The 115,343-nt window shown below is 65.0% G+C and carries 103 protein-coding genes, 3 tRNA genes and 1 pseudogene (2 of these 107 cut by a window edge); 69 read left to right on the forward strand and 38 right to left on the reverse strand.

Annotated elements, in window-relative coordinates; translation table 11 throughout:
* On the forward strand, positions 1-998 hold the 3' portion of the coding sequence (locus tag E4P29_RS03785; RefSeq protein WP_135042109.1) for a helicase HerA-like domain-containing protein. 727 nt of this gene lie to the left of the window's left edge; 998 of the gene's 1,725 nt are visible here — the last part of the coding sequence; its start codon lies beyond the left edge, outside the window; it ends in the stop codon at positions 996-998.
* 48 nt (positions 999-1,046) lie between these two features.
* Here E4P29_RS03785 and cmrA read toward each other — a convergent pair whose 3' ends face one another.
* The 3 genes from cmrA to E4P29_RS03800 are packed head-to-tail and all read right to left on the reverse strand — an operon-like array spanning position 1,047 to position 4,443.
* Positions 1,047-1,850: a mycolate reductase gene (gene cmrA, locus E4P29_RS03790; protein WP_135042111.1), complete on the reverse strand. Its 804-nt coding sequence runs from the start codon at positions 1,848-1,850 to the stop codon at positions 1,047-1,049.
* A gap of 23 nt (positions 1,851-1,873) precedes the next feature.
* Entirely contained in the window at positions 1,874-3,919 is a 2,046-nt protein-coding gene (locus tag E4P29_RS03795) for an NADPH-dependent 2,4-dienoyl-CoA reductase (RefSeq protein WP_245154151.1), read from the reverse strand.
* Complete coding sequence (locus tag E4P29_RS03800; protein ID WP_027497612.1) at positions 3,916-4,443, reverse strand: PadR family transcriptional regulator; 528 nt, start codon at positions 4,441-4,443, stop codon at positions 3,916-3,918. The genes E4P29_RS03795 and E4P29_RS03800 overlap by 4 nt, the downstream gene beginning before the upstream one ends.
* Positions 4,444-4,526: 83 nt before the next feature.
* On the opposite strand from E4P29_RS03800, the gene E4P29_RS03805 reads away from it, so the two are divergent.
* Entirely contained in the window at positions 4,527-5,849 is a 1,323-nt protein-coding gene (locus E4P29_RS03805; protein WP_135042115.1) for an MFS transporter, read from the forward strand.
* Here E4P29_RS03805 and E4P29_RS03810 read toward each other — a convergent pair.
* Together E4P29_RS03810 and E4P29_RS03815 are read right to left on the reverse strand one after the other, a co-directional pair.
* Complete coding sequence (locus tag E4P29_RS03810) at positions 5,846-6,667, reverse strand: alpha/beta hydrolase (RefSeq protein ID WP_135042117.1); 822 nt, start codon at positions 6,665-6,667, stop codon at positions 5,846-5,848. The two genes, E4P29_RS03805 and E4P29_RS03810, sit on opposite strands and share 4 nt — an antisense overlap.
* A 35-nt stretch (positions 6,668-6,702) precedes the next feature.
* A complete protein-coding gene (locus tag E4P29_RS03815; RefSeq protein WP_245154152.1) occupies positions 6,703-7,353 on the reverse strand; it encodes a TetR family transcriptional regulator in 651 nt (216 codons plus the stop codon).
* Positions 7,354-7,523: 170 nt separating this feature from the next.
* Here E4P29_RS03815 and E4P29_RS03820 point away from each other — a divergent pair, with 170 nt between their 5' ends.
* The 3 genes from E4P29_RS03820 to E4P29_RS03830 are packed head-to-tail and all read left to right on the forward strand — an operon-like array spanning position 7,524 to position 10,126.
* Positions 7,524-8,636: an FAD-binding oxidoreductase gene (locus E4P29_RS03820; RefSeq protein WP_135042121.1), complete on the forward strand. Its 1,113-nt coding sequence runs from the start codon at positions 7,524-7,526 to the stop codon at positions 8,634-8,636.
* 45 nt (positions 8,637-8,681) lie between these two features.
* Positions 8,682-9,866: an acyl-CoA desaturase gene (locus tag E4P29_RS03825; RefSeq protein ID WP_135042123.1), complete on the forward strand. Its 1,185-nt coding sequence runs from the start codon at positions 8,682-8,684 to the stop codon at positions 9,864-9,866.
* Between the two features lie 23 nt (positions 9,867-9,889).
* A complete protein-coding gene (locus E4P29_RS03830; RefSeq protein WP_027497606.1) occupies positions 9,890-10,126 on the forward strand; it encodes a hypothetical protein in 237 nt (78 codons plus the stop codon).
* A gap of 69 nt (positions 10,127-10,195) precedes the next feature.
* Here the strand turns inward: E4P29_RS03830 and E4P29_RS03835 are convergent, their stop codons facing one another.
* The 3 genes from E4P29_RS03835 to E4P29_RS03845 form a co-directional block, all read right to left on the reverse strand.
* On the reverse strand, positions 10,196-11,305 hold the full coding sequence (locus tag E4P29_RS03835; protein ID WP_135042125.1) for a class I SAM-dependent methyltransferase: 1,110 nt from the start codon (positions 11,303-11,305) through the stop codon (positions 10,196-10,198).
* A complete protein-coding gene (locus E4P29_RS03840) occupies positions 11,302-12,444 on the reverse strand; it encodes a N(5)-(carboxyethyl)ornithine synthase (RefSeq protein WP_135042127.1) in 1,143 nt (380 codons plus the stop codon). Before E4P29_RS03840 ends, E4P29_RS03835 begins: the two co-directional genes overlap by 4 nt.
* A gap of 70 nt (positions 12,445-12,514) precedes the next feature.
* Positions 12,515-12,587, reverse strand: a tRNA-Arg gene (locus E4P29_RS03845).
* 146 nt (positions 12,588-12,733) lie between these two features.
* Here E4P29_RS03845 and E4P29_RS03850 point away from each other — a divergent pair.
* A complete protein-coding gene (locus E4P29_RS03850) occupies positions 12,734-13,891 on the forward strand; it encodes an XdhC family protein (RefSeq protein ID WP_135042129.1) in 1,158 nt (385 codons plus the stop codon).
* A gap of 44 nt (positions 13,892-13,935) precedes the next feature.
* The gene (locus E4P29_RS03855) at positions 13,936-16,014 is read left to right on the forward strand and encodes a cytochrome c oxidase assembly protein (protein ID WP_167735368.1); all 2,079 of its coding nucleotides are present in this window, start codon (positions 13,936-13,938) and stop codon (positions 16,012-16,014) included.
* Between the two features lie 7 nt (positions 16,015-16,021).
* Here E4P29_RS03855 and E4P29_RS03860 read toward each other — a convergent pair whose 3' ends face one another.
* On the reverse strand, positions 16,022-16,447 hold the full coding sequence (locus E4P29_RS03860; protein ID WP_245154153.1) for a MarR family transcriptional regulator: 426 nt from the start codon (positions 16,445-16,447) through the stop codon (positions 16,022-16,024).
* Positions 16,448-16,529: 82 nt separating this feature from the next.
* Between E4P29_RS03860 and E4P29_RS03865 the strand changes: the two genes are divergently transcribed.
* The 8 genes from E4P29_RS03865 to E4P29_RS03900 all read left to right on the forward strand — a co-directional run bounded on the left by E4P29_RS03865 (position 16,530) and on the right by E4P29_RS03900 (position 28,067).
* Positions 16,530-18,326, forward strand: a complete 1,797-nt coding sequence (locus E4P29_RS03865; protein WP_135042133.1) for an ABC transporter ATP-binding protein — start codon at positions 16,530-16,532, stop codon at positions 18,324-18,326.
* Positions 18,327-18,373: 47 nt separating this feature from the next.
* Positions 18,374-19,033: a YigZ family protein gene (locus E4P29_RS03870; protein ID WP_135042135.1), complete on the forward strand. Its 660-nt coding sequence runs from the start codon at positions 18,374-18,376 to the stop codon at positions 19,031-19,033.
* Between the two features lie 165 nt (positions 19,034-19,198).
* Positions 19,199-19,687, forward strand: coding sequence for a single-stranded DNA-binding protein (gene ssb / locus E4P29_RS03875; protein ID WP_135042137.1), 489 nt, complete (start codon positions 19,199-19,201; stop codon positions 19,685-19,687).
* A 125-nt stretch (positions 19,688-19,812) separates the two neighbouring features.
* The gene (gene ettA, locus E4P29_RS03880; protein ID WP_135042139.1) at positions 19,813-21,492 is read left to right on the forward strand and encodes an energy-dependent translational throttle protein EttA; all 1,680 of its coding nucleotides are present in this window, start codon (positions 19,813-19,815) and stop codon (positions 21,490-21,492) included.
* Between the two features lies 1 nt (position 21,493).
* On the forward strand, positions 21,494-21,910 hold the full coding sequence (locus tag E4P29_RS03885; protein ID WP_135042141.1) for an acyl-CoA thioesterase: 417 nt from the start codon (positions 21,494-21,496) through the stop codon (positions 21,908-21,910).
* 135 nt (positions 21,911-22,045) lie between these two features.
* The gene (locus E4P29_RS03890) at positions 22,046-26,878 is read left to right on the forward strand and encodes an NAD-glutamate dehydrogenase (RefSeq protein WP_135042143.1); all 4,833 of its coding nucleotides are present in this window, start codon (positions 22,046-22,048) and stop codon (positions 26,876-26,878) included.
* 42 nt (positions 26,879-26,920) lie between these two features.
* A complete protein-coding gene (locus tag E4P29_RS03895) occupies positions 26,921-27,385 on the forward strand; it encodes a thioesterase family protein (RefSeq protein ID WP_045841282.1) in 465 nt (154 codons plus the stop codon).
* Positions 27,378-28,067 (forward strand): hypothetical protein, encoded by a 690-nt coding sequence (locus E4P29_RS03900; protein ID WP_135042145.1) that lies wholly within the window; start codon positions 27,378-27,380, stop codon positions 28,065-28,067. The genes E4P29_RS03895 and E4P29_RS03900 overlap by 8 nt, the downstream gene beginning before the upstream one ends.
* Positions 28,068-28,104: 37 nt before the next feature.
* Here E4P29_RS03900 and E4P29_RS03905 read toward each other — a convergent pair whose 3' ends face one another.
* The gene (locus E4P29_RS03905) at positions 28,105-29,697 is read right to left on the reverse strand and encodes a glycoside hydrolase family 13 protein (RefSeq protein ID WP_167735369.1); all 1,593 of its coding nucleotides are present in this window, start codon (positions 29,695-29,697) and stop codon (positions 28,105-28,107) included.
* Between the two features lie 204 nt (positions 29,698-29,901).
* On the opposite strand from E4P29_RS03905, the gene E4P29_RS03910 reads away from it, so the two are divergent.
* Positions 29,902-30,360: a cupin domain-containing protein gene (locus tag E4P29_RS03910; RefSeq protein ID WP_135042149.1), complete on the forward strand. Its 459-nt coding sequence runs from the start codon at positions 29,902-29,904 to the stop codon at positions 30,358-30,360.
* A gap of 33 nt (positions 30,361-30,393) precedes the next feature.
* On the opposite strand, the gene E4P29_RS03915 is transcribed toward E4P29_RS03910, so the two are convergent.
* On the reverse strand, positions 30,394-30,789 hold the full coding sequence (locus tag E4P29_RS03915) for a globin (protein WP_135042151.1): 396 nt from the start codon (positions 30,787-30,789) through the stop codon (positions 30,394-30,396).
* Between the two features lie 50 nt (positions 30,790-30,839).
* Positions 30,840-31,769, reverse strand: a complete 930-nt coding sequence (locus E4P29_RS03920) for a mechanosensitive ion channel family protein (RefSeq protein ID WP_135042703.1) — start codon at positions 31,767-31,769, stop codon at positions 30,840-30,842.
* Between the two features lie 261 nt (positions 31,770-32,030).
* On the opposite strand from E4P29_RS03920, the gene E4P29_RS03925 reads away from it, so the two are divergent.
* The 3 genes from E4P29_RS03925 (at position 32,031) to E4P29_RS03935 (ending at position 33,493) form a co-directional block, all read left to right on the forward strand.
* The gene (locus E4P29_RS03925; protein WP_209205299.1) at positions 32,031-32,693 is read left to right on the forward strand and encodes an HNH endonuclease; all 663 of its coding nucleotides are present in this window, start codon (positions 32,031-32,033) and stop codon (positions 32,691-32,693) included.
* Positions 32,694-32,775: 82 nt separating this feature from the next.
* Positions 32,776-33,027 carry a hypothetical protein gene (locus E4P29_RS03930; RefSeq protein WP_027497587.1) on the forward strand — a complete coding sequence of 84 codons (252 nt, stop codon included), beginning with the start codon at positions 32,776-32,778 and terminating at the stop codon, positions 33,025-33,027.
* Entirely contained in the window at positions 33,014-33,493 is a 480-nt protein-coding gene (locus tag E4P29_RS03935) for a DUF5130 family protein (RefSeq protein ID WP_135042153.1), read from the forward strand. The genes E4P29_RS03930 and E4P29_RS03935 overlap by 14 nt, the downstream gene beginning before the upstream one ends.
* 117 nt (positions 33,494-33,610) lie before the next feature.
* Here E4P29_RS03935 and pepN read toward each other — a convergent pair whose 3' ends face one another.
* A complete protein-coding gene (gene pepN / locus E4P29_RS03940) occupies positions 33,611-36,184 on the reverse strand; it encodes an aminopeptidase N (RefSeq protein ID WP_135042156.1) in 2,574 nt (857 codons plus the stop codon).
* A 157-nt stretch (positions 36,185-36,341) separates the two neighbouring features.
* On the opposite strand from pepN, the gene E4P29_RS03945 reads away from it, so the two are divergent.
* Positions 36,342-36,959 (forward strand): DsbA family protein, encoded by a 618-nt coding sequence (locus E4P29_RS03945; RefSeq protein ID WP_135042158.1) that lies wholly within the window; start codon positions 36,342-36,344, stop codon positions 36,957-36,959.
* A gap of 100 nt (positions 36,960-37,059) precedes the next feature.
* Here E4P29_RS03945 and E4P29_RS03950 read toward each other — a convergent pair whose 3' ends face one another.
* Positions 37,060-37,722, reverse strand: a complete 663-nt coding sequence (locus E4P29_RS03950; protein ID WP_135042160.1) for a DUF429 domain-containing protein — start codon at positions 37,720-37,722, stop codon at positions 37,060-37,062.
* Between the two features lie 16 nt (positions 37,723-37,738).
* Between E4P29_RS03950 and E4P29_RS03955 the strand changes: the two genes are divergently transcribed.
* A complete protein-coding gene (locus E4P29_RS03955; RefSeq protein ID WP_032374451.1) occupies positions 37,739-38,218 on the forward strand; it encodes a ribose-5-phosphate isomerase in 480 nt (159 codons plus the stop codon).
* Entirely contained in the window at positions 38,219-39,013 is a 795-nt protein-coding gene (locus E4P29_RS03960; protein ID WP_032368209.1) for a DNA-formamidopyrimidine glycosylase family protein, read from the forward strand.
* 10 nt (positions 39,014-39,023) lie between these two features.
* On the opposite strand, the gene E4P29_RS03965 is transcribed toward E4P29_RS03960, so the two are convergent.
* Both E4P29_RS03965 and E4P29_RS03970 read right to left on the reverse strand, forming a co-directional pair.
* Positions 39,024-39,818 carry a DUF1542 domain-containing protein gene (locus tag E4P29_RS03965; RefSeq protein WP_135042707.1) on the reverse strand — a complete coding sequence of 265 codons (795 nt, stop codon included), beginning with the start codon at positions 39,816-39,818 and terminating at the stop codon, positions 39,024-39,026.
* Between the two features lie 111 nt (positions 39,819-39,929).
* Positions 39,930-40,003 (reverse strand) — tRNA-Gly (locus E4P29_RS03970).
* Between the two features lie 170 nt (positions 40,004-40,173).
* Between E4P29_RS03970 and E4P29_RS03975 the strand changes: the two genes are divergently transcribed.
* The 5 genes from E4P29_RS03975 to clpX all read left to right on the forward strand — a co-directional run bounded on the left by E4P29_RS03975 (position 40,174) and on the right by clpX (position 44,728).
* Positions 40,174-40,247, forward strand: a tRNA-Pro gene (locus E4P29_RS03975).
* A 101-nt stretch (positions 40,248-40,348) separates the two neighbouring features.
* Positions 40,349-41,728: a trigger factor gene (gene tig, locus E4P29_RS03980; RefSeq protein WP_167735370.1), complete on the forward strand. Its 1,380-nt coding sequence runs from the start codon at positions 40,349-40,351 to the stop codon at positions 41,726-41,728.
* 83 nt (positions 41,729-41,811) lie between these two features.
* Entirely contained in the window at positions 41,812-42,462 is a 651-nt protein-coding gene (locus tag E4P29_RS03985) for an ATP-dependent Clp protease proteolytic subunit (RefSeq protein ID WP_072692168.1), read from the forward strand.
* 47 nt (positions 42,463-42,509) lie between these two features.
* Positions 42,510-43,151, forward strand: coding sequence for an ATP-dependent Clp protease proteolytic subunit (locus tag E4P29_RS03990; RefSeq protein ID WP_008715342.1), 642 nt, complete (start codon positions 42,510-42,512; stop codon positions 43,149-43,151).
* Positions 43,152-43,447: 296 nt separating this feature from the next.
* On the forward strand, positions 43,448-44,728 hold the full coding sequence (gene clpX / locus E4P29_RS03995; protein WP_027497577.1) for an ATP-dependent Clp protease ATP-binding subunit ClpX: 1,281 nt from the start codon (positions 43,448-43,450) through the stop codon (positions 44,726-44,728).
* A 90-nt stretch (positions 44,729-44,818) separates the two neighbouring features.
* On the opposite strand, the gene E4P29_RS04000 is transcribed toward clpX, so the two are convergent.
* The 3 genes from E4P29_RS04000 to E4P29_RS04010 all read right to left on the reverse strand — a co-directional run bounded on the left by E4P29_RS04000 (position 44,819) and on the right by E4P29_RS04010 (position 47,833).
* Positions 44,819-45,580 (reverse strand): N-acyl homoserine lactonase family protein, encoded by a 762-nt coding sequence (locus E4P29_RS04000; RefSeq protein WP_245154154.1) that lies wholly within the window; start codon positions 45,578-45,580, stop codon positions 44,819-44,821.
* Positions 45,581-45,628: 48 nt separating this feature from the next.
* On the reverse strand, positions 45,629-46,990 hold the full coding sequence (locus E4P29_RS04005; protein ID WP_135042166.1) for an MFS transporter: 1,362 nt from the start codon (positions 46,988-46,990) through the stop codon (positions 45,629-45,631).
* A gap of 168 nt (positions 46,991-47,158) precedes the next feature.
* Positions 47,159-47,833: a TetR/AcrR family transcriptional regulator gene (locus E4P29_RS04010; protein WP_135042168.1), complete on the reverse strand. Its 675-nt coding sequence runs from the start codon at positions 47,831-47,833 to the stop codon at positions 47,159-47,161.
* 109 nt (positions 47,834-47,942) lie between these two features.
* Here E4P29_RS04010 and E4P29_RS04015 point away from each other — a divergent pair, with 109 nt between their 5' ends.
* The gene (locus E4P29_RS04015; protein WP_135042170.1) at positions 47,943-48,833 is read left to right on the forward strand and encodes a shikimate dehydrogenase; all 891 of its coding nucleotides are present in this window, start codon (positions 47,943-47,945) and stop codon (positions 48,831-48,833) included.
* Positions 48,830-50,722, forward strand: coding sequence for a sugar phosphate isomerase/epimerase and 4-hydroxyphenylpyruvate domain-containing protein (locus tag E4P29_RS04020; RefSeq protein ID WP_135042172.1), 1,893 nt, complete (start codon positions 48,830-48,832; stop codon positions 50,720-50,722). The genes E4P29_RS04015 and E4P29_RS04020 overlap by 4 nt, the downstream gene beginning before the upstream one ends.
* 7 nt (positions 50,723-50,729) lie before the next feature.
* On the opposite strand, the gene E4P29_RS04025 is transcribed toward E4P29_RS04020, so the two are convergent.
* The 6 genes from E4P29_RS04025 to pcaH are packed head-to-tail and all read right to left on the reverse strand — an operon-like array spanning position 50,730 to position 56,648.
* Positions 50,730-51,941, reverse strand: coding sequence for an acetyl-CoA C-acetyltransferase (locus tag E4P29_RS04025; protein ID WP_135042174.1), 1,212 nt, complete (start codon positions 51,939-51,941; stop codon positions 50,730-50,732).
* Entirely contained in the window at positions 51,934-52,752 is an 819-nt protein-coding gene (locus E4P29_RS04030) for an IclR family transcriptional regulator (RefSeq protein WP_135042175.1), read from the reverse strand. The genes E4P29_RS04025 and E4P29_RS04030 overlap by 8 nt, the downstream gene beginning before the upstream one ends.
* A complete protein-coding gene (gene pcaD / locus E4P29_RS04035; RefSeq protein ID WP_135042177.1) occupies positions 52,749-53,912 on the reverse strand; it encodes a 3-oxoadipate enol-lactonase in 1,164 nt (387 codons plus the stop codon). Before pcaD ends, E4P29_RS04030 begins: the two co-directional genes overlap by 4 nt.
* Positions 53,912-55,258 carry a 3-carboxy-cis,cis-muconate cycloisomerase gene (gene pcaB, locus E4P29_RS04040; RefSeq protein ID WP_135042179.1) on the reverse strand — a complete coding sequence of 449 codons (1,347 nt, stop codon included), beginning with the start codon at positions 55,256-55,258 and terminating at the stop codon, positions 53,912-53,914. Before pcaB ends, pcaD begins: the two co-directional genes overlap by 1 nt.
* A 42-nt stretch (positions 55,259-55,300) precedes the next feature.
* A complete protein-coding gene (gene pcaG, locus E4P29_RS04045; RefSeq protein WP_135042181.1) occupies positions 55,301-55,939 on the reverse strand; it encodes a protocatechuate 3,4-dioxygenase subunit alpha in 639 nt (212 codons plus the stop codon).
* The gene (pcaH, locus tag E4P29_RS04050; protein ID WP_032374444.1) at positions 55,932-56,648 is read right to left on the reverse strand and encodes a protocatechuate 3,4-dioxygenase subunit beta; all 717 of its coding nucleotides are present in this window, start codon (positions 56,646-56,648) and stop codon (positions 55,932-55,934) included. Before pcaH ends, pcaG begins: the two co-directional genes overlap by 8 nt.
* A 109-nt stretch (positions 56,649-56,757) precedes the next feature.
* On the opposite strand from pcaH, the gene E4P29_RS04055 reads away from it, so the two are divergent.
* Positions 56,758-57,507 (forward strand): CoA transferase subunit A, encoded by a 750-nt coding sequence (locus E4P29_RS04055; protein ID WP_196249563.1) that lies wholly within the window; start codon positions 56,758-56,760, stop codon positions 57,505-57,507.
* Positions 57,504-58,151, forward strand: coding sequence for a CoA transferase subunit B (locus tag E4P29_RS04060; RefSeq protein WP_135042183.1), 648 nt, complete (start codon positions 57,504-57,506; stop codon positions 58,149-58,151). The genes E4P29_RS04055 and E4P29_RS04060 overlap by 4 nt, the downstream gene beginning before the upstream one ends.
* Here E4P29_RS04060 and fdhD read toward each other — a convergent pair.
* Positions 58,128-58,973, reverse strand: a complete 846-nt coding sequence (fdhD, locus tag E4P29_RS04065) for a formate dehydrogenase accessory sulfurtransferase FdhD (protein WP_135042185.1) — start codon at positions 58,971-58,973, stop codon at positions 58,128-58,130. The two genes, E4P29_RS04060 and fdhD, sit on opposite strands and share 24 nt — an antisense overlap.
* A 60-nt stretch (positions 58,974-59,033) precedes the next feature.
* Positions 59,034-61,250 (reverse strand): 4-alpha-glucanotransferase, encoded by a 2,217-nt coding sequence (malQ, locus tag E4P29_RS04070; RefSeq protein WP_135042187.1) that lies wholly within the window; start codon positions 61,248-61,250, stop codon positions 59,034-59,036.
* Positions 61,251-61,377: 127 nt separating this feature from the next.
* On the opposite strand from malQ, the gene E4P29_RS04075 reads away from it, so the two are divergent.
* From E4P29_RS04075 to proB, 12 genes are all read left to right on the forward strand, one after another.
* The gene (locus E4P29_RS04075) at positions 61,378-61,809 is read left to right on the forward strand and encodes an ATP-binding protein (RefSeq protein WP_135042189.1); all 432 of its coding nucleotides are present in this window, start codon (positions 61,378-61,380) and stop codon (positions 61,807-61,809) included.
* Positions 61,809-62,594 (forward strand): SigB/SigF/SigG family RNA polymerase sigma factor, encoded by a 786-nt coding sequence (locus E4P29_RS04080; protein WP_032368200.1) that lies wholly within the window; start codon positions 61,809-61,811, stop codon positions 62,592-62,594. The genes E4P29_RS04075 and E4P29_RS04080 overlap by 1 nt, the downstream gene beginning before the upstream one ends.
* A gap of 49 nt (positions 62,595-62,643) precedes the next feature.
* Complete coding sequence (locus E4P29_RS04085; RefSeq protein WP_135042191.1) at positions 62,644-64,644, forward strand: alpha/beta fold hydrolase; 2,001 nt, start codon at positions 62,644-62,646, stop codon at positions 64,642-64,644.
* Between the two features lie 9 nt (positions 64,645-64,653).
* Entirely contained in the window at positions 64,654-67,323 is a 2,670-nt protein-coding gene (locus tag E4P29_RS04090) for a valine--tRNA ligase (RefSeq protein ID WP_135042193.1), read from the forward strand.
* Positions 67,324-68,754: a folylpolyglutamate synthase/dihydrofolate synthase family protein gene (locus tag E4P29_RS04095; protein ID WP_135042195.1), complete on the forward strand. Its 1,431-nt coding sequence runs from the start codon at positions 67,324-67,326 to the stop codon at positions 68,752-68,754. It begins immediately after the preceding gene.
* Complete coding sequence (locus E4P29_RS04100; protein WP_135042197.1) at positions 68,751-69,140, forward strand: DUF4233 domain-containing protein; 390 nt, start codon at positions 68,751-68,753, stop codon at positions 69,138-69,140. The genes E4P29_RS04095 and E4P29_RS04100 overlap by 4 nt, the downstream gene beginning before the upstream one ends.
* A 67-nt stretch (positions 69,141-69,207) precedes the next feature.
* Positions 69,208-69,627: a nucleoside-diphosphate kinase gene (ndk, locus tag E4P29_RS04105; RefSeq protein ID WP_027497557.1), complete on the forward strand. Its 420-nt coding sequence runs from the start codon at positions 69,208-69,210 to the stop codon at positions 69,625-69,627.
* A gap of 487 nt (positions 69,628-70,114) precedes the next feature.
* On the forward strand, positions 70,115-73,696 hold the full coding sequence (locus E4P29_RS04110; RefSeq protein ID WP_135042199.1) for a translation initiation factor IF-2 N-terminal domain-containing protein: 3,582 nt from the start codon (positions 70,115-70,117) through the stop codon (positions 73,694-73,696).
* A gap of 233 nt (positions 73,697-73,929) precedes the next feature.
* Positions 73,930-74,241 carry a 50S ribosomal protein L21 gene (gene rplU, locus E4P29_RS04115; RefSeq protein ID WP_027497555.1) on the forward strand — a complete coding sequence of 104 codons (312 nt, stop codon included), beginning with the start codon at positions 73,930-73,932 and terminating at the stop codon, positions 74,239-74,241.
* A gap of 59 nt (positions 74,242-74,300) precedes the next feature.
* Positions 74,301-74,564: a 50S ribosomal protein L27 gene (gene rpmA, locus E4P29_RS04120; RefSeq protein WP_027497554.1), complete on the forward strand. Its 264-nt coding sequence runs from the start codon at positions 74,301-74,303 to the stop codon at positions 74,562-74,564.
* Positions 74,565-74,736: 172 nt separating this feature from the next.
* The gene (gene obgE / locus E4P29_RS04125) at positions 74,737-76,188 is read left to right on the forward strand and encodes a GTPase ObgE (protein ID WP_135042201.1); all 1,452 of its coding nucleotides are present in this window, start codon (positions 74,737-74,739) and stop codon (positions 76,186-76,188) included.
* Positions 76,189-76,199: 11 nt separating this feature from the next.
* A complete protein-coding gene (proB, locus tag E4P29_RS04130; protein ID WP_135042204.1) occupies positions 76,200-77,330 on the forward strand; it encodes a glutamate 5-kinase in 1,131 nt (376 codons plus the stop codon).
* Here proB and E4P29_RS04135 read toward each other — a convergent pair.
* The 5 genes and pseudogenes from E4P29_RS04135 to E4P29_RS04150 all read right to left on the reverse strand — a co-directional run bounded on the left by E4P29_RS04135 (position 77,303) and on the right by E4P29_RS04150 (position 82,835).
* On the reverse strand, positions 77,303-78,121 hold the full coding sequence (locus E4P29_RS04135) for a Sir2 family NAD-dependent protein deacetylase (protein ID WP_135042709.1): 819 nt from the start codon (positions 78,119-78,121) through the stop codon (positions 77,303-77,305). The genes proB and E4P29_RS04135 overlap by 28 nt on opposite strands.
* 154 nt (positions 78,122-78,275) lie before the next feature.
* Positions 78,276-78,674 (reverse strand): ectoine synthase, encoded by a 399-nt coding sequence (locus tag E4P29_RS04140; RefSeq protein WP_032379201.1) that lies wholly within the window; start codon positions 78,672-78,674, stop codon positions 78,276-78,278.
* Between the two features lie 40 nt (positions 78,675-78,714).
* Positions 78,715-79,992: a diaminobutyrate--2-oxoglutarate transaminase gene (ectB, locus tag E4P29_RS04145; protein WP_052058464.1), complete on the reverse strand. Its 1,278-nt coding sequence runs from the start codon at positions 79,990-79,992 to the stop codon at positions 78,715-78,717.
* A gap of 48 nt (positions 79,993-80,040) precedes the next feature.
* Positions 80,041-80,613 (reverse strand): annotated as a pseudogene (gene ectA, locus E4P29_RS26270) (diaminobutyrate acetyltransferase); the annotation flags it as partial.
* A gap of 104 nt (positions 80,614-80,717) precedes the next feature.
* Positions 80,718-82,835, reverse strand: a complete 2,118-nt coding sequence (locus E4P29_RS04150) for a RecQ family ATP-dependent DNA helicase (RefSeq protein WP_135042206.1) — start codon at positions 82,833-82,835, stop codon at positions 80,718-80,720.
* Between the two features lie 45 nt (positions 82,836-82,880).
* Between E4P29_RS04150 and E4P29_RS04155 the strand changes: the two genes are divergently transcribed.
* Positions 82,881-83,294, forward strand: a complete 414-nt coding sequence (locus E4P29_RS04155; protein WP_135042208.1) for a CrcB family protein — start codon at positions 82,881-82,883, stop codon at positions 83,292-83,294.
* Positions 83,291-83,665: a fluoride efflux transporter CrcB gene (gene crcB, locus E4P29_RS04160; protein WP_135042210.1), complete on the forward strand. Its 375-nt coding sequence runs from the start codon at positions 83,291-83,293 to the stop codon at positions 83,663-83,665. Before E4P29_RS04155 ends, crcB begins: the two co-directional genes overlap by 4 nt.
* 19 nt (positions 83,666-83,684) lie before the next feature.
* Here the strand turns inward: crcB and E4P29_RS04165 are convergent, their stop codons facing one another.
* Genes E4P29_RS04165 through E4P29_RS04175 form a run of 3 tightly spaced genes read right to left on the reverse strand, consistent with a single transcriptional unit; the run spans position 83,685 to position 85,453 of the window.
* The gene (locus E4P29_RS04165) at positions 83,685-84,089 is read right to left on the reverse strand and encodes a VOC family protein (protein ID WP_135042213.1); all 405 of its coding nucleotides are present in this window, start codon (positions 84,087-84,089) and stop codon (positions 83,685-83,687) included.
* Between the two features lie 9 nt (positions 84,090-84,098).
* Complete coding sequence (locus E4P29_RS04170; RefSeq protein WP_135042215.1) at positions 84,099-84,569, reverse strand: helix-turn-helix transcriptional regulator; 471 nt, start codon at positions 84,567-84,569, stop codon at positions 84,099-84,101.
* Positions 84,566-85,453: a ribokinase gene (locus E4P29_RS04175; RefSeq protein ID WP_135042217.1), complete on the reverse strand. Its 888-nt coding sequence runs from the start codon at positions 85,451-85,453 to the stop codon at positions 84,566-84,568. The genes E4P29_RS04170 and E4P29_RS04175 overlap by 4 nt, the downstream gene beginning before the upstream one ends.
* Positions 85,454-85,558: 105 nt before the next feature.
* On the opposite strand from E4P29_RS04175, the gene E4P29_RS04180 reads away from it, so the two are divergent.
* The 9 genes from E4P29_RS04180 to E4P29_RS04220 all read left to right on the forward strand — a co-directional run bounded on the left by E4P29_RS04180 (position 85,559) and on the right by E4P29_RS04220 (position 98,375).
* Positions 85,559-86,824, forward strand: a complete 1,266-nt coding sequence (locus E4P29_RS04180; RefSeq protein WP_135042219.1) for an aminotransferase class III-fold pyridoxal phosphate-dependent enzyme — start codon at positions 85,559-85,561, stop codon at positions 86,822-86,824.
* Positions 86,825-86,847: 23 nt separating this feature from the next.
* Positions 86,848-89,733, forward strand: coding sequence for an FAD-binding and (Fe-S)-binding domain-containing protein (locus E4P29_RS04185; protein ID WP_245154178.1), 2,886 nt, complete (start codon positions 86,848-86,850; stop codon positions 89,731-89,733).
* Positions 89,730-91,205: an NAD-dependent succinate-semialdehyde dehydrogenase gene (locus E4P29_RS04190; RefSeq protein WP_135042223.1), complete on the forward strand. Its 1,476-nt coding sequence runs from the start codon at positions 89,730-89,732 to the stop codon at positions 91,203-91,205. The genes E4P29_RS04185 and E4P29_RS04190 overlap by 4 nt, the downstream gene beginning before the upstream one ends.
* A gap of 14 nt (positions 91,206-91,219) precedes the next feature.
* On the forward strand, positions 91,220-91,933 hold the full coding sequence (locus tag E4P29_RS04195) for a GntR family transcriptional regulator (protein ID WP_245154155.1): 714 nt from the start codon (positions 91,220-91,222) through the stop codon (positions 91,931-91,933).
* A gap of 222 nt (positions 91,934-92,155) precedes the next feature.
* Positions 92,156-93,334 carry a Xaa-Pro peptidase family protein gene (locus E4P29_RS04200; RefSeq protein WP_280634523.1) on the forward strand — a complete coding sequence of 393 codons (1,179 nt, stop codon included), beginning with the start codon at positions 92,156-92,158 and terminating at the stop codon, positions 93,332-93,334.
* Positions 93,335-93,337: 3 nt separating this feature from the next.
* Positions 93,338-94,684, forward strand: coding sequence for a PLP-dependent aminotransferase family protein (locus E4P29_RS04205; RefSeq protein WP_245154156.1), 1,347 nt, complete (start codon positions 93,338-93,340; stop codon positions 94,682-94,684).
* Positions 94,681-95,877, forward strand: a complete 1,197-nt coding sequence (locus tag E4P29_RS04210; protein WP_135042225.1) for a M20 family metallopeptidase — start codon at positions 94,681-94,683, stop codon at positions 95,875-95,877. Before E4P29_RS04205 ends, E4P29_RS04210 begins: the two co-directional genes overlap by 4 nt.
* Positions 95,878-95,988: 111 nt before the next feature.
* On the forward strand, positions 95,989-97,419 hold the full coding sequence (locus E4P29_RS04215) for an MFS transporter (RefSeq protein ID WP_135042227.1): 1,431 nt from the start codon (positions 95,989-95,991) through the stop codon (positions 97,417-97,419).
* Positions 97,419-98,375, forward strand: coding sequence for a D-2-hydroxyacid dehydrogenase (locus E4P29_RS04220; protein WP_135042229.1), 957 nt, complete (start codon positions 97,419-97,421; stop codon positions 98,373-98,375). The genes E4P29_RS04215 and E4P29_RS04220 overlap by 1 nt, the downstream gene beginning before the upstream one ends.
* A 20-nt stretch (positions 98,376-98,395) precedes the next feature.
* Here the strand turns inward: E4P29_RS04220 and E4P29_RS04225 are convergent, their stop codons facing one another.
* Positions 98,396-99,514 carry an NADH:flavin oxidoreductase/NADH oxidase gene (locus E4P29_RS04225; protein ID WP_167735372.1) on the reverse strand — a complete coding sequence of 373 codons (1,119 nt, stop codon included), beginning with the start codon at positions 99,512-99,514 and terminating at the stop codon, positions 98,396-98,398.
* A gap of 114 nt (positions 99,515-99,628) precedes the next feature.
* Here E4P29_RS04225 and E4P29_RS04230 point away from each other — a divergent pair, with 114 nt between their 5' ends.
* From E4P29_RS04230 to holA, 11 genes are all read left to right on the forward strand, one after another.
* Positions 99,629-100,909, forward strand: a complete 1,281-nt coding sequence (locus tag E4P29_RS04230) for a glutamate-5-semialdehyde dehydrogenase (RefSeq protein WP_135042231.1) — start codon at positions 99,629-99,631, stop codon at positions 100,907-100,909.
* Positions 100,910-100,960: 51 nt separating this feature from the next.
* Positions 100,961-101,842, forward strand: coding sequence for a MoxR family ATPase (locus E4P29_RS04235; protein ID WP_027497532.1), 882 nt, complete (start codon positions 100,961-100,963; stop codon positions 101,840-101,842).
* Position 101,843: 1 nt separating this feature from the next.
* Positions 101,844-103,259, forward strand: coding sequence for a VWA domain-containing protein (locus E4P29_RS04240; protein ID WP_135042233.1), 1,416 nt, complete (start codon positions 101,844-101,846; stop codon positions 103,257-103,259).
* Positions 103,256-104,080, forward strand: coding sequence for a nicotinate-nucleotide adenylyltransferase (gene nadD, locus E4P29_RS04245; RefSeq protein ID WP_280634519.1), 825 nt, complete (start codon positions 103,256-103,258; stop codon positions 104,078-104,080). The genes E4P29_RS04240 and nadD overlap by 4 nt, the downstream gene beginning before the upstream one ends.
* Complete coding sequence (rsfS, locus tag E4P29_RS04250; RefSeq protein ID WP_135042235.1) at positions 104,077-104,466, forward strand: ribosome silencing factor; 390 nt, start codon at positions 104,077-104,079, stop codon at positions 104,464-104,466. Before nadD ends, rsfS begins: the two co-directional genes overlap by 4 nt.
* Positions 104,463-105,116 carry a histidine phosphatase family protein gene (locus E4P29_RS04255; protein WP_027497528.1) on the forward strand — a complete coding sequence of 218 codons (654 nt, stop codon included), beginning with the start codon at positions 104,463-104,465 and terminating at the stop codon, positions 105,114-105,116. Before rsfS ends, E4P29_RS04255 begins: the two co-directional genes overlap by 4 nt.
* Positions 105,103-105,855, forward strand: a complete 753-nt coding sequence (gene octT / locus E4P29_RS04260; RefSeq protein ID WP_135042237.1) for a diglucosylglycerate octanoyltransferase — start codon at positions 105,103-105,105, stop codon at positions 105,853-105,855. The genes E4P29_RS04255 and octT overlap by 14 nt, the downstream gene beginning before the upstream one ends.
* A complete protein-coding gene (locus E4P29_RS04265; protein ID WP_135042239.1) occupies positions 105,852-106,700 on the forward strand; it encodes a DegV family protein in 849 nt (282 codons plus the stop codon). The genes octT and E4P29_RS04265 overlap by 4 nt, the downstream gene beginning before the upstream one ends.
* A 107-nt stretch (positions 106,701-106,807) precedes the next feature.
* Complete coding sequence (locus E4P29_RS04270; protein ID WP_135042241.1) at positions 106,808-107,764, forward strand: ComEA family DNA-binding protein; 957 nt, start codon at positions 106,808-106,810, stop codon at positions 107,762-107,764.
* A gap of 5 nt (positions 107,765-107,769) precedes the next feature.
* Complete coding sequence (locus tag E4P29_RS04275; RefSeq protein ID WP_135042723.1) at positions 107,770-109,347, forward strand: ComEC/Rec2 family competence protein; 1,578 nt, start codon at positions 107,770-107,772, stop codon at positions 109,345-109,347.
* A 50-nt stretch (positions 109,348-109,397) separates the two neighbouring features.
* Positions 109,398-110,375, forward strand: coding sequence for a DNA polymerase III subunit delta (holA, locus tag E4P29_RS04280; protein WP_179273972.1), 978 nt, complete (start codon positions 109,398-109,400; stop codon positions 110,373-110,375).
* A gap of 75 nt (positions 110,376-110,450) precedes the next feature.
* On the opposite strand, the gene rpsT is transcribed toward holA, so the two are convergent.
* The gene (rpsT, locus tag E4P29_RS04285) at positions 110,451-110,711 is read right to left on the reverse strand and encodes a 30S ribosomal protein S20 (protein ID WP_027497522.1); all 261 of its coding nucleotides are present in this window, start codon (positions 110,709-110,711) and stop codon (positions 110,451-110,453) included.
* Between the two features lie 355 nt (positions 110,712-111,066).
* Here rpsT and E4P29_RS04290 point away from each other — a divergent pair, with 355 nt between their 5' ends.
* From E4P29_RS04290 to E4P29_RS04300, 3 genes are read left to right on the forward strand one after another with little or no spacing between them, the layout of a single operon-like run.
* Positions 111,067-112,620 (forward strand): circularly permuted type 2 ATP-grasp protein, encoded by a 1,554-nt coding sequence (locus tag E4P29_RS04290; RefSeq protein WP_245154181.1) that lies wholly within the window; start codon positions 111,067-111,069, stop codon positions 112,618-112,620.
* Complete coding sequence (locus tag E4P29_RS04295) at positions 112,621-113,595, forward strand: alpha-E domain-containing protein (RefSeq protein ID WP_135042243.1); 975 nt, start codon at positions 112,621-112,623, stop codon at positions 113,593-113,595. It abuts the gene before it with no gap.
* Positions 113,596-113,603: 8 nt separating this feature from the next.
* Complete coding sequence (locus E4P29_RS04300; protein WP_135042727.1) at positions 113,604-114,434, forward strand: transglutaminase family protein; 831 nt, start codon at positions 113,604-113,606, stop codon at positions 114,432-114,434.
* A 48-nt stretch (positions 114,435-114,482) separates the two neighbouring features.
* Here the strand turns inward: E4P29_RS04300 and E4P29_RS04305 are convergent, their stop codons facing one another.
* A complete protein-coding gene (locus E4P29_RS04305) occupies positions 114,483-115,052 on the reverse strand; it encodes a type II toxin-antitoxin system PemK/MazF family toxin (protein ID WP_048318614.1) in 570 nt (189 codons plus the stop codon).
* Between the two features lie 155 nt (positions 115,053-115,207).
* On the opposite strand from E4P29_RS04305, the gene lepA reads away from it, so the two are divergent.
* On the forward strand, positions 115,208-115,343 hold the start of the coding sequence (lepA, locus tag E4P29_RS04310) for a translation elongation factor 4 (protein WP_027497517.1). It continues 1,706 nt past the right edge of the window; the window shows 136 of its 1,842 coding nt (coding positions 1-136); its start codon is at positions 115,208-115,210; the stop codon falls past the right edge of the window.

Raw genomic sequence — 115,343 nt, forward strand, 5'->3', positions numbered from 1 at the left:
AGGGGAAGGCAGATCTCAAAGGCATCGGCGGGGTCTCCTCGGCGACCGCAGGAGTGATTCTGCGCGCGCTGGTCAACCTGGAGGCAGACGGAGGAGACACCTTCTTCGGTGAGCCGGAACTCGAGACCGAGGACCTGCTTCGCGTCGGACCGGACGGCAGAGGGATCATCACCCTGTTCGAGCTCGGGGCTCAGGCGTCACGCCCGGTGATGTTCTCCACCTTCCTGATGTGGGTGCTCGCTGACCTGTTTCAAACATTGCCCGAGGTCGGTGACGTAGACAAACCCAAGCTCGTGTTCATCTTCGACGAGGCGCATCTGCTCTTCGCCGATGCGTCGAAAGCCTTTCTGCAGCAGGTGGAACAGACCGTCAAGCTCATTCGCTCGAAGGGCGTCGGCGTCTTCTTCTGCACACAGCTACCCACCGACGTCCCCAACGACGTTCTCTCCCAACTGGGTGCGCGAATCCAGCATGCCTTACGCGCCTTCACCCCCGACGACCAGAAAGCACTGAACAAGACAGTGCGCACCTACCCCAAGACCGACGCGTACGACCTCGAGAAGGCACTGACGTCGCTGGGGACCGGTGAAGCGATCGTGACGGTGCTCTCGGAGAATGGCGCGCCGACACCGGTGGCGTGGACGAAGATTCGCCCGCCCCGCTCCCTGATGGACACCATCGGCAACGACGCCATCGCGGCCGCCGCGTCGTCGAGCACCCTGTCCGCGAAGTACCGGGAAACGATCGATCGCGAGTCGGCCTACGAGCGGATGAACGCACGCGTCACGGACGTGGCTGTGCCGGCCGAGAAGTTCGATATCCCAACGCTGCCCGCCGATCTGCCCGATCTACCCCCGATCGAGCCGGACGGCCCGTCGGCCGCCGAGCGCATCATGGGCAACCCGGCGGTCAAGAGCTTCCTGCGATCAGCCGCCTCGGCTGCCGGGCGGGAGATCTCGCGCAGCATCTTCGGAACTGGACGACGTCGACGGCGCTGAGCTTGCTCAGTCGGGAGTGGAGCCCGCGGAACGACCAGGATTCGGGTACTAGTTGCCCAGCTTTTTGTAGAAGCTGCCGATGATCGGCGCGGAGATGCTGCGCGGGCTGTACTGCCCGGCGACCGACATGCCCTTGCTCAGCAGGCCGGGAACGACGCGCATCTTGTTCTTCGCGAGGCCGTCCAGCGACAGCTTCGCGGTGTAGGCGCTGTCGATCCACAGGAAGTCGGGGACCATTCTGTCCACGATCGACGCATCTGCCGGGTCGGGTGTCTCGGTGCGGACCGGGCCCGGAGCGAGCAGTGTGACGTTGACGCCGGTGCCCGCGAGCTCGCCGCGCAGTGACTCCGAGAACGTGTTGACGAAGGCCTTGGTTGCCGCGTACGTCGCATTGTTGGGGATGGCCATGTTGCCCGCCGCAGATCCGGTGATGAGGATGCCGCCTGCTCCGCGACCGATCATGCCGGGCATAACCGCGAGCGTGAGGTCGTGTACGGCAACGGCATTGAGCTCCACCTGATCGCGCTCGTACACAGGATCGAGTCCGGCCACCGGTCCGAACGTCGCGATGCCTGCGTTGTTGCACAGGATCGAGATCTCACGTTCGGAGAGCTCGGTGACCAGCTCCTGGCGCTGCTCGCGGTTGGACAGATCCGACGCCCGCACCTCGACGGTGACTCCGTGCTCGGCGGTGAGCTTCGCGGCCAGCGCCTCGAGCAGTTCGCCGCGTCGAGCCACGACGATCAACGAGTGACCACGGGTGGCGAGTTCGGTGGCCAGGGCCTCACCGATACCGGAAGAGGCTCCGGTGACGACGGCGCGGGTATCTGGGCTTGGCTTGGGCAGGCTCACGGTGAGACAGGCTAGCGGACAGATCAGATCGTGGCCGCGAGCCGGGTGCCCTGCTCTATCGCCCGTTTGGCGTCCAACTCTGCCGCCACGTCCGCGCCGCCGATGATGTGCGTGGCGGTACCCGCGGCCTTCAGCTCGTCGACCAGATCCCGAACCGACTCCTGGCCCGCGCAGATCACGATGGTGTCGACGTCGAGCAGGCGTGGGCGTTCGTGCTTCTCACCGAACGAGATGTGCAGACCCGCATCGTCGATCTTCTCGTAGTTCACCCCCGAAAGCTGATGCACGCCTTTGGCTTTCAATGCTGCGCGGTGAACCCATCCGGTGGTCTTGGCGAGACCGGCCCCGATACGTCCCGGCTTGCGTTGCAGGAGGTAGACCTCCCGAGGAGACGCGGCCGGCACCGGGGTTGTCAACGCGCCCGGTGCGGCCTCGGGCTCGGTGACACCCCATTCCTGCTTCCACTCCTTCAGGTCCAACGTGGGGGAGGCGTCGGTGGTGAGAAACTCGGAGATGTCGATGCCGATACCGCCGGCACCGATGACCGCGACCCGGTCGCCGACGGCCCTACCGTCGCGCACCAATTCCGCGTACGAGAGGACGGATGGGTGATCGATACCTGGGATCTGCGGCATTCGGGGAGTGACACCGGTGGCCAGGACCACCTCGTCGAATTCACCCGCGGCGAGTTGTGCGGCGGTAACCCGGGTATCGAGGTGGACCGCAACATCCGCGTCGCGCAGAGCGGTGGAGAAGTAGCGAATGGTCTCGGCGAACTCTTCTTTGCCGGGAATCAGACGGGCGATACCGAATTGGCCGCCGATCTCGCTCCTGGCCTCGAACAGGCTGACGGCGTGTCCGCGTTGCGCGAGGGTGAGCGCCGCAGACAGTCCGGCGGGCCCGGCCCCGACGACCGCCACCTTCTTGGTCTTCTTCGTCGGCAACAACTGCAGGTCGATCTCGCGACCGGCGCGAGGATTGACCAGGCACGAGACCTTCTTGTGTACGAAGGCATGGTCGAGACAGGCCTGATTGCAGGCGATGCAGGTGTTGATTCGATCCGCGGAATCAGAAGCAGCTTTCTCGACCCAGAACGGATCGGCGAGCATCGGCCTGGCCATGGCGATCAGCCGCGCGTCGCCACGGGCGAGGATGTTCTCGGCGATCTCGGGCATGTTGATGCGGTTGGACGCGGCGACGGGAATGCTCACGTATTTTTCGAGCTTGCCGGTGATGTCTGCGAATGCTGCTCGCGGAACCGAGGTGACGATGGTCGGCACCCGCGATTCGTGCCAGCCGATGTCGGTGTTGATGATGTTCGCGCCTGCGGCTTCGACGTCCTCGGCGAGCGCGACGATGTCGTTCCAGCTCTGGCCCTCCTCGACGAGGTCGGCCATCGACAGCCGGAACACGATGAGAAAGTCGGATCCGACGGCGGCACGGATCTGCCGCACGATCTCGACTGCCATTCGGCGACGGTTCTCTGCGGAACCACCCCATTCGTCGCGTCGCTTGTTGGTGCGCTCGGAGAGGAACTGGTTGATGAAGTAGCCTTCGCCGCCCATGATTTCGACGCCGTCGTAGCCGGCGCTCTGCGCGAGCCGGGCGCAGCGTACGTAGTTTCTAATCTGCCAGCGGACGCCCCTCGACGTCAACCGCCGCGGCCGAAAAGGATTGATGGGAGCCTTGATCGACGAGGCCGACACGCTCAGTGGCTGGTAGGAATAACGTCCGGCATGGAGGATCTGGAGCGCGATCTTGCCGCCTTCACGGTGTACCGCCGCGGTGATCCTGCGGTGCCGACGGGCCTCGATGCGGTTGGTCAGCTTGGCCCCGAACGGCAGCAGCCACCCGGTGCGATTGGGGGCGTAACCCCCGGTGATGATGAGGGCGACGCCGCCGCGGGCACGCTCGGCGAAGTAAGCAGCCAGGCGGCCGGTGTCGCGGGCGCGATCTTCGAGGCCGGTGTGAATCGATCCCATGATCACGCGGTTCTTCAACGTGGTTGCGCCGACGTCCAACGGCGACAACAGAATCGGGTATGGACCAGTGGTCTGCTCGGTCTTCACAGTTTCTCCAATACCTCGGTGCACCATTCGGTGAATCCTTCTTCGACACGAATCCCGCCGCGGAGCACCAGGTATTGATGCAGCGCAGTACCGGTCAGGGCAGCGGGGGCCGGAAAGTCCTGCTTCTCGATCAGTCGATACACGTCGAGACGGGTGGCATGTACGTCGCGGTGGCGGGCGACTTCGACTTTCAACGCTTCGATGTCACCGTTGGCGGCACCGCGAATCTTCACGGCGAGCTCCTCGCGAAGCTGCGAGGGATCGGTCGGTGCGGCGATCCAGCGATCGAGCTCGGCGCGGCCCGCGGCGGAGACCGAATAGACCTTCTTGTCGGGACGGCCGTCCTGCGCGACTGCCTCACCGGTGATCCAGCCGGCCCCGTCCATCCGCGTCAGAGTGCGGTAGATCTGCTGATGAGTTGCACTCCAGAAGAAGCCGATGGACTTGTCGAACCGTCGGGCGAGCTCGTACCCCGAGCCGCTCAGCTCGGTGAGGGAGACCAGAATCGCGTGTTCCAAAGCCACAACCGAGAGTATGTATGCAACGTGGTGACTATGCAACTAGGTGCACCGAGAAATTCGGTGTGCGCGGTCTAGTGTTGGCAACCATGGGAACCCAGCCGGAGGCCGCTGTCGTCGGAGTCGCAACCACACGGAAACAGGTCACCGCCTGGGGATTCTGGGATTGGGGCTCGGCTGCGTTCAACGCCGTGATTCTCACGTTCGTGTTCTCGGTGTATCTCACCGATGCCGTCGGTGACGACCTACCCGGATCCATCTCGGCGACCACGTGGTTCAGCTGGTCGATCGCCGCGTCCAGCGTCGTCATCGCATTGCTCGCGCCGGTGTGCGGGCAGTACTTCGACGCGCGGGGCAAACGTAAGTGGTTACTCGGGGTGTTGACCGCGCTGACGGTGGTGGCCATGGCCGGCCTGTTCTTCGTGCACGACGACTACCACTATCTGTGGCTCGGGCTGCTGCTGCTCGGTCTCGGATCCATCATGTTCGAGCTGGCCAGTATTCCGTACAACTCGATGCTGCGGCAGGTCTCCACCCCGGCCAATATCGGACGCGTGTCCGGATTCGGTTGGGCGATGGGCTATTTCGGTGGCATAGTGCTGCTGCTCCTGTGTTACCTGGGCTTCATCGTCGGGGACGGCGACACTCGGGGCCTGCTGGGGCTGAGCACCGACGGCGGGCTCAATATCAGACTCGTCGCCGTTCTCGCGGCCGTGTGGTTCGCGGTCTCGGCCATCCCGGTGATGCTTGCAGTCCCCGAAGTACCCAGGGCCGTTGCCGACCCCAAGGCTGCACAGGCCGGGTTCGCGGAGTCCTACCGCGTTCTCTTTCGCGATGTGCGGGAGTTGTGGAGCGCAGACCGGCGTGCCGTCTACTACCTGATCGCCAGCGCGTTGTTCCGAGACGGACTGGCGGGGGTCTTCACCTTCGGGGCCGTTCTCGCCGTCAGCGTCTACGGCATCGGTGCGGCGGACGTACTGCTGTTCGGCGTCGCCGCCAACGTCATCGCCGGCCTCGGTGCCATCGTGGCCGGACGATTCGACGACAGGATCGGACCCAAGAAGGTCATCGTCTTCTCGCTCACGTCCATGATCGCGGCCGGAACCATTCTGCTGTTCGTGTCGGGACCGACGATGTTCTGGATCTTCGGGCTGATCCTGTGCCTGTTCGTGGGGCCCGCGCAATCGTCTGCGCGTACTTTCCTGGCCCGACTGGCACCTCCCGGGCGCGAAGGTCAGTTCTTCGGACTGTTCGCGACGACGGGTCGGGCCGCGTCGTTCCTCGCGCCGTCCCTGTTCGGTCTGTTCGTGTGGATGTTCGATGCCGACCGCGCCGGCATCGCCGGGCTGATCATCGTCCTGGCCGCCGGGCTGCTGGCACTGCTCAAAGTTCGCGCCCCGGAACAGGTTTAGACCGATCCGATACGACTCAGGATCTCGGCCGTGAGTGTCTCGGGGGCTTCCTCGGGGATCCAGTGGGAGATGCCGTCGAGTTCGACGAATCGGTACGGCGCATCGACGAACTCGCCACAGCGCTCCGCGCCGGCTCGGCCGATGGCGGTATCGCCGTTGCTCCAGACATAGGTGGTCGGCACCGTCACTGCGGGTAGGTTCGCGAATTCCCTGGTCATTGCGGCGTACCAACTCGATGCGGCCGTCAGCGCCCCGGGGACGGTGAGATGCCGAACGTATTCGTCGTCGAGGCTCTCGGCACCGAACATCGCGCGCAGACGCTGTGCGTCGTTCTCCACCAGAACTCGCTCGGCCTTCTCCGGCTCCCGAAGCAGGCCGAAGTACTGCGACCGCTGCTGCTGATCGGGATCCTCCCGGATGGCCCAGTTGAACGCCGCAGAGTGCGGAACGGATGCGGCAGTGAGGCTTCGGACGCGGTCGGGGTGCTCGGCAGCGACATGCCAGGCGACCACAGCACCCCAGTCGTGACCCACCAGGTGCGCCGAGTTCAGGTCGAAGGCGTCGAGCAGACCGAGAACGTCCTCGGTGAGACGCTCGATGCGGTAGTGCTCGACGCCGATCGGTCGGGCACCGGGGGAGTAGCCCCGCTGGTTGGGGGCCAGGACCCGGCAGCCCGCGGCCGTCAGTCCGGGGGTCACCCGCGACCACGACGCGTTGGTCTGTGGAAAGCCGTGCAGCGCAACGATGGGTACGCCGTCGACGGGACCGGCCTGCGCCAGCTCGAACGTGTACTCGCCGATGTGTACCTCGGTGGTCATGATGCTCCTTCGTAGCTTGCGCTCGTGCCCGACGGTCAGGCCCGTCGCGGTTCCCACCTGCTCATCCCCAGCATGATCATCCGGATCTGCTTCTCGGTGCGCTCGATGAGGTCTTTCTCGTTCTGACTACCCGGTCGGTCGATTTCCAACAGACCGACCACGGCCGTCAACATCGTCGAGACCAGGAGGTCGGCCGTCATCTCGAGATCCGCGACGTCCCATCGTTCGAGACCGGGCATGCGAGAGAGGTCGATGGTCAGCTCGCTGACGAACAGACGAAGCTCGGTGGCGAACGCGCGACGGACCTCGGTGACTCCGCCGTAGCGCTCGCGACTGAGGAAGCGGAACTGATCCTCGTGGCTGCGTACCTGACGAACCAGGATGCCGAAGGATTCGGTGGCCGTCTTGGTGCTCGGGTTGCGCCTGGCGTCGCGCAACATCTGGCGCAGCATGCGCATGCTGTCCTCGACCAGCGCAACTCCGAGGTCTTCCATCGACGCGAAGTGTCGGTAGAACGCGGTGGGAACGATGCCCGCGGACCGAGCAACCTCACGCAGGCTTACGCTGGCGAACGAACGTTCGCGCAGTAGATCCAGGGTGCCGTCGATCAAGGCCTGCCGCGTGCGCTCCTTGCGCTCGGCGCGAGTACCCGGTTCTGTCACGACGTCCAGTTTATGGGCCGGCATTCTGTGATCTCCCCTCCGGTTACTCCTCGGCTCCCGTGAACTCCTCATGTGGTCTGTAATGGCGGTCACATAAACGTTGACAGGTACCGGTGTCGCTCTGTCACACTCATATTAGTGCACAATCGTTCACTGAATGGGTCGTAGGTATCGATCCGGTTAGGGAGGATGGAATGACGCTCCAAGAACGACCGACGCGACCCTCGGGTTCGCGCAAGTTCTCGCTTCTTTCCCTGTTCGAGGCCATGGCCACGCCCCACGCGCTCGATCGGTACCTGGAATTGGTCGACCCCATGACGACCGTTCGCGACCTGCGCGGTGAAGTGACCGAGATACATCGGTCCACCGAAGACTCGCTCACGCTCACCATCCGTCCCACCAGACAGTGGAAGGGATTTCAAGCCGGCCAGTTCGTTCAGGTCGGTGTGGTCATCGACGGCGTGCGCCAGACTCGCTGCTATTCGCCTGCCTGTTCGCAGTACCGCAAGGACGGCCGAATCGAGCTGACGATCAAGGCGCATCCCGAAGGCCTTGTCTCGCAGTATCTGCACAAGAACGCGCACGTCGGCCTCGTCGTCAGCCTGTCGCAGGCGGACGGCACGTTCAAGCTTCCCCAGCCACGCCCGGCGCGCACGCTGCTGATCAGCGGCGGCAGCGGCATCACGCCCGTGCTGTCCATGCTCAGGTCGCTGCTGGACGAGGGGTACAGCAGCGACCTGACCTTCCTGCACTACGCGTACACCGAGAACGACGTCGCCTACAAGCAGGAGCTCGAGAAGATCGCCGCCGAGCACGACAACGTGAACCTCGTCTTCGCGTACACCGAGCAGAAGACCGGCGGGGACCTGCACGGGTTCTTCGGCAAGGAGCATCTCGACGCCGTAGCACCGTGGTTCGCCGACGCGGATACCTTCCTGTGCGGTCCGCCGGGCTTGATGAAGGGCGTGACGTCGTTCTTCGACGACGCAGGAGTCGGCGACCGCCTGCACCTCGAGGAATTCACGCCGTCCTTCGCCACAGTGAGCGACGACGTCACCGGAACCACCACGTTCTCCGGAAGTGACGTCGCCGCCGAGAACGACGGTGCAACGTTGCTCGAACAAGCCGAGGGAGCCGGTCTGTCGCCGGCCAACGGGTGCCGGATGGGCATCTGCTTCACGTGCACCTCGGTGAAGAAGTCCGGCTGCACCAAGAACATCAAGACCGGTGAGACCGACACCGAATCCGACAAGAAGATCCAGCTCTGTGTGTCCGTTGCCGTCGGCGACGTCGACATCGACATCTAGTCCCGGAGCTTTCGCCCACCACCCGATCGAATTGGAGATCAGCAGATGCTCGGAACGATTCTCTCGATCCTGCCCACCGCCGTCCTTCCCTTCCGACGCAACGAGACGTTGCCGGACGAGCCGACCGTACTGACGTACGAACAGGTCGAAGAGCTCGGCCGCGAACTCGACGATCTGCGCGCTCGCACCGTCGCCAAACTGGGCGACGAGGACCGCGAATACATCTACAAGATCATCAAGGCGCAGCGCGGGCTCGAGATCACCGGTCGCGCACTGATGTACCTGCCTTTCGTCCCGCCGGCATGGCTCGCAGGCGTCGGCGCACTCGGCGTCGCGAAGATCCTCGACAACATGGAGATCGGCCACAACGTCATGCACGGCCAGTACGACTGGATGCGTGAGCCGGGCCTCAACTCCGAGGTGTTCGAGTGGGACACCGTCTGCCCGGCAGACCAGTGGAAGCACTCGCACAACTACATGCACCACACATTCACCAACATCGTCGGCATGGACCGCGACATCGGGTACGGCATCCTGCGCATGGATCAGGACCAGAAGTGGAACCCCTACTACCTCGGCAACCCGGTCTACGCATTCCTGCTCATGACGTTCTTCGAGTGGGGCGTCATGCTGCACGACCTCGAGACCGAGAACATCGTCGCCGGTAAGCGCAAGTGGCACGACGTCAAGCCGTTGCTGCAGGGAATGTGGCGCAAGGCGGGCAAGCAGGCGCTCAAGGATTACGTCATCTTCCCCGCTCTGACCGGGCCGTTCTTCGCCTCGACCGTGGTCGGCAACGTTGCCGCGAACCTGATCCGCAACGTGTGGACGTACTCGATCATCTTCTGCGGCCACTTTCCGACGGGGGTGCAGACCTTCAGCCAGGAAGAGACCGCCGACGAGAGCCGGGGCGAGTGGTACGTCCGTCAGATGCTCGGATCGGCCAACATCGAGGGTTCGCCGCTGTTCCACATCATGTCCGGCAACCTCTCGCACCAGATCGAGCACCATCTCTTTCCAGATCTGCCCGCGCACCGCTACCCGCAGATCGCGCCCGAGGTCAAGGCTCTGTGCCAGAAGTACGACCTGCCGTACAACACCGGCGGCTTCTTCCACCAGATCGGCACCGTGTGGGGCAAGATCTTCAAGCTCGCTCTGCCCAACTCGCTCACCGGATCGGCGGCCCCGGCCAGTGTTATCGTCGAGCGTAAGAAGACCGACGCAGCGTGACGACTTCGAAGGGGGCGGTCCTGGTGGTGGGAAGGTTCGAGCGTAACAAGGACACCGTGCAGGATTTCACCGAGTCTGCGGCGACACACGTCGGCAGAATCGTGGTGATCATCGCCGGAGCGGTCCGTGACGTCACTCGCGAGATCGGTGATCTGATCACCGATGGAATCGAAATGCGCGAGGCCGCGAAGAAGGCCGAGCGGGACGCGCCGCTGGGCACCGTGATCAACGGAGAGTTCGAGACCCGCGACCGGCACTGACTCACCGCGCGATCGACGAAGCCGCCCGAGCATTGCTCGGGCGGCTTTTCGTGTCTCGGGCGCGGATGGCTAGTGGCGGCGCAGTCTCCACAGCGACGTGGTCTCGCGCGACCGGGCCTCGTGCAGAACATCGGAGGCGTCGGTCGCTCGAGAATGCGATGGCACGGTGTCCATCCGGTCGACGACGGTCAGGCCGGCCTTGTCGATCGACGCGAGAAGGTCTGTGCGCGTAACCAATCCGAGCAACTCGGCGAGGTCGGACAACACCAACCAGGCCTCGCCGTCGGGCGTCAGATGCCCGCCGAGGCGGCTGAGGAACGATTTCAGCATGCGAGAACCGGGATCGTAGACGGCATGCTCGATCCCCGACGTCGGCTTGGTGGGAATCCACGGCGGGTTGCAGACGATCAATCCCGCGCGGCCGCCCGGGAAGATGTCGGTCTGCACCACCTCGACCCGATCGCCGTACCCGAGTGCGTCGAGATTGGCGCGGGCGCAGGCGACCGATCGGGGGTCCCTGTCGGTCGCCACCACCGCAGGTACGCCCCGGCGCGCGAGTACCGCAGCCAGCACACCCGAGCCCGTCCCGATGTCGAAAGCCCGGTCCGTGGCAGGTAGCGGTGCGTCGGCGACGAGCTGGATGTACTCACCGCGGACAGGAGAGAACACCCCGTAGTGGGGATGAACGGATGCGTCCAGCGCCGGCACGAACACTCCCTTGCGGCGCCACTCGTGTGCGCCGATGATCCCGAGGAGTTCCCGGAGTGACAGCACGCAGGCCGAGGCATCGGGACCCAGTGCTTCAGCTACGGCCGATCGCACATCCGGTGCTCGGCCGAGGTCGAGCCGCAGGTCCGAATCGAGTTGCACCAGTAGCATTCCCAACACCCGTGCGCGTCGCGCCTGGTACTGACGATGCAGGTGGAACCGCTCGGCGGGCGACGCGTTGTCCGGCTGTGTGGCCGGTGGTACCCGCCGCGTCATCGCCGACAGGAGCTGGCGCGCGTTGTTGTAATCGCCACGCCACAGCAGAGACTCGCCGATCGTCGCCAGCTTGTAGGCCACGTCCGCCGTCGTCCCGTCGTCGACGATCCGCACCGCCCGCGGTGGCGGCGCACCGTTCTCCGACTGCCATCGCGCGGACCGTTCGACGCCGTCCTCGACCCACGTGACGCTCATGCTGCAGTGTGCGGGTACTCCGCACTGCGATGTTGGAAGGCAAGGATATTGGGGTTCACGATGACACCCTCCCTGATTTCGATGGAACGCTCTATGGTCGCGTCCTCACTCCACGCCGCAGGCCCGTCGAGAACCACGCGAAGGTACGGCAGCAACGATTCGCTGATCTCCCACGTCGCCGAATTCCACAGGTAGGACGGGCTGTGGTCGACGGCGTAGTAGTGCACGTTGTCACCGACGGTGAACATCGGGTCGGCGAACGACGTGGGCCGCGCCCATTCGAAGCCCATCCCCTCGTCACACGATACGTCCACGACCAGCGTGCCCGGCGTCAATGTGGGCAGGTCCTCGTTCATCAGGAACGTCAATGGTGAGTTCGTATCCTGCAGAACGCAATTGACGATCACATCGTGGTCGGAAAGGAACTGCGAGAGTGGGATTCGACCGTCGGGAGTCAGGGCTCGGCTCTGGCGGGGATCGGCGTCGTCGAGATCGAAATTGACGATGTTGGCCGAGTGGATCGGCGAACCCACCGCCGTGACCCCACGCTGAGTGAGGACATCGACGTCGTGAATCCCGTGGGCACTGAGCGCGGTGACCGCCCCGCGAGCCGTGGCCCCGAAACCGATGACAGCGGCCCGCAACCTGCGGCCGTAGTCCCCGGTCGAACCGATCAGCTGCAATGCGTGCAGCACCGAGCAGTACCCGGCCAATTCGTTGTTCTTGTGGAACACATGAAGATTGAACCAGCCGTCCTGCGTCCAGTGGTTCATGGCCTCGAAGGCGATGAGCGTGAGCTTACGATCGACCGCGATCTGGGTGAGTCTTTCGTCCTGCACGCAGTGCGGCCAACCCCAGAGCGTCTGCCCGGTTCGGAGAGATTCGAGGTCCTCGGCCTGTGGCTTCGGTAGCAGAATCACGTCGCAGCGAGCAATGAGTTCGGCACGGGTTCCGATGCCTGCGACCTGCGTAGCCAGGTGCTCGTCGGAAATTCCGAACGGTTCGCCGTAGCCGGATTCGAGGAACATTCGGCCTCGAATGTCGGCGTCGATGCGATCGAAATGAAGAGGATGAATCGGTAGTCGACGCTCATCGGGCTTGCGCGAACGTGAGAGGACTCCGAGAGTGAGCTGATGCACGTGTAACCCTTCGTTACGCGAAGTCAACCACAGTAACGCGAGTCGACCAGCGTTCGCGCTGGTCAGAGGGTGCCCCCGGCAGGATTCGAACCTGCGACCAAGGGATTAGAAGGCCCTTGCTCTATCCCCTGAGCTACGGAGGCTGGCACGCGCGGACAGGCCCGCTCGAGCACGGTTGACGAGTGTACCTTTCCGCCTACGGCGATCACACCGGCATGGGTTGAGGGAGCAGTGCAAGGGGAAGCCTGTGATGTCGTAGACATTCCGGCCTGCACCCGAAGGAGGTTCGATGCACGACATTCTGGACGAGCTGATGCACGCCTGGCAGACCGGCGACACGCTGGCGGTCGCAACGGTCGTGCGGACATTCGACTCCGCGCCGCGTCCTGTGGGTGCGTCGATGATGGTCGGCCAGGACGGTGCGGTCGCCGGTTCGGTGTCCGGCGGCTGCGTCGAGGGTGCCGTCTACGAATCGGCGCAGGACGTGATGCAGTCCGGTGCTCCGATACTCACTCGATACGGGGTGTCGGACGACGACGCATTCGCAGTCGGGCTCACGTGTGGAGGAACGCTGGACGTGTTCGTACAGGCGGTGTCGAAACACACCTTTCCCGAGTTCGGCGACGTCGTGGCGAACGTACGCGGCAACGTCCCGGTTGCAGTGGCCACCGTGATCGCCCATGCCGACGCAACACGGGTCGGTCGGAGAGCAGTTCTGACGGAGTCGGGTATCCGCGGTTCCCTCGGCAGCTCGCGGGCCGACGCCGCCATTGCCGACGACGCGAAAGGGCTACTGGCAGCGGGACGTTCGGCTGTTCTGACGTATGGAACCGACGGCCAGCGCCGCGGTCAGGGAATGCAGGTGTTCGTGTCCAGCCATGCGCCGTCGCCGAGGATGATGGTATTCGGTGCCATCGATTTCGCTGCTGCGGTTGCGCAGCAGGGTGCCTTTCTGGGCTATCGCGTCACCGTCTGCGACGCCCGTTCCGTCTTTGCGACCCCGCAGCGTTTTCCCGCTGCCGAGCAGGTGGTGGTCGCGTGGCCGCACGACTACCTGAACGAACAATGGGCGGCGGGGGAGTTGGACGAGCGGACCGTGGTCTGTGTATTGACTCACGACCCGAAGTTCGATGTGCCACTGCTCGAAGTGGCGTTGCGGATTCCGGCTCTGGCCTTCGTCGGAGCAATGGGCTCGCGCCGGACCCATGACGACCGCACCGCCCGGTTGCGAGCGGCAGGGGTGACCGAGACCGAACTCGCTCGATTGTCGAGCCCGATCGGACTCGACCTGGGTGCACGCACGCCGCAGGAGACCGCGGTGTCCATCGCGGCGGAGATCATCGCCCAGAGATGGGGCGGGAGCGGCACGCCTCTCCGGCAGCAGCACGGACGCATCCACCACGACTCGCTGGACGCCGAGGACGGGGCAAAGTACGACGCTGTGTAGGACTCGCGTTTCGAGTACTGCCGAACACCTCTTACTCTGGTGGTATGGCCACACCGGATCTCGACAAGACCGACCCGTCGCACGCCGGGGACTCCACCGGCGATGTGCGGTCGGACGAGAGCACGGGCAGTGCAGATCCCCGCTCGACAACCACGTCGGTGTTCGTCACTGCCGGCGTCATCGCCGGTGTCGTGGCTGCCCTGATCGTCATGCTGTCCGCGTCGGACGCGTTGGTCCTGCTCGGTATCCCTGATCCCGGGCCGGCCACCACCTACGGACTGCCTGCCCTGCGTGCGATCGGTGAGATCGCAGCGGTCATCGCGGTCGGCTCGTTCCTGCTGGCGGCGTTCCTGGTTCCGCCGCAGAAGAACGGCGTCCTCGACGTGGACGGTTACCGGGCGGTTCGCACCGGCTCGGTGGCATCCATCGTCTGGGCCGTTTGCGCGCTCCTCCTCGTGCCGTTGACGCTGTCCGACACCTCCGGCCAGCCGTTCGCCGAGGCGGTGAAGCCGGCGAATCTGTGGATCGCGCTGGATCAGGTGGAGATCGCCAGTGCATGGCGTTGGACGGCCATCATGGCCGTCGTAGTCGCCATTGCCTCGCGCACGGTTCTGCGGTGGTCCTGGACGCCGGCATTGCTCGTATTCTCGTTGGCCACCCTGCTGCCCATTGCGCTCAGTGGTCATTCCTCGGCGGGCGGATCGCACGACATCGCGACCAACTCGCTGATCCTGCACCTCGGTGCCGCGTCGTTGTGGGCGGGCGGGCTGTTCGCACTGCTTGCACATGTCCGCAGACGCGGCGCGCACACCGACGTCGCTGCTCGGCGGTTCTCCACGATCGCCGGCGTCTGCTTCGTCATCATGGGCATCAGCGGAGTAATCAACGCCCTGGTACGGGTGTCCCTCGCCGACCTGTTCACCACGACGTACGGCGCGTTGATCGTGGGCAAGATCCTCGCGTTGATCGTGCTCGGTGGATTCGGCTGGATGCAGCGTCGTCGCGCACTGCCCGCGTTGATCGCCGATCCCACCGCCCGTGGACCGCTGCTCCGGTTCGCCGGGGCCGAGGTGCTCGTTCTCGCCGCGACCGTCGGCCTGGCCGTCGGACTCGGGCGGACACCTCCGCCCGCCGAGATCGACCCCAACCTGACGCCGACCGAGGCCGCGCTCGGATACGACCTCAGTGGGCCGCCGACGTTCGCGCGCATGGCTTTCGACTGGCGCTTCGACCTGATCTTCGGCACCGCCGCGATCGTGATGGCCGTGGTGTACCTGATCGGGGTCCGTCGGCTGCGACTGCGCGGCGACGCGTGGCCCGTCGGTCGCACCGTCGCCTGGGTTCTGGGCTGCCTGACGCTGCTGATCAGTACGTCGTCGGGCATCGGACGGTATTCCACGGCAGTGTTCAGCGTGCACATGACCGGACACATGATGTTGTCGATGCTCGCGCCGGTTCTGCTCGCGCTCGGCGGCGCACTGACGTTGGCGTTGCGTGTCCTGCCCGCAGCAGGCAAGGACGGCGTCCCGGGGATGCGCGAGTGGTTGCTGATGGGCCTGCACAGTCGACTTTCGCAGTTCGTCACCCACCCGCTCGTCGCGGCGCTGATCTTCGTGGGCGGCTTCTACGTGCTCTACCTCGGCGGGATCTTCGGAGCCGTACTGGACAGTCACGGAGCTCATCTGTTGATGAACCTGCACTTCGTGCTCAGCGGATACCTGTTCTACTGGACCGTCATCGGCGTCGATCCGTCGCCGCGCAAGATTGCCCCGGTCACCAAACTCGCCGTGGTGTTCGGCTCACTGCCGTTCCACGCGTTCTTCGGTGTGGCGCTGATGAGCATGAACACCGTCATGGGTGCCTGGTTCTACCGCACGCTCGGCCTCGACTGGAACTCCGACCTACTGGGGGACCAGAAGCTCGGCGGTGGCATCGCGTGGGCAACCGGTGAGGTGCCTCTGGTGCTGGTCATGCTCGCACTGCTGATCCAGTGGTCCCGCAGCGACGATCGCGACGCCAGGCGCGGTGACAGAGCCGCCGAGCGTGACCACGACGCCGACCTGGCCGCGCACAACGCGATGTTTGCCGAGCTGGCCCGCCGTGATCGGGACGGCAGGCAGTAGCTTCTCGTCAGTCGCTGCCGGCGATCTTGTGCAGAAGCCGGTCGAGTTCGGTGCGTTCGGCCGGCTCGAGGCCGTCGAATATTTCCGCGGACACCTGACGTCGAGCCTCGTCGACGCGGTCGAGCAGGGCGCGGCCGGCGTCGGTCAGCTCGACCAGGACAGCGCGTCGATCACTCGGGTCCGGCGCTCGCGTCACCAGTTCTGCCGCTTCGAGTGAGTCGACGATGTCGGTGGCCGATCGCGCGACGATGCGGAGGTGCTCGGCCAGATCGCGCAATCGGACCGATTCTCGTTCGCGGGCCAAGACGTGCATTGCCCTGCTCTGCGACGGGTTGAGTCCGAACGGTTCCAGCGCAGTCATGTGGCTTCGCCGAATTCTTCGGGCAACGGCCATGAACGAATCGCTCAGGTTGGGCGAGTGTCCGGTGTCCATACGACGGATCATAGCGAGGCTTGCTCGCAACCTCATAGTGAGGTAACCTCTGCATATTACTTCAGCTACTACGGAGGTCTACTTGGAAAGCCGTCCCGAACGCGTTTCACTCGCACCCGACCCAGCGCCCGTCCGACGAGTACTGGCTCTGTTCACGCCCTACCGGCGCAAGATCGCTGTCGTCAGCGCGATCATCGTGGCCAGCGCCATCATCGCGCTCGCCTCACCCTTGCTTCTTCGCGAACTCCTCGATCATGCAATTCCCGACCGCGACGTCACGCTCGTCAGCCTCATTGCGGTCGGCATGATCGCTGTTGCAGTCGCCACCAACACTCTCGGCGTGGTGCAGACCTGGATGTCCAACGGCGTCGGTCAGCAACTCATGCACGATCTGCGCGTGCAGGTCTACTCGCACCTGCAAAGACAGTCCCTAGGATTCTTCGCGCGAACGCGCACCGGTGAGGTGCAATCGCGTATCGCGAACGACATCGGCGGCATGCAATCCGTCGTCACCAACACTGCGACGTCCATCGCGCAGAACGCCACGACGGTCGCTGCGACCGTGGTCGCGCTCTTCCTGCTCGATTGGAAGCTTGCGACGTTCTCGTTGATCATCCTGCCGATCTTCGTGCGAGTGGCGCGCCGTATCGGCGACGAGCGTCGCAGGATCTCGACCGAGCGGCAGAGATTGCTCAGCGATCTGTCCGTCCAGATCGAGGAATCACTCTCCGTCAGTGGAATTCTTCTCGGCAAGACGACCGGCTCCGCCCAGGCCCTGACCGACAAATTCGCCGACCGATCGCACGAGGTGGCCGGGGTAGAACTGGCCGCGATGATGGCCGGCAAGTGGCGGATGGCGACCATTCAGATCAGCTTCGCCGTGATGCCCGCTCTGGTGTACTGGTTCGCCGGTATCACCATCGGGCAGGGGAGCGCGTTGACGATCGGCACCCTGGTCGCGTTCACCGCATTGCAGACCCAATTGTTCCGGCCCACCATGCAATTGCTCAACACCGGCGTCGAAGTTCAGGCATCTCTGGCACTGTTCGGCCGAGTCTTCGAGTATCTCGATCTGCCCATCGATGTCGCCGAACCCGAGCACCCGGTGACGCTCTCGCGAGAGAGCGTGCGCGGCGATGTCGCATTCCGTGGCGTCGACTTCACCTATGCCGCCGCGACTGTCCCTACGTTGTCCAACATCGACCTCGACGTACCGGCCGGGAGTACGCTCGCGCTCGTCGGCGCAACCGGTTCGGGCAAGACCACGCTGGGATATCTCGTTGCCCGCCTGCATGATCCGACAGCCGGCTCGGTGACCATCGACGGTGTCGACTTGCGGCACATGACGTCGGAGAACATTGCCGACCTGGTGGGCGTCGTCTCTCAGGAGACCTACCTGTTCCACGCCACCATCAGGGAGAACCTGCGGTTCGCCGAACCCGACGCCACCGACGACGAGATCGTTGCTGCCGCTCGGACCGCCCAGATTCACGACTTCATCGACGGACTCGACGACGGCTACGACACGATGGTCGGCGAGCGCGGCTACCGATTCTCCGGTGGTGAGAAGCAGCGCATCGCAATCGCCCGAACTGTGTTGCGCAACCCGCCGATTCTGGTTCTCGACGAGGCGACGAGCGCCCTGGACAATCGCACCGAACGTGCAGTGCAGACAGCGCTCGACGGTCTGATGCACGGCCGCACCACCATTCTGATCGCGCATCGCCTGTCCACCGTGCGAGCAGCAGACGCTATCGCGGTACTCGATCACGGCGTCGTCCGCGAGGTCGGGAGCCACGAGGCTCTGCTCGCCGAAGACGGTATGTACGCCCAATTGGTCCGTGCCGCAGACGATGTCGTGGACAGCGTTGCTGCATGAGCAGGGCTGCTGCATGATCAGGGTTGTTGCATGAGCTGGGCTGCCGCGTGAGCGAGCTTCGAACGATCGCCGGCCGGGTTGTGTGCGAGACCGAGGTCAAGAGATCTCGGTTCGTCACCGTGGTGGACAGGGCGAGCACCGAGGCCGACGCTCGCGCGGTCATCGCTGCGGCACGTAAAGCGGATCCGACTGCCGGACATCACTGTTCGGCATTCATCGTCGAATCCTCGGCTGCAGGCATCGTTGTCGTCCACGAAGACTCGACCCACCGCATCGAGCGATCCAACGACGACGGCGAACCGAGCGGCACGGCAGGAACGCCGATGCTCGAGGTGTTGCGCGGTCATGGGCTGACCAACGTGGTCGCGGTGGTCGGCAGATATTTCGGCGGCACCAAGCTCGGTACCGGCGGGTTGGCCCGCGCGTACGGCGGTGCGGTCACCGAGGCACTTGCCCAGGCTCGGTTTCTCACCCGAGAGCGACGCGACGTGCTGACCCTCGAACTCGACCACGCCGAGGTGGGACGCGTCGAATCGGAGCTACGCGGACACGGGGCGTCGGTGCTCGATACCGCCTACGACGCTCGAGCCGTGCTCACCGTCGCCGTCGCAGACGCCGATTCGACTGCAGCGCTGGTGGCTTCGCTCACCGCCGGACGGGTGGTGCCGGCACTCGGTGGGCACGTCTACGTAGAGACCGCCGAGTAGCACACCGGTCCGACACGAGTGGCGTCATGACCAGCCGATCCTGGACGTTCATCCACAGGCTCAGCGGTTGTCCACATTTCGCGAACACGTCCGTCACGGGCGGCTCCGGCGTAGCAGTGTCGATCTCGATCGCAATCACGCGACATTCATCGAGAGGAAGACACCATGTACGAAGCTCAGTGCGCTGTTGTGGGCACCGTCATCACCAATCCCGTCAAACGCTCCACGCCCACCGGCGACGAGGTCCTCAGCTTCCGGATGGCGAGCAACGCCCGCCGGCAGGACCGCAACACCGGTGAATGGACCGACGGCGGCACCCTCTATCTCACGGTCACGTGCTGGCGTCGACTCGTGCGCGGCGTCGGCGCATCGTTGATGAAGGGAGATCCGATCATCGCCTACGGACAGCTGCGCACCAACGAATACACCAATCGCGACGGCGTCGAACGATCCGACCTCGAGATGCGGGCCAGTGCCGTCGGGCCGGATCTTGCGCGCTGCAACGTGGCAATCCACCGGACCAGGACGGTCGCGCCCGAAGTACCTGCTGACGAGGCACTCACCGACGACGAGCGGGGCGCCGCCGAACCACCGGAGGACGAGCCGGATCACGACCGAATCGGTGACGACATCCGCGAGGCGATACCGGCCTGACGGCCCGCCGACATCCGTCGTCCCCGGTGGCTGCAGCCTGCTCGTGACCGCGGACGGCGGATGTGGGCTCGGCGCGGGCTCGGTCGATGGTGTTCCGACGCGCCCGCACCGATAAGCTGGGCGGCATGGCTGAATTCATTTACACCATGAAGAAGGTGCGCAAGGCGCACGGCGACAAAGTCATCCTCGACGACGTGACGATGAGCTTCTACCCGGGAGCGAAGATCGGCGTCGTCGGCCCGAACGGCGCCGGTAAGTCCAGCATCCTCAAGATCATGGCGGGAATCGATCAGCCCGGAAACGGTGAGGCGTTCCTCGCTCCCGGTGCCTCGGTCGGCATCCTCATGCAGGAGCCGATCCTCGACGACACCAAGACCGTTCGCGAGAACGTCGAGGACGGCCTCGGCGAGACGATGGTCCAGCTCAAGCGCTACAACGAGATCGCCGAGCTGATGGCCACCGATTACTCCGACGAGCTCATGGAAGAGATGGGCGAGCTTCAGGAAAAGCTCGACCACGCCGACGCCTGGGAGATCGACTCGCAGCTCGAACAGGCGATGGACGCGCTGCGCTGCCCGCCGCCCGAGTCCCCGGTCACCAACCTCTCCGGCGGTGAGAAGCGCCGCGTGGCCCTGTGCAAGCTGCTGCTCAGCAAGCCCGATCTGCTGCTGCTCGACGAACCGACCAACCACCTCGATGCCGAAAGTGTCCTGTGGCTCGAGCAGCACCTGGCCGCGTACTCCGGTGCCATCCTCGCCGTGACACACGACCGGTACTTCCTCGACCACGTCGCGCAGTGGATCGCCGAGGTGGACCGCGGACACCTGTACCCGTACGAAGGCAACTACTCGACCTACCTGGAAAAGAAGGCCGAGCGCCTCGAGGTGTCGGGCAAGAAGGACCAGAAGCTGCAGAAGCGGCTCAAGGACGAACTCGCCTGGGTTCGCTCCGGCGCGAAGGCCCGCCAGGCCAAGAGCAAGTCTCGTCTCGCTCGCTACGACGAGATGGTGGCAGAGGCCGAGAAGACGAGGAAGCTCGACTTCGACGAGATCCAGATCCCCAACCCGCCGCGCCTCGGCGACGTCGTGGTCGAGGTCAAGAGCCTGGACAAGGGCTTCGACGGCCGCGTGCTGATCAAGGACCTGTCGTTCACGTTGCCTCGCAACGGAATCGTCGGCGTCATCGGACCCAACGGTGTCGGTAAGACGACGTTGTTCAAGACCATCGTCGGGCTCGAGGAGCCGGACGGCGGTGAGGTCAAGATCGGCCAGACCGTCAAGCTCAGCTACGTCGACCAGAACCGCTCGGGCATCGACTCGAAGAAGACGGTCTGGGAAACGGTCTCCGACGGACTGGACTTCATCACCGTGGGCAACTCCGAATTCCCGTCGCGCGCGTACATCAGCTCGTTCGGATTCAAGGGCCACGATCAGCAGAAGCCCGCCGGAGTTCTCTCCGGCGGTGAGCGCAACCGTCTGAACCTGGCAATGACGCTCAAGCAGGGCGGCAACCTGATCCTGCTCGACGAGCCGACCAACGATCTCGACGTCGAAACACTCGGATCGCTCGAGAACGCACTCGAAGAATTCCCCGGTTGTGCCGTGGTCATCTCGCACGACCGGTGGTTCCTGGACCGCACCTGCACCCACATTCTGGCGTGGGAAGGCGGCTTCGGAGACAACGAGGCTGCCTGGTACTGGTACGAGGGCAACTTCGAGGGCTACGAGGCCAACAAGGTCGAGCGGCTCGGTCCCGACGCGGCGCGTCCCCACCGCGTCACGCACCGGAAGCTGACCAGAGACTGACATGTCGGCACAGACCTTCACCTGCACACTTCAGGTGCGGTGGGGTGATTCCGACCGCCTCGGGCACGTCAACAACACCCGGTTCGTCGAGTATCTCCAGGAGGGCCGCGTTCAGTTCCTGAACGCGGTCTTCGGGGGTTCGGGGCGGCGGGGCGCAACGGTGGTCCGCAAGCTCACCACCGATTTTCTGCATCCGATTCTCGACGACTCGGGGCCGCTGACGATCGAACTGTGGATCACGCGCATCGGAACCACCTCGTACGGCGTCCGTCATGTGGTCACCGACCGAAACGGAACGGTGTGCGCGGATGCGGAGGCACTGATGGTGGCCTTCGACCTCGACACGTCCTCGTCCAGGCCGCTGCGCGAACACGAACGAACTGCACTGAGCGAGTACCTCCACAGCGATTCGCAGTGACCGGCGGATCCGCCTGACGCGCTGGTTCCCGAGATCACTGCGGTTGCGGGGTCACCCACACTAGGGTCGAGGGGTCATCGACGACCGGCGATCGGCGGGCGTCGGGAAATCCTCACGAGGGAGTACTCGAAAACAATGTCACGCTCGCTTGACCTGACCGACGACCACTGGGCCGACGGGCTCGACGACAGGCTTCTGACCGAGTTGGCGACATTGCGTACGGAGTATTTCGAGCACACCGACGCCACTGCGCTCGCAGTGTCCGCGCATACCCCGGACATCACCTCCTTTCGGCGGCACGTTCGGCTCGCCGCACAGCGGCTGCCGGGGACGGCGAACGTGGCGGTCCATCGACCGAACGAGTCTGCAACACAGCAGGCAGCGGGAAGCTATCTACAGATCGTCACCGACGACATGCCGTTGCTGGTCGAGTCGATCATGTCGCTGCTCTCGCGTCTCGGCATCGAATACACCGACGTGGTTCATCCCATCCTCTCGGTCGATCGGAACACCGAGGGAGAGCTCCTCGGGCTGAGCTCTGCCGGCATCGCGGAATCCTGGATACACGTGCAGCTGCACCCGTCCACATCCGACGATGCCGTCGCGCAGCTGGAAGAGGAGACCAGTCGAGTACTTGCCGATGTGCGTCAGGTCGTCGGCGACACCGACGAGATGCGTCGTGTGCAGGCTGCGGTGGCCGATCGGTTGGACGGTGTCGCCGCGGCGTCGGGCGACACCGACTCCGAAACAGCTGTCACGCACCGGGATGCGGCTGCCTTGCTGCGGTGGCTGGGCGACGGCCATTACACCCTGCTGGGTTACCGCCGTTACACGATCGACGGTAGCGACGGTGACCGAACCGCGACCGGTGTGGAATCGAGCAGCCTGGGTGTGCTGCGCGATGGCGGGCAGCACGGCGACGGACCCGAACCGGTCGGTGAACGCGACCTGGTGGCCCTGACCCAGGGCCCGAATCCGGCCACGGTTCATCGGGCTGTATACCCCTATTTCGTCAGTGTGATCGACGCCGACGACTCTGCCGAGCATCGGTTCGTCGGCGTCTTCACCGTCACCGCGCTGCACGAGAACGTCCTCGACATTCCGGTGATCGAGCGTCGAGTGCGGTCGGTGATCGCCAGGGCAGGCCACGACCTCGGATCCTTCTCCGGGCAGGCCATGCTCGAGGTGCTGCAGTCGATGCCGCGCTCGGAACTGTTCGCGACCTCTGCCTCGTGGCTGTTCGAAACGGCGAGTGCTGTTCTGGCGCTGGGTCGTCGGCGTAAGGTCAAGTTGTTCGTTCGACCCGATGCGAGCGGGTCCTTCGTCAGTGCGCTGGTGTATCTGCCACGAGATCGCTACACCACTCGGGTTCGGCTCGCGATCCAGGACCGACTGCTCCGGGAGCTCGGTGGTACCTCGCTCGACTACACCGCACGCGTCACCGAATCGGATCTCGCACTGCTGCACGTGACGGTGCGCCGCGCACCGGGCACTGCGTCTCGCCACCTGTCCGCCGACGACATCACCAGGATCGAAGCGGCGTTGACCGAGACCACCAGAACGTGGGAAGACTCGTTGGGGGACGCGGTTTCCCTCGACCGAGCTGTCGACCCGGTGCGAATTCAGCGCTACACCGAGGCATTCCCCGAGGCGTACAAGCAGGACTTCAGTCCGGCCAGAGCCGTCACCGACATCGCCCGCCTGGAAGCGTTGGGCGACGAAGCGATCGACATGCAGCTCTACCGAAACGAACGCTCGGCCGTGGGTAGCTGGCGTTTCTCGCTGTACATCGGCGGCGCGGGCGTATCGCTGTCCCAGGTGCTGCCCATTCTGCAGAGTCTCGGTGTGGAGGTCGACGACGAGCGGCCGTACCCGGTGGTGCGCCCGGACGGAATGTCTTGCTGGATCTACGATTTCGGCCTCTCCGCCTCGCGTGAGATGTTGCGCTCTGCCATCGACGGGGACCTCGACGCCGAGCTGTCCGAGGCAGGCACAGCCGATCGCGAGAGCCGGGTCCAGCATCGATTCACCGACGCATTCGCGGCCGTGTGGAGCGGCGCCGCAGAAGCGGATCGTTTCAACGAACTGGTGATGCGCGCAGGTCTGCACTGGCGGCAGGCCGTGGTGTTACGTGCCTACGCCAAATACCTGCGGCAGGCAGGTTTTCCCTACAGCCAGTTCAACATCGAAGGCGTTCTCCTGGCGCATCCGCGCACCGCTCGGCTGCTCGTCGGACTGTTCGAGGCGCAGTTCGACCCCGAGACCAGTGCCGAGGCGGACGCGCAGGCCATCGGAACTCAGCTAGGCGAGCTGATCGACGAGGTCGTCAGCCTCGATGCCGACCGCATTCTGCGCAGCATGTTCGAGCTCATTCGAGCGACGTTGCGCACCAACCATTTCGTGGTGGGATCCGACGGTGCGCACCGCCCGTACCTCTCGCTCAAGTTCGACCCGCAGTCCATCGCCGAGCTGCCCAAACCGAAGCCCACGTTCGAGATCTTCGTGTACTCCCCGCGCGTCGAGGGAGTGCATCTGAGGTTCGGTGCGGTGGCCCGAGGTGGGTTGCGCTGGTCCGATCGACGGGAGGACTTCCGGACGGAAATTCTCGGTCTCGCAAAAGCTCAGATGGTCAAGAACGCAGTCATCGTGCCCGTCGGGGCCAAGGGCGGATTCGTCGTCAAGCGCCCTCCGGTGACCACAGGTGAAGCCGACCGAGATCGACAGGCGTACGCCGAGGAAGGCAAAGCCTGCTACCGACTCTTCATCGCCGGGTTGCTCGACATCACCGACAATCTCGACCGCGCCACCGGATCGGTATCGGTACCTACCGGGGTGGTGCGCCGCGACGGAGACGACACCTACCTCGTCGTCGCGGCGGACAAGGGCACCGCGACCTTCTCCGACATGGCCAACGGCATCGCCGCCGAGTACGGATTCTGGCTCGGTGACGCCTTCGCATCCGGCGGATCCGCCGGATACGACCACAAAGCCATGGGAATCACCGCGAAGGGTGCGTGGGAGAGCGTCAAGCGACACTTCCGTGAGCTCGGAATCGACACGCAGAGTCAGGATTTCACGGTCGTCGGCGTCGGCGACATGAGCGGTGACGTGTTCGGTAACGGCATGCTGCTGAGCCGCCACATTCGCTTGCTCGCGGCGTTCGACCACCGGCACATCTTTCTCGATCCCGATCCCGATCGAGAGTCGTCGTTCGCCGAGCGGGAGCGCTTGTTCGCCCTGCCGCGGTCGTCGTGGGCGGACTACGACACCTCGCTCATCAGTGCCGGCGGAGGAGTGTGGGAAAGGACCCGTAAATCCGTACCCATCAGCGCCGCAGCACGGTCGGCCCTCGGGTTGGACGACTCCGTCACCGCACTGTCGCCGCCCGAACTGGTGAACGCGATCCTGAAGGCCCCCGCCGATCTGCTGTGGAACGGCGGAATCGGTACCTACATCAAGGCTTCCAGCGAAAGCAACGCCGAGGTCGGCGACAAGGCCAACGACGCGGTGCGGGTCGACGGCGTGGATGTGCGAGCGGCTGTGGTGGGGGAGGGCGGCAACCTCGGCGCCACCGCACTGGGCAGAATCGAGTACGCCGCAGCCGGCGGCAAGATCAACACCGACGCCGTGGACAACTCGGCGGGCGTCGACTGTTCCGATCACGAAGTCAACATCAAGATCCTGCTCGAGACTGCCATCACCAACGGAAACCTGGCTCGCGAAAACCGCGATGAGCTGCTTGCGTCCATGACCGACGAGGTAGGGCGATTGGTGTTGTGGGACAACATCATGCAGAACGAGCTGCTGGGTACGTCCAGATTCGACGCACCCCATCTGGTGACGGTGCACAGCCGGGTGATCGAGGATCTGGAGACGCGTCGAGGGCTCGATCGGGAACTCGAGGCGCTGCCCACCGAGGCCGACCTCCGGCGGCGCAAGCAAGACGGTCGTGGACTGACGTCGCCGGAACTCGCCACGTTGATGGCGCACGTGAAATTGGCATTGGAAGCGGAGCTGCTCGACAGCGAGCTACCCGACAGCGACGTTTTCGCGCCGCGACTACCCAAGTATTTCCCCGAGCCTCTGCGAGAACCGTACGCAGATGCGATCAAGGCGCATCCGCTGCGACGTCAACTCGTGGCGACGACGCTCGCCAACGAGGCAATCGACTGCGGTGGAATCACCTACCCCTATCGCTTGACCGAGGACTCCGGTGCCGCGGGCACCGACGCCATTCGCGCGTTCGCCGCGGCCACCGAAATCTTCGGCCTCGACGACGTGTGGGATTCGATTCGAGCGGCCGACGTACCGACCGCAGTCTCGGCGGAGTTGTTGCTCGAGTCGCGGCGCATGCTGGATCGAGTAGCCCGGTGGCTGTTGGCGAATCGGCCGCAACCGCTGGCGGTCGGGGCCGAGATCAGCCGTTACGCCGGCCAGGTTCGTGCTCTGCAGCCGCAGGTCGCGTCGTGGATCTCCGGTCACCAGGCGGCCGATCTGGACCGGCGGTCGGCGGCTGCGATCGAACGAGGTGCTCCGGCCGAGCTGGCACGTCGGATCTACGGCTTGCTCGACGTCTACTGCCTGCTGGACATCATCGATATCGCCGACATCGTCGACCGGGACGGAGCGGAGGTGGCCGAGCTCTACTTCGCGCTCGACGCGCACATCGGCATCGACTGGTTGCTCACCTCGGTCTCGAAGCTGGCCCGCGGCGATCGGTGGCATTCGTTGGCTCGCTTGGCCCTTCGAGACGATCTGTACGCGTCCCTACGCGGAATCACCAAGGCCGTACTGGCCGCAGGCAAGCCCGACGAGTCGGTGACGGAGAAGATCGCCGAATGGGAATCGACCAATTCGTCGAGGTTGGCCCGCTCGCGTGCGGCACTCACCGAGATCGCCGAGACGGGGACTCTTGACCTGGCGACACTCTCGGTTGCCGCCCGACAGGTGAGAAACATGGTTCCCTGACACCATGGAACTTCCGTTCGATCGAGACGAGGTAGTGACCGCGTGAGTGTGCCCGACGACCATCTGTCCGACAAGCGACCCGCCACCGAGCGGGTGGGCTTTCATGCCGCTGTGGATGTGCGGTGGTCGGATATGGATGTGTATCAACACATCAACCACGCGCGGATGGTGACGTTGCTCGAAGAGGCGCGGATCCCGTGGCTGCTGGTGGACGGCAGGCCGACTGCGAACCTGCGTCACGGTGCCGTCATCGCCGACCTGCACGTGAAGTATCGCGGGCAGCTGCGACACGAGGACGGACCGCTCGACGTCTTCATGTGGATCGACGCGGTCCGCGCGGTGGACTTCGTCGTGGGGTACGAGGTGCGAGCACGCGGGGCATCGCTGGACACGCCGGCAGCGGTGGTGGCGTCGACGCAGATCGCAGCGTTCGACATCGATGCGCAGCGGCTGCGTCGGCTCACCCCCGCCGAGCGCGAGTTCCTGGTGAGTTGGCAGCGTGTATGAGCGCGTTCTGACCGTTCCCGATGCGGTCGAGCGGGAAAACCTCCAGACGTTCTGCAGCAGGGCATTGCGCTTGGACGAGGCCGCTGTCGTTCGACTGCGCACTCGGGTCGGCGGGGGCGTGTCCTGTTGGGCGGCAACCGGTTTCGATGCGCTCGCGGCGCGCGTGATAGCGGGAACCATCGTGCCCGACGACACCAGTGCGGGTGCCGATGTGTTGGTGTCCGCTCTGCAGAACGCGGACGACGGCGTGATCGACCCGGGTTTCTCGATGGACTCCGCGTGGCGTGGCACCCTTCCTCCCGACAGTGGGTTCGAGCATCTCGACGACGTCCCCGCTCGGGTACTCATCGGACTCGCGCAGCGCGGTGCTGCATTGGCGAAGGAACACGGCAGCAGTCACGGGCCGCCGAGCTCGCTGCTCGAACAGCAGGTGTTGCACGTGGCCGGTGACGGCGACGACGTCTCGGTCACCATGCGCACCGTATTCGCTTTGACCGCCATGGGTTTCGTGCCGCACGACGGCAACGATCCGTTGACGATCGACGTCGACCCGGAGAGGATCGCCGCCGCAGAGGTGGTACGAGTACGTGCCACGAAGGTGTGGTTGCGCCTCGATGCCAGGTTCGGGTCGGTGTTCGTTCGCCGTCCAGGACAACAGTTGTCGCTCACCGTCGAACGCTGAGCGTGGCCGGCCGGTTCGGGCGGGCCGGTCGGCCGATTCAGACGAGCCAGGCAGCCGCGTTCGCAGGGAGCATTCCGTTCACCAGCGGAGTGCTGGCCAGCAACACTTCGCCGGGTGGGAGTGGGATCGACTCGTCGGAGGCGTTGAGGGCGCAGATCAAGCCCCCACGGCGGCGAAAGGCCAGACATCCGGGAGGGGCACCGTACCAATCGATTCCGGCACCGGTGAACTCCGGCCGCAGGGTGCGCAATTCGAACGCCGTGCGGTAGAGACTGAGCATCGAATCGACCTCTTCGAGCTGCACCTCGGCGGTCAGCCCCTTCCACTCGGGCGGCATCGGCAACCAGGTGCGATCGGTGGTGGAAAACCCGAACGGCGGGGCATCGCCCTCCCATGGCATGGGCACTCGGCAGCCGTCGCGTCCGCGCTCGGTGTGCCCGGATCGCTTCCATACCGGGTCCTGCAGGGCACTGTCGGGCAGCTGCACGTTCGGTAGCCCGAGCTCGGCACCGTTGTAGACGAAAATCGTTCCGGGAAGGGCCAATTCGACAAGAATCATGGCCCGGGCCCGGTGGTAGCCCAGGTCTCCGTCACCGTATCGGGTGACCTCGCGTTCGACGTCGTGGTTCGACAGTGTCCACGTCGGGGTGCCCCCGACCAGTTCTACGGCTGCGATCGAGTTGGAGATCGCATCGCGGATGGTCTCGGCATCGAACTCGACACTGGCCAAACGGAAGTTGAAACCCAGGTGCAGCTCGTCGGGCCGGATGTATTCGGAGAACCGGACGTTGTCCTGGACCCAGATCTCGCCGACCGTCACCGCGTGGGGGTAGTCGTTCATGACGGCTCTGATGCGGCGGTGCAATTCGTGTACTCGGGGGTTGTTGAACCGGGGATCGTCGTCGTCGTTCTTCATCAGTGCGTTGAACTCGAGGCTCATGTCGGCCAACTCGGCGGGCTTCGCCATGCCGTGGGCGACGTCGAGCCGAAATCCGTCGACGCCTCGGTCCAGCCAGAACCGAAGAGTGCGCGCAAAGTCGTCGAAGACCTCGGGGTTGTCCCAGTTCAGGTCCGGTTGTTCGGGCGCGAAGATATGCAGGTACCACTGACCGGGGGAGCCGTCCTTCTCCTCGACCCGCGTCCAGGCGGGACCGCCGAAGATACTCGGCCAGTTGTTCGGCGGCTGTGAACCGTCGTCGCCGAGTCCGTCCCGGAAGATGTAGCGCGCTCGCTCGGCGCTGCCGCGAGGGGCGTCCAGAGCCGCCTGGAACCATCGGTGTTCGCTGCTGGTGTGATTGGGCACCAGGTCCATCGTGACCTTGATGTCGCGGGCGTGGGCCTCGTCGAGCAATGCGTCGAAGATCTCGAGACTGCCGAACATGGGGTCGATGTCGCGGGGGTCGGAAACGTCGTAGCCGTGATCGGCCATGGGCGACCGCGTGATCGGTCCGATCCAGATGGCATCGATACCGAGCAATTCGAGGTAGCCGAGCTTGTCTCTGATGCCGTCGAGATCACCGATTCCGTCACCGTTCGCATCGGCGAACGACCGGGGATAGATCTGGTAGAAGACGGCGTCCTGCCACCACGACAACTCGGTGCTTTCGATCGGATCGGTCACAACTGGCAATAGTGCCAAACGAATGGGCTGCGAACGATTCGAGGGCGCTGAGGTGCTACCTGCACCCGGTCGAGGCGGACCATCCGAAAGTAAAGGATTGTGCTCATTCACATGACCGACACGTATCCCCACGTTTGGAAAGTGTTGTATGTTCTGCAACGTGAAACGTGTCGCGGCCGGTGCCGCGCCCGACGGTGAGGACGCGACGACACCATGATGACCTCGACCGTTGCTGTGCGGCTGGAAGATATTTCGCTCTCCGACAGTCCCATCGAACCCACGTGGATCCTCGAGGGAAACCCGCGGGCGCGCGTCGCGGAGTGGTCCAGAAGCACCGACGGCACCACGACCACCAATGTGTGGGATTGCACGGCCGGTCGCTTTCGGTGGTACTTCGCAGTCGACGAGATCGTCCACATCATGGACGGGTCGGTCGTGGTGTCCAGCGAGAACCACGCGCCCCGGACTCTGGTCGCCGGCGACGCAGCGTTGTTCCGGGCCGGCACATGGTCGGAGTGGCACGTCGAGAACTACGTGCGCAAGCACGCGATCTTGCGACAGCACCTGCCTGCGCCGCTGAGCTTCGTGCTCGGGGTAGCCGGCTCACTCCGCCGCCGGCTCGGTCGCCTCAAAGGTGGCGCAGCGGGCCCGCGGCGAGGCGCATCGCTGTAGTTCGTGACGCCGTAGTACGTGACGCCGTAGCTCTCAGATTGCCGAGTTCATCATCGAATTGGCCGCCATCTCCATGTAGTCGACGAGTTGCGTCCGGTGCGCAGAATCCAGGACGGCCGGGTCGATCGAGGCAATGGCGATGTGCATGCATCGAAGCCACGCGTCACGTTCGAGCGGCCCGATCCGAAACGGATTGTGACGCATCCGCAATCGCGGATGACCCCGTTCGTCGGAGTACGTACGGGGTCCGCCCCAGTACTGCTCGAGGAACATGCGCATCCGCCGTTCGGCAGGTGCCAGGTCCTCCTCCGGATACAGGGGCCGCACGATGTCGTCCTTGGCCACTTCCTCGTAGAACTTCGCCGTGAGCAATCGGAACGTCTCCGCACCGCCGACCGCGTCGTAGAACGTCTGCTGCGGTTCGGTCATCACACTCTCTCTGTTCGTTCCTCGTCGGCGTCGATCACACTCATTGTCCCTCAGCTGCTGCTCTCGACTGCAATCCCACCCGGACGGCCCAGCGCATAGGGGGCTTTGATACCGGCATCGTCGAACGACTGCAGGATGTCGCGGTGGAGGCGGCGCTGCACAGCCCATTGGCGGCCGGGTCGGGTTTTGATCGTGATCCGAATGGTCACGGTATCGGCGCTGACGGCATTGACGCCGAGCATCTCCGGGGGTTCGAGGATGTCGTTTTCGAAGTCACCGGAGTCCACGACCTCGGTGGTGGTTCTCTCGGCGACGGCGCAGGCCTCGTCGATGTTGGCCGTGTGGGAGACGGGGAGATCGAGGACCGCCACAGCGAACCCTTGGCTCATGTTGCCCACCCGCAGAACTTCGCCGTTGCGGCAGTACCACACGGTGCCGTTGACATCCCTGATCGTGGTGACTCGCAGTCCCACGCTTTCGACCGTCCCGGTCGCCTCACCGAGATCGACGACGTCGCCGACTCCGTACTGATCCTCGAGAAGCATGAAGATTCCGGACAGGAAGTCGCGGACGAGGTTCTGCGCACCGAAACCGAGGGCGACACCGACGATTCCCGCCGATGCGATGAACGGCGCGACGTTCACGCCCACGACGTCGAGCACCGACAATACGAACCAGGTCAGGATCATGACCGACACCGCCGATCGGAGTACCGAACCGATCGTGTTGGCCCGCTGTCTGCGCCGTTCGTTGAGTATCTCGCCCTTCACCGTTCCCGAGGACCGGTCGCGTAACGGCCGGAGAAGCGCAGGTGATCGGCCGGCGTCGTGTCGAGTGAAGCGGTCGATCATGCGGTGCAACACGAGCCTCAGCACGATCGAAAGAATTAGATAACCGAGGATCTGCAACGGACGGTCGACCAGCCAGTCGCGTCCGGTGTCGGTCAGTTCGAATGCTCGGGTGTCGAGCTCTCGCAGCATTGAAAGATCGGATACAGGCGATACGGACAGAAGGGTTGATACAGCCACCCGAAAAGTCTACGGAGACGCAGAAATCTTGCCAGTCGCGCAGCGCATGGCGCTGTCGATCCTCGAACTCCACGATAGGAAACCGAAATGTTCACCGATCGGCAACAGAAAATGCGCAGAAAAAGGCTGTGCGCGGGCGGTGTATTCGTGTTCCACTGTGACTCGTGTTCCACGCAAGCCATGCGCGGGCGCCGACACTCCCTGGAGTAACGCATGAAGAACTCTCAACACCGCCACCGACAACTCCCGCCCACTGAGGGCCGCACCGCGCATGACCAGCGTGAGACGGCCTCGGGGGCTTCTCCGCTGCGCGTGGTGCCGACGGCCCACAACGCCACGGGCGACGACGCCGTACCGGCGTGGGTCAAGCGCCGTGTGCTGCTACTCAATGCAACTTTCGAACCACTGACCGCGCTACCGATGCGCCGGGCGGTGGTTCTTCTCGTTTGCGGCAAGGCCGACGTGATCCACGACGATCCGGAGGGGCCGTTCATCCGGTCGGCCGATTTCTCCGTCCAGGTGCCGTCGGTGATCCGGTTGCGGACGTTCGTCCGAGTTCCTTATCGAGCGCGGGTGCCGATGACGCGCGCGGCACTGATGCATCGCGACAGATTCCGCTGCGCATATTGCGGCAGCAAGGCCGAGACCGTCGATCACGTCGTGCCTCGTAGCCGCGGTGGCGGCCACTCGTGGGAGAACTGCGTGGCGTGCTGCGCCTCGTGCAATCACCGCAAGGCGGACAAGCTGCTCAGCGAGATCGGGTGGACGTTGCGAGCCCAGCTCGTACCGCCGAAGGGTCCGCACTGGCGTTTGCTGGCGACGACCAAGGAGTTGGACCCGAGCTGGTTGGCCTACCTCGGCGAAGGTGCCGCCTGACTGAAGGGCGTCGGGCTCTTTTCTGTCACAACACCTGCCCCGACGTGGTCCGACGGGCAATTGTCGACTAACGTCACACCCCGTGAGCATTTTGGAGACCACGCTGATATTCGGGGTGATTCCGGTTGCGGTGATCGGAATCGTCGGCGCGTTGTCCTACTTGACCGATAAGCAGCCGGGGATGGACGTCGCTCCCTACCGGCTGACGGACGAGTGGACGCGCGAGCCATTGCTGTGGAGCGCTACGGACGAGGTGACTCCGTTCGGGGGCCACGGATCGCACGACGCGGACACAGCCGATTCGATCGGAGGTGCTGCAAGTGGCAAGTGGTGAATTGGTACGTGGCGGTGACGTCCGGGAGGAAGATCTGCCGTTCGGTGCTGCACTGACGGCAAGCGGTCGAGTATCGGTGGCACACGAGTTCGGCACGCCGAGCCCGGAGCATCTCCCGTTCGCGACGCAGGATCTGGTCGCGCTCGACGACGCACTGACCGAGGCCACCCGGCAGACGAAGATTCGTTTCAACATCTACATCGGTGACCTGGGAGCCGATCCGGCTGCAGGGGCGGATTCGGTCTTCCCCGGCACCCCCGATGCGATTCGTTCGGTTCTGATCGCTGTCGACCCCAACCGGCACGCGCTCGAGATCCGGACCGGAAAGCGGGTCTCGAACCGCGCTACCGATCGGGTGGCTCAGCTCGGCGTCACCGCCGCGCTCGGCCCGTTCCGCGACGGCAACCTCATCGACGGTCTCGTGACCTCCGTCCGCGTGATGGCAGCATCCATCCTCGCTCCGTAGCTCGTCGCGCTTCATCCCCGTAGTTCTCGGCCGTCGGTTCCGGCGACGACAAGGGCCGGTTGTATCTCACCTCCGCGGGTGAGACGCAACCGGCCCTCGTCGTGCATGTACCGGTGATCAGCCGGCGTCGAATGCCCGGGCCGCGAGTGCCCGAACGACTCCGGCCCGGCCCTCGATCACCAATCGGCGCAGAGCGGGCGGAAGGTCGCGCTCGAGGAACCTGTCGGCTGCGGCCAACGACTGCTCGCTGATCGACCACGACGGGTACAGGCCGACCACGACGGTCTGTGCGACTTCACTGGATCGACGAGCCCACACGCCGTCGATCGCCTCGAAGTAGCGGTCGACGTACGGCTCGAGCAGTTCGCCTTGGCCGGGGCCTGCGAAACCACCGATGATCGAGCGCGCCGTGATGTTCGGGACCGCGTCGTCGTCGACGACGGTCGTCCATGCCCGCTCCTTCACCTCGGCACTGGGACGCGCTGCTCGTGCAGCGGCAGCCGACCGCGCGCCGGCGGCGGTGTTGTCCTTCTCGGCTTCGGCATCGATGACCGGCGAGTCGATCCCGTCGGCATCGATTGCTCCGGCCGCCGCGAGAGCGGTGACGATGCGCCACCGCAGATCCGTATCGATGTCGAGTCCGGCCAAGGACTGCCCCTGTGCGTCACCGTCCAGGAGTGCGCGCAGTACCTCGACATGGCGCTCGCCGAGTTCGGTACCGGTCAGAGCATTGACGAACGCCAACTGGTGATCCGAGCCCGACTCGGCACCGCGGGCCAGCTCGAGCACCGCGTCGGCGAACTCGGGGACTCCGTGTTCGGCCGCCCACACCGGATCGGCGTAGCTGGTGATGGCCGTCTGCGCTTGGAGCAGAAGACGTTGCACCACACCCACTTCGGTCTCGCTACCGATTCCGCGCTGGACCAGGGCCACGAAGTCGCGTGCCTTCATCTCGGCGGACCGAGTCATCTCCCATGCGGCCGACCAGGCGAGAGTACGGGGGAGCGACTCGGCGATGTCGCCGATCCGATCGACGAGAACACCGAGCGAATCCGGGTCGAGCCGCACTGCGCAATACGTCAGGTCGTCGTCGTTGACCAGCACGAGCTTGCCGCGCGATACACCCACGAGCGCTTCGACATTCGTCGATTCGGCAGCGTCCAGGTCCAGCTCGACGCGGTCGGTACGCACCAACTTGCCGTCGACGTCGTCGTAGATGCCGATCGCGATGCGGTGTACACGATGCTCGCCAGCGCCCGGTGCTGCGCCGGTCTGCGACACTGCGAACCGGGTGAACTTGCCCTCCGAGTCGACGTCGAAATCGGGGCTCAGAGTGTTCAGGCCGGTGGTCCGCAGCCACTGCGCACCCCAATCGGAGAGATCGCGACCGGACGACTTCTCCAGTGCCGCAAGCAGATCCGAGAATGTTGCGTTGGCGAACGCGTGGTCGACGAAGTAGGCCCGCAACCCGGCCAGGAAGTCCTCCTTGCCGACGTACGCAACCAGTTGCTTGAGCACGCTGGCACCCTTGGCGTACGTGATGCCGTCGAAGTTGACTTCCACGGCGGCCAGATCAGGGATGTCCGCGGCGATGGGGTGAGTCGAGGGCAGCTGGTCCTGACGGTAGGCCCAGGCCTTCTCGACGTTGGCGAACGTCGTCCACGCGTTGGTGTACTCGGTCGCCTCGGACTGGCACAACACGGAGGCGAACGTCGCGAACGACTCGTTGAGCCACAGGTCGTCCCACCACGTCATGGTCACCAGATCGCCGAACCACATGTGCGCCATCTCGTGCAGCACGGTCTCGGCGCGTCGCTCGTAGGAGTACCGCGTCACCTTGGACCGGAAGACGTAGTCCTCGAGGAACGTGACGGCCCCGGCATTCTCCATGGCACCGGCGTTGAACTCGGGCACGAACAGCTGGTCGTACTTGCCGAACGCATACGGGGTGCCGAAGTTCTCGTGGTAGAAGCCGAAACCCTGCTTCGTCTCGGTGAACAGTCGCTCGGCGTCCATGTGCTCGGCAAGCGATGCGCGGCAGTAGATTCCGAGAGGGATGGTGCCGTGATCGTCGGTGTACGAATCGGTCCACTCCGCGTAGGGACCGGCAATCAGGGCAACCAGGTACGTGCTCATCAGCGGCGTCGTGTCGAACACGTGCTCACCTGCGGCCGGCTCGGCACCGTGCGCTGCGTTGGAGATGACGGTCCAGCTCTCGGGAGCGGTGACCTTCAGATCGAAGGTGGCCTTGAGGTCCGGTTGATCGAAGCACGCGAACATGCGCTTGGCGTCCGCGGTCTCGAACTGCGAGTACAGGTACACCGAACCGTCCGACGGATCCACGAAACGGTGCAGGCCCTCGCCTGTGTGCGAGTAGACGCAGTCGGCATCGACCACGAGCTCGTTGTGCTCGGCGAGATCGCCGAGTGCCAGGCCCGTGGACTCGTCGTAGTTCGTCGTGTCGAGCGCGGTGCCGTTGAGCGTCGCCGACCGGATGGTGCCGGCGACGATGTCCACGAAAGTCGACGCTCCCGCGGTGGCGGCGAATGTGATGGTGGTGAGCGAGCGGAACGTCTTCTCGCCGGAATTGCCCTGGCCGTCGGTGAGATCGAGAACGATCGCGTACTTCGTTTCCCCGATTATCGCCGAGCGCTCGGAGGCTTGGTCACGCGTCAGGTTGGGAGCAACCACTTCAGTCGACACCTCTTCGTGTAGTTATGGGTAGTGCCGTCCATCCCATCACGTCCGCAGTGTCGCGCGCTGGCTGACGGGTCGCGCGGAATGCCCACGCGGTGGACGGTTGTTACGACATCAAGAGATAGCGACCTCGACTTTCAAGGAGCAGACAGTGGCCGGTTCAGGACAGAAAGACACCGCTGATTTTTGGTTCGACCCGCTGTGCCCATGGTGCTGGATCACCTCACGCTGGATTCTCGAGGTCCAGCAGGTGCGCGACATCGACGTCAATTTCCACGTCATGAGCTTGGCCGTGCTCAACGAGGGCCGCGACCTGCCCGAGGAGTACGCCGCCATGATGAAGAAGGCGTGGGGTCCGGTGCGGGTGGCGATCGCTGCGGCGAAGAGCAACGGCAACGAGATCCTCGCGCCGCTGTACGCCGCCATGGGCACGCGAATTCACAACGAGGGCAACAAGGATTTCGACGTCGTCATCCGAGAGTCCTTGGCCGAACTCGACCTGCCCGCAGAGCTGGCGTCGGCAGCCGAGAGCACCGAGTACGACGAGGACCTGCGCACCAGCCATCACGCGGGTATGGACAAGGTCGGCCCCGATGTGGGCACCCCGACCATTCACGTCAACGGTGTCGCGTTCTTCGGCCCCGTTCTCTCGCGCATCCCGCGCGGCGAGGAAGCAGGCAAGCTGTGGGACGCGTCCGTGATCTTCGCGTCGTACCCACACTTCTTCGAGCTCAAGCGCTCCCGCAACGAGGACCCGCAGTTCGACTGATCGTGTCACCCTCGTGCGTGGAAACTCGTAGCAGGAGCCGGGGTTTCACGCACGAGGGGCCAGCTTCCCGCACGAAGGGGCCAGCTTCACGCACGAAGGGCTAGGCGACGATCCGATCCGAGCCGCTGTCGGTGCCGAACGTCAGATGCTCGCCCAGGTAGAAGCGCCTGGCCGACCACGCCGCTACGGCGGCGTCGAGAAAGTCGTCGACGAGCGGCCCGTTCGGCAGGTCGTCCAGATCGAGATCCCCGGTCCATCGTGTCAGTGCGGCCAACCGTTGACCGACGCCGCGGCCCGTTTTCTTCGACGCGTAGACCGTGGTCGGTGACATCGCCCTGAACGAGCATTCGGGATGCACTTCGACGTACCGTTCCGCATCGAAGTCCGAATCTCGCCACGCCCGAACTGCGGGCAGGATGTGCCACGTCTGCTTGCTGATCGCCTTGCCGGTCTTCGACCGCGAGATCGAGCATGCCTGTTCGTACGACACTGCGTCCAGAACATGCGCGACGGGGGTGTGAAAGATCGAACTGCGCGCAGTTCCCAGGAACCTCTTCGCCTCCAGTTCGCTGACGCGGTAGCCGTCCACGGGTAGCGACAACGGCATGTCGACGCCCACTCGCGCGCAGTCTCGGGTGTGCTCCAAGACTTCGGAGACCGAGGAGCAGGCCGTCCACGTCACTCTCGTGCCGTCGAAGACTGCAACCACCCACGCACCCTTTGCGCCGTCGACACCGGCGAATTTCTCGGCTCGTGAGTTCACCTGTCAGACTCTAGGCATGCGCGTATACCTGGGTGCCGACCACGCCGGCCTCGAGTTCAAGAATCAGATCATCGAACACCTGACGGCAACCGGGCACGAGCCCGTCGACTGCGGTGCCTTCGACTACGACCCCGTCGACGACTACCCGGCCTTCTGCATCGACGCAGCACGTCGCGTCGTCGCCGATCCGGGCAGCCGCGGCCTCGTGCTCGGCGGATCCGGAAACGGCGAGCAGATCGCCGCGAACAAGGTGCCGGGCGCACGCTGCGCCCTCGCGTGGAGCGTCGAGACGGCAAAGTTGGCTCGCGAACACAACGATGCACAGCTCATCGGCATCGGCGGTCGCATGCACACGTTGCCCGAAGCACTGGCCATCGTCGACGCGTTCCTCGGCACCCCGTTCTCGGGCGAGGAGCGCCACCAGCGTCGCATCGACATCCTGTCCGAGTACGAGCGCAGCGGCGAAGCACCCGAGGTTCCGGGAAAGCCCGAGTAAGTGCCCGAAGGGCATACCCTGCACCGACTCGCTCGGTTGCATCAACGTCGGTTCGGCGGGGCACCGGTGGAGGCGAGCAGTCCCCAGGGACGGTTCGTTTCCGGTGCCGCGCTGATCGACGGCCTCGTCCTCGAGAAGGCCGAGGCATGGGGCAAGCACCTGCTGCACCGCTACGAATCCGACCTGATCGTGCACATTCACCTCGGCCTGTACGGAAAGTTCACCGAACACGCAGTGCCACTGGACGATCCGGTGGGTGCGGTGCGTCTGCGCATCGTGGGGGAGAAGTACGGTGCCGACCTGCGCGGCCCGACGGCCTGCGAGATCTACACCGAGCAGCAGGTCGACGCCCTCCTGGCGCGTCTGGGGCCGGACCCGCTCCGCAAGGACGCCGACCCCGACGCCGCCTGGGCACGAATATCCAAGTCACGCACGGCCATCGGCACGTTGCTGATGGATCAGAAGGTGCTCGCCGGCGTCGGCAATGTCTACCGCGCCGAGATCCTCTTCCGGCACGAGATCAACCCGATGCGGCCCGGAAAGGACCTCGACCGAGCCGAGTGGGACGCCATCTGGCTCGATCTCGTGGACCTCATGGCCATCGGTGTCCGACGCGGTCGCATCATCACCATCCGGCCTGAAGACGATCACGGCGACACCTACGGTGCCCGCCGACCGCGTTCGTACGTCTACCGCAGGGAAGGCCTCCCGTGCCGCGTGTGCGGAGCCGAGATCCTGCACTCGACGATGCAGGCGCGAAACCTGTTCTGGTGTCCCGTCTGTCAGGCGACGTAGGGCGGGCGAGCTAGAACCCGCCGAAATCCCCTCCGCCTCCGCCGCCGTCGAAAAAGCCACCGCTGTCTCCGCTGTCGAAGAAGCCGCCGCCGTCACCGCCGTCGTTACCTGCTCCGGCGTCGCCGCCGCTGTAGTCGTCACCGCCGCCCCCGTCGGAACCGTCCGCACCCAGGTCGCCACCCGCTGCGGTCTCGTCCGGAACTCCGGCCATGCCGGAGAACATCGCCGAGAACAGGAACATCGAGCCCATTCCCCATGCGCCGGCGACCAAGGCCGGACGCCACCACGGTTCGGAGTACCAGCCTGCGGGTACCGGTCGGCCCGCCACTCGTCCGCCGGGGTAGTAGTTCGGGGTCCGGTCCGACGGGTCCGGTGAGGCCGCGATCTCTCGTCCCTCGAAGTCGACCTTGCGTTCCTCGGTGACACGGCCTGCTTGCTGTTGGCCGTCGATGCCCTGTACTTCGGGGCCCGGGTCCATGCCCATCGCCAGGCGCGCTGCGCGAATGTAATAAAGCCCTTCCAGCGCGGTCTGCTTGGCCAGCCTCGCCTGTTCGACGGTTGTCGCCTGGTCGATCTGCGAGCCCGCTGCGATATTGCGCTCGGATGCGTCGGCGAGGGCCTGCTTGGATGCGGTGTCGGAGCCGACGAGGTTGTAGACCTGGCCGCCGAGCCGTTCGATCGACTGGCGGGCGTCGGCCTTCGCATCGGCCAGTGCGGTGGCCGCGGCTGTGGCGGAGTTCTTCTTGCTGCGAAGCACCAGCAGTGCCACTACGGCGACGACGATGACGATCAGGACGATTTCCACTTCTGAGCCTTCCATCGGCGATACATGTCCAGTTCGTCCGATTCACTCGAACACTGTCGACGATACGCGGACACGAAAAAGCCCCGCACTCGTCGAGTGCGGGGCTTTCGATGGAGCCGATGACGAGAATCGAACTCGCGTAGCCTGTTTGGAAGACAGGGGCTCTACCATTGAGCTACATCGGCGTGCAAACAACAGTCGTGGGATCGCCAGTTCCGTCGCCTGCGTTTCAAGACTGTACCCAAAGCGGTTGCCGGATTCCAAACCGGCCCGTCGAGCCCGGTCTCACGGAACGTCATGGGTGGGGCGCCCATGAGGGGCTACTATCGGTTGCTGTTCAATGGTGTCCGTACGACGGGGTGTGGCGCAGCTTGGTAGCGCATCCGCTTTGGGAGCGGAGGGTCGCAGGTTCAATTCCTGTCACCCCGACAAATGAGAGCCGCGGGCACGGCTCACCGTGCTCGTGGCGAGCGGAAGACAGCAAGCCAGAACTGCCAGCAAGCAAGAATCACCACAAAGGAGCATGTCCCGTGAAGAGCACCGTCGAGCAGCTGAGCCCGACGCGAGTCCGTATCAACGTTGAGGTGCCCTTCGAGGAGCTCAAGCCTGATTTCGACCGCGCGTACAAGGCTTTGGCTCAGCAGATCCGCCTCCCCGGATTCCGTCCCGGCAAGGCTCCGGCCAAGTTGCTCGAGGCGCGAGTCGGCCGTGGTGCCGTACTCGAGCAGGTCGTCAACGACGCTCTTCCCTCCCGCTACTCCGAGGCCGTGACCAACGAGAAGGTCAAGGTCATCGGCCAGCCCGAGATCGAGATCACCAAGATCGAAGACGGCACCGAGCTCACGTTCACCGCCGAGGTCGACGTGCGTCCCGAGATCGAGCTGCCGGACTACTCGACCATCAGCGTCGTCGTCGATCCGCTCGAGATCAAAGACGAGGCCGTCGACGAGCAGCTGCAGTCGCTGCGTCAGCGTTTCGGCACCCTCACCGGTGTCGATCGCCCGGTGCAGACGGGTGACTTCGTTTCCATCGACCTGTCGGCGACCGTCGACGGCGAGAACGTCGAAGAGGCCACCGCGAGCGGACTGTCCCACGAGGTCGGATCCGGCCAGCTCATCGAGGGCCTCGACGACGCGATCATCGGCGTCTCGGCCGGCGAGTCGAAGGAATTCACCTCCACGCTCGTTGCCGGTGAGTACGCGGGCAAGGAAGCCGTCGTCACGGTCAAGGTCGTCTCCGTCAAGGAGCGCGAACTGCCCGAGGCCGACGACGAGTTCGCCCAGCTCGCCAGCGAGTTCGACACGTTCGACGAGCTGCTCGAAGATCTGAAGACGCGCGTCGAGCGAGTCGCGAAGGTCGAGCAGGCCGGTCAGATCCGCGACAAGGTGCTCGAGACGCTGCTCGAGACCCTCGAGATTCCGGCTCCCGAGGCCGTCGTCAAGGCCGAGGTCGACTCCCAGGTGCACGAGGCCATCCACGGCCTCGATCACAACGAGGAAGCGCTCGCCGAGTTGCTCGAGTCGCAGGGTTCGAGCCGCGAGGAGTTCGACAAGGACGTCAAGGAGGGTGCCGAGAAGTCGGTGCGCACCCAGCTTCTCCTCGACGCCATCGCCGAGGCCGAGAACACTCAGGTCGGCCAGGACGAACTGACCGAGCGGATCATCTTCCAGGCGCAGCGCTACGGCATGCCGCCCGAGCAGTTCATCCAGCAGGTGCAGCAGGCCAACCAGCTCGGTGCCGTGTTCGCCGACGTCAAGCGCGGCAAGGCACTTGCCTCGGTCGTCGAGCGCGTCACTGTGACCGACACCAACGGAGCCAGCGTCGACACCGCCGAGCTGTTCGGCAGCCCTGCCGATGCTCCCGACGAGGTCGAAGCAGCTGATTCTTCCGAGGGCGAACAAGAGAAGTAACGCTCACAGCGAACGACGGCGGTTCCGGGACTCCGGGGCCGCCGTCTTTCGTTAGTGTCTGTGTCAGGAACCAACGATTTGTTATGGAAAAGGCAGGTACCGTGACTGTTCAGAATCCGGCGGCTTCGCACGAGCAGAGTCCCGTCATGACTTCGGCCGCAGCAGGGCTGAATCTCAGCGACTCCGTGTACGAGCGTCTGCTTCAAAACCGCATCATTTTCCTCGGTACCCAGGTCGACGACGACATCGCCAACAAGTTGTGCGCGCAGATCCTGCTCCTGTCGGCCGAGGACCCCACCCGCGACATCTCGCTGTACATCAACTCGCCCGGTGGCTCGGTCACCGCAGGTATGGCGATCTTCGACACCATGGAATTCGCCGAGTGCGACATCGCCACGTACGGGATGGGCTTGGCTGCCTCGATGGGCCAGTTCCTGCTCTCGGCCGGTGCGAAGGGCAAGCGCTACGCCCTGCCGCACGCGCGCATCATGATGCATCAGCCTTCGGCCGGTATCGGCGGCAGCGCTTCCGACATCGCGATCATGGCCGAGCAGTTCGCGCACACCAAGCGTGAGATGGCCGAGCTCATCGCTCAGCACACCGGCCAGACCGTCGAGCAGATCACCGAGGATTCCGACCGTGACCGGTGGTTCACGGCACAGGCGGCCAAGGAATACGGGTTCGTGGATCACGTCGTCAGCCGCGCGCGGCAGGCCGGCGGAGTCGGCGAGTAATTCGGCCGCTACCGGCGACCCTCGATCACTCACATCTTGGAGAAACGATGACAAACCTGTTCGATCCCAACCAGTTGCCGTCCTCGCGGTACATCCTTCCGTCCTTCGTCGAGCACTCGAGCTACGGCGTCAAGGAGTCGAACCCGTACAACAAGCTGTTCGAGGAGCGCATCATCTTCCTCGGCGTCCAGGTCGACGATGCGTCTGCCAACGACGTCATGGCACAGCTGCTGGTGCTCGAGGGCCTCGACCCCGACCGTGACATCACGATGTACATCAACTCGCCCGGTGGCTCGTTCACCTCGCTGATGGCCATCTACGACACGATGCAGTACGTCCGCGCCGACGTGGCAACAGTGTGCCTCGGCCAGGCGGCTTCGGCTGCCGCGGTACTGCTCGCCGCCGGCACCCCCGGCAAGCGCGCGGCTCTGCCGAACGCACGAGTGCTGATCCACCAGCCCTCGAGCGGCGGAATCCAGGGCCAGGTCTCGGACCTCGAGATCCAGGCCGCCGAGATCGAACGCATGCGTCGACTCATGGAGACCACCCTGGGCCGCCACACCGGCAAGGATCCCGACGTGATCCGCAAGGACACCGATCGCGACAAGATCCTCACCGCCGAGCAGGCCAAGGACTACGGCATCATCGACACCGTGTTCGAGTACCGCAAGCTCTCGGCTCAGAAGTAGCACGCAAGTACCACCGGTCGGATCGCATCGCGGTCCGGCAGACGATCGGACGCCGGGCACGAGTGGACAACTCGGCCCGGCTGTCTCGATTCACGCCCCGAATGCCGTAATTGGTGAAAACGGGCGGCGAATCACCGGAAACAACCCGCCCATGTTCGGCGAACACGGGTAGCGTCGCATCCAAGAACTCGGTCGGAGCATCTCGAACTCGGCATGCCATCGATCGAGAAGTAGCCCGCCCTTCCGCGTATGCGGTCGGCCGGGTCGTACGCGGACAAGGAAGTAGGAACCTCCGAATGGCACGCATCGGTGACGGTGGCGATCTGCTGAAGTGCTCGTTCTGCGGCAAGAGCCAAAAGCAGGTCAAGAAGCTCATTGCAGGACCAGGGGTGTACATCTGCGACGAGTGCATCGACCTGTGCAACGAGATCATCGAGGAGGAGTTGGCCGAATCGAGCGAAGTCAAGCTCGACGACCTGCCCAAGCCTTCCGAGATCAAGGACTTTCTCGAGAACTACGTGATCGGCCAGGACGCTGCGAAGCGCACGTTGGCCGTCGCTGTCTACAACCACTACAAGCGCATTCAGGCCGGCGACAAGGCGCGCGATGTGCGCGGCGAATCCGTCGAGCTGGCCAAATCGAACATCTTGATGCTCGGTCCCACCGGGTGCGGCAAGACGTATCTGGCACAGACCCTCGCCAAGATGCTCAACGTGCCGTTCGCGATCGCCGACGCCACCGCACTGACCGAAGCCGGGTACGTGGGTGAGGATGTCGAGAACATCCTGCTCAAGCTCATCCAGGCTGCGGACTACGACGTCAAGCGGGCCGAGACCGGCATCATCTACATCGACGAGGTCGACAAGATCGCTCGCAAGAGCGAGAACCCGTCGATCACCCGCGATGTCTCCGGTGAGGGCGTACAGCAGGCTCTGCTCAAGATCCTGGAAGGTACCCAGGCCAGCGTCCCGCCTCAGGGCGGACGTAAGCATCCGCACCAGGAGTTCATCCAGATCGACACCACCAACGTGCTCTTCATCGTCGCCGGTGCTTTCGCCGGTCTCGAGAAGATCGTGTCCGATCGCGTCGGCAAGCGCGGTCTCGGCTTCGGAGCCGAGGTGCGATCCAAGGCCGAGATCGACACGCAGGATCACTTCGCCGAGGTGATGCCCGAGGATCTGATCAAGTTCGGTTTGATCCCCGAGTTCATCGGTCGTCTCCCGATGATCGCGTCGGTGACCAACCTGGACAAGGAATCACTGGTCACCATCCTGTCCGAACCGAAGAACGCGTTGGTCAAGCAGTACCGTCGACTCTTCGACATGGACGGCGTGGAGCTCGAATTCACGTCCGAGGCACTCGAGGCGATCGCCGATCAGGCGATCCTCCGTGGCACCGGTGCTCGTGGGTTGCGCGCGATCATGGAGGAAGTGCTGCTTCCGGTGATGTACGACATCCCGAGCCGGGACGACGTGGAGAAGGTCGTGGTCACCGCAGAGACGGTCAACGACAACGTCTTGCCGACCATCGTTCCGCGCAAGCCCGAACGCCCGGAGCGACGCGACAAGTCGGCCTGACCAGCTCTGGCACAACACCGAACGAGCCCCGATCATCGAACGTGATGATCGGGGCTCGTTCTGTGTTGTGGAGGTTGTCGGTCGAGGTTGTCAGCCGAGTACCGAGATGTGCGGGTGCAGGTCCGGGTCGACCGCGGCAAACCGCTGCGCCACCAACGGGTCGTGGCCCGGCACGACATGCTCGGGGCTGTCGGCGAGTTCCCTGATCCGGTCGAACGCGCCGAACATGTCCGGCAGGCAGTGCAGAATCGCGAACGGACTGTCGGATTCGATGTTCTCGTAGAAGTGACTCGCATCCGACGCCAGCACCAGGGTCCCGCGTTCGGTGTGCACGCTGACTACCTGCATGCCGGCGGTATGTCCGCCCACCGCATGCACCGAGAGTCCCGGTGCCAGTTCGCGGTCGCCGTCGACGACGTCGAGACGCGGACTCCCCGCGACGTGGTCGATGTCGGACCGCGAGTGCAACCAGCGTTCCTGCCCGACGCGGGTCGCCCACGGACCGTTCCAGTAGTCGAGCTCTTTCTGCTGGACGACGTAGCGGGCCGACGGCAGATCTGCGACGACTCCGGTGTGGTCGTAGTGCAGATGGGTCAGCACACATACGTCGATGTCACCGGGGGAGATTCCCAGCTCACCGATGAGGTCCACGGGGGAGCCGACGTAGTCCAGTCCCTTCATCCGTGACGCCGTCGCCGGTGCGAGACCGGCGTCGACGAGGACGGTATCGGTGTCAGAAAGCACGAGCCACACGTAGTACGCAGTGGGGTGCGGCTCGTGACCGCGCTCGTCCGAATAGTGGAAGTGCGTGCTGCGCAGGGATGTTCGGCTCGCATATCGTACGGCGTACACGCGCCATTCACCGCTGCGGTCGGGTCGCAGTCCGTGGATCATCGCGGGTCAGCGCGATGTCGTACGAGCGGCCGACTCGCGCCGAGTCGTTCGTGTGGATCGTCCGAGCTCGTCGGTGGGCGTGCGGTAGGTCTCCTTGGACGTGGACACGATCGCAACGTTGACGGCGCAGAACACGGCGGTGACGATGGCGACAGGCAACCACGCACCGATCTCGGCCCCGGCGATGGCACCGGCAATGGTGGGTGCGAATCCTGCTATGGCGAAACCGATCTGGGTGCCGAGGGCCGTTCCGGTCAGACGTACCCGAGCCGGGAACATCTCGCCGTAGAACGAGGGCCAGACACCGCCCGTCGCGCTGTGGACGAATCCGAACATGACGATGCCGAAGACGAAGATGAGCGCGTAGTTTCCGACCGAGATGGACCAGAGGTATCCGAACATGAGGATTGCGCAACCGATCGATCCGAAGAGGAACACCGGCTTGCGGCCGACGCGATCGGACAGCGACCCGAAGAACGGGAGTGCGAACAGCGCGACGACGTTGGCGAGTACGCCCACCCACAGCATCGGAGTTCGTTCCAGGCCGACCGTGTTGACTGCGTACGACAGCGCGTACACGGTGAATATCGTGCTGACCGAGGCGATCACGGCGGCAAACATGACCCGGAGTACGGCGGGCCAGTGCTCGGACAGCAGTTCGGTCAGCGGGAGACGCTGCGGCTCGGCGGACGCCACCTCTTCCTCGAAGACAGGGGTCTCGTCGAGCGAGCGCCGGATCAGGAATGCGGCAACAACGACGAATGCGCTGAGGAAGAACGGGATTCGCCAGCCCCAGCTGAGCAACTGGTCCTCGGGGAGCATGGCGACCGGGAGAAAGACTGCGGTGGCAAGGATCTGACCGCCCTGGGTGCCGCTGAGGGTGAAGCTGGTGAAGAACGCCCGTCGGTGGTCGGGTGCGTGCTCGAGGGTCATGGAGTTGGCGCCCGCCTGCTCACCGCCCGCGGAGAAGCCCTGGGCCAGGCGCAGCAGGACCAGGATTATCGGGGCGGCGAGGCCGATGGATTCGTACGAGGGAAGGACGCCGACTCCGAGAGTGGCGACTCCCATCAGCAGGACGGTGGCAACCATGACCTTCTTGCGGCCGTAACGGTCACCGATGTGACCGAGCACCAATGCGCCCAGTGGGCGGGCCAGGTATCCGACCCCGAAAGTCGCCAGGGCCAACAACGTTCCGGTGGCGGGGTTGGAACCGGGAAAGAACACGCGGCCGAAGACCAGCGCAGCGGCGGTGCCGTAGATGAAGAAGTCGTAGTACTCGAGGGCGCTGCCCACCCAGGCCGCGGTTGCGGCTTTGCGCGGGTTGGCTCCGGGGCGCAGGGGCGGGTGACCGGACGTGAGGGGATCCATCGGTGTCGTCTCTTTTCGTGTGACGGGAAGCCGGGCGCACAGTTCGATATCCACGACCTGAGCGGCCGCTAATGTACGAAATAGTTAACTCCGGGCGCTCTTAGATATTGAACGTGATCCATGCCACGTGTCAACCCCCGATGCGATGCGGGTCGCTCGATCTCGGTGTCAGGCGTCGGTGGAGGTGAGGAACGCGATGATCATGTCGCCGAGCATGGAGCGCAGTCGTGTCCGGTGCGCCGGGTCGGTGAGGTCGCGCCCGAACAGTGCCTCGAACGTGTATCGGTTGGACAGCCGGAACACACAGAAGCTGCTGATCGCCATATGGATGTCCAAGGCGTCGACATCGGTTCGGAAGAGCCCGTCTGCCTGCCCGCGCGCAAGAATATCGGCCAATAGCTCGGCGGCAGGATTGCCGAGATTGCTCAGCGCCTCGGAGGTGCCGATATGTTCGCCGCGCAGAATGTTCTCGGTCGATACCAGCCGGATGAAGTCCGGGTTCTGCTCGTGATGGTCGAAAGTGAGCGATGCGATGGCGCGGATCGCCTCGACCGGACCGAGTCCTTCGACGTCCACGGCTCGTTCGCGCTCGCGGATGCGGAGGTAGGACCGCTCCAGAACGGCCTTGTACAGGCCTTCCTTGTCGGTGAAGTAGTAGTAGAGCATCCGCTTGGTCGTTTGTGTTCGCTCGGCGATCTCGTCGATGCGTGCGCCGGCGAAGCCCTTGTCCGCAAACTCCTCCGTGGCCACCTCGAGGATGTTGTGTCGGGTCAGATCGCTGTTGCGTCGACGTTTGACGGCCGGTCCGCTGTCGTCGGAGGTGTCGGTTGTGCGCGGAGCCATGGGTCGACTCTATCGCCGCGAATTGCGGCGAAAGGGTGTGTGCGTGCCGTCACCGTAGTACCGTCGAGCTAACTCACCAATTAGTACATTAAAGCTCGAGGAGATCGACATGCCGAAATCCCTGCTCTGCGGGCTGATCGGGACGGGTATCGGCAAATCGCTCACGCCCGCGATGCACGAGCGAGAGGGTGCCGAGCACGGTCTGACCTACGTCTACCGGATCATCGATCTCGATCGGCGCGGGCTGACCGTGGACGACCTACCGCGTCTGGTGGCCACGGCAGCCGACCTCGGATTTCGCGGCCTCAACATCACCCACCCGTGCAAGCAGCGGGTTCTTCACTGCCTCGACGAGCTCTCGGAGGATGCCGCACGGCTGGGAGCGGTTAACACCGTTGTGTTCTCCGACGGGCGCGCGATCGGTCACAACACCGACTGGTCCGGGTTCGACCGAAACTTCGGCCGTGGCCTACCGGGAGCCGACCTCGGTGATGTCGTGCAACTCGGAGCCGGGGGAGCGGGTGCCGCTGTTGCGTACGCGATGGCACGCCGGGGAGCTGCAAAGCTGACACTCGTCGATGCCGATCCTATTCGGGCGCAGCAGCTCCGAGACTCGCTGGCCTCGATGTTCCCCGACTCCGAGATCTGCTCGACCGGCGTCGATCGACTCGCAGATGTGCTGAGCACGGCGTCAGGTCTGGTCCACGCAACGCCGATCGGAATGCTCGCCCACCCGGGATCTGCTGTGCCGCAGAAACTTCTGCGTCCGCAGATGTGGGTTTCGGAAGTCGTGTACAGGCCCGCAGAGACCGAATTGCTCGCGCAGGCAGCGCAAGCGGGGTGCCGAACCCTCAGCGGCACCGGCATGGCCGTGTTCCAGGCAGCAGACGCCTTCGAGATATTCACCGGCCGAATTGCGAACGCAGATCGAATGATTGCGCACATGGATACCCTCATCGACAGTGAAGATCGCGTCGCTGCCGCCGGGGCCACCGCATGACGGCCATTGCCACGTCGGTGGCCACCGTCTCGCTCAGTGGGTCTCTCGACGAGAAGATGCGCGCCATCGCCGATGCCGGGTTCGACGGTTTCGAGGTGTTCGAGCCGGATCTGATCAGCTCACCGGACCTGCCTGCAGACATTGCGAAGAAGGCTGCAGACCTGGGCCTGACCCTCGATCTCTATCAGCCTTTCCGTGACGCCGACTCCGACGACCCGGACCAGTTCGCTCGCAACCTCGTTCGCGCCGAACGCAAATTCGACGTGATGGAACAGCTCGGATGCGATCTGCTGCTGGTCTGCTCGTCACCGTTGGCCGGAGCAGTGCGCGAGGACGACAGGTTGATCGAACAAATGGCGATTTTCGCCGAGCGAGCCCATCGCCGCGGACTGCGGCTGGCCTACGAAGCGCTTGCCTGGGGTAGCCACGTCAACACCTACCGTCACGCCTGGGACATCGTCCGGCAGGTGGACCACCCGGCGCTGGGAACCTGTCTCGACAGCTTCCACATCCTCTCCCGCGGCGACGACCCGTCCGGCATCCGCGAGATACCCGGCGAGAAGATCTTCTTCCTACAACTGGCCGACGCCCCGCACCTGGTGATGGACGTCCTGCAGTGGAGTCGCCATCACCGATGCTTCCCCGGTCAGGGAAACTTCGATCTGGCAACGTTCGGAGCGGACGTCGTGGCTTCGGGCTACGCGGGCCCGTGGTCGCTCGAAATCTTCAATGACGTCTTCCGGCATTCCGACACCGGCCGAACGGCGTCGGACGCGCACCGTTCGCTGCTCTACCTGCAGGATCAGGTCCGCGGCGTCGATAGCGCCGTGCCGAATCCCGATCTGTTCTCCCCGCCTCCGCCCGGCCCGATCGAGAACATAGTGTCCCTGCGTATCGCCGCGGGCCCCGCCAAGGCCGCTCAGCTGGGCACCACATTGCGTCACCTCGGCTTCGACCTCACCGCCGCGCACAGCGAACACGGACTGTCACTGTTCACCCAGGGCCCTCTCGCAGTCGCGGTCGACACGACCGTCGACACCCTGTGGACGGCACCGGGCGTCCCCGCCCACCTGCCCGCACTGGCCCAGATCGGGGTCCGCAGCGAGCGGCCCGATCTGTGGCTGACCAGAGCCCGCGCTCTGGGCGTCCCCGCCGCGACGGTCACCATGCCGGGCGTCGCCGACGCGACCGACGCGGTGGTGCGGCTCGCGGTCACCGGTGCAACATCGCTCGACCTACGCACCCGAGACAGCGCCGGTGCCTGGCAGTCCGCATTCGACCTGGCTCCCAGAGTGCCTGTGTCGCAGGAGAAGCCTGTGGTCTCGCACGTGGACCACATCGCCCTCGCCGTCCCGGCGGAAAGCTGGGACGGCGTGATGCTACTGCTCCGTTCGGTGTTCGGTATGGTGCCCCGCGACGGTCAGGACGTCGTGGACGCGATCGGACTGGTGCGCAGCCAGGCCCTCACCCTGGCTACCACGAACGGCACAATTCGCCTCTCGCTCAACATGGTTCCCGGTCGCCCGTCCGATGACGACCCACTCCCTGCGGCCCGCCGCGGAGGCGTCGGGCACGTGGCGTTCGGATGCGAGGACATCTACGCCGCGGCCGAGGCGATGACCGAACGCGGTCTCACGCCGTTGTGTATCTCGCCCAACTACTATCGCGACCTGAACGCACGGTTCGGTCTCGGTCCGGACACCCTCGACGCGATGCAGCGACTCGGCATCCTGTACGACGCAGACTCCGCGGGCGGCGAATTCTTCCACTTCTTCACCGGCACCGTGGGCGACGACCTCTTCTTCGAGGTGGTCCAGCGGGTGGGCGGGTACGAGGGCTACGGGGAGACCAACTCGGCTGTGCGCCTCGCCGCGCAACTACAGCAGTGAGTAGTGATCAGGACAGTCGCTCGAACACCGCGGCCAGGCCCTGTCCGCCGCCGATGCACATCGTCTCGAGTCCATAGCGGACCTCTCGGCGGTCCATTTCACGGAGCAGGGTGGCAAGAATTCTGGCGCCGGTGGCCCCGACGGGATGGCCCAGCGAAATACCTGAGCCGTTCGGGTTCAGCCGCGGGTCGTCCGACTCGATACCCCAGGACCGGGTCACGGCCAGCGCCTGGGCGGCGAAGGCTTCGTTGAGTTCGATGACGCCCATGTCGTCGAGAGTGAGACCGAGGCGTCCGAGCGCTTTCTCGCCGGCGGGCACCGGACCGATCCCCATGGTGCGCGGAGCGACTCCGGCAACGCCCCAGCTCGCGAGCCGCGCCAGTGGTCGAAGTCCCAGCGCTGCAGCCTTTTCGGGGGTGGTGACGATAGCGATCGCGGCACCGTCGTTCTGCCCGCTGGCATTTCCTGCGGTGACCGTCGACTCGGGATCGATCGATGTACGGATCGCCTTCAGCTTCGCCAACGACTCCACGGTCGTGTCGGCCCGTGGATGCTCGTCGGTCGAGACCAGAACCGGTTCCGACTTACGTTGGGGGACAGACACACCCACGATCTCTTCTGCGAACACGCCGCTGTTCTGCGCGGCGACCGCACGCCGATGCGACTGCACGGCCAGCGCGTCCTGATCGGCGCGGCTGATGGAGAACTCCTGGCGAAGGTTCTCGGCGGTCTCGATCATGCCGCCGGGTACCGGAAAGTTCTTGCCACCCGCCGTCACTCGGGCCCGCGCAAGTCGGTCGGAGAGGGCGACCGCCTCGGCCTTGACGCCCCACCGCATGCCGGTCGCGTAGAACTCGGTCTGGCTCATACTCTCGACGCCGCCTGCCAGAACCAGGTCGTTGCCGCCGGACTGCACCTGCATGCACGCCTGCAGTACTGCTTGTAAGCCGGAGCCGCATCGCCGGTCGACCTGCATGCCGGGCACATCGATGCCGAGACCGGCGTCGAGGGCGGCGATTCGACCGATGGCCGGTGCATCACCGTTCGGTGACGCCTGGCCCAGGATCACATCGTCGATGTCCGCCCCGGAGATACCCGTCCGCGCAACGAGTTCGGTGATGACCGTGGCAGCGAGGGCCTGCGCGGTAATATCACGGAACTGGCCGCCGAAACGGCCGACGGGGGTACGCAGGGGCTCACAGATCACGGCTTCAGGCATGGGTGTTTCCTCGCTTGTCGTTGGCTCCAGCGCTTACGCGGAGCAGGTCGGTCTCGATGGCGCGGGTGGCGTCGAGCAAAGCCGGGAGTAGTTCGGCGCGCACGGCGTCCGCAGAATGACGTGCAGCTTGAGTCGAGACGTTGGCTGCGGCGACAACCACGCCGGTGCTGTCGCGGATGGGTGCGGCGATCGAACGCAGTCCCTCTTCGAGTTCTTGGTCCACCAGGCAGAAACCGTCGACCCGCACTCGTTCGAGTTCCCGCGCGAGCGAGGCCGCGGTGGTGATGGTCTTGCCCGTCAACGGCGTCAACCGGACTCGCTCCAGGTACGCATCCAGTTCGTCCTTGGGAAGGCCGGCCAACAGCACCCGCCCCATCGAGGTCGCGAACGCCGGAAACCTGGTGCCGATGTTGATGCCGACGGTCATGATGCGGCTGACCGGAACCCGGGCGACGTACACCACATCGTCACCGTCGAGTATCGACACCGAGGACGATTCACGCACTCGTTCGGCGAGCGCCTCGAGATGGGGGCCCGAGACCTCGGGGAGCGAGAGACTCGACAGATAGCTGTACCCCAATTCGAGTACTCGCGGGGTGAGCCAGAACATCGAGCCGTCGGTACGCACGTATCCGAGTTCGACGAGTGTGAGCAGAAACCGCCGGGCGGTGGCGCGGGTCAGGTCGGTCGCTCGGGCCACGTCGGCGAGTGTTCGACGCGGATGTTCGCCGTCGAAGGCCCTGATCACCGCGAGGCCGCGTCCGAGAGACTGGACGTAGTCCGACGACGGCGGCGTGTCCGCGGCACTCACGTCGTTTCGCTCTCGGTGATGGCGGCCTGAGCCAACGCACAAGCGTTGTTGCTGTTCGGTACTCCCGCGTAGACCGCGGTGTGCAAGAACACCTCGGCGAGTTCGTCGGGTTCGACACCGGCCCGCAACGCCGCTCGGATGTGCATATCGAGTTCGTGGTGGTTACCCAGGGCCGTCAGAATGGCCAGAGTCAGCAGTCGGCGGGTGTGGTGGTCGAGTCCGGGACGAGCCCAGACGTCGCCCCATGCGGTTCGGGTGATGAAATCCTGGAACGGGGCCGTGAATTCGGTCCTCGCTGCGATGCTGCGGTCGACGTGGGCATCACCGAGCACGCTGCGTCGCACCGACATGCCGGTGTCGTGGGCCGCCGACCGTCCGGCGGAGTACGCGTCCGCTCCGACGTGAGCGGCTATGGCCGCGTTGACGCGGCCGGCCTGTTCGACATTGGCCAGATGTGCGGCCGGGTCGAGTGTCACGAACGTCGATCCTGCAACGCCATCGGCGATGATGCGCAGATCGTCCGGAGTGGTCGACGGATCCTGTCGTCCCGCGATCACGAGTGTTGGAGCGGCGATCCTGGCAAGATCCGCGCGAGAATCCCACTCGGACAACGCCTCACAGCATGCCGCGTAGCCCTCGTCGGAGGTCTCGGCGATCATGCGTCGATACCGTTCGACGAGATCGCTGTCGCGGGCGGCGAGTTCGGGCGTGAACCACCGGGCGAGTACGGCGTCCGCGAGAGCGGATGTCCCCGAGGCACGGACGGTCGCGGCACGGTCGGTCCACTGAGCGGGTTCACCGAACTTGGCGGACGTGCACAGCAGAGTCAGAGTGCGTACTCGCTCGGGGCGATGAATCGCAATCCATTGAGCGACGGCACCGCCGAGGGAGAGCCCGACCACGTGCACTCTGTCCAGAGCGAGTGAATCAAGCAGAGTCAGAACATCTCCGGCGAGATCGGCCACCGAATAGGGGCCGGGAGGTACCGGTGATCGACCGTGCCCACGTAGATCGACCGTCAGCACGTGGACAGAAGCCGACAATGCGCCCACCTGCGGGTCCCACATCGATCGGTCCGAGCCGAGCGAGCCGATCAGCACGACGGTATCCGCACCGGGGTGCGGCCCCTCGGTGCGGTGGTGAGCCAGAGTGACTGTCATCAGATGTCCTTCGAGTCCGTGGGGCGTTCGGTGTCCGGTGCACACGCAGCGAGGATGTCGTCGACCAGGTCGGGTGCGTGACCCACATAGCCTGCTGGATCCAACATCTCGCGCACCGCGGCCGGCGTCAAGAAGGCGGTGATGGCGGGATCCGTGTCCAGGGGCGCACCTGTTGCGCATCGGTCGGTGACGATGTCGCGGGCGCGCTCGGTGTGCGGTGCCAGCGCTGCAGTGACCCGTTCGGCGAGAAGTGCACCTCCCGTCGCTCGGAGGTTGCGCGCCATGGCATCGGGATGCACATTCAGACCTGTCAGGCTCGTCTCAACACGATGCGCACCGCCGCCGGTGAGGCGTAGCAGATCGGTGACGGTTTCCCATTCGGCGTGCCACGGTCCAGCGGCGCGCTGCTGCTCGTGGTCCATGTTCGCCAGCACCGTCGCAACGGCTCCCGGCACCCGGCGGGCCGCAGCCCGCGCGGTGATGGCGGCGATCGGGTTGCGCTTGTGTGGCATTGCCGACGAACCTCCCGGCGCGTTCTCGGACACCTCGGCCAGTTCGGTGGCGGACATCGACACGATGTCGCCGGCGATCTTCGCAATGGAGCCCGCGGCAATACCCAACGCGCACGCCAGATCTGCGACGGTGATGCGGTCGGTGTGCCAGGGCGCAGTCTGTGGTGCCAGACCGAGGGCGTCCGCGAGCGCGGCGGCAATGGCCGGACCGCGCGGATGTACGGCGGCCATCGTTCCGGCGGCACCTCCGTATTGCACACAGCACGACCGCCGAACCGCAGCGAGATGGTGAAGCGAACGATGCAGCGCCCCAGCCCAATTGGCGGCAACCAGCCCGAAAGTAGTGGGTAACGCCTGCTGGCCGAGGGTGCGCGCGACCATAGGAGTGGTTCGGTGCGCCAGCGCCAGGCCTCGCGCCGCGGTATGTGCATCACCGAGCGACGCCTCGACGACCGTGAGTGCGTCACGTGCGACGAGCATGGACGCGGTGTCCATGACGTCCTGGCTGGTCGCCCCGGGGTGCACGGCAGCAGCAGGAACTCCGCGATCGGACACCGCGTTTCGCAGTACCTTCACCAGTGGTATCACCGGATTCCCACCGGCCGCTGCAGCCGCTCCGAGTTCTGCGATGTCCAGAGATTCACCGAGCTCGGCCGCTACCGCGGTGATGATGTCCGCATGCTTCGCATCGACCACGCCGACCGAGGCCGCGGCCCGCGAGAGGGCTGCCTCGACGTCGAACATCGCCCGAATCCAGCCTCGGTCGCCGACGATCGGTGCGATGACCTCGCTACCGAATGTCGGGTCGAACAGTGCCCCTCTACTGGAAGCCATTGTCCTCTTTCGCCTCGTCGTCGATCAGTTCGGGAGCGTGCATCACAGCGCGAAGAACGGGGTCTCGTCTCCGTCCGGATCGGTGTTCTGTAAGACGATATCGAGGTGGTAGCCGCCGTCCACTGTGGTGGCGACGAGTCGGGCCCGTTTGTCGGCGGGCAAGGCGGACAGCACCGGATCGAGTTCGTTGGCCTCGATCTCCTCCGGGAAGTACATTCGCGTAACGACACGCTCGAGCATTCCGCGGGCAAAGATTCCGACGTCGATATGGGGTGCCTCGACGAGGTCGTTCTCGGCGGGCAACGGCCCCGGCTTGATCGTCGTGATGGTCATCGTTCCCTGTGCATCGGCAAATGCTCGACCGAAGCCGCGGAAACCGTCGACACGTGGTGCCACCGCACCCCGTGGATCGTCCGGATGGTCGAAGCGTCCGTCGGAGTCGGCCTGCCAGGTCTCGATCATGGCGTCGGACACCGGTTGACGAGCCCCGTCCACGAGGGTGAACGTGAGGGTGATCGCCTCGGCGGTGCCGGGAGGCACCACGTCCTGCCCGTCCGGCCACAGCAGACCGATGTGGACGTAGGGCCCTACCGTCTGAGAGGGCGTCTGACCGAACGGTGCGGTGGTGAAATCGGCACCGGTCACCACCGGGTACCGGGGAGCGAACTCGGGGTCAGTCATCGTGGTCGTCCTCCTCGAACGGGGTGGCGTTGCGTCCGCGCAGAACGATGTCGAACCTGAACCCGAGAGCCCAGTTCTGCTGTGTGGCTTCGTAATCGAAGGTACTGATCATGCGAGCACGCGCGTCTTCCGGAGCTGCGTTGTAGATGGGATCCTGGAAGAACATGGGGTCGTCGGGGAAGTACATCTGCGTCACCAACCGCTGGGTGAAGGCGTGACCGAACAGCGAGAAGTGAATGTGGGCAGGCCGCCATGCGTTGTGGTGATTACCCCAGGGGTACGCGCCCGGCTTGATCGTGGTGAACCGGTATCGGCCGTCGGCATCGGTGAGTACTCGGCCCACGCCGTCGAAATGTGGGTCTAGAGGTGCAGGCCAGCGATCACCCGAGTGTCGGTACCGTCCGCCTGCGTTTGCCTGCCACACCTCGACGAGTGTGTTCGGGATCGCTTTGCCGTCGCTGTCGAGCACTCGTCCGTGAACGATGATGCGTTGACCCTGAGCTTCACCACCTCGCGCAAGTGTCAGGTCGGCGTCGGAAGCCGTGACCCGTCCCTCGCCCAGAACCGGACCGGTGATTTCGGTCAATCGTTGGGGGAGGAGCGTCAACGGCTGCGCCGGATGCCGCAGAGCAGTGGTCCGGTACTCGGCGAAGTCGCGTGGTGCATGGACACCCGTCTGGTCCCGGTACTCGGGCGGGAGATGAAGCATCGACAGCTCCTGACAATCGTGGTGATCAAGCGCACTCATCACCGTATACAGGTGTTCGCATGGTGGCAACCTGTTCACATCACGCACATTGTCGGGTACCGTCGCTGGCATGTTGGACAAAGTCGTGGCCAGTGCCACAGAAGCGGTAGCGGACATCCCCGACGGGTCGTCGATCGCAGTGGGCGGGTTCGGGCTGGTGGGAGTGCCGGAGATCCTGATCGCCGCTGTGCTCGAGCAAGGAGCAACGGACCTCGAGACCATCAGCAACAACTGTGGGACCGACGGCTTCGGTCTGGGAGTGCTACTGGCGCACCACCGTATTCGGCGCACGATCAGTTCGTACGTCGGATCGAACAAGGAATTCGCCCGGCAGTACCTCGGTGGTGAACTGGAGGTGGAGCTGACCCCGCAGGGCACCCTCGCCGAGCGGCTGCGAGCCGGCGGTGCCGGCATTCCGGCGTTCTTCACCCCAGCGGGCGTGGGGACGCAGGTGGCCGACGGCGGTTTGCCGCTGCGCTACGACGGCAGCGGCGGCATCGCCGTGGCGAGTCCGCCCAAGGAGACCCGGAACTTCGACGGGATCACCTACGTGATGGAGCGCGGCATCGTCGCCGACTACGCCCTGGTCCACGCCTGGAAGGGCGACAGGCACGGCAACCTGGTGTTCCACGCCAGCGCACGAAACTTCAATCCACCCGCCGCCGCATCGGGTCGGATCACCGTGGCGCAGGTCGAGCACCTGGTCGAGCCGGGGGAGATCGGTCCGGACGAGGTGCACACCCCGGGCATCCATGTGCAGCGGGTCGTGCACGTCGGCCCGGTCGAGGTCGGCATCGAGCAGAGGACGGTACGAGCATGAGCGAAAAGATGACCCGCGAACAGATGGCCGCTCGGGTGGCGCAGGAGCTCGGCGACGGGCAGTACGTCAACCTCGGAATCGGCATGCCGACACTGGTGCCCAACTACATTCCGACCGACGTCTCGGTGATTCTCCATTCCGAGAACGGCGTGCTCGGAGTCGGCCCCTATCCCACCGAGGACGAACTCGATCCCGAGATCATCAACGCGGGCAAGGAAACCATCACCGTGTTGCCCGGCTCGTCCTACTTCGACTCGTCGCAGTCGTTCGGAATGATCCGCGGCGGCCAGGTCGACGTCGCCGTGCTCGGTGCGATGCAGGTCAGCGCCACCGGGGACCTCGCGAACTGGATGATCCCCGGGCACATGGTCAAGGGAATGGGCGGTGCCATGGATCTGGTGCACGGCGCGCGCCGCGTGATCGTCATGATGGAGCACGTCTCCCGCAAGGGTGAACCGAAGATTTTGCAGTCCTGCACTCTGCCACTGACCGGGAAAGGCTGCGTGCACAGAATCATCTCGGACATGGCGGTACTGGATGTCACCGTCGACGGACTGCGGCTCGTGGAGACCGCGCCGGGAATCTCGGTCGACGAGGTCCGGAACGCCACCGCGGCCGACCTACTCGTCGACGCTGCTCTCTGACATCAGGACGCGGTCGGCACGGGAGTAGATGTTCATCGACCGGCCGCGGAGAAAGCCGATCACCGTCAGTCCTGATTCGGTCGCGAGATCGACCGCGAGAGACGACGGTGCGGACACCGCAGCAAGTATCGGAATTCCGGCCATCACCGCCTTCTGTGCCAGCTCGAACGAGGCACGGCCACTGACCATCAATATCGTGCCGCGAAGCGGAACTCGATCCTGCTCGGTGGCCCAGCCGACGACTTTGTCCACCGCGTTGTGGCGCCCGACGTCCTCGCGGAGGACGAGCATGTCGCCGTCCGCAGTGAACAGCGCCGCAGCGTGCAAGCCGCCCGTGGTGTCGAAGACCTTCTGCGCTGCGCGCAGGGTGTCCGGTAACCCGGCGAGGGTATCGGACGTCACCACGACGTCGTCGTCGGCAGGAGAATGCTTGGTGCGCAGCCGAATTGCGTCGAGCGATCCCTTGCCGCAGACACCGCACGACGAGGTCGTGTAGAAATTGCGTTCCACCCCGGTCTCGGGGGCTGCCACGCCCGGTGCCAGCGTGACGTCCAGGACGTTGTACGTGTTCGCGCCCTCGTCGTCGACGCCGTCGCAGTACCGCGCCGCCGCGATATCGGCACGCGACGCGATGACGCCTTCTGTCAGCAGAAAACCGTGGGCCAGCTCGACGTCGTGGCCCGGCGTACGCATCGTGACGGCAAGGGCTCTGCCGTCGACGCGCAGTTCCATCGGCTCCTCCACCACCAAGGTGTCGGGGCGGTCGACTCGGTGATCTCCGCGTAGTCGGACGACGGGTCTGCGAGCGGTGATCCGGCCCATCAGTGCCGACTCGATACGCGGCGGCGTCGAAAGCTCATACCTCGATTGTGGACCCTCGTGTCATCGGTCCGACGACTCGGTTGCCATTGCCCGCACGAGCGATACCAATCTGGGGTGTTCGGCGAGGTCGTCGACCAGTACTGCCGAGCCGTCGGAGTCGGCGAGCGGGACCTTCCAGTTGCCGTACTGGTTCTCGTCCGTACCTGGTTGATTCTGAATGCGATGCTCACCGACCGCGTCGACGAGAGCGACGCCGATCAGCAGTGACGGGCTGCGCTGGACCAACCGGTGCAACGCCTCGACGGTCTCGTGGTTGTCGGCATCGGCGGCGAGTAATCCGCGGGTGCGGGCCAGGTCCAGAACCGCCTCTCGCGCACGGGAATCCACTTCCTTTTCCGCATCGATGTCGCGCTCGAGCAGGCCGAGTCGGGACCGCAGTTCGATGTGCTCGCCCTCGAGGTACCCAGCGGTGGGAGGCAGATCGTGCGTCGTCACCGACGTCAGGCACAGAGTCCGGTAGTCCTCGGGCGGGATGGGTCCGGAATCATCGGCCTCGAACCAGAGGATGGAGGTGCCGAAGATTCCGCGCTCGGTGAGGTATTCCTGCACCATGGGCTCGAACACCCCGAGGTCCTCGCCGACCACCACCGCACCCGCGCGCTCGGCTTCGAGGGCGAGGATGCCGATCAGCGCCTCGTGGTCGTATTCGACATACGTTCCGCCGCCGGCGTTCTCGGCCTCCTGCGGAATCCACCACAACCGGAACAAGCCCAGGATGTGGTCGACGCGGATGCCTCCGGCGTGACGCAGAATCGTGCGCAGCATGTCTCTGTACGGGACGTAGGCCATCTCGCGCAGTCGGTCCGGATCCCAGGGTGGTTGATTCCAGTTCTGGCCCTGCTGGTTGAAGTTGTCCGGCGGCGCTCCCACGGTGACGCCGGACACCAGCACGTCGCCGAGCGTCCACGCATCGGCCCCGCCGCGGGCGACTCCCACCGCGAGGTCGTGCATGACACCGATATCCATCCCGGCGTCGAGCGCGGCTCGCTGGGCGGCGGCCAATTGCTCGTCACAGATCCACTGCAGCCACATGTGAAAGTCGATGCGCCCGGCCAGCTTCGCGCGTTGTTCGAGGACGAAATCGGTGCGCGGGTGCGCTGCGCGATCGGTCCATGCGGGATCCTTCGGGCCGAACTTTTCCGCCAGCGCGCTCCACACCGCAAAATCCCTCAGGCCGGTGCCCTCGCGGTCGACGAACGCCCGGAATGCGGACTCGCGGGCCGGACTGCGCTCGACCTTGTGGACGCGTTCGAGGGCGCGGAGCTTGGCCTTGAACGTTGCGTCCCGGTTCAGCTTCTTGGTGCGAACGTTCGTCTTGTCGAATCGAGCTGCGGCGTCCTGGATCTTGCCGAACTGCTTGGGCGAGAGCAGCGCCGTCTCTCGAATGTTCTCGACTCGGATGTACAACGGGTTGAAGAAGCGTCGCGTGGTCGGTAGATACGGAGAGGCCTCCACGGGCGTCGTCGGCCGGTCGGCGTGCAGCGGATTGACCAGCAGATAATCGAATCCATGCACGCGGCCGGCGATGTCGACCATGTCCTCGAGGTCGGCGAGATCACCGATGCCCCACGAACGCGTCGAGCGCACCGAATACAGCTGTGCCAGCAGACCCGTACGTTGCCTGTCGGCAAGTTCGGCGTTGGGCGACAACGACTTCGGTGTGACCACGACGACCGTGTCCGAGGTTCGGACGGTGTTGTCCTCACCGATCGTCGTCGCGGTGAGGCTGTGCCATCCGAGCGGGGCATCGCCGGGCACCACGAACGTGGCACGTCCGATCAGCCGTCCGTCCACCTCGCGTGGATCGACCCAGACGTCGGCCTGCGGTACCTCGATGGCGTCGCCGTCCTCGGACACCATCGACACCTCCACCGGATTGCCGTGTGGCACATGCACCCACACGATCGCATCGGTGCCCTGGGTCGTGACGACCACGGGAGGAAGCAGGCGACGCCACGGCGCGTTCTCGATGTCCTCCAGTGCCCGATCCACATCCTCGGTGGAATCTGTTGTGTAACCGCGCGCAGCCAATACCTGCTGCAAGGTCGCGTCGCTCACGTCGTGTCGGGTGTCGTCCCAGCCTCGGTACGACGTCGCCGTACCGAGCCGCCGGGCAAGAGTGCGAAGGGCCTGCGAGTAATTCTCATCCGAATGTGCCACGGTGTCGATCGTGCCAGTTCGATACGCGCACGTCACCCGCACCGGTCGGTCGTTCATCTCGGGTTCGTTCCGCGGTGCGTTCGGGAGGCGACACTCGCGTACTGCGAGGGTTGAAAGCAACTCCGCTGGGTAGTCTTGCTCGGCACACGAGAAAAGAACTGCTTGGCGACGATGGGAAGTGCGGATGGCTGGGGTCAGCAAGATCGAAGAACTGGAGCGAGATTCCGGTGCACCGGTCGAGCTGAGGGTGCGCGCCGAAGCCGACCAATTGCCGGTGGTCCGGGCCGTCGCGGAGACTCTCGTGGTGCTCAGTGACTTCACTCTCGACGACATCGCCGACGTGAAACTCGTCGTCGACGAGGTGTGCTCCCAGCTCATCAAAGGTTCGGTTGCCGACGCCGAACTCTCGTGCAGGTTCTCCGTCAACGATGCCGGGATCCGAATTGTCGTGACGTCCACGCTGACTCCGACGTCGGTCCCGAAGCAGGACAGCTTCGGCTGGCACGTACTGCAGACTCTCGCAGACTCCATCGAACTCCGCGCCGACGACGCGATCGACGACGTTGCCGGCCGCATCGTCGCGATCGACGTGGTCAAGCGGAGGAGCAAGGTCTAGTGCCGGTGCCGCAGGAACGAAGCACACGGCGAGAGTCCGATGATTACAGCGACGTGGTCGCGCTGATCCAGCAGATGCAGGCGCTGGACGAGAATTCACCGCAGCGTTCCGTGCTGCGTGACCGCATCATCACGCGCTGCCTCCCTCTGGCCGAACACATCGCGCGCCGTTTCGGTGGGCGCGGTGAAGCGCACGAGGACCTCTTGCAGGTGTCCAGGCTTGGGCTGGTCAATGCAGTCGACCGGTTCGATATCGAACGGGGGTCGGACTTCGTCTCGTTCGCCGTCCCCACCATCATGGGCGAAGCCCGTCGCTACTTCCGCGACGCCGGCTGGTCGGTACGAGTGCCGCGACGCATGAAAGAGCTGAACTCGATGATCTCGCAGGCGGTGGGATCGTTGTCGCAGAAGCTCGGCCGCGCCCCGACCGCGAGCGAAATCGCCGCCGAACTCGGAATCGACGTCAAGGAAGCATCGCAGGCACTGCTTGCCCGCAGCGCGTATCAGACCGTGTCGGTCGATTCGGTGGTCAGCGAGGATCGCCTCCCGTTGATGGACACGCTCGGTGCCGACGACCCGGAACTCGAGAAGATGGAAAGCTACCTCGCCGTGCGTCCGGCACTGGAGAAGCTGCCCGAGCGCGAGCGTCGCATCGTGGTGCTCCGGTTCTTCGGATCGATGACTCAGACGCAGATCGCCGAGAAGGTCGGAATTTCGCAAATGCACGTGTCGCGAATTCTGGCGCGCACGCTCGCTCAGTTGCGTGAGGATCTCGGCGAGGACTGAAGCGGGCACAGCCGACGCGGAACGATCTGTTGCCACTACTGTCGTTCGCATGAGTGTCTACGACAACATCGACGAGTACATCGCGGCCCGACGTGTCACGGGGTTGGCGGTGGATCGGAGTGGTTCTCGTGCGGTCGTTGTCGTTGCTGCTCTGAGTGATTCGCGTACCGAGTACCGAACGTCGCTGTGGGAGATCGACGTGGACGGACGTTCTCCGGCGCGGCGAATCACCCACGGCGAGCTGGGCGAGAGCGCGCCGGTGTTCACCGCGTCCGGGGATCTGATGTTCTCGCGCCGCTCCAGCGACGAGGATCCGGCACAGTTGTGGATACTGCCCGCCGCCGGCGGTGAGGGCCACGTAGTCGAGACCCGGTCGGCGGGAATCGGTGACGTGCGATCGGCTCGGTCCGTCGATCGGTTCGCCGGCTTTTCGCCGGTGTTCGGCTCGTCCACGACAGACGAGGACGACGACGGCCTGCGTACCGAGCGCAAAACGAACAAGGTGGATGCGATTCTGCACACCGGTGTGCCGGTGCGTTTCTGGGATCACGATCTCGGTCCCGCAACCCCGCATCTGTTCGCAGGCGAGACGGAAGCCGACCTCGAGTCGGTACCACTGCGTGATCTGACGCGTGATGCGGCCGGCGCTCTTCGGGAAGCGGCCTTCGACATCAGCGCCGATGGCACTTTCGTCGTCTCCACGTGGTCGGTGCCCGGCCCGCTGGCAACCGTCCGCACGATACTGGTGCGCATCGACACCGAGTCCGGAGAACGGACCACGATCGTCGACGACGCGGATGCCGACCTGGGTGCACCGGCCATCTCGCCCGACGGCCGCGCCGTCGTGTTCGTCCGTGAATCGATCTCGACTCCCGAACGAGCTCCACGAATGACGTTGCAGCAGTACGAGTTCGGTACGGACTCCGTCACCGATCTCGCACCGGGCTGGGATCGATGGCCGATCGGTCCGGTCTGGCTGCCGGACGGGTCGGGTGTGTTGGTCACCGCGGACGACGACGGCCGGTCACCGATCTTCGTGATCGAGGCGGGTGCGGAGCCGCGTCGTCTGACGCATACCGACGACGCGTACACGCACGTCCACGTGTCTTCGGACGGCACCCGAGTATTCGCTGTGGCCGCGTCGTATTCGGCCGCCCCGCACCCGGTCTCGATCGACCTGTCCGACGGCACCGTGGTCGACCTCGACGCCGGAATCGACAACGGCCCGCTGCCCGGCACGTTGACCGAGATCGAGACCGTCGTCGAGGACGGCAGTCGAGTCCGAGGATGGCTGGCGCTGCCGCACGGTGTGTCGGACGATTCGCCCGCGCCGCTGCTGCTGTGGGTGCACGGTGGCCCGCTGGGTTCGTGGAACACGTGGTCCTGGCGGTGGAACCCATGGCTGATGGTGGCGCGAGGGTACGCGGTGCTGCTCCCGGATCCGGCGTTGTCCACCGGCTACGGTCAGGACTTCGTGCAGCGTGGTTGGGGCGCGTGGGGCAGTGCCCCGTTCACCGATCTGATGGCGTTGACCGATGTCGCGATCGCCCGAACCGACATCGACGACACGCGCACCGCCGCGATGGGTGGATCGTTCGGCGGGTACATGGCCAACTGGATCGCCGGGCACACCGACCGATTCGCCGCCATCGTCACCCATGCGAGTCTGTGGGCGATGGATCAGTTCGGCCCGACGACCGACGCACCGTGGTACTGGGCGCGAGAGATGTCGCCCGAGATGGCGGTGGAGAACTCTCCGCACCTGTTCGTCGCGGACATCTCGACGCCGATGCTGGTCATCCACGGTGACAAGGACTATCGCGTGCCGATCGGCGAGGGCCTGCGGTTGTGGTACGAACTGCTCAGCGAATCGGGATTGCCCGCCGACGATGACGGCAACACCGAGCACCGGTTCCTCTACTTCCCCGGCGAGAACCACTGGATTCTGACGCCTCAGCACGCCAAGGTCTGGTACGAGGTGGTACTGGCATTTCTGGCGGGCCACGTCCTGGGTGAGAGCGCGTCGATGCCGCGAATACTGGGCCACTAGAATCGACCGGTGACCAGTTCAGCGCCAGAGACCCCAGACAACCCAGCCGACCGTTTGCCCAAGAGCTGGGACCCCAGCGAGGTAGAGGCCGAGCTGTACCGGGGTTGGGTGGATGCCGGTTACTTCGAGGCCGACGCCACCAGCGACAAGCCGCCGTACTCCATCGTGCTGCCGCCGCCCAACGTCACGGGCAGTCTGCACATGGGCCACGCTCTCGACCACACGTTGATGGACGCGTTGAGCAGGCGCAAGCGCATGCTCGGGTACGAGGTGCTGTGGCTGCCGGGAATGGACCACGCGGGCATCGCCACGCAGTCGGTGGTGGAGAAGCAGCTCGCCGCCGACGGAAAGACCAAGGAAGAGTTCGGTCGCGAACTGTTCATCGACAAGGTCTGGGACTGGAAGCGTGAGTCGGGCGGCACCATCGGCGGCCAGATGCGTCGTATCGGCGACGGTGTCGACTGGAGCCGTGAGCGATTCACGATGGACGACGGCCTGTCCGAGGCCGTACAGACCATGTTCAAGCGCATGTTCGACGACGGTCTGATCTACCGCGCCGAGCGGCTGGTCAACTGGTCGCCGGTGCTGCAGACGGCAATCTCCGACATCGAGGTGAAGTTCGAGGACGTCGAGGGCGAACTCGTCTCGCTTCGATACGGGTCGCTGGACGACTCCGAACCGCACGTCATCGTGGCCACCACTCGAGTGGAGACGATGCTCGGCGACACTGCTGTGGCGGTGCATCCCGACGACGAGCGTTACCGGGCTCTGGTGGGCACCACCCTCGAGCATCCGTTCACCGGACGACGGATTCCGATCATCGCCGACGACTACGTCGATCCCGAATTCGGTACCGGCGCAGTGAAAATCACTCCGGCGCACGATCCCAACGACTTCGAGATGGGCGTTCGGCATTCACTGCCGATGCCGTCGATCATGGACAAGGCCGGCCGGATCGCCGATACCGGAACGCAGTTCGACGGTATGGACCGGTTCGAGGCGCGGGTCAAGGTCCGTGAGGCGCTGGCCGAGCAGGGTCGAGTGGTCGCCGAGAAGCGCCCGTACCTGCACAGCGTCGGACATTCCGAGCGCAGCGGTGAGCCGATCGAGCCGCGTCTGTCGCTGCAGTGGTGGGTCAAGGTCGACACCCTGGCAAAGGCGGCCGGTGACGCAGTCCGCGACGGCGACACCGTCATTCATCCCAAGAGTCAAGAGCCGCGCTGGTTCGCCTGGGTCGACAACATGCACGATTGGTGCATCTCGCGTCAGCTGTGGTGGGGCCACCGAATTCCGATCTGGTACGGCCCCGACGGCGAGACGGTGTGCCTGGGACCGGGGGAGACCCCACCGGAGGGGTGGGAGCAGGACCCCGACGTCCTCGACACCTGGTTCTCGTCCGGCCTGTGGCCCTTCTCGACGATGGGCTGGCCGGAGGCCACTCCCGAACTGGAGAAGTTCTATCCGACCGGTGTACTCGTCACCGGTTACGACATTCTGTTCTTCTGGGTCGCCCGGATGATGATGTTCGGCACCTACGTCGGAGCCGACGACGCCATCACCGCAGGCAAGCAGGGTCCGCAGGTTCCGTTCCGAGATGTCTTCCTGCACGGACTGATTCGCGATCAGTTCGGCAAGAAGATGTCCAAGTCTCGGGGCAACGGCATCGATCCACTCGACTGGGTCGACCGATTCGGCGCGGATGCACTGCGGTTCACGCTGGCCCGCGGCGCCAACCCGGGTGCCGACATGTCCGTCGGCGAGGACCACGCGCAATCCTCGCGCAACTTCGCCAACAAACTGTTCAACGCCACCAAGTTCGCACTGATGAACGGCGCTGCGCCGGCCGAGCTCCCGTCGCGCACCGCACTCACCGACGCCGACCGTTGGATCCTCGACCGGCTCGATCAGGTTCGAGCAGAAGTGGATTCGGCGTTCGATCGTTACGAGTTCAGCAAGGCGTGCGAGGCGCTGTACCACTTCACGTGGGACGAGGTGTGCGACTGGTACCTCGAAATCGCGAAGGTGCAATTTGCCGACGAGGGCATCGCCGACTCCACCCGTGGGGTTCTCGGGAACGTGCTCGACGCGGTGCTGCGCCTGCTGCACCCGGTGGTCCCGTTCGTGACCGAGACCCTGTGGAAGGTGCTGACCGGGGGAGAGTCCCTGGTGGTCGCCGCCTGGCCGACCCCTGCCGCCGATCCAGCGGACCCTGTTGCCGCGCAACGCATCGACGACATGCAGCGCCTCATCACCGAAATTCGCCGGTTCCGCAGCGACCAGGGGCTCAAGCCCTCGCAGAAGGTCGCCGCTCGGATCGTGGGAGTGGGCGACGCAGACCTGGAGGGCCAGATCTCGGCGGTGACCTCGCTGGCCCGGTTGACCGAGCCGGGCGAGGACTTCGCGGCGACGGCATCGGTGGAGGTCCGTACGAGCAAGGCCACCGTCCTCGTCGAACTCGACACTTCGGGCACAGTCGATCTGGTCGCCGAACGTGCGCGACTGGTGAAGGATCTCGCCGCTGCCGAGAAGGAATTGGCCCAGACGACCGGCAAACTGGGCAACGAGGCATTCGTGGCCAAGGCGCCGGATGCGGTGGTGGACAAGATCAGAACTCGTCAGACGATCGCTCGCGAAGAGATCGCGCGCATCGGCGCACGCCTCGAAACGATGGGAAGCTGAGTGACCGAGCCTGACGACGCCCTGCCGTCACCACCGCCGACCCCGGTCGACCTGGCCGAGCTCGCACTCGTCGAGGCCGAGCTCGACAAGCGTTGGCCCGAAACGAAGATCGAGCCGTCGACCGCCCGCATCTCGGCGCTGATGGACCTGCTGGGATCGCCGCAGAAAGCGTATCCGTCCATTCACGTGGCCGGAACCAACGGCAAGACGTCCGTCACCCGCATGATCGATGCGTTGCTCACCGCCTTCCATCGGCGTACCGGCCGCACCACCAGTCCGCATCTGCAGATGGCCACCGAGCGGATCAGCATTGACGGCCGTCCGGTGTCGCCGCGCATCTACGTGGACACCTACAACGAGATCGCACCGTTCGTCGAGATGATCGATGCACAGTCCGAGGCCGCCGGCGGACCGCGGATGAGCAAGTTCGAGGTTGTCACCGCCATGGCGTTCGCGGCCTTCGCCGAGGCGCCGGTCGAGGTCGCCGTCATCGAAACCGGGCTGGGCGGCCGCTGGGATGCCACCAACGTGGTCGACGGTGAGATTGCCGTCATCACCCCGATCGGTCTCGACCACGTCGAATTCCTCGGGGACGATCTGTCCACGATCGCGGGGGAGAAGGCCGGCATCATCAAGAAGGCACCGGAACTACTCGTGCCACGGGACACGGTGGCCATCCTCGCCAAGCAGGAACCCGAGGTCTCCGAAGTCCTCCTTCGTGCGGCGGTGCAGGCAGACGCAGCCGTGGCGCGGGCGGGATCGGAATTCACCGTTCTCGGCCGGCAGATAGCCGTGGGCGGGCAACAGCTGGAGTTGCAGGGGTTGGGTGGTGTCTACACCGACATCTTCCTGCCGTTGCACGGAGAGCACCAGGCGCACAACGCCTCTCTCGCTCTCGCAGCAGTCGAGGCGTTCTTCGGGGCGGGCCCGGACCGTCAACTCGACCAGGACACCGTGCGCCAAGCCTTTGCGACCGTGGTCAATCCCGGTCGACTCGAGCGAGTACGCAACGCGCCCACAGTGTTTCTCGATGCCGCGCACAACCCGCACGGGGCCGCTGCATTGGCAGCTGCCCTGACCGACGAATTCGACTTCCGCAAACTCGTCGGAGTCGTCAGTGTCATGGCGGACAAGGACGTCGGCGCGATTCTCGAGGCATTGGAGCCGGTGTTCGACGACATCGTCGTCACCCACAACGGGTCCGGTCGAGCGATGGATGTCGACGCGTTAGCCGATATAGCCGTGGCCAAGTTCGGCGACGAGCGTGTCGTGGTGGCACCAACGCTGCCCGATGCGCTCGAAACGGCGATCGGGTTGGCCGAAGAAGTGGCCGAGCCCGGCGAAGCCGTGTCCGGTGCCGGGGTCGTCGTCACCGGCTCGGTGGTGACCGTGGGCGCAGCGCGCACGTTGTTCGGAAAGGATCCCGCGTGAGCGAAGCAGAGTTTCGACCACCGACAACCGACCCGTGGAAGGGATTTCGCGGTGTGTCCGCGGGCACACTGGTACTGGAAGCGATCGTGACTCTTCTCGCTCTTCCGGTCGTGGCGACTCTCGGCGGCGGCGCAACGTGGTTCTCGACCATCTATATCGTGGCGCTCGCCGTGGTGATGATTCTGGCCGCGGGGAAACAGGGCGAACCCTGGGCGATGAAGCTCAACCTCGCGTTGCAGTTCTTCGTGATGGCCGGGGCAGTGTTCCATTTGTCCATCGGCGCCGTGGGCCTGATCTTCCTTGCCGTGTGGCTGTATCTGCTCTATCTGCGCCGGGACATCACCGAACGCATTCGACGCGGCATGCTGCCCGGGCAACGCGACTGACACCGGACCGGTCGGTTGGGGCCATGCGCCGCGCGACCGGGTGCCGGTGTCCATTACTGTCGTCGACGTGACCGATCGCACCCTAGTACTGATCAAGCCAGACGGAGTTGCCCGGCGTTACGTAGGAGAGATCCTCGGCCGCGTGGAGAAGAAGGGTCTGAGCATCGTCGCCCTCGAGCTCAAGACCGTCTCTCGCGACGTGGCCTCGGCTCACTACGCTGAGCACGAGAGCAAGCCGTTCTTCCCCGACCTCCTCGAGTTCATCACCTCCGGGCCTGTGGTGGCCGCGGTTCTCGAAGGCCCCCGTGCCATCGAAGCCTTCCGTCAGATCGCCGGCGGCACGGATCCGGTTGCCAAAGCAGTTCCCGGCACGATCCGAGGTGACCTGGCCCTCGACGGTCAGCAGAACCTGGTACACGGATCCGATTCGGTGGAATCCGCAGAGCGCGAGATCGCCCTCTGGTTTCCCGACCTGACCGCCTCCTAGAAGCCCGTCGCAGAGCACTTCCGCAGTCACGCCGCACCCGCTCGATGTCCGATCGGTGCGGCGTGGCTCGTACGGATCATCGCGTGTGGGATACTCGACGGAGATCGACCCCACAGCACATGTACGTTCACACGCTCCACCTCTGTTCAGCTCCACCGAAGTTCGCTAGAGAAAAAGTGCTCGTGGGATCGATCGGATGACTGTCGTCGACCCGCTGCCCGTCATCGCAGAGTCGCGAACGAGAGACAGGCTCGTTCGCGTTCATGCTTGATGATCAGGCGCTCGGATCGCCGAGACACCACCATCCAGCCAGGCACTGCACACGCCGTCGTCGGCCACCGAGATTCACGAGGTGGCTCAAACGATTTGTGGAGAGCGAGACCGAACAGCTGACGTCCAACCCGACGTGAGTACACAAGGATTGCCCTCGCGTGGCCGCGTCACACCCGATTTCGGATGAACGCGCCCGGGGGCCCGAGGAGACTACGTGGCCGATCAAAGCCCGCCCGAAGATGTACAGAGCACGAACGCAGGAAGTCCGGAGGACACCGACGCGGTGTCGTCCGTGAATTCCGACGCGGCTTCCGTGCAACCCGACACCATCGAATTGCCGACCAGGCTGCGTGTGCATGCCCTGGCGAAAATTCTGGGCGTGACCAGCAAGCAGTTGCTTGTCACTCTCGGTGAGCTCGGCATCGAAGCCCGCAGCGCGCAGTCGAGTCTGAGCCGAGACGTTGCCGAATCGGTGCGCGATTCCGTCAACGGGCCGACCGCACCCGGCCTAGATGCTTCCGTAGCGGAGTCGTCGGCACCGGCTGCGTCGACAGACCAGCAGCCCGAGCCCGCATCGGTCGAGGTCCCGGCCGAGACGGCCCCCTCGCTAGAGGTCCCCGCTGCCGAGGCAACGCTGTTCACCAGCGCGCCCACGGCCGAGCCCGAGGCGGCCCAACCCACGGCCACGACCTTCGCAACGCCGGTGTTCCTGCAGCCGGCCGCGGCAGAGCCCGCAGCAGAATCGGCGGATGCTCCGTCCGAGGCCCCCGCACGGCGTCGACGTAGTCGCAAGGCCGCACCCAAGGACGAGGCACCGTCCGAGGGCAACGCTGCGTCCGACAACAAGGCCACGGACGAGCCCGCCACCGGCGAGTCGCCCGTCGCCGAGAACGTCTCGACGGTCGCCGCCGACACCGTCGCGCAGGACACCGCTGTGTCCGGCGCTCCCGAGTCCGGTGCATCGGATGCGTCGTCCGACGAGTCCGGGGCTTCCTCGGCCGCGGACGGCTCGGGGGACGACGACGACCAATCCCAGCCCCGTCGCCGTCGGCGCGGACGCCGCGGTCGTGGGCGTGGACGCGGAGAGCAGTCGTCCGACGACAACTCGTCCGACGACAACTCGACCGACGAGGATTCGGACGACACCGACTCCGAGACGGACAGCGCCACGTCCGCCGCGTCGGCGGACGGCGAGTCCACCGGAGCGGACGAGTCCGACGATTCCGATGCCGACGAGACCTCCAGCGACGACCAGCCCTCGAGTTCGGGACGGCGTTCGCGTCGCTCGCGGTCACGCGGCCGCGGGTCCGATCGGCAGAACTCCACTACCGACGCCACCGCCGACGCGTCGGACAATCAGGGTGAGGACAATGACGACGAGTCCGAGTCCGGCGCTCAGGACAACTTCGGCGACTCCGACAACGGCGACTCGGACGGAGACGGCTCGAGCCGTCGTCGTCGCCGACGTCGCCGTCGTAAGACCGGAGCCGAGGCCGCGGCAGAAGCAGCTGCCTCGTCCGAGGACGACCCGCCCAACACCGTCGTGCACGAACGCGAGCCGCGCAACAAGAGCCGCGCACCGCGCGACGAGGTGCAGGGCATCTCCGGCTCGACTCGGCTCGAGGCCAAGCGGCAGCGTCGCCGTGACGGCCGCGATGCCGGGCGACGTCGTCCGCCGATTCTGACCGAATCGGAATTCCTCGCTCGTCGCGAATCGGTGGACCGCGTGATGGTCGTTCGCGAGAAGGCCACCCCGGATCATCCGTTGACCACGCAGGTCGCCGTGCTCGAGGACGGCGTTCTGGTGGAGCACTTCGTGACCAGTAGCGCGACCGCTTCGATGGTCGGCAACGTCTATCTCGGCCGTGTGCAGAACGTGCTGCCCAGTATGGAAGCGGCGTTCATCGACATCGGCCGTGGCCGTAACGGTGTGCTGTACGCAGGCGAGGTCAACTGGGACGCCGCCGGTCTCGGCGGAAGCGCGCGCAAGATCGAGCAGGCGCTGAAGCCGGGCGATCAGGTTCTGGTACAGGTCAGCAAGGACCCGGTGGGCCACAAGGGCGCTCGCTTGACGACTCAGCTGTCGTTGGCCGGACGCTTCCTCGTCTACGTTCCCGGTGGCAGTTCCACCGGCATCAGCCGCAAGCTGCCCGACACCGAGCGCAAGCGACTCAAGGAAATTCTGCGCGACATCGTTCCCCCCGAGGCCGGCGTCATCATCAGGACCGCGGCCGAGGGCGTCAGCGAGGAAGAACTCGCGCGCGACGTGACGCGGCTGCAGGCCCAGTGGACCAGCATCGAAGAGCGGTCCGCGAACGCCGAAACAGGCAAGGGCGTGCAGCCGCAGACGCTGTACGAAGAGCCCGACATGTTGGTGAAGGTCATTCGCGACCTCTTCAACGAGGACTTCTCGAAGCTCGTCATCGAGGGCGACAAGGCGTGGACGACCACGTCGAACTACGTGGAAACCGTCGCTCCGGACATGATGGAGCGCCTGCAGCGATACGAGGCCAACGGCAGCTCCGTGGACGTGTTCGCAGCTCACCGCATCGACGAACAGCTGGCCAAGGCCCTCGATCGCAAGGTGTGGTTGCCCTCGGGCGGCACGCTGGTGATCGATCGCACCGAGGCGATGACGGTCGTCGACGTCAACACCGGAAAGTTCACCGGCTCCGGCGGCAACCTGGAAGAGACCGTCACCCGCAACAACATCGAGGCGGCCGAGGAAGTCGTTCGGCAGATGCGTCTGCGCGACATCGGCGGCATGATCGTCGTCGACTTCATCGACATGGTGCTGGAATCGAACCGCGATCTGGTGCTACGCCGCCTGACCGAGGCGTTGGGCCGTGACCGGACCCGTCATCAGGTGTCGGAGGTGACCTCCCTCGGTCTGGTGCAGATGACGCGCAAGAAGCTCGGCACGGGATTGGTCGAGGCCTTCTCCACCACGTGCGAGCACTGCCAGGGTCGCGGAATCATCGTGCATCCGTTCCCGATCGACGCCAAGCCGGACTCCGACGGTGGACGCCCGAGCTCGTCACGTTCGGACTCGAACGGTTCGGGCAACGGCAGCAGGCGTCGACGCGGCAAGGACGCCAAGTCCGATGGAAACGATCGGTCCGACAACACCGAGCGGTCGACGCCGAACGGACAGTCGGGCACGACGGACGGGACCGACCACCCGGTGGTCGACCCGTCGATCAAGCGGGCACACCCCGTGGCCCTGGCGATGGCAGCGCACCACGACGACGTGGTCGCCGATGTCAGCCCCGCAGAGGTCTCGCAGGCACCGTCCGGCACCGCCGGCGACAAGGACGAGTCGGTCACCGTGGTCTCGGCGGAGGACGTGGCTGTCGCGGCAGCGGCGAACGAGGACGCGGACGTCGCGCAAGCAACCGTGGACAGCGCGCAGGCTCACGAGCCGGTGCCGGTTGCAGAATCCGCCGGCGACGGCGGTTCCGCGGATACCGGTGCGACGCAGTCGTCCGACGACGTCCCCGCCCAGCCGGAGCCGGTGGTGGCCACCCCACGACGGGGTCGACGGGTGGCTCGGAAGGCCGCCGCGCCGACCAGTGCTGCGCCGGATGCCGGTGTGCTGATGGTGGTTTCGGCCACTGCAGACGCCGACGATGTTGCCGACGCAGGTCCGGCCGGCGGTGACACGGTGGCCGATTCAGCGCCGCTGACAGCGGCGGCGGAGCAGCCTGTCGAGCAGGTGGAAGTGCCGACCGCACGTCCGCGCAGGAGACGGGCAGCGGCACGTCCGGCAGGCCCGCCGGTGGACATCGATGTGTAGGGGTCGAGGCGGTTTGACCCTGGCCGTCTCTCTGCCGTAACCTTGATAAGTCGCTCCCGGTGACACTGTCTTGTTGTGCCTAGCGGTCCTGCAAGTGGAAACAGTTCTCGAGTGGTTCGGATGCAGTTCGGTCCGGATCGGCCGAATGGGAGCAAGCAAACACGTTTTACCAGACCAGTCGCGGTGCCATGCGCAACGCGAGCAAGTTCGAAGAAGCAAGGGGTAGCCCTCCGATGGCAACGTACGCGATCGTCAAGACCGGCGGAAAGCAGTACAAGGTCGCTGTTGGTGACCTCGTCAAGGTCGAGAAGATCGAGGGAGCGCCCGGCACTGCTGTCTCGCTTGCTCCGGTCCTCGTCGTAGACGGATCCGACCTGACCACAGATGCAGACAAGCTGGCAAAGATCTCGGTCGCCAGTGAGATCGTCGAGCACACCAAGGGCCCGAAGATCCGCATCCACAAGTTCAAGAACAAGACCGGATACCACAAGCGTCAGGGACACAGGCAGAAGCTGACTGTCCTCAAGGTCACCGGCATCAAGTAACCAGGTCTTACCGGACCCGAGTTCTTTTCAGCTGATTCACCCCGAGGAGGGTATGCAACATGGCACATAAGAAGGGTGCATCAAGCTCCCGTAACGGTCGCGACTCGAACGCACAGCGCCTCGGCGTCAAGCGCTTCGGCGGCCAGACCGTAGGCGCAGGCGAGATCCTGGTCCGTCAGCGCGGCACGCACTTCCACCCCGGCGTCAACGTCGGCCGTGGCGGAGACGACACCTTGTTCGCACTCGCTCCCGGCGCAGTCGAATTCGGTGCCAAGCGCGGACGCAAGACCGTGAACATCGTTCCGGTCACTGTAGAGGCCTAGTCCTTCTGCAGCTCGCGCTCACGATGGCCGGCACGGCGGGCAACTGCCCGGGTCGGAAGTCCACCGCGTACGTTCACAGCTCCCGATAGGGGCGGACCAGGGTCACGAGACCGGTCCGCCCCTATCGCTTTTTTTCACCCCGTTTTTCTTCCAGAAAGGATCGAAGACAGCTATGTCACGATTCATCGACCGCGTGGTGCTGCACGTCAGCGCCGGCAAAGGTGGCAACGGCTGCTCTTCGGTTCACCGCGAGAAGTTCAAGCCTCTCGGCGGCCCGGACGGCGGCAACGGCGGCCAGGGCGGCGGAGTCATCTTCGTCGTCGACAGCAACGTCCACACGTTGCTCGACTTCCACTTCTCCAGTCATGCGAAGGCCGGCAACGGAACTCAGGGCATGGGAGGAAACCGCGAGGGTGCCAACGGTGAGGACCTGATTCTCAAGGTCCCCGACGGCACCGTCGTGCTCGACAAGAAGGGCAACGTCCTCGCCGACATGATCGGCGAGGGAACACGTTTCGACGCCGCTCCAGGCGGGCGCGGAGGGCTCGGCAACGCTGCTCTCGCATCCAAGGCTCGCCGAGCACCCGGCTTCGCTCTGCTCGGCGAAGAGGGCATCGAACGCGAACTCGTCCTCGAACTCAAGTCCGTCGCCGATGTCGGCCTCGTCGGATTCCCGTCGGCCGGTAAGTCCTCGCTGGTCTCGGTGCTGTCCGCAGCGAAGCCGAAGATCGCCGACTACCCGTTCACCACACTGGTGCCCAACCTCGGTGTCGTCTCCAGTGGAGACACCACCTTCACCGTCGCCGACGTCCCCGGGCTGATCCCCGGCGCGAGTCAAGGCCGCGGTCTCGGACTGGACTTTCTCCGTCACCTCGAGCGATGCGCTGTGCTCGCACACGTAGTCGATTGCGCGACACTGGATCCGGGCCGCGACCCGATCTCCGACGTCGACGCTCTGGAAGCGGAGTTGGCGGCCTACAAGCCGGCTCTGTCCGGTGATGCCAGCCTCGGTGATCTCGCCGACCGGCCCCGCATCGTCGTACTGAACAAGGCAGACATTCCCGAGGGTGCCGAGCTCGCCGAGATGGTCACCGCGGATTTCGAGTCTCGCGGCTGGCCGGTGTTCACCATCTCCGCAGTGACGCGCGCCGGCCTCAAGCCCCTGACGTTCGCGTTGGCGAAGCTCGTCGAGGATTACCGCACAGCTCATCCGGCACCGGAGCCGCGGCGTCAGGTGCTGCGTCCTGTCGCACGAAACGACGACAGCTTCAAGGTCGTCAAGGATCCGGACATCCCGGACGGCTTCATCGTGCGCGGTACCCGTCCGGAACGGTGGGTGCGCCAGACGCAGTTCACCAACGACGAAGCCGTCGGCTACCTCGCAGACCGTCTCGCGCGGCTCGGCGTCGAGGACGCGCTGATCAAGGCGGGCGCTCAGCCGGGCGCGTCGGTCACCATCGGTGAGGTGTCCTTCGATTGGGAACCGCAGACCCCGGCCGGTGTCGAGATCACGATGACCGGCCGCGGCACCGATGCTCGACTCGACCAGGTCGAGCGCATCGGTGCCTCCGAGCGCAAGCACGCCCGTCAGGTTCGCCGCGGGCTCGATACCGAACAGGAGTAGACGAGGTGTCGGTGCGTGAATCCGATTCGCCCGCAGAGGCTCTCACCGATACCCGTCGTACGATCGCCGACGCCAAGCGCATCGTGGTCAAGATCGGATCCTCGGCCCTCACCAGCCTCGATGCCGGCCTCGACCTGGCTCGACTGGACCTCTTGGCCGACGCCATCGAGTCGCGGATGCGTAGCGGCACCGACGTGGTCGTCGTCTCGTCGGGCGCGATCGGTGCCGGCATGGCACCGCTCGGCCTCACCAGACGCCCACGTGACCTCGCAACGAAGCAGGCTGCGGCCAGCGTAGGGCAGCTTGCTCTGGTCAACGCCTGGAGTTCGTCGTTCCACCGGTACGGCCGCACGGTCGGGCAGGTGTTGCTGACCGCCGAGGACATCGCGCGGCGAACCAATCACCGTAACGCCCAGCGCACCCTGGATCGGCTACGGTCGCTCGGCGCAGTAGCGATCGTCAACGAGAACGACACCGTGGCCACCGCCGAGATTCGGTTCGGTGACAACGATCGATTGGCGGCACTCGTGGCACACCTCGTCGGTGCCGACGCGCTGTTCCTGCTCTCGGATGTGGACGGGCTCTACGACGGTGATCCGCGTAAGGGTTCGGCCACGTTGATTCCCGAGGTGACCAGCCCGGAGGATCTGGACGGCGTCGTGGCCGGTTCCGGGGGAGCGCTCGGTACCGGCGGTATGGCCTCCAAACTCTCTGCTGCTCGCCTGGCGGCCGACGCCGGTGTTCCGGTGCTGCTGGCCGCGGCATCCGACGCTGCTCACGCTCTGACGACGTCAGCAGTGGGCACCGCCTTCGCGGCGCGCCCGACGCGGTTGTCGGCGCGAAAGTTCTGGGTGCGGCATGCGGCCGACGCGGCAGGTGAGCTACACCTCGATGCCGGCGCCGTGCGAGCGGTCGTCGAGCGGCGTAGGTCACTGTTGTCTGCGGGGATCACGGCCGTGTCCGGTGCTTTTCACGGCGGAGACGTCGTCTCGCTCGTCGACACCGACGGTGTACTCGTGGCCCGCGGAGTCGTGGCCTACGACTCCGGGGAGTTGTCCGGAATGCTCGGGCGGTCCACGGGGGAGTTGGCCGCGGAGCTACAGCGTCCGGTGGTTCACGCGGACGATCTCGTCCGCGCCTGATCGGAAGCGTCGGCCAGCGCTGTCGCTGTTTCCGAGCAGCCGGTATGCAGTGTGAGAGAGGCGAATTCGTCGCCTCGGGTGGAACCCCGATTGACGATGACAACGGGCGTGCCGGTCTTGAACGCGTGTCTGACGAATCGCAGGCCCGACATCACGGTCAGCGAGGACCCGAGCACCAGCAGTGCGTCACTGCGGTCGACGACGTCGAAGGCCTCGGCCACGCGCGGTTTGGGAACACTCTCGCCGAAATAGACTATGTCGGGTTTGAGTATGCCGGAACAGGATTCGCAATCGACCATCCGAAAATGCGCGGTGGACGAGATGACCGCGTCGGCATCGGGTGCGATCTCGACGCCCTCGGCCGGAGCAACGGATTCGACGAAGCCCGGGTTGGCTCGGTCCAGGCGTCGTGCCAGCTCGAACCTCGACACCAAGCGCTCGCAGTTCAGGCAGCGTACGCGGGCGTAGACACCGTGGAGATCGATGACGTTGCGGCTGCCGGCTTTGGTGTGGAGCATATCGACGTTCTGGGTGATGATGCCGGTGACGACTCCTGCGCGTTCGAGACGGGTCAGGGCTCGGTGGCCGTCGTTGGGCACTGCCGCGTCCATGTGTCGCCAACCCACGTGATTACGCGCCCAGTAATGCCTTCTGAACTCGGCATCACCGATGAACTGCTGGAAGGTCATCGGATTGCGCGGCGGTGACTTCGGACCCCGATAATCGGGAATTCCGGAGTCGGTCGACATGCCGGCACCGGTGAGCACGGCAACGGTTCTTCCGTCCAGCATCGAGAACAATTGCCGATACGTTTCCGCGGACGCGGTCGGAGCATTCACCTCGTCCAGGATAGCGAAGAGTCGTGCCATGCATCGATCGAGGACGACGACACCGGGCCCGCACCGACAATGCGTCGATGCGGGCCCGGTGTTGTCGAGAGATGCGTTACGCGGGTACCTCGACGAGGGGGTACACGCCGTTCTCGTCGTGAGTTTCGTTGCCGACGACGGGAGGATTGAACACACACAGCATGCGCATCTGGGTACGCGGCTCGACCGTGTGGCGCTCGTGTCCGTTGAGCAGGTACATCGATCCCGCACCCAGCTCGTAGGTCTCTCCGGTCTCGCGGTCGGTGAGCGTTCCCTCGCCTTCGATCAGCCAGACGGCCTCGACGTGGTTGGCGTAGTGGAAGTTGTTCACCGTGCCGGCTTGGATCGTGGTCTCGTGGAACGAGAATCCGACCTTGTCGCCGCCGAGAATGATTCTCTTGCTGCGCCAGTTGCCGTCTTCACTCGAGATGTCGCGGTCGGTGCCGGTGATCTCCTGTGTGGTGCGAACGATCATACGATGTCCTCCTTCGATGTCGGTGTGTGCGAACGGGTCTCTAGGAGAGGACCTTTGCCACTGCACTTTCGATGATGTCCAGGCCGCGGTCGAGCTCGTCGATCGTCGTGGTCAACGGGGGAAGAAGCTTGACGACCTCGTCCTTGGGGCCTGCGGTCTCGACGAGCAGACGCTCGTCGTAGCAGAGCTGAGACACCTTGCCGGCCAACTCGGCGTCGTCGAACACCAGGGCCTGGACCATGCCGCGGCCGCGGGTCGAGATGCCGTCGAACTTGGCGCACAGCTTGATGAACCGATCCTGGATGTGCTCGCCCTTGGCGAGGGTTTCCTTCTCGAACTTGTCGTCGGACCAGTAGTGGTCGATGGCTGCCTTCGCCGTGACGAACGACGGGTTGAAGCCGCGGAAGGTGCCGTTGTGCTCACCCGGTGCCCAGACGTCGAGTTCGGGCTTGAACAGCGTCAGCGCCAGCGGCATGCCGTAGCCGCCGATGGACTTCGACAGGGTGACGATGTCCGGGGTGATGCCGGCTTCCTCGAACGAGAAGAACTGGCCGGTGCGGCCGCAGCCCATCTGCACGTCGTCGACGATCAGCAGAATTTCGCGTCGCGAGCACAATTCGGCCAACGCGCGCAACCACTCCGGACGTGCGACGTTGATGCCGCCCTCGCCCTGAATGGTCTCTACGATCACCGCGGCCGGACGGTTGAATCCACTGCCCGAGTCGTCGAGAACGCGCTCGAACCACTGGAAGTCCTCGGTGACGCCGCCGAAGTAGTTGTCGTACGGCATCGGAGTGGTGTGCACCAAGGGAATTCCGGCGCCAGCTCGCTTCATCGAGTTGCCGGTGACCGACAACGCGCCGAGTGTCATGCCGTGGAATGCGTTGGTGAAGTTGATGATCGCCTCGCGCCCGGTGACCTTGCGAGCGAGCTTGAGCGCTGCCTCGACGGTGTTCGTGCCCGTCGGGCCGGGGAACTGAACCTTGTAGTCCAAGCCGCGGGGGTCGAGGATGTTCTTCTTGAACGACTCCAGGAACTCACGCTTGGCGACGGTGGACATGTCGAGTCCGTGGGTGATGCCATCGCTGGTGATGTAGTCCACCAACGCGCTCTTGATCATGTCGTTGTTGTGGCCGTAGTTGAGTGCGCCTGCGCCACCGAAGAAATCGAGGTAGTCGTTGCCGTTCTCGTCGGTGATGACCGAGTTCTTCGCGGTGGTGAACACGGCGGGCCACTGGCGACTGTAGCTACGCACGCCGGACTCGACGGTCTCGAATACATCGGGCTTCTCTGTTGTCACTGTGTTCTTTTCGGTCATGTTCTGCTTGTTCCTTTCGTAAATCCGCGATGCGTCCGGGCCTACGGTGTAGAGCTCTTCTGCTTCGTGGCTATCAGGGAAATCGTTGGGCGCGAACAAATCCGACTTGACGATGTCGGTACCTCGCTTGCGTGCGAGGCTGGTGAAGGTTGCGATGGACGCTTCGTTGTCCGGGCTGATCGTGGTTTCGAGGTGCGTGATGCCCTGTGGCTCGAGGCGGTCGAGCAGCTCCATGAGCATGCGACCGGCAAGTCCCTTGCCGCGCTGGTCCGCATCCACGGCGACCTGCCACACGAACAGCGTTCGAGGGGCGTCCTGGCGGATGTATCCGGTGACGAAACCGACTGCGCGGCCGTCGATATCGGATACGACGGTGGTGGCCGCAAAATCTCGGCACCACAACACGTACGAGTAGCTGGAGTTCAGATCCAGAACTCGTGAATCTCTTGCGATCTCCCAGAGCCGGACTCCGTCGGAGATCTGTGGCTTACGAAACTTCACTGCGTCCGGCGCAGTGAGCGGGGTACCTCTCAGCAATGCAGGCTTCATAGGAAATACGACCGTAACAAGGTGGCGGGAGCATATCGAGTGCGTCGGAGAATCGACGCCCGAATCGGACATGCTTTGCCTGGTTAACCGCCGATTGTGATGGTGCTCACATAAATCAGGATCGGCTGTCGGTACCCACCTGGCGCGTTTTCAAACCCGCACGTTGTGCCGGAGCCCTACTTGGGCGTTGCCAATGCGAAGGGAAGGATCGCGTCCGCTCCCGCAGCCTGCAGCGCGGCGGTGGCACACGTGAACGTCCAACCGGTGTCGGTGAGCAGATCGACGAGCAGAATCGGCCCGTCCACGGACGATACGTCCGGAACCTCCCACGAGTCCACCAGGCCGGCAACGCGGAAGGCCGAATTCGCGGCCGATACCGGGGGATGTCCTGGTCTGACCTGCATTACTCCCAGGTTTTCCAGCTTCCCGACGGTTGCCAGGCGCTCGGCTACCGAGCGCACCAGCAGCGGGTGGGTGGGGGAGTCGAGGGCCAGCACGGCGGTCGGCCGGTCGGCCCAGTCCCAGTTGGCCAGTACCGAGATGCAGGCCTTCTCCAGCGCCTCGGTGACGGGAGCGTCGGGTGCATCCAGTAGAGAGCGCAGACGTCCACCCCACCCGAGGTCGGTGAGGCGGCCGAGAACGCGACCCGGTCGGTGCGGGTTGCTGACCTTGCCCGAGAGCGATACTCCGAGCTTCTTCATCCCACTCGGCCACTGCTTTCGGGGCTGAAGATCGAGTCCGGGGCGATCGAGCCGGGCCCTCGCAGAGTCGACCGACGCGGCGTCGACCGCGGACGAGAGATGCTCGCCCGTGCAGTTGTCGCATCGGCCGCAACGGTCGGACTCGGTGCCGGGTGCGCCCAGATCGGGGTCGTCGAGTTGCCGACGCAGAAACTCCATCCGGCATCCGTCGGTGCTCTGGTAGTCGAGCATCGCCTGCTGCTCACGGTCCCTGGCTTGCTCGAGGCGTTCGTAGCGGCTCGCGTCGTACGTCCACGACTCGCCGGTGGCCATCCACCCGCCACGGACGCGTCTGACGGCACCGTCGACGTCCAGGACCTTGAGCACCATCTCGAGCCTGCTGCGATTGAGTTCGACCAGTGGCTCGAGAGCTTGGGTCGACTGAGCCTTGTCGGTATCGAGTGCATCGATGACCTGTCGCACGAGATGTTCCCGCGGGAATGCGACGGAGGCGAAATAGCTCCAGATCTGCCGGTCCTCGTGGCCGGGGAGGAGCACGACGTCGGCGCGTTCGGTGGCGCGGCCGGCGCGACCGACCTGCTGGTAGTAGGAGATCGGCGAGGACGGTGCCCCCATGTGCACGACGAAGCCGAGGTCGGGTTTGTCGAACCCCATGCCGAGTGCGGAGGTCGCGACGAGCGCCTTGACCCGGTTTGCGAGTAGGTCGGCTTCGAGTGACTCGCGTTCGGTGGGGTCGGTCTGACCGGTGTACGACGCCACGACGTGGCCCTGGTCGGTGAGCAGCGCGGCTAGATCCTTGGCGGCCGACACCGTCAGCGTGTAAATGATTCCCGAGCCCGGCAGGGTCTTCAGGTGATCGCCGAGCCACGCTGCGCGCTCGGTGGCGTTCTCGATCCGCACCACCGACATCCGTAGTGAGTCCCGCGCGAGTCCGCCGCGCAGGACCAGGGTGTCTCCGCCGCCGACACCGAGTTGGGCGGCGACGTCGTCGACCACCCGGTCGTTCGCTGTCGCCGTGGTGGCCAACACGGGTATGCCGTCGCGCAGTTCGGCGATGAGGGTTCGGATCCGACGGTAGTCGGGCCGGAAATCATGTCCCCAATCGGAGACGCAGTGGGCCTCGTCGACCACCACCAGGCCGGCGTCACCGGCCAACGACGGCAGCACCTGGTCGCGGAAGTCGGGATTGTTCAGGCGCTCGGGGCTGACCAACAGCACGTCGAGCTCACCCGAATTCACCTGTTGATGGATCTCGTCCCACTCGGTCATGTTGCCCGAGTTGATGGTCGCCGCCCGTACCCCGGCGCGCTGCGCAGAGGCGACCTGGTTTCGCATCAACGCCAGCAGTGGCGACACGATGACCGTCGGGCCCAGACCCTGAGCGCGCAGTAGTTTCGCGGCGATGAAGTAGACAGCCGACTTGCCCCAACCGGTCCGCTGCACCACCAACGCCCGCCGACGGTGCACGACCAGCGCCTCTATTGCCGTCCACTGGTCCTCGCGCAACGCCGCATCGGGGCCGGCGAGCTCACGCAGCAGCCTTTCGGCGTCTTCGCGCAAGTTGCCTACGGTCGCGTGCGTCGCTGTCGTCATACTGTTCATCGTGCAGCATCGGTACGACAGAGAGCAGAGCCGGCGGTGAGCGACCCGGCATCGCACCGCAACCTCGCGGCCTTGGCAACGGTATTCGCCGGCGGCGCGGCAGGCACTGCTGCTCGCTACGCGATCGAGGAACGTCTCCCGCACACGACGTCGCAGTGGCCTCTCGCCACGTTCGGAATCAACATCGTCGGTGCTTTCGTGCTGGGGCTACTGCTCGAGTCGCTGCTGCGCAGTGGTCCCGATACGGGGGGACGGCGTCGGCTCCGGCTGCTCGGCGGTTCGGGGTTCTGCGGCGCGTTCACCACGTACAGCACCTTCGCCCTCGAAACGGTCGAGGGTGTCCGGGGCGGGTTCAGCGGACTGGCGTCGGCATACGCCGTCGTCAGTGTGGTGCTGGGAGTTGTGGCGGCCGGAGCTGGGATTGTGTTCGCCGGCAGGGTGATCCGATGATCGCGGCCCTGGTGATCCTGGCCGGCGCGCTCGGGTCGGTCGCGCGATTCTTCGTCGATGCGGAGGTGAAGTCACGGCTGAGCTCGCGCACGAGCTTCCCGTGGGCAACCGTCGGCATCAACGTCTCGGGCTCGTTCCTGCTCGGGCTGCTCGCCGGCTGGGTGATGCTGCGCGCCGGCTCCACCGATGTGCAGGCGGTTCTCGGAACCGGGTTCTGTGGGGGATACACCACCTTCAGCACGTCGAGCGTGGACACCGTGCGGTTACTGCAGCAGGGCCGTCGGGCCGACGCCGCCCTCAACGCGATCGGCACGCTGGTGGCGTCCGTACTCGCGTGCGGGGGCGGGCTTGCGCTCGCCTCGGTTCTGTAGTCGAGGCGAGCGCCGCGCTTCAGGCCTGACTGACGCGCACCATGTTTCCCGCCGGATCACGGAACGCGGCATCGCGGGCACCCCAGGGCTGACTCGTCGGCTCCTGCAGTATCTCGCCCGTACCCGCCGCGCGGATCCGCTCGAACGCGGCATCGAGGTCGTCGGCGCGGAACAGCAGTCCCGGCAACTCGCCCTTGGCGAGCAGCGCAGCGAGCTGATCGCCCAGTTCCTGTGAACGGCCCGCGTGCGGCTGCGACAACACGACCTCGATCTCCGGTTGTTCGCTGGTGGACAGCGTGATCCACCGGTAGCCGTCGTTGGCCACCTCGCTCTTGACCTCGAGTCCGAGCGCGTCCCGGTAGAACGCAACCGAGGCATCGGGGTCGTCGGTGTAGACGTGAACGTGGCTCAGTGAAAGTGTCATGGATGAAGGCTAGGACGCCCCGGCCGCAGATGCTTCTTCGATTCTGCTCGGCTCGGCGACCGTCGCCGTCGGGGATGTCGACCCTCGCATCGGGCGTCCGAGAACCATCGCCGTGCAGCTGGGTACGGCGTGGCTGCCACGATGATCGCGGGCACGGTAGGCGCTCGGTGTCTCGCCCACTATCTCGGTGAATCTCGAGCTGAACGACCCGAGGCTGGTACAGCCGACTGCGAAGCATGCCTCGGTGACCGTGACGTCTCCGCGTCGCAGCAGCGCTTTGGCGCGCTCGATCCGTCGTGTCATCAGATGTGCGTACGGCGTCTCGCCGTAGGCCTCCCGAAAACGGCGACTGAAGTGTGCAGTGGACATCAGCGCGGTTCTGGCGAGTGAAGGGACGTCGAGCGGTTGCGCGAAATCGCGATCCATCCGATCGCGCGCGCGGCGCAGCAGGCGGAGCTCAGCCGGGTCGTACGCAGTCATCGCGCATCCGTACTGCGGAGGGAGTCGATTTGGGCCCTCGTTCCCGAGGACGAGCTTGCGCCCGCCCCCGTCGCAGCGAAAGCACCTGCGGCAACGGCCCATTCGATTGCAGTGCGGGGTCCGCTCGACCAGGACGCCGCCAGTGCTCCAGCGAATGCGTCGCCCGCTCCGGTGGTGTCGACCGCCTCGACCTTCGGTGCGGGTACTTCGAACGATTCCGAGCCGCGGTATCTCGCGCCTCGTGCGCCCAGCGTGGTGACCACATGTTCTATGTCGTTCGCCCGACTCCCGATGCGCGCTTCCTCGGCCTCGTTGACCACCAGGACGTCGGTGGCGGCAACGAGAGCGTCGGGCAGATCTTGGACGGGGGACGGGTTGAGCATCGTCACGACGTCGTGGGAGTGCGCGTACTCGAACGCAGCGAGCACGGTCTCGAGGGGAATCTCCAACTGGCACAGCAGGATATCGGCACCGCCGATGACTGCCAGGTCGTCGTCGGTGAGGTCGTGCACACCGCCGTTGGCTCCGGCGACGACGACGATGCTGTTCTCGGCTCGGTCGTCGACGGTGATGGCGGCGATACCGGAGGCTCCTGCTGCGGTTCGCAGAGCGAGGTCGTCGACGCCTGCGCTGGTGAGCGTGTGTCGCAGTGTCGGCCCGAATTCGTCGTCCCCGACCGCCCCGACGAAGCTCACGTGAGCTCCCGACTTCGACGCCGCGATCGCCTGATTGGCACCCTTGCCGCCCGGAGCGGTGTCGAACGACGTCCCCAACACGGTTTCGCCCGGTTCCGGCAGGGCGGGGGTGCGAGTGATCAGGTCCATGTTGATGCTGCCCAGTACGACGATGCGCGGGCTGTTCGGGCGAGGGTTCGATGCGGACACGACCGAACCCTATCGCCCTGGGCTCGACCGAACGGCGTGATCCGGCTCCGAATCCGCAATTGCAGATTGTTGACAATCCGGAATCGGTGGGTGACGATGGCACCCATGACAGCGTCGACTCGCACCCACCTCAGCCCCGCACTCAAGCAGGCGACTCCGATCGTCGTCGACCACGGAAAGGGCAGCTGGATCATCGGGACCGACGGGCGCAAATACCTCGACTTCACCACCGGAATAGGCGTCACCAGCACCGGTCATTGCCATCCCCGCGTGGTGGAGGCAGCTCGCGAGCAGGTGGGCAAGATCATCCACGCCCAGTACACGACCGTCATGCATCAACCCCTGCTCGCGCTGACGGACAAGCTCGGAGAAGTGTTGCCTGCCGGGTTGGACAGTGTGTTCTACGCGAACTCGGGATCCGAGGCGGTCGAGGCGTCGATCCGATTGGCGCGCATGGCAACCGGTCGACCGAACATCGTTGCATTCCACGGCGGCTTTCACGGGCGAACGGTGGCGGCTGCATCGCTCACCACTGCGGGCACCAAATTTCGATCCGGATTCTCGCCGATCATGGGTGGGGTGCACATCGCTCCGTTTCCGTATGCATTTCGGTACGGATGGGACATGGACACCGCAGTCGCCTTCGCGCTGAAGGAACTCGACTACCTGCTGATGACGATGTCCAGCCCCGCCGACACGGCCGCGTTCATCATCGAGCCGGTCCTGGGCGACGGCGGGTACCTCCCCACGCCTCCCGCATTCCTCGAGGGCTTGCGTGAACGCGCCGACACGCACGACATCGTTTTGATCGTCGACGAGGTGCAAGCCGGAGTCGGACGCACCGGAACGTTCTGGGGCCACCAGCATTCGTCGATCACTCCCGACATCCTCATCACCGCAAAGGGGCTCGCCAGCGGTTTCCCGATTTCGGCGATCGCCGCCTCGGCAGAGTTGATGGGCAAGGCATGGCCGGGGTCACAAGGTGGAACCTACGGCGGTAACGCCGTCGCTGCTGCGGCGGGAGTCGCAACCCTCGACGTCGTGCGCGAGGAAGGTCTGGTCGACAACGCGGCAGCGCAGGGCCGAGCTCTCCTCGACGGTCTTCTGGCGCTGAAGGAACAGCACCCGGCCATCGGTGACGCCCGGGGGCTCGGATTGATGCAGGCGCTCGAATTCGTCGACAGCTCGGGCAATCCCGACGCCGCCGCTGCTCTGCGGGTGCAACAGGGTGCCATCGACGAAGGGCTGCTGTTGCTCACCTGCGGTGCGCTCGGCAACGTGGTTCGTATCATCCCCGCCCTGATCGTGAGCGACGACGAGATGACGTTCGGACTCGACGCGTTGTCGCGGACATTGAAGAACGTGCTGTGACAGCAGCCCCTGTTCGTTCCGAGGTGCCCGCACTCGTACAGCGAGTGCGAAGACTGGGCATCGACGTCGACGATTCGTCTCGACGGTTGGCCGAATACTCCTACGACGCGTCGAACTACCGAATCCCACCGGCCGCTGTCGTCTTTCCGCGCAGCGCCGACGAAGTGGCTACGGTCGTGTCGCTGTGTGCCGCCGCCGGAGTTGTCGTCATCGGGCGTGGCGGCGGTACCTCCATGGCGGGCAACGCAATCGGCCGCGGAGTCGTCCTCGACTTCTCGCGACACATGAACCGGGTGCTCTCGGTCGACACCGAGTCCAGAACTGCTGTCGTCGAGCCCGGAATCGTCATCTCGGAGTTGCAACGTCAGTTGGTGACGCGGACCGACGGTGCGTTCACCTTCGCGCCCGACCCGTCCAGCAAGACCCGCGCGACGGTGGGCGGGGCCGTCGGCAACGACGCGTGCGGTAACCACTCCGTGCGGTACGGACGCACCGCCGACCACACGGTGGCCATGGACGTGGTGACCGCCGATGGATGCCTGCTCCGAGTCACGCGCACCGGTGTGCAGGCGCTGCGAACCCAGGACTCGGCGGCTGTCGCTGCAGCCGAACGTATCTCGAACGAGCTGCGCTCGCTGGTGTCCGACAACCTGGCCCTCCTGCGGGTCGAGTTGAGTCGCATCCCGCGTCAGGTATCGGGATTCCACCTCTCGCATCTGTTGCCGGAGAACGGTTTCGACGTTGCCCGGGCACTCGTCGGAAGCGAAGGTGCCTGCGCGGTGATCGTGTCGGTGACCGTCGCCGTCGTGCCCGTACCCCCAGCCGCACTGCTGCTGTGTCTCGGATACGACGACGTGGTGGCCGCCGCGGCGGACGTGACGACCATTCTCGAATTCTCACCAGCGGCCGTCGAAGGAATCGACGACAACATCGCCGGCACGATGGAGTATCGCCGCGGACCGGACTCGGTGCGAGGTCTCCCTGCAGGCAATGCCTGGTTGTACGTCGACCTCGACGGGGCCGATGCGACAGAGGTGCAGGACAAGGCATCTCGGTTGCTCGAGGCGCTCGGTCGGCTCGGGCGCGTCAAGGAGGGTCGCATCGTGACCGATGCGGCCGATCGCGCAGCGTTGTGGCGGGTGCGCGAGGACGGTGCTGGGTTGGCGACGCGCCTGGCGAGCGGCGTCGAGTCCTGGGGCGGTTGGGAAGATGCCGCCGTGGCACCGGAAAACCTGTCGGCGTATCTCGCGGACCTGAATTCGCTTCTGGCCGAGCACGACTTGACCGGAGTGATGTACGGCCACTTCGGTGCCGGCTGCATGCACGTACGTATCACCTTCGACCAACGCACCGACGCCGGACGACGAGTGATGTACGACTTCCTGCGCGCTGCCGCACGCGTCGTCGTCAAGCACGGCGGCAGTCTTTCGGGCGAGCACGGTGACGGCCGCGCGCGCTCGGAGTTGTTGCCGGTCATGTATTCCCCTCGCATGCTCGACGCCTTCTCCCGGTTCAAGCGCATCTGGGACCCCGCGGGAATCCTGAACCCGGGATCGATCACCGACCCCGAACCCCTGATGGACAACCTGATGCTTCGAGGCATCCCGGCCCGGGAGTGGAAGACCAGCTTCGATCTGCACCAGATAGGGTCGCGACCCGATCTGGACCCGTTCGTCCATGCCACCCAATCCTGTGTGGGCGTGGGGAAATGTCGAACGACAACCGGTGGCGTCATGTGTCCGAGCTACCGTGCGACGGGTGACGAGAAGGATTCGACGCGAGGCCGGGCGCGGGTGCTGCAAGAGATGGTGCGCAGTTCTCCGACGGTGGCAGACGGATGGGCCTCGAAGGACGTTGCGGAGTCGCTCGATCTCTGCCTGTCGTGCAAGGCCTGCTCCTCGGACTGTCCGGTCGGCGTCGACATGGCCACGTACAAATCGGAGTTCCTCGACCATCACTACGCGAGGCGGCTGCGGCCCCTCTCGCACTACTCGCTCGGGTGGCTGCCTCGATGGCTCGCGGTGACGAAGCGAACGGCACCGCTGCTCAATCGTCTGCTGACACCCCGGGTGTCGGCAGTGGCGGCACGCATGGGTGGGCTGACCACCGAACGCGCGTTGCCTCGGTTTGCGTCGTCGAAGGAACTGGCCGATGCCGTCCGAGTCGGCGGTGGCCGCGACGCCGATGTGGTGCTCGTCGTCGACACGTTCACACAAGGATTTCGCCCCGAGGTCGCGGGTGCGGCGCAACGCGTTCTCGAAGACTCCGGACGCAGCACCGAATGCCGAACGGATGTGTGTTGCGGTTTGACGTGGATTTCGACGGGTCAGCTGAAGTCCGCTCGCAAGCAGCTGACGAAAGCCGTTGCGGCGCTGGACGACGGTACCGACAGACCGATCGTCGTGACCGAACCGAGCTGCGCGGCCGCGTTCCGTAAGGACATGCCCGAACTTGTTCCCACGGACGCGGCGAGGAGGGTCGCGGCGCGCGTACAGAGCTTCGCCGGAGCGGTGATCGATCAAGCAAGCGCGGGCTGGCAGCCCTCGGGCGACATGCCCGCTGCGGTCACGGTGCAGACCCACTGCCACGAATACGCCGTGTTCGGCGATGCAACGCAGCGCCGTGCCCTCGCGGCCGTGGGCGTCGAGTCGGTACGTGAGGCCACCGGATGTTGCGGAGTTGCAGGTAATTTCGGTTTCGAAAGTCGGCATTACGAGCTCAGCATGGATGTCGCAGAGCAGGCTCTCGCGCCCGCGTTACGGGCCACCGAACCCGACACTCCTGTTCTGACCGATGGATTCAGCTGTCACATGCAGGTGCGCCAGCTCACCGGTGATTCGGGCAACGATGCGTCCGTACACCTGGCACAGATACTCGATCCACGTTCGACGAAAGGACCGCGGCCATGACCGCCAGCTCGACCACCAGCCTTACGCGACCGCGCATCACCTCTCCCACAGACTGTTTCATCGGCGGTGAGTGGGCGCCGTCGGTATCGGACGCCCGATTCGATGTCGTGGACCCGGCCACGGGCGAGGTCATCGCCACGGTTGCGGACGGCGGCATCGCGGACGCCGAGAAAGCGCTTGCTGCAGCCGTCGACTCCGCGGCAGAGTGGGCGGCCACAGCACCGCGAGTGCGAAGCGAGATATTGCGGACGGCATACGAGATGATCATGGCTCGCTCGGAGGAGCTCGCCGCGATCATCACCGCCGAGATGGGCAAACCGCTCGCCGACGCGCGCGGCGAGGTGGCGTACGGAGCGGAGTTCTTCCGCTGGTTCTCGGAGGAAGCGGTACGCATCTCGGGTGATCACACCCTGACCGGAGACGGGAAGAACCGCATCGTGGTCACCCGCGCGCCGGTCGGGCCCTGCATTCTCGTCACGCCGTGGAACTTCCCGCTGGCCATGGGAACTCGCAAGATCGGGCCTGCCCTTGCGGCAGGCTGCACCGTCGTGTTCAAGCCCGCCGAGCAGACGCCGCTGACCGCACTTGCGCTGGTGCAGATTCTGCACGAGGCAGGGGTGCCTGCGGGCGTCGTCAACATCGTGCCGACCACCGATGCGTCGGGTGTCGTGGGGTCGTGGATGAGCAGCGGCGCTGCTCGCAAGATCAGCTTCACCGGATCCACTGCGGTGGGCAAGATTCTGCTCGAACAGGCAGCGGCGACGGTGATGCGGACGTCGATGGAGCTGGGCGGGAATGCACCCTTCGTGGTCATGGACGATGCAGACCTCGACCGCGCCGTCGACGGAGCCATGGTTGCCAAGATGCGCAACATGGGTGAGGCATGTACCGCAGCGAACCGGTTCTTCGTTCATCGCAGTGTTGTACAACAATTTTCGGATGCTTTGGCCGACCGAATGGGCTCGCTGAGGGTGGGCGCGGGTGATTCCCACGGGACCGAGGTGGGGCCGCTGATCGACGACGCAGGTCGGGGCAAGGTTCAGGCGCTGGTCGACGATGCTCTCGCCCGCGGTGCCCGCGCCCTCGTCGGAGGTGCGGCCCCGGACGGGCCGGGCTACTTCTACCCACCGACCGTCCTGACCGATGTCGATACCGAATCGGATCTGATGTCGCAGGAGATATTCGGCCCCGTGGCCGCCATCGTTCCCTTCGACACCGAGGACGAGGTCGTCGCGCTGGCCAACGACACCGAATGGGGACTGGTCGGATACGTGTTCACCCAGGACATCGATCGGGCATTGCGAATGGGGGAGCGCCTCGAGGTGGGCATGGTGGGGCTCAACACCGGGCTGGTGTCGAATCCGGCGGCCCCGTTCGGTGGCGTCAAACAATCGGGACTCGGCCGCGAGGGCGGGAAGGTCGGGATAGACGAGTTTCTGGAGTACAAATACTTCGCGATTCCCCGCAGCTGAGGAAGGTTCTGATCATGCCCGGTTCGAGACGCCTGACACCGATCGACGCACGCAACACGTCGATGGTGATCGCGGATCAGATTCGCGATCGCATCATCGACGGGTCCTACGCGCCCGGAGAACAGATCAACGAGGCCAATGTCGCGGCGGAGCTGGAGATCTCACGTGGCCCCGTGCGAGAGGCGTTGCAGCGTCTGAATCAGGAGGGATTGCTCGTCAGCTACCGCAACCGCGGTGTGTTCGTCGTCGAGCTCAGCAGCGACGACGTCGCCGAGATCTACCAGTCGCGCGCAGCGATCGAGGTCGGTGCGGCATGGACTCTGGTACATGGAGATCGTGCGCAGCTGACCAAGACTGCGGACGAACTCTCGGCCATCGTGATGCAGATGCAGCCGTTCATCGATCGGGCGGATTGGCGTGGTCTTGCCGAACGGGACCTTGCTTTTCACACCGCACTGGTAGCGGCCACGAGGAACAGTCGGATGTCGCGTATGTACGCCACGCTGGCGGCTGAGGCACGCATTTGCATGGCAAATCTCGAAACTGCTTACTACCGTCCCGAGGCCCTGGTCGAGGAACATCAGCTGATCGTCGATCTGCTGCTGGGATCGGATTGGGATGCGCTCGAGAAGGGCGTCCACGAACACATGGACACCGCCGTGCACGATCTGACGCGAGCCATGGTCGACGAACAGGCCGAGCAATCCGTACTCGCAACACCCGGGTAGAGCCTTCGGGCGCAACACAGCTTTAACACGGCAGCCCTTGCTCCCCGCCAGCACCAGCGGATAGCCTGATTGTCAACAATCTACTAAAAGAACTCCCCGAAGGGGGTGCCCGTGAACGCCTCATCCGACGATGCCTACGTCACCGCAATCGGACCCGCGCAGACTCCAGGACGGGCTGCTCCCGGCCTGGCTCGCTACCCGGACGTACCGAACAGCACGCCCATCACGTTCACCGACGAGGAATACGCCGAACGGCTCGCAGCCGTCCGGCGGCGCATGGCGTCGCAGAACCTGACCGCGCTGATCGTCACCGACCCCGCGAATCTCTACTATCTGCTGGGCTACAACGCACTCTCGTTCTACACCCCGCAGATGCTGTACGTGCCGCTGGACGGCGAGCTGTACTTCTTCGCTCGTGAGATGGACGCGAACGGTGCGTTCCGTACATCGTGGTTGCCGCAGGACCACACCTTCGGATACCCGGAGACGTTCGTTCAGCGCAGAGACACCCACCCGTTCGTCTGGGTAGCCGCCAAGCTACGAGAGCTGGGGTTGGTGAACAACTTCGAGCACGGTCAAGTGGGACTGGAGATGGACTCGTACTACTTCAGCCCCAAGGCCTTCGAAGCGCTCGTCAAATCGCTACCCGAGTACCGATTCACCGACTCGTACGAGTTGGTCAATTGGATCCGCGTGGTCAAGTCGCCGGCCGAGATCGCGTTGATGCGCGGCGCGGCGACGGTGTGCGAGTCCGCGATGTCTGCTGCGCACCAAGCAATTTCGGTGGGGGAACGGCAGTGCGATGCCGCTGCCGCCATCATGAACGCACAGGTACGCGGCACAGCCGACTACGGCGGCGATCACCCAGCCATCGTGCCCATGCTGCCGACCGGGGCAGGAGCGGACACTCCGCACCTGACGTGGTCGGACCAACGGTTCGTACGCGGCGAGACCACCGTCGTCGAACTGGCCGGCGTGTTCCGGCGGTACCACGTTCCGATGGCTCGGACGATCGTGCTCGGCAAGCCGAGTCCGCGTCTGAAATACCTGGCGGAATCCACCGGTGAAGCACTGAACGAGGTACTGGCGACAGTCCGCCCGGGGGTCACCGCAACCGAGCTGGCTCAGGTATGGAACACCAGCCTGGCCAAGCACGGCCTCCACAAACCGTCGCGCATCGGCTACTCGATCGGCGTCGCGTACGCCCCCGACTGGGGCGAGCGCACGGTGAGCCTACGCACCGACGACGAGACCGTCCTGGCCGAGAACATGACCTTTCACATCATCGGCGGAATGTGGATGGACGACTACGGATACGAGGTGTCCGAAGCAGTCCGAGTCACAGACACCGGCGTCGAAACCTTCACCGCATACCCCCGAGAACTACTGACGAAGGAGTGAGACATGACCACCTCCACCGCAGGCTCCACTCCTGACCAAAAGGGTCGTTCCGCAGGCTCCACTCCTGACCAGAAGGGTCGTTCCGCAGGCTCCACTCCTGCTATTTCGGGTCGTTCCGCAGGCTCCACTCCTGCCATTCCCTGGGCCCTGCGCACCGACCAACTGGTGGGATCGGTGATCGACTCGTCGACATCGCTTCTCGCTGCCCAGAAACACGACATCGTCAGGTTCGCGATGGGATCTCCTGCAGCCGAGACGGTTCCGGCCGCGGCGTTCACCGAGATCGCCGGCAGTGTGCTCACTGCGGACGCCTTCGATTACGGTGCCACCGAGGGTGATCCGGGTCTGCTCGACGCGTTGTTGGCGTACCTCGAGTCCGTCGGCGAACCCACGTCGGAGGATCGGGTCGTCATCACCTCGGGCGGCATGCAGGGACTCGACATCGCCTGCAAGCTGTTCGTCGATCCCGGCGATTTGGTGATCGTCGAAAGTCCCACGTACACCAACGGAACGGCCACCGTGCTGAGCTACGGCGGCGACATTCTCGAGGCACCGATGGACAGTGACGGTCTGATCGTCGAGGCGTTACCCGAACTCGTCGAGCGAGCCGGGCGTCTACCGAAAATGATCTACGTGATTCCCAACTTTCAGAATCCGTCCGGGGTCACGCTGTCGCTCGAGCGTCGACTGTTGTTGATCGAGTTGGCACACCGATGGGGCTCGGTGATTCTCGACGACGATCCCTATGGACTGCTGCGTTTCTCGGGGGATCCGATCCCGAGTTTCGGGGCTCTCAGTCCGAACGATCCGCTGATCTTCTCGGTGCGGACCTTCTCGAAGATGATCGCTCCCGGTCTGCGCGTGGGGTGGGTGGACGCGGCCCCCGAAGCGCGTCGGTTGATCGTCAACGCCAAGCAGGCGATGGACACCTGTACGAATCTTCCGGCACAGAGGATGGTGGCCGAGTACATCAGGCGCGGGCTGCTCGAGGAGCACCTGCGGTCGCTGGCTGCGGTGTACCTACCTCGAAAGATCGCGATGCAGAACAGCATTGCGGCACACTTCGGTGACGCGATGTCCACCACGGATCCCGACGGGGGATTCTTTCTGTGGGCGACGTTGCGCGGAAACGACCACGATTTCTCGACGCAGGACCTGTTCGAAACAGCACTGGCCGAAGGGGTTGCCTACATTCCCGGACCGGCGTTGTCGGTGGGCGGCAAGTTTCACGATTCGCTACGGCTGTGCTTTGCCTCGTCGACACCCGAGCGCATCGAGGAAGGGATCAGGCGATTGGCCGTCGCGGTGGAAAAATCGAAGCATCTGCTCGCCTCCGACCCCACGCGATGACCGTTCCGACTGCCCAGGAGTCTCTGCTCGGCACCATCGACGAGGCCGAGATCGTTTCTCTCACAGCCGCGCTGATCGAGGCCGGCGGTGAAAACCCGGGAGACACAGAAGAGAAGTGCGCGAAAGTGCTCGAGGAGCGTTGTCGCGCATTGGGATTCGATGTTCGCACGGTCGAGGTCGCTCCCGGCAGACCCAATGTGATCGCCTCGATCGGACCCGATGACACCCCCGGGATCCTGTTCGTCGGCCATTCCGACGTCGTTCCGGCGGGCACCGGCTGGACGACGGATCCGTTCACCGCGGTTGTGCGAGAGGGGCGCATGGTCGGACGGGGAGCATGCGACATGAAGGGGGGAGTGGCCGCAGTGGTGGCCGCGATGGATGCGGTGAAACGTGCCGGTCTTGCAGATCGCTTCCCGATGACGTTGGCGTGTCTGGTGGACGAGGAAGACACGGGCTTGGGTATTCGAGCATTCGTGGCCGACCCGGGACCCCGTCGCTTCCAGTGTTGCGTGGTGGCCGAGCCGACGGACCTGGTGACCATCATCGGTTGCCGAGGAGCCGCGAATATCGAGATCGACGTGCGCGGGCGTTCGGCACATGCAGGTCAGCCGCGCAACGGTGCCAATGCGATATCCGCCGCCGCCCGCATCGTCGCCGTCATCGAGGACTGGCAGGTCGAATTGGACGAGCATCCACACGCCGAACTCGGTCCCGCTACCTGGAACGTGGGCACCGTGACGGGAGGTGCCGGTACGTCGATGGTTGCCGACCGGTGCGTGCTCACGGTCGACCGTCGGCTGCTACCCGGTGAGCGCGCCGAACAGGTGGTGGACGACCTCCGTTCGCGGATCGACGCGGCAGGCATCATCGGTTCGGGAATCGAGGTACATCTCGAGGTGTCGATGGAAATGCCGGGCTTTCTGACTGCTGCGGACGATGGATTGGTCACCACTGCAATGCAATCGGTTCGCGACATCGGATCTGCCGGTTTCACTGACATCTGGACGGCTTCGTGCGATGGTGGTTTCGTGGCACAGCAGATGGGTATCAGCACCGTCGTGCTCGGTCCCGGGGAGATCGAAAAGCAGGCGCACCGGCCGGACGAGTCCGTCGCCGTGCAGCAATTGACCGACAGCGCAAAGGCGTACGCGTTGATCGCCACCAGAATCGCTGCGCCACCTGGTCTTTAGTTTTCCAAGAGGGGGTTGTTCGAGACGTGCGTCCGGCGTCGACGTAAAGTCGGACGCTGCGAAGTACCAAACCGACGCTCCACGTTGTCATAAAGCGAGAGGTATTGGACCGTGACCGAAACTTCAGGGTCGGCAGCTTCGCCGACCGGATATCCGCCGAGTACCGACACACTCAGCGCGAACGAAACCAAAATTCTCCACCGCGCGATCGGCGGGTCCGCACTGGGCAATGCCGTGGAATGGTTCGACTACGCGGTGTACGGCTACCTCGCCGTCTACATCGCCGCCAATTTCTTTCCGTCGGACGACGGGGGAGCGAGCCTGCTCTCCACGTTCGCCGTGCTGGCGGCGTCGTTCATCATTCGCCCCATCGGCGGCATCGTGCTCGGCCCGCTCGGCGACCGCATCGGTCGTCAGAAGGTCCTCGTCCTGACCGTCTCGATGATGACGTTGGCCACGGCGGCGATCGGCGTGCTGCCGACGTTCGACACCATTGGCATTGCAGCACCGTTGCTGCTGCTCGTCTGCCGACTGGTGCAGGGCTTCTCCACCGGCGGTGAGTACGGCGGCGCAGCAGTGTTCATGGCCGAGTACGCGCCCGACAAGCGCCGCGGATTCTTCGGGTCGTTCCTCGAATTCGGCACCCTCGCAGGCACGGTGGGCGGTGCCACCCTGTGCACCCTGCTCAACGTCGGGCTCGGAGACGAGACCATGGAGGCCTGGGGCTGGCGAATCCCCTTCCTGGTGACGCTCCCGTTGGGCATCGTCGCGCTGTGGCTGCGGACCCGGCTCGAAGATTCTCCGGTGTTCGCCGAGGCCAAGGAAGACGGCGGCACGGTCGAAGAGGGTGCAGGCGGAGCAGTCACCTCCCTGAAGGCCACCTTGACGTACTGGCAGCGGATCGTGATTCTGATGGGATTCGTGCTGCTGCTCAACATCGCGTACTACACGGTGCTCACGTTCTTGCCCTCGTACCTCAGCGACACGTTGGGGCACAGCACGACTCAGTCCAACTTCACTCTCGTGGCCATCATGATCATCATGATGTTGATCATCAACCCGATCGGTGCCTTGTCCGACCGGGTGGGCCGAAAGCCGTTGCTGCTGGTCGCCTGCGTGGGGTACTTCGTGTTCAGCGTCCCGCTGTTTCTGTTGATCATCAACACCGGACTGATCGGCCAGAGCATCGGCCTGCTCGGTCTCGGCGTGTTGCTGGTCATCATGTGCTCCTGCGTGTCGTCGACGCTGCCCGCACTGTTTCCCACTCAGGTGCGCTACGGAGCGTTCGCCATCGGATACAACGTCTCGACGGCGCTCTTCGGTGGCACGGCACCGCTGATTCTGACGTTCCTGATCGACCGAACGGGTTCCAACCTGATCCCGGGTTGGTACATGATGATCGCAGCTGCCATCGCGTTCGTTCCGATCCTGCTGATGCCCGAAACCGCGGGCCGGTCGTTGCGCGGCACCCAGTGCCCCGGTGACAACGACGACGAGGTCGCTGCGTCCGGCGTCGAGCTCGTCGGATACAAGTCCAAGTAGTGCGTCCGGTCCTGGCCGTTCTGCATGCCGGCGACCTTCCCGACGGACTCGAGTCCGTCGCGGAGGTCGCCGACATCAGATACGCCACCGCCGACACGCTCACCGAGGCCGTCGACGGTGCCGACGCACTGCTGCTGTGGGATTTTTTCTCGCCCGCAGTCGAATCCGCTTGGCCGCGTTGCGGTTCGCTGAAGTGGATCCATATCGCCGCTGCCGGAGTGGACTCGTTGTTGTTCGACGAACTGGTGGAATCCGATGTGGTCGTGACCAATTCGCGTGGAGTGTTCGACCGGCCGATCGCCGAGTTCGTGCTGGCCCAAATTCTGGCGTTCGCGAAGGACTCCGAACGTTCACGCACACTGCAGCATTCGAAGATGTGGCAGCATCGCGAGACCGAACGCATCGATGGTGCCCATGCGATCGTCGTGGGCACGGGCGCAATCGGACGAGCCATCGCCACTTTGTTGACGGCAGTGGGCATGTCCGTCTCCGGAGTCGGCCGAACAGCCCGCGAGGGCGACCCGGATTTCGGGACGGTACATGCGAGCGACGAGTTGTCGACAGTGGTCGGTGCGGCCGACTATCTGGTACTCGTCGCACCGTTGACCGAGCAGACCAGGGGCCTCGTCGACGACGCGGTATTGGCCGCGATGCGTCCCGGATCGAGGGTGATCAACGTCGGTCGCGGCGAGCTGCTCGACACCGATGCATTGCTCACACATCTCGATTCGGGACACCTCGCCGGGGCTGCGCTCGACGTCTTCGAGACCGAGCCGCTCCCGGCCGAGCACCCGTTGTGGGCGGCCGACAACGTGGTCGTCACTCCGCACATGAGCGGGGACGCGTCGGGGTGGAAGAATCGTCTGGCCGACGTCTTCGTCGACAACGCGCAGCGATACTTCCGCGGCGAACAGCTGCGCAATGTCGTCGACAAGAGGCTCGGTTTCGTGGTGTGACCGGTCTTGTGATGTGACTGTCAGTAGGCCCGCTCGTACTGCGGTGCCACTGCCGGTGTCATCTCCACTCCGAGTTCGCGGGCCGCGCGCCGTGGCCAGTACGGATCGCGCAGCAGCTCACGGGCGAGGAGCACCGCAGTCGCTTCGCCTAGCGAAACGATGTCCTCGGCCTGTTTCGGTTCGGTGATCATCCCCACCGCTGCGGCCGGCATCGTGGTCTCGTTCTGGATACGCCGTGCGAACGGCACCTGGTAACCGGGTTCGACCGGGATCTCGGCGCGTACGTTCCCGCCGGTGGACGTATCGACGAGATCCACGCCGTGCTCGGTGAGTATCTGCGCCAGCGCGACAGTCTGATCAGAAGTCCAACTCGGAGCTTCCAAGTCGGCTGCAGCCTCGGACTTCTCGGGCTCGTCGAGCCAGTCCGTCGCCGACAGACGGACGAACACCGGAAGCTCGGCCGGCCACACCTCACGTACCGCGTCGACCACCTCGATCAGCAGGCGAGTCCGTCCAGCGAAGTCGCCGCCGTAGGCGTCGGTGCGGGTGTTGCTGGCAGGCGACAGGAATTGGTGCAGGAGGTATCCATGTGCGCCGTGTATCTCGGCTACCTGGAAGCCGGCCTTCAGTGCGCGCCGCGCAGCGTTACGAAAATCGTCGACGATCTTCGCGATGTCGTCGGCCGTCGCCTCCCGTGGTGTCGCGTAACGACCGAACGGTACGGCGCTCGGGCCCACGGTCTCCCAGCTCCGGGGGTCCTCGGCGGGCAGCGACGTGCCACCGAGCCAGGGAGCCTCCGTCGAGCCCTTGCGGCCCGCATGCGCCAGCTGGATGCCCGGGACGGTACCGAAGGACGAGATCTCGGTGACGATCTCGGCCAGTGCGTCGGCCTGTGTGTCGTTCCAGATGCCCAGGTCCGACGGGCTGATTCGGCCCTCGGGGCTGACCGCTGTGGCCTCGGTGATGATCAGACCGGCTCCGCCGATCGCGCGGCTCACCAGGTGGGTGCGATGCCAGGCACCCGCGACGCCGACGTTCGCGCCCGTCTCGTCGGCCGAGTACTGGCACATCGGTGCCATCCATACCCGGTTGGGGAAGGTGACCTCGCGCAATGTCAGGGGTTCGAACAGGGCACTCACAGGTGGTTCCTCCGGTCTGTCGATCTCGACGTCGGTGACGTCGGCTATGTCCACGCTGTCCTGCAACGACGTGGAGATGCAGCTTCATTCCCTGGCCCTATTAGTGTGTAGTGCATGACTGCTTCCGTCTCGGCCGCTTCGGTGCCGTCCTCTGCCGACGAGCGCGAGAACGTGCACTCGGCTGCTCGGCGAGCCCGCGTCGCCTCACGTGCACTGGCGTTGCTGACCACTGCGGAGAAGGATTCGCTGCTGCATGCCGCGGCCGACGCCGTGCTGGCCGCAGCGGAGCCGGTACTCGCAGCCAACGCCGCCGACATCGAGATCGCCCGCGCTGCGGGAACGGACGAGGGCCTGCTCGATCGGCTGCGGCTCACTGCACCGCGCATCGACGGCATTGCCGCCGGGCTGCGGCAGGTGGCAGGCCTACCCGATCCGATCGGCGAGGTCATCCGCGGATCGACGCTCCCCAACGGGCTCGAGATCAGGCAGATGCGGGTTCCGCTGGGCGTCGTGGGCATGGTCTACGAGGCGCGCCCCAACGTGACCGTCGACGCGTTCGGTCTGGCGTTCAAATCCGGGAACGCAGTGCTGCTGCGGGGATCCTCGTCCGCGGCGCAGTCGAACGCAGCCCTGGTCGAGGCGTTGCAGGGTGCGCTCACGAGCCGCGGGCTGCCGGAATCGGCGGTACAACTGCTCGGTAGTGCCGACCGGTCGACGGTCACCCACCTCATTCAGGCCCGCGGGCTGGTCGACGTCGTGATCCCGCGTGGCGGAGCGGGTCTGATCGCCGCGGTCGTGCGTGATGCCACGGTTCCCACCATCGAGACCGGGGTGGGAAACTGCCACGTCTATCTGCATTCCTCCGCCGACGCGGAGACGGCCGAGAAGATCGTGCTCAACGCCAAGACCCGCCGGGTGAGCGTGTGCAACGCCGCCGAAACGGTGCTGGTCGATGCCGCGATCGCCGAGACCATGGTGCCGAGGTTGTTGCAGGCGTTCCAGATGCACAGCGTCACGGTGCACGGTGATCTACCGGGGTTGGTTCCCGCAGGCGACGACGATTGGTCGCAGGAATACCTCTCGCTCGACATCGCGCTGAAGGTGGTCGACGGCATCGACGAGGCAATCGACCACATCGACCGATACGGCACCGGCCATACCGAGGCGATCGTCGCGTCGGACATCGGTGCTGCGCGCGAATTCACCCGACGAGTCGACGCGGCTGCCGTGATGGTCAACGCCTCCACCGCGTTCACCGACGGCGAGCAGTTCGGCTTCGGTGCAGAGATCGGCATCTCCACCCAGAAGCTGCACGCCCGCGGCCCCATGGGCCTGCCCGAGCTGACCTCGACCAAATGGACGGTGTGGGGCGACGGGCACGTCAGACCCGTCTGACCGGCCGACAGCCACTCGACCCGCAAGACCCGATCTTTCAGGAGTTGTGACGTGGACCGTGCCCTACCGACGACACCACCGTTGTTCGCGAGCGTGAACGATGTTCAGGCACGTCTGGCCGAGACGGGGTATCTGGCCGACAAGGCCACGGCCACATCGGTTTTTCTCGCCGATCGCCTCGGCAAGCCGTTGTTGATCGAGGGTCCCGCCGGAGTCGGCAAGACCGAGTTGGCGCGCGCTGTTGCGCAGTCGACCGGAGCCGAACTGGTGCGACTGCAGTGCTACGAGGGAGTCGACGAGGCGAGAGCACTGTACGAGTGGAACCACGCCAAACAGATCCTGCGTATCCAGTCCGGCTCGAGTGCCGACTGGGACTCGACGAAGCTCGACGTGTTCTCCGAGGAGTTTCTGCTGGCTCGGCCTCTGCTGCAGGCCATTCGCCGAACCGAGCCGACCGTGCTCCTGATCGACGAGACCGACAAGGCAGATGTCGAGATCGAGGGGTTGCTGCTCGAGGTGCTCAGCGACTTCGCGATCACCATTCCCGAGCTGGGCACGATCACGGCGGAGCGCACCCCGTTCGTCGTGTTGACCTCCAATGCCACGCGCGAACTGTCGGAAGCCCTCAAGCGCCGCTGCCTGTTCCTGCACCTCGACTTCCCCGACGCGGACCTCGAGCGTCGAATCCTGGCCAGCCGCGTTCCCGAACTGCCCGAGGCGATCGCGGAGCAGATGATCAAGACCGTCCGCGTACTCCGGGGGATGCAGCTCAAGAAGTTGCCGTCGGTGGCCGAGACGATCGACTGGGGTCGCACACTTCTGGCCCTCGGCATGGACACTCTCGACGACGACGCGGTCCGGTCGACGCTGGGAGTGGTGCTCAAGCATCAGTCCGATCAGGTGCGCGCCGCCGCTGAACTGCGGCTGAACTGACATGCTCGCCCCACACGGAATTCCCGGGCATCTCGTCGGCTTCGTCGAGGCGTTACGCAAGCGTGGGATCTCGGTGGGGCCGTCGGAGACCGTCGATGCCGGACGCGTGCTGTCGGTGTTGGATCTGTTGGATCGAGAAGCGGTCCGCGAGGGGCTGGCCTGTGCGCTGCTGAGACGTCCGACGCATCGCGGGGTATTCGACGCGTTGTTCGACCTGTGGTTTCCGGTGGCGTCGGGGGCCAGGGATTCGGGTCGGATCGACACCGCGCTGCCGCGCACCGACACGGGCGAGGTCGACATCGATGCGTTGCGTGAACTGATCGTCGAACTGCTCTCGGACGATTCGGCGGAGGCTGCCGAACTGACCCAGATGCTGGCGGCTCAGATGGTCGAGGAGCTCGGTCAGTACAAGTCTTCGAACGGGCCGTCGTTCTCGGCCTATCAGGCGTTGCGTGATGTCGCTCCCGACACGCTGCTCCGCAAGATCCTCGACGGCCTGCTGGGCCGAAGTGACGATACGCCGGATCGGCCCACCGACGACTACGAGTCCGAGGTGGCCAAACGTACTGCAGCGCAACGTATTGCCGACTTACGTAAGATGGTCGAGAGCGAGACGAGGCGACGGTCGGCCGAGAAACTGGGCCGCGACCGGGTAGCGAGCTACGGTGTGCCGAAACTGGCGGAGGAAGTCGATTTCCTGCGTGCCTCGGACACGGAGATGGCTGCATTGCGACGTAACGTCGCACCGCTGGCGCGGTTGCTGGCCTCGCGACTTGCGGTGCGCCGCAGTCGAAGCAGGCACGGCTCCATCGATCTGCGACGCACGCTGCGCAAATCCATGTCGACCGGCGGTATTCCCATCGATCTGGTGGAGCGCAAGCCACGTCGGGCCCGGCCGGAACTGGTTGTGCTGTGCGATGTCTCGGGGTCGGTGGCCGGATTCAGCAACTTCACTCTGCTGCTGGTGCACGCTCTTCGTGAACAGTTCTCCCGGGTACGAATTTTTGCGTTCGTCGACTCCACCGACGAGGTGACTCGGTTCTTCGATTCCGGGGCAGACCTCGGGGCCGCTATGAGCCGGATCGTGCGGGAGGCGGACCTGGTGACGTACGACGGTCATTCGGATTACGGGCATGCTCTGACGACGTTCGACGAGAAGTACGCGCAGGTCATCACCAGCCGCAGTTCGGTTCTCGTTCTGGGCGATGCCCGCACCAACTATCGCGAACCGAAGCTGCCGGCGTTGGCCCGAATCGTCTCGGTGGCCAAGCACGCGTACTGGCTCAACCCAGAGCCCAAATCTCAGTGGGGATCCGGTGATTCGGCGGCCAAGGTGTATGCGGACGTGATTGCGATGCACGAGTGTCGGTCGGCCCAGCAGCTCGCGACGGTGGTCTCACGACTGTTGCCGGTATGAGGCGTGTAACCGGCGTCGCTGCCACGGACGTAGAATCGTCGGTTGTGCAGCACGAATCCGGCCCCGGTGAGGACACGAACACCACGCCGACTCTCCGGTTGGGGGTCATGGGTGGCACCTTCGACCCCATTCATCACGGTCACCTCGTGGCTGCCAGTGAGGTGGCGGCCACGTTCGGTCTGGACGAGGTCATCTTCGTTCCCACCGGGACCCCGTGGCAGAAGGAGGGCCGGTCGGTCAGCCCGGCCGAGGATCGCTACTTGATGACGGTCATCGCCACCGCGTCGAATCCTCGGTTCTCGGTGAGTCGGGTCGACGTCGACCGGGAGAAGTCGACCTACACCGTCGACACCCTGAGGGATCTTCGCTCGCAGCACCCCGATGCCGAGTTGTACTTCATCACCGGTGCTGATGCGCTCGAGTCCATCCTGACGTGGCAGAACTGGGAGGAGCTCTTCGAGCTCGCGAAGTTCGTCGGAGTGACACGGCCGGGCTTCGAGCTCGGCGTCGATCATCTGGCCAACCATCTACGGTCCTTGCCCGCGGACACTCTCACATTGATGGAAATCCCGGCACTCGCGATATCGTCGACGGACTGCCGACGTCGCGCAGGTGAGAATCGGCCGGTTTGGTACCTCGTGCCGGACGGCGTCGTGCAATACATCTCGAAGAGGAACCTCTATCGACCCCGAGGCGCGCAGCGCCTCGACGGATCCGTCACCATGTCGGAACCGGCGCCACAGAAGAAGCAACCGGCCGGGTCGGTCACCAGCGCAGTGACCGCCGACCCGAGCCATACGAGTGGGAGTACACCGAAGTGACTGCAACAGCCGAAGCCGCCGAGATGGCGCGTATCGCCGCGCTCGCAGCCGACGACAAACTGGCCAGCGACGTGGTGATCCTCGACGTCTCCGACCAGCTCTACATCACCGATTGCTTCGTGATCGCCTCCGCGCCCAACGAGCGTCAGGTCAACTCGATCGTGGAGAACATCGAAGATCAGCTTCGTGAGGCCGGACACAAGCCGGTCCGGCGCGAGGGCACCCGAGAGGGCCGCTGGGCTCTGTTGGACTACTCCGACATCGTGGTGCACGTCCAGCACAACGAAGAGCGCAACTTCTACGCGCTCGAGCGGCTGTGGAAGGACTGCCCGACGATCGAGGTTCCGGGCCTCGGTCAGCGTCCGGCACCGGAACCGGAGCAATGATCCGACGGCTCATCCTGCTTCGCCACGGTCAGACTGACTACAACGCCACCGACCGTATGCAGGGCCAGCTCGATACCGATCTGTCCGAGCTGGGCCGCAGTCAGGCGAAGACGGCTGCGGCCGAATTGGCTGTCCGCGCGCCCATCCGCATCGTCTCGTCCGATCTCAAGCGCGCTCTCGACACTGCGGAAGCTCTCGGGGACGCGGCTGGAGTCCCGGTGTCCACGGACGAGCGGCTGCGGGAGACACATCTCGGCGACTGGCAGGGACTCACCCACACCGAAGTGGACGACATCGCCCCCGGTGCGCGTCCGGCCTGGCGTGCCGACGCAACCGTCGCCCCGCCCGGTGGGGAAAGTCGCATCGACGTTGCGAACCGCAGCGTGCCGCTGGTGCGTGAGCTTCTCGGCGGCGTCCCCGAGTGGGGTGCCGACGGCGACCAGCGACCACTGGTGCTCGTGGCGCACGGAGGGTTGATCGCTGCCCTGACCGCAGCGTTGCTCGCACTGCCGACCGATCGCTGGCCGGTGCTCGGCGGCCTCGCCAACACCAGCTGGGTACAGCTCGGTGCGCACGGACCCGGCGACAACCCGTCCTGGCGGCTCGACGTCTGGAACGCCTCGGCGCGGGTGGCCAGTGACGTCCTCTGAGGAGGCCGCCGCGCGCCCCGTGCTGCTCGTGCTGGCGGACTCGCTGAGCTATTACGGACCCGAGGGCGGGCTGCCGGTCGACGATCCTCGACTGTGGCCCAATATCGTTGCTGCAGAGCTGGATTGGAATATCGAGCTGGTAGCCCGCATCGGCTGGACGAGCCGCGATGCGTGGTGGGCTCTGACCCAGGATCCGCGAGTGTGGGCGGTGATACCGCGGGCCGGTGCCGTCGTACTCGGAATCGGCGGCATGGACTCGTTGCCGTCGCCGCTACCGACCGCGTTGCGTGAGCAGATCCGCTACATCCGTCCGCCCGCACTTCGGCGGGTCGTTCGCGCGGGTTATCAAGCGGTGCAGCCGGTTCTGTCGCATCTCGGTTGGCCGGTGGCGCTTCCGCCGCGACTGAGTGTCGACTACCTCGAGCAGACCCGCGCCGCATTGGCCTACGTGCGGCCGGAATTGCCCGTCGTCGGTACCTATCCGTCGGTGCATCGGTGCGACGCCTACGGGCGGGTGCATTCGGGGCGCGAGCCCGCGGTACGAGCGCTGCGTGCTTGGAGCGACGAAAATAGTGTTCCCATGGTCGATCTCGCGGAGGCAGTTCGTCCGAACATCGAGTCCGAGAACGCCAACCCCGACGGAATCCACTGGGGGTGGGACGCACATGTGGCCGTGGCCGACGCAATGCTGACGGTGTTGCGACCGGTGGCAGCGGCGGCAGCGATCCGGCACTCATGACCGTCGCCGTCGTCACCGACTCGTCGTCCTGCCTGCCCGCGTCCGTAGCCGCCGAGTGCGGTATCACGGTGGCACCGCTGCATGTGTTGGTGGACGGCGTCGACCATCGTGAGGGAATCGACGAGATTCCCGAACAATCGACCGACGGAAAGCCGGTGACGACCGCGGGGGCGTCTCCGGGCGAGCTGACCGAGGTCTATGCCGCAGCTCTCGAACGCAGTCGCGGGGCGGGCGTCGTCGCACTGCACATCTCCCGGGGCCTGTCGAGCACCTGGGAGGCTGCGCGGCAGGCCGCCGAGCAGATCGGATCGTTGGTGAAGGTTGTCGATTCCGGTTCTGCCGGAATGGGATTGGGCTACCCGGCGCTGGCAGCAGCGTATGCCGCAGCGGGTGGAGCCGGACTCGACGAGGTCTACGACGATGCTGTTCGCAGGTCTGCGTCGTCGAGATGTTTCATCGTCGTCGATCGATTGGATCACCTGCGCCGCGGCGGCCGTATCGGCACTGCCGCAGCCCTGCTCGGTACGGCCCTGGCGATGAAGCCGGTGCTGCACATCAGCGATGGTGCGCTGGTGTTGCGTGAGAAGACGCGAACCTCCTCGAAGGCACTGAGCAAGCTGGTGGACGCGGCAGCTGCCGCGGCAGCCGACATCGGTACGCAATCCGGGGTTGTCGTGGCGGTGCATCATATGCAGTGCGCCGAGCGAGCCGAGGACGTCTCAGCCCTGCTGATGGCGCGTATCCCGGACCTGACCAGCGTCGACGTGCTGCCGTTCGGTGCGGTGCTCGGTGCACACGTCGGTCCCGGTGCCGTCGGCGTAGTCGTCGCTCCCGGTCATCGGTAGGGCGTATCGAGCCGCGTCATCCACAGACTCTCGGTTGTGCACAGGGCAGTTCGCGACCACGGTTCGCCCCGGTCGGGTCCGTCCGGAAGGCGCTAGCATCCTGAGACATGGGCGGCGACGACGATCGGGCACACACGGTGGCACGATTGAATTCCGTGCGGAGGCAGAGTGATTCCGCGCGCGCCGAGCCGCGCCGAGTCGACGAATTCGATGACCCCCAGGGCGAGCCGCCGATCGGGCAACCACAGGACGGCGTCGTGCGTCCCGATCCGGAGTGGCTGCTTCCTGCCGCGCAGCGTCCCGAATCACCATGGTCGTCGTTGCTACCGCAGCGGTGGCGATTCGCGCGGGTGGATCCCGGCCGACCCGGTGTGAAGGCGTTGGCGGCGGCGGGTGTGTTCGTGGTCCTCGTCGCCGGCTTCGCGGTGTTTCGAGATGCGCCGACGCCTGCGCCCGCACCACCTCTGGCGGTGGTCTCCACCGACGCCGCCGATGCCCGCGCGCCGGACTCGGCGTTGTCCGAATCCGGATCGTCGAGCCGGCCGCCGGACAGAACGGCCGGCACGGCACCGGTCGCCGAAACAGAACTTGTCGTCAGTGTCGTCGGACTCGTCGCGCATCCCGGTCTCGTTCGGCTGCAACCGGGCTCGCGCATCGCCGACGCCCTGGCCGCAGCGGGAGGGGCTGTGGAGGGTGCCGATCTGTTGGCGCTGAACATGGCAGCTCGGGTGTCGGACGGCGATCAGATCGTCGTGGGGCTAGTACCGGCTCCGGCGGCCCCTCCGGTCAGCGGCACCACATCGGGTCAGGGTGCAGGGCCAGGCGGAGTTGCCGGTTCGACGACGGACCAGGCGGGCCCTGCCGCCGGCGGAGCAGTGGACCTCAATACGGCCACGGTCGCAGAATTGGACGCGCTGCCCGGTGTGGGACCGGTGACGGCAACGTCGATCGTGAGCTGGCGCGACACGAACGGCCGCTTCGTATCGGTCGATCAGCTCGCCGAGGTCGACGGTATCGGCCCGGGCCGGCTCACCAAGATTCGCGACCTGGTCCGAGTCTCGTGACCGGGGTGCCGTCGTCGACGGACTCCGAGGAACCAGTTCCTTTCGACATCCGCCTGATTCCGGCGGCAGCGGCATCCTGGTCGATCACTGCGACCGGTATTCTCGCCGGTCCGAGCGCGGCGGTGAAGGCCACGGTGGTGACGTGCGCGATCGTGGTGCTGGGAGCCGTTGTGCTGCAGAGGATCTCGAAGGGTCGAGCGGACACCGCGAGACACGTGTGGTCCGGGGCGGCCGCGGTGATCGTCGTGGCGTTGTGTTTCGGCGGTGCGATCTGGCTCCAGATGCGCTCGGTGGCGGAGCATCCAGTGGCTGCGGCCGCGCAGAATCGGGCATGGATCACGGCAGTGGTCGACATCGAAGAAGACCCGCGACGTCTGCCCGCGCCCGGGCCGCCGACGGTGATGTTGCAGGCGGAGATGACCCGCGTCGATGTCGGTGGCGAGGCGCTCTACGTCGGCGGCCGGGTATCGATCGTGGCACCGGAGTCGACATGGTCGGCACTGCTTCCGGGCCAGCAGATCACGGTCCGGGGCCGGCTCGGGGTACCCACCAGGTCCGATATGACCGTGGCCGTCATCCGAACGACCGGTCCGCCGGTGGCAGTAGGTGAGCCCGGACCGGTCTCGTCGGCGGCGGGCTCGTTTCGCTCGAATCTGGCAGACGTGGCGCAGAATTCGCTCCCGTCGGACCGGGCAGGTCTACTGCCGGGCCTCGTCGTGGGCGATGTCTCACGATTGGATGAGCAGGTAGTCGAGAACTTCCGAGCCGCGGGCTTGACGCATCTGACGGCGGTGTCGGGTGCGAACTTCTCGATCCTGATCGGTGCCGTGCTGTTGGTGTTGCGCGGCATAGGGATAGGGCCTCGCGCCACCGTCACGATTGCCTTCGTCGTTCTGATCGCCTTCGTCGTCGTGGCCCGACCGTCCCCGAGCGTGTTGCGCGCCGCGGTGATGGGGTCGATCGGTTTGCTGGCCTTGGTCACCGGCAGACGGAAGCAAGCGGTCCCGGCCTTGTGCGGCGCGGTGTTGGTACTACTCGGGTGGTGGCCGCGGCTGGCCGTGGACGTCGGATTCGTGCTGTCGGTGTTCGCCACCGCGGGGCTGGTGCTGGTGGCACCGATCTGGGTGGACTGGCTGCGGGCCCGAGGATGGCCCCGGGCAGCTGCGGAGGTGGTGGCGGTCGCCGCGGCGGCCCACGTGGTGACGGCACCCGTGGTGGCGGCAATGGCGGGAACGTTCAGCGTGGTGGGTGTGGTTGCGAACGTACTGGTCGCGCCGGTCGTCGCCCCCATCACCGTGGTGGGCATCGTGACGGCTGTGTTGGCTGTGGTCAGTACCTCGCTCGCCGAAATGACGGTGCAACTGGCGTCGGCACCGTTGTGGTGGTTGATCACGGTGGCCGAGCGTGCCGCGTCGGTGCCGGCAGCATCGGTCGTCGTTCCGGAGGGTGTCCGTGGAGTCGCGGCGGCGATCGTCGGCACTGTCGTGCTCCTGGGCGCGCTGCGATGGGCGTTGTTCCGCTGGGTGTCGGCCTCGCTCGCGATTGCACTTCTGGCGCTGTGGACGGCCCACGTCGTGTGGTGAGTGACGGTCCGAAGCGGATGTCCGTGGTGTCGGCGGCGCATGGCACGATCATGGTCGTGACTTCGAGTGTGGCTCCTCTGCATCTGGTACTCGGCGACGAGGAACTATTGATGGATCGTGCGGTGGCCGCGATCGTGACGCAGGTGCGTGCGAATGCGGCGATCCCGGGGGAGGACCTCCCGGTGACCCGGCTGCGGACCGGTGACGCAAGTGCTCCCGAGCTCGCCGAACTGCTGAGTCCGTCGCTGTTCGCCGAGGACCGTGTCGTCGTACTCGAGGCGGCGGCCGAGGCCGGTAAGGATGCAGTCGCTCTGGTGCTCGACGCGGCTACCGATCCACCCGAGGGTGCCGTCGTGGTGGTCATGCATTCCGGCGGCGGCCGCGCCAAAGCGATGGTCGGTGCCCTCCAGAAATGCGGGGCTCAGGTCCACGAATGCGTCAAGCTCACCAAACCGGCCGAGCGGATCGATTTCGTTCGAGGCGAGTTTCGCGCGGCGGACGTCCGCGTCAGCGGCGAGGTGATCGAGGCTGTCGTCGAGTCCGTCGGTAACGAACTCCGCGAATTGGCCTCGGCGTGTTCGCAGTTGGTCTCCGATACCGGAGGCAAAGTCGATCTGGCCGCCGTGCGTCGGTACTACTCGGGCAAGGCGGAGGTATCGGGATTCGACGTCGCGGACAAGGCCGTCATCGGTGATCGAGCCGGCGCTCTCGAAGCCTTGCGGTGGGCGATGCACCGGGGAGTGGCCCACGTTCTCCTCGCGGATGCGCTCGCCGATGCCGTGCGCACCATCGCGCTCGTCGGCTCGGCCGGTCGCGGTGACCCGTTCCGGATGGCAGGCGAACTGGGAATGCCGCCCTGGAAGATCAAGAAGGCGCAGGGCCAAGCGCGCGGGTGGAACGGCCGCTCGATAGCGCAGGCCCTACGCGTGGTGGCGCAACTGAACGCTGACGTCAAAGGTCAAGCAGCGGACGCGGACTACGCGGTGGAGCGAGCTGTCGCCGAGGTCGCCTCGTTGGGTGACCGCTAGCGGGGTGCCCGGCGCACGACAAAGCCCGCTGCGTCCTTGTCGGATGCAGCGGGCTCGATCGAGCTCAGTACGAGATCAGAGCTTGTTGACTGCGAGAGCCAGTGCCGACTTCTTGTTGGCGGCCTGGTTCTTGTGGATGACGCCCTTGCTGGCGGCCTTGTCGAGCTTGCGGCCGGCATCGAGGAGAATCTCGGAAGCCTTGTCCTTGTCGCCCGCAGCCTGTGCCTCGCGGAACGAGCGGATGACGGTGCGAAGGGAGGACTTCACCGACTGGTTGCGCAGACGTGCACGCTCGTTGGTGAGAATCCGCTTCTTCTGGGACTTGATATTGGCCACGCGTAAAATCCTTGTCGTCTTCGTCGGTATTCCGGTCAGGGCGATCCATGCTGGAATGCCCGAAGTCTGCTGCTGAGCGTTGAGCCCTGCGCCGAAGATCGAGAATACCAGCACAGGACGGCAGAACCCAATCCGGCGTCGCCCTCCACAGCCGTTTCAAGAATTTAACGCTTCTACCGCGCCTAACTCCTGTCTCTGTAGCAACATTGGCAGCATGAGTCCGCGATCGGCAACGCATGCCGCCTCCAAGGCCAAAGCGACCAGAACGAAGTCAGCGGATCGTGTCGGACCCGATGTAGACGGGGTGTTCGGGGGGTACTCCGATGTCGGAAAGTACAGCCTCGCCTTCGACGAGATGTTCGACTCGGACGGACGTACCCGAACGCCGTACAAGGGAATCCACACGGCGCTCGCCCCGGCGAACGCAGTGGATCTGGACGCCAGATCGGATGCGCTCGGTCGCGCGTTCGTCGACCAGGGCATCACGTTCTCGCTGTCCGGCCAAGAACGCCCGTTCCCGCTCGACCAGGTGCCCCGGGTCATCGCAGCAGGGGAGTGGTCGCGTCTCGAACGCGGCATCAAGCAACGCGTCAAGGCTCTCGAGATGTTTCTCGCCGACATCTACGGAGACCAGGAAATCCTGCGAGACGGCGTCGTTCCGAAACGGCTGATCACCTCGTGCGAGCACTTCCACCGCGAGGCCGTCGGCATCACCCCACCCAACGGCGTGCGCATCCACGTCGCCGGAATCGACCTCGTCCGTGACGCGCAGGGCACGTTCCGAGTCCTCGAGGACAACCTGCGTTCACCCTCGGGCGTCTCCTACGTCATGGAGAACCGCCGGACCATGGCCCGGGTGTTCCCGGACCTGTTCGCAAGTCACCGCGTGCGTGCCGTCGGCGACTACGCCTCGCACCTGCTGCGCGCTCTGCGCTCCGCCGCCGCCCTCAACGAGGCCGACCCGACCGTGGTCGTCCTCACCCCGGGTGTGGCCAACTCCGCATACTTCGAGCATTCGTTGCTCGCGCGATTGATGGGCGTCGAACTCGTCGAGGGCCGCGATCTTTTCTGCCGAGACAACATCGTCTACATGCGCACAACCGAGGGTGAGCGCCAGGTGGACGTCATCTACCGACGCATCGACGACGACTACCTCGACCCCATGCAGTTCCGGCCGGATTCCGTCCTCGGGGTGGCAGGCCTCGTCAACGCCGCCCGGGCGGGCAATGTCGTCATCTCGAGCGCCGTTGGAAACGGCGTCGGCGACGACAAGCTCGTCTACACCTACGTGCCGACGATCATCGACTACTACATGGGCGAGAAGCCCCTGCTGGCCAACGTCGACACGTTCCGCTGCTGGCTGGACGACGAGTGCGAGGAAGTGCTCGACCGTATCGACGAACTGGTCATCAAGCCGGTCGAGGGATCGGGCGGGTACGGGATCGTGTTCGGCCCCGACGCGTCGCCGAAAGAACTGGCCACCATCAGCAAGAAGGTGCGCGCGGATCCTCGCGGCTGGATCGCGCAGCCCGTCGTGCAACTCTCGACCGTTCCGACGAAGATCGGCGATCGTCTCGTGCCCCGGCACGTCGACCTCCGTCCGTTCGCAGTCAACGACGGCGACGACGTCTGGGTGTTGCCAGGCGGCTTGACCCGAGTCGCGTTGCCGGAGGGATCGTTGGTGGTCAACTCCAGCCAGGGCGGCGGCAGCAAGGACACCTGGGTGCTCGCCACCCGTACGTCGCAGGAGGAGCAGGAGCTCGCCGGCGACGAGATCGTCAGCGTTCCGCCGGAGTCGCCGATGGTCGAGCAAGGACCCGAGCTGACGATGGATCAGCAGCAGCAGCAGCAGCAGCAGCAGCAGCAACAGGCTGTTGAGAACTTCGACTCGAACGGCGGTGAACAGTAAATGCTCGCGCGCAACGCAGAGTCGCTCTACTGGATCGGACGGTATGTCGAGCGAGCCGACGACACGGCCCGCATCCTCGATGTCACCGTCCACCAGTTGCTCGAAGACGCGACAGTCGATCCCGACCACATCTCGAGAGTATTGCTTCGAGTCCTCGGTTTTCAGCACGAACCCGACGTATCGCTCGATGTGTGGTCGCTGACCGAACTGGTGGCGTTCAGCCGCGACGGACTCGGCTCGATCGTCGACTCCTTGTCGAGTGCACGCGAAAATGCCCGTGGTGCACGCGAAGTCACGTCCAGTGAGATGTGGGAGTGCCTGAACACGACGTACAACGGGCTGAACGATCGTATTCGCGCGTCCAAGCGCACCGGTCCGCACGAGTTCTTCAGCTACATCGAGGAACGCGCCGCGATGTTCGCCGGGCTGGCGGATTCCACTCTCAGCCACGACGACGGCTACCGATTCCTGCTGCTGGGCCGGTCGGTGGAACGCATCGACATGATCGTGCGTCTGCTGCTCTCGCGTGCGGGTGACCGTCCATCCTCGCCTGCATGGGTGACGGTGCTCCGTTCGGCGGGGGCACACGATACGTATCTGCGAACCTACCGTGGAGCGCTCGACGCACAGCGCGTGCTCGAATTCATGTTGCTGGACAGGCTGTTTCCGCGTTCGGTGTTCTACGCGTTGACCGAGGCGGAACGGTCGCTCGATCAGCTCGATCATCAGCCGAACAGTCGCGTGGGTGCCCGCGCAGAGGCGCAGCGCCTACTGGGTCGCGCTCGAAGCGAGCTCGAATTCCTGCGTCCCGGTGCAATTCTCGATGACTTGCAGGATCGGCTACTGGCCTTGCAGGAAACCTGCCGCGAACTCGGCGAGGCGATCTCGAAGCAGTACTTCCACGCCGCGCCGTGGGTGGCGTGGACCGATGCCGGGTCCGGCACATACGAAGATCAATTGGAAGGTGAACTGTGAGCTGGCGTATGCGTGTCGTGCACACCACGGGCTATCAGTACGACGCACCGGTGACGTCGTCGTACAACGAAGCTCGACTGACGCCGCGAAGTGACAACCGGCAGAACGTCATTCTGAACCGAGTCGAGACCAACCCGGTGACCCGCTCGTACCGGTACACCGACTACTGGGGAACGGCGGTGACGGCATTCGACCTGCACGCCCCGCACACCGAGCTCGAAGTGACCGGTTCGTCCGTGGTCGAGACCGACCCCTTCGTCTACCCCGACGAGAACGCCTCATGGGAAGAGCTGGCCAGCGACCCGATCACCGACCGCTTCAACGAGGTACTCGACAACACCGTCTACGTGCCGAAGAACCGGCAGCTCGCATCGGTTGCGAAGAAGCTGTCCAAGGGCCTGCCGCCGCAGGAATCGGTCGTCGAGATCTCCAACTGGGTCAACCAGGAGATGTCGTACGTTCCCGGCACCACCGGTGTGCACACCTCGGCGGTGGAGGCCTGGTCGGAGAAGAAGGGTGTCTGTCAGGACTACGCCCACCTGACGCTGTTGATGCTGCGCAGCGTCGGCATCCCCAGTCGGTACGTCTCGGGCTATCTGCATCCGAAGAAGCAGGCCGCGATCGGTGCGACGGTCGAGGGCCAGTCCCATGCCTGGATCGAGGCCTGGACCGGCGCGTGGTGGGGGTACGACCCGACCAACGCGATCGCCGTCAACGAGCAGCACGTGTCGGTCGGACTGGGCCGTGACTACGCCGACGTTCCGCCGCTCAAGGGCATCTTCTCCGGCGGTGGTTCGACGGCTCTCGACGTGGTCGTGGAGATCACCCGGCTGGCCTAGCGTCGTGCGCGTTGTGCGTAGCTGTGGCTACGCACAACGCGCACGAGGTCAGTTCCAGCCGTAGTCCCGGCGCAACCGGTCTGCCACGGACTCGAACTGAGCTCTACCGAGGATTGCGCCTTCGCGACGAATGCCGTCCTCGGGCACGTCGAGAACTCGGTCCAGACGGATCCAGCTCGGTCGCCCCTCGGCGTCCCACGCACCGGATCCGATCGACTGCCAGTCGCGGTCACCGTCGCGGCTGCTCTGGCTCGACAGCATCAGACCGAGCAGATCGTTGCCCTCACGCCCGATGACCAGCACCGGGCGGTCCTTGCCCTGAGTGGCGTCTTCCTCGTAGGTGACCCAGGTCCAGACGATCTCACCCGGATCGGCCTTGCCGTCCAAATCGGGGGAGTACTCGACGGTCCGCGCCCGTTGGGCGGTCGGCCTGGTCTGCGATGCCACCGGACGGCCGGGGCGAGGTGCAGGAGCCGGTGTGCGCGACGCGCTCCCGGAGATCGCGTCCTTGCCCTTCTGCAGCGCACCGGAGTTCTGTAGTTGACGCAGTAGCCTCGGGCCCTCGCGCATCGCGATCTTGCCCAGTTCCTTGCCGAATCTGCTCCAGTTGCCAGCCATGCGGCGAGTGTAGCCACGGCGGCAGCGCTACAAACCGCCCTGACTCACCGGGGGGACCAGCCACGACGGACAGCCGGGGACGCCGCACCGTTCCGCTCGTGGGACGATAGGGAAACCCGTTCGCTCATTTCGAACACGCCAGCCGAAGGATACGAGTGCCCAGCTTCGCCGACACGACGTTCACCGATCCGTCCAGGATCAGGAACTTCTGCATCATTGCCCACATCGACCACGGTAAGTCGACGTTGGCAGACCGGATGTTGCAGCTCACCGGCGTCGTCGACGACCGGT

The sequence above is a fragment of the Rhodococcus sp. 1R11 genome, from assembly GCF_004563845.1.
Taxonomy (GTDB): domain Bacteria; phylum Actinomycetota; class Actinomycetes; order Mycobacteriales; family Mycobacteriaceae; genus Rhodococcoides.

What these genes read in the sequence shown, in the direction of transcription:
- nadD (WP_280634519.1), top strand. Translation starts at nt 103,256, where the DNA reads ATGAGGCGTGTAACCGGCGTCGCTGCCACGGACGTAGAATCGTCGGTT.
- E4P29_RS03810 (WP_135042117.1), bottom strand. Translation starts at nt 6,667, where the DNA reads ATGACCACCGAGGTACACATCGGCGAGTACACGTTCGAGCTGGCGCAG.
- rplU (WP_027497555.1), top strand. Translation starts at nt 73,930, where the DNA reads ATGGCAACGTACGCGATCGTCAAGACCGGCGGAAAGCAGTACAAGGTC.
- E4P29_RS04265 (WP_135042239.1), top strand. Translation starts at nt 105,852, where the DNA reads ATGACCGTCGCCGTCGTCACCGACTCGTCGTCCTGCCTGCCCGCGTCC.
- pcaH (WP_032374444.1), bottom strand. Translation starts at nt 56,648, where the DNA reads ATGCTTCATCTCCCGCCCGAGTACCGGGACCAGACGGGTGTCCATGCA.
- E4P29_RS03915 (WP_135042151.1), bottom strand. Translation starts at nt 30,789, where the DNA reads ATGACCGAACCGCAGCAGACGTTCTACGACGCGGTCGGCGGTGCGGAG.
- E4P29_RS03855 (WP_167735368.1), top strand. Translation starts at nt 13,936, where the DNA reads ATGGCCACACCGGATCTCGACAAGACCGACCCGTCGCACGCCGGGGAC.
- E4P29_RS04085 (WP_135042191.1), top strand. Translation starts at nt 62,644, where the DNA reads ATGAGTGTCTACGACAACATCGACGAGTACATCGCGGCCCGACGTGTC.
- E4P29_RS04205 (WP_245154156.1), top strand. Translation starts at nt 93,338, where the DNA reads ATGACCACCTCCACCGCAGGCTCCACTCCTGACCAAAAGGGTCGTTCC.
- ettA (WP_135042139.1), top strand. Translation starts at nt 19,813, where the DNA reads ATGGCTGAATTCATTTACACCATGAAGAAGGTGCGCAAGGCGCACGGC.
- E4P29_RS04165 (WP_135042213.1), bottom strand. Translation starts at nt 84,089, where the DNA reads ATGACACTTTCACTGAGCCACGTTCACGTCTACACCGACGACCCCGAT.
- holA (WP_179273972.1), top strand. Translation starts at nt 109,398, where the DNA reads ATGGTCGTGACTTCGAGTGTGGCTCCTCTGCATCTGGTACTCGGCGAC.
- obgE (WP_135042201.1), top strand. Translation starts at nt 74,737, where the DNA reads ATGTCACGATTCATCGACCGCGTGGTGCTGCACGTCAGCGCCGGCAAA.
- E4P29_RS04180 (WP_135042219.1), top strand. Translation starts at nt 85,559, where the DNA reads ATGACAGCGTCGACTCGCACCCACCTCAGCCCCGCACTCAAGCAGGCG.
- E4P29_RS04010 (WP_135042168.1), bottom strand. Translation starts at nt 47,833, where the DNA reads ATGGCTCCGCGCACAACCGACACCTCCGACGACAGCGGACCGGCCGTC.
- pcaB (WP_135042179.1), bottom strand. Translation starts at nt 55,258, where the DNA reads ATGGCTTCCAGTAGAGGGGCACTGTTCGACCCGACATTCGGTAGCGAG.
- E4P29_RS04055 (WP_196249563.1), top strand. Translation starts at nt 56,758, where the DNA reads ATGTTGGACAAAGTCGTGGCCAGTGCCACAGAAGCGGTAGCGGACATC.
- E4P29_RS03805 (WP_135042115.1), top strand. Translation starts at nt 4,527, where the DNA reads ATGGGAACCCAGCCGGAGGCCGCTGTCGTCGGAGTCGCAACCACACGG.
- E4P29_RS03850 (WP_135042129.1), top strand. Translation starts at nt 12,734, where the DNA reads ATGCACGACATTCTGGACGAGCTGATGCACGCCTGGCAGACCGGCGAC.
- E4P29_RS04135 (WP_135042709.1), bottom strand. Translation starts at nt 78,121, where the DNA reads ATGCTGGACGGAAGAACCGTTGCCGTGCTCACCGGTGCCGGCATGTCG.
- E4P29_RS04025 (WP_135042174.1), bottom strand. Translation starts at nt 51,941, where the DNA reads ATGCCTGAAGCCGTGATCTGTGAGCCCCTGCGTACCCCCGTCGGCCGT.
- E4P29_RS03985 (WP_072692168.1), top strand. Translation starts at nt 41,812, where the DNA reads ATGGAAAAGGCAGGTACCGTGACTGTTCAGAATCCGGCGGCTTCGCAC.
- E4P29_RS04190 (WP_135042223.1), top strand. Translation starts at nt 89,730, where the DNA reads ATGACCGCCAGCTCGACCACCAGCCTTACGCGACCGCGCATCACCTCT.
- rpmA (WP_027497554.1), top strand. Translation starts at nt 74,301, where the DNA reads ATGGCACATAAGAAGGGTGCATCAAGCTCCCGTAACGGTCGCGACTCG.
- pcaD (WP_135042177.1), bottom strand. Translation starts at nt 53,912, where the DNA reads ATGACAGTCACTCTGGCTCACCACCGCACCGAGGGGCCGCACCCCGGT.
- E4P29_RS04295 (WP_135042243.1), top strand. Translation starts at nt 112,621, where the DNA reads ATGCTCGCGCGCAACGCAGAGTCGCTCTACTGGATCGGACGGTATGTC.
- E4P29_RS03890 (WP_135042143.1), top strand. Translation starts at nt 22,046, where the DNA reads ATGTCACGCTCGCTTGACCTGACCGACGACCACTGGGCCGACGGGCTC.
- E4P29_RS04210 (WP_135042225.1), top strand. Translation starts at nt 94,681, where the DNA reads ATGACCGTTCCGACTGCCCAGGAGTCTCTGCTCGGCACCATCGACGAG.
- ectB (WP_052058464.1), bottom strand. Translation starts at nt 79,992, where the DNA reads ATGACCGAAAAGAACACAGTGACAACAGAGAAGCCCGATGTATTCGAG.
- E4P29_RS04305 (WP_048318614.1), bottom strand. Translation starts at nt 115,052, where the DNA reads ATGGCTGGCAACTGGAGCAGATTCGGCAAGGAACTGGGCAAGATCGCG.
- E4P29_RS03955 (WP_032374451.1), top strand. Translation starts at nt 37,739, where the DNA reads ATGCGCGTATACCTGGGTGCCGACCACGCCGGCCTCGAGTTCAAGAAT.
- E4P29_RS04230 (WP_135042231.1), top strand. Translation starts at nt 99,629, where the DNA reads ATGACTGCTTCCGTCTCGGCCGCTTCGGTGCCGTCCTCTGCCGACGAG.
- E4P29_RS04005 (WP_135042166.1), bottom strand. Translation starts at nt 46,990, where the DNA reads ATGGATCCCCTCACGTCCGGTCACCCGCCCCTGCGCCCCGGAGCCAAC.
- E4P29_RS03820 (WP_135042121.1), top strand. Translation starts at nt 7,524, where the DNA reads ATGACGCTCCAAGAACGACCGACGCGACCCTCGGGTTCGCGCAAGTTC.
- E4P29_RS04300 (WP_135042727.1), top strand. Translation starts at nt 113,604, where the DNA reads ATGCGTGTCGTGCACACCACGGGCTATCAGTACGACGCACCGGTGACG.
- E4P29_RS04270 (WP_135042241.1), top strand. Translation starts at nt 106,808, where the DNA reads ATGGGCGGCGACGACGATCGGGCACACACGGTGGCACGATTGAATTCC.
- E4P29_RS04150 (WP_135042206.1), bottom strand. Translation starts at nt 82,835, where the DNA reads ATGACGACAGCGACGCACGCGACCGTAGGCAACTTGCGCGAAGACGCC.
- E4P29_RS03815 (WP_245154152.1), bottom strand. Translation starts at nt 7,353, where the DNA reads ATGCCGGCCCATAAACTGGACGTCGTGACAGAACCGGGTACTCGCGCC.
- E4P29_RS03825 (WP_135042123.1), top strand. Translation starts at nt 8,682, where the DNA reads ATGCTCGGAACGATTCTCTCGATCCTGCCCACCGCCGTCCTTCCCTTC.
- E4P29_RS04015 (WP_135042170.1), top strand. Translation starts at nt 47,943, where the DNA reads ATGCCGAAATCCCTGCTCTGCGGGCTGATCGGGACGGGTATCGGCAAA.
- E4P29_RS04195 (WP_245154155.1), top strand. Translation starts at nt 91,220, where the DNA reads ATGCCCGGTTCGAGACGCCTGACACCGATCGACGCACGCAACACGTCG.
- E4P29_RS04140 (WP_032379201.1), bottom strand. Translation starts at nt 78,674, where the DNA reads ATGATCGTTCGCACCACACAGGAGATCACCGGCACCGACCGCGACATC.
- E4P29_RS03925 (WP_209205299.1), top strand. Translation starts at nt 32,031, where the DNA reads ATGAAGAACTCTCAACACCGCCACCGACAACTCCCGCCCACTGAGGGC.
- malQ (WP_135042187.1), bottom strand. Translation starts at nt 61,250, where the DNA reads ATGAACGACCGACCGGTGCGGGTGACGTGCGCGTATCGAACTGGCACG.
- fdhD (WP_135042185.1), bottom strand. Translation starts at nt 58,973, where the DNA reads ATGGGCCGGATCACCGCTCGCAGACCCGTCGTCCGACTACGCGGAGAT.
- E4P29_RS04290 (WP_245154181.1), top strand. Translation starts at nt 111,067, where the DNA reads ATGTTCGACTCGGACGGACGTACCCGAACGCCGTACAAGGGAATCCAC.
- E4P29_RS04240 (WP_135042233.1), top strand. Translation starts at nt 101,844, where the DNA reads ATGCTCGCCCCACACGGAATTCCCGGGCATCTCGTCGGCTTCGTCGAG.
- E4P29_RS03920 (WP_135042703.1), bottom strand. Translation starts at nt 31,769, where the DNA reads ATGCTGCGAGAGCTCGACACCCGAGCATTCGAACTGACCGACACCGGA.
- clpX (WP_027497577.1), top strand. Translation starts at nt 43,448, where the DNA reads ATGGCACGCATCGGTGACGGTGGCGATCTGCTGAAGTGCTCGTTCTGC.
- E4P29_RS04170 (WP_135042215.1), bottom strand. Translation starts at nt 84,569, where the DNA reads ATGACTGCGTACGACCCGGCTGAGCTCCGCCTGCTGCGCCGCGCGCGC.
- E4P29_RS03910 (WP_135042149.1), top strand. Translation starts at nt 29,902, where the DNA reads ATGATGACCTCGACCGTTGCTGTGCGGCTGGAAGATATTTCGCTCTCC.
- pcaG (WP_135042181.1), bottom strand. Translation starts at nt 55,939, where the DNA reads ATGACTGACCCCGAGTTCGCTCCCCGGTACCCGGTGGTGACCGGTGCC.
- E4P29_RS03990 (WP_008715342.1), top strand. Translation starts at nt 42,510, where the DNA reads ATGACAAACCTGTTCGATCCCAACCAGTTGCCGTCCTCGCGGTACATC.
- E4P29_RS03860 (WP_245154153.1), bottom strand. Translation starts at nt 16,447, where the DNA reads ATGGACACCGGACACTCGCCCAACCTGAGCGATTCGTTCATGGCCGTT.
- E4P29_RS04075 (WP_135042189.1), top strand. Translation starts at nt 61,378, where the DNA reads ATGGCTGGGGTCAGCAAGATCGAAGAACTGGAGCGAGATTCCGGTGCA.
- E4P29_RS03885 (WP_135042141.1), top strand. Translation starts at nt 21,494, where the DNA reads ATGTCGGCACAGACCTTCACCTGCACACTTCAGGTGCGGTGGGGTGAT.
- E4P29_RS04060 (WP_135042183.1), top strand. Translation starts at nt 57,504, where the DNA reads ATGAGCGAAAAGATGACCCGCGAACAGATGGCCGCTCGGGTGGCGCAG.
- E4P29_RS04255 (WP_027497528.1), top strand. Translation starts at nt 104,463, where the DNA reads ATGATCCGACGGCTCATCCTGCTTCGCCACGGTCAGACTGACTACAAC.
- E4P29_RS04020 (WP_135042172.1), top strand. Translation starts at nt 48,830, where the DNA reads ATGACGGCCATTGCCACGTCGGTGGCCACCGTCTCGCTCAGTGGGTCT.
- E4P29_RS03835 (WP_135042125.1), bottom strand. Translation starts at nt 11,305, where the DNA reads ATGAGCGTCACGTGGGTCGAGGACGGCGTCGAACGGTCCGCGCGATGG.
- ssb (WP_135042137.1), top strand. Translation starts at nt 19,199, where the DNA reads ATGTACGAAGCTCAGTGCGCTGTTGTGGGCACCGTCATCACCAATCCC.
- crcB (WP_135042210.1), top strand. Translation starts at nt 83,291, where the DNA reads ATGATCGCGGCCCTGGTGATCCTGGCCGGCGCGCTCGGGTCGGTCGCG.